This window comes from Paraburkholderia sp. 2C, assembly GCF_054589215.1.
Map to the genome: position 1 here is coordinate 278,905 of NZ_BAAILL010000049.1, position 115,343 is coordinate 394,247.

Genomic DNA, 115,343 nt, shown 5'->3' on the forward strand with positions numbered 1-115,343 from the left:
GGTGCCGGTGCCGGTGTCGGTGCCGATCCACCAGAGCATGCGCCCAGGTCCTCCCAAACGCCCCATGCACCCGACTGGGCGGGATTGTCGCCTTGAGTCCACCACTTGTTCTTATAGTTATGTCCGTTATAGGTCACCTTAGTCCCCGGCGTTTCGTATGCTTCGGTTGCTGACCATGTTGCGTAGCACCCCGATGCCGGAGATGGTGCTGGTACTGGTGCCGGCGTTGGCGTTGGCGTTGGCGTTGGCGTCGGCGTCGGCGTCGGCGTCGGCGTCGGCGTCGGCGTCGGCGTCGGCGTCGGCGCTCCTCCCGCCGCCCCCACATCGCGCCACAACGTCGGCGAACCGGACGGCGTCCACCCCGCGCCCGGATAGGCCGTATGCGTTTGCAGCGCCTGATACAGGCGACCGTTATAGGTCACGGTGGTGCCCGCCGTGTAGGTCGTCCCTTCCTGCCACGCCTGCTGTGCATAGCCGGCGCCAGCATAGAGCACCGTCACAGCCGGCAACAAGGCAAACCTCTTATAGACATGTGACCTCATATCGCCTCCGCTCAATCGCGATCCATCCGCGCGCTCAATCCACCCTACCGATCCGACAAGCCGTCCACACGCTTCAACCCGCACACCTCACCGCCTGACCATCCCGTTGCTCGGGTACATCACGAACTTCCATTCCCGGTAGCTCGTCTGCAGCGCGAAGCTCGCGTCCGCGTCCGAAAAACCATCCCGTTTCAGCGGCACACCATCCGCATCGCTATAGACGCCATAAAGCTCACCGTTGGGGCCTGTCACAAGCTTCCAGTCACCATGCGTGAGCGGATCCCCATACGCCGCGCGCAAATGCCGGCGCGGATATGAAACACGCGGGTCGTGCAAAAGATCGTCGACGCTCCGAGGAAAAGCGCCATTGCTCTCCGCGCGCACATAACTGTCGATCGCACGGCGAATCGCGTCGCCCCTTCTCAGCAACTCGTCTTCGTTGGCCCGCGTGATATTCGTTGCCCACATTTCGCCGACCCTCATCAGATAGATTGATATCAGCGCGACGCACATCAGCGCCCATAACATGACGACACCCCGCTCACGCCGCCGGTAGCCGAGGACGGAACCGCGACCGCAGCCACAGCCGCGTCCACGCCCCGGCCCACGCCCAAGCGTCAAGCAGCCAAAAGCCTCGTCACCAGTTCGCGTAATCCGTCCCATCTTTCGCCTTGCCTTTCGCACCGCTATGCACGTCGTACACGCCGGGCTTCCCGTCAGGCGGCGGCGCCACCTGCCACGTGCTCCGGCTCTGCGTGATCGTGTCCATCGGCACTTCCCGCAGATAACGCCGCGTGACGAGTTCATCGAGCGTTTCCGGATATCGTCCCTGGTCCGCACGGAAGCGGTCGATCGAATCGCGCATCATGCTGAGGTTCTCGCGCAGCACCGTTTCCCTCGCCTTATCCGTTTGCCCGAAAAACTGCGGCACGACGATCGTTAAAAGCGTCGCGATGATGGCCAGCACGACTAACAGTTCTATCAGCGTAAATGCCCGGAAAGCACGCTTACCCATGTCGATCACCACCTCCGGTAAGGAATCCCGTTGATCCCCTGCTCGTCCGACAGCGAATACACGTCGTACACGTCCGTGCCTTCGCCGGGCGAATCCGGCGGGCTTGCGTAACTGCGCTTGCCCCACGTCTGCGCATCGGCCTTGCTCGGGCAATCGCACATCGGATCGCGAGGAATCCGGCGCAGAAAGTACAGGCGCGCGTGCGTCGGACTCGTTTTGTCCGGCACACCGTCCACCAGCACGCTGAGCGTCGGCGGATATCCGCTGTCGCCCACCGTCCGGTCGATCTTTCCTGCTTCCGCTGCCGCCTTGTATGCATCGATCGCATCGCGAATCCGCCACAGATCACGCCTCAACTCCTCCTCCTTGTCGCGTTGCGCAGCGATCTGCGTGAGCGGCAGCGCGACCATCGCAAGCGCCGCCATGATTGCCAGCGTGACGAGCATCTCGATCAACGTGAAGCCGCGCTGCATGGCCGTTTCCAGGGGCTACCGGTCTTTTCCGCCCGGCGGCTCGAGCGCCGGCGGCGGCGTGTTCATTCCCTTCGGCGGCACCTTGATCGCCGTTCCACCGCTCAGATCATTGCCTTCGGTTGTGATCCGGGTTTCCGTGCCCGAATCGAACGCGACCGCATTTCCCGCAGGGATCGATTGATTGCGCACGATGCGCGGCGTCAAAAGCAGAATCAGTTCGGTCTGCTTTTCGTCGTCGACCTTCGTGCCGAAGATCCGGTCGAGTATCGGAATCCGGCTCAGGCCCGGCAGGCCCTGTCCGCCGCTTCGCTCGTTGCGCTGTAACAGCCCGGCGAGTATCTGCGTTTCATTGTTGTTGACGCTCATCACCGTTTCGGCCGTTCGCGTGCCGATCTGATATGCGACGAGGCCGCTGCTCGTCGTGATCGTATCGGTGACATTCGACACCTCGAGTTTCAGCTTGACCTGTACTTCGCGTGAATTGACGATCGACGGCTGCACGTCGAGCGTCAGACCGACGTCCTGATAGTTGACGCTCTCGGAGCTGAAATTGCCGGACAAGGTGGTGGTCACAACGGGCAAGCGGTCGCCGATCAGCACTTTCGCCTTCTCGCGGTTCCTCACGCGGATTCGCGGATTGGCGAGCGTCTTGGTCTTGCCCATGCTTTGCAGCAAGTCGATGCCGACGGTTCCGAGTCGCACGATCACATCGCTGCTGTTCAGATGATGCAGCTCGTCGAGTGACACGAAGCCCGACGGAAGCGTCGTCGTATCGGTCTCGTCGGGTGTCGGCCGTATGCCGAACTCGATCCGGTCCGGATACCGCACGCCGAGCTGCAAAAGGTCCGTCGACGATACCTCGATGATCTGCGCTTCGATCACAACCTCCGCTGGCGTCACATCCATTGCCGCGATCAGGCGTTCGGCCACCGCGATCGTCTCCGGCGCATCGCGCATGATGATCGCATTGGTGCGCTCGTCGATTACCGCGTCGCGCGTCTTCACCATCTGCTTGAGCACGGCCAGCACCTGCGGCGCCTGCGCATTCTGCAAATAGAACGTGCGCACCGCGAGATCGCGGTATTCGGTTTCCTTGTCCTGCCGCTTCGGATAGATGAGCAGCGACGTGCCGTTCACCACCTTGCTCGCGAGCTGATTGGCCTGAAGCACCATTGCCATGACCTGTTTGACGGGCGTATTGGTCGCGAAGATTGTCGTCGGCGCCGTGGCCGCGACGTCGTGATCGAACGTGAAGTTCAAGCCGGTGATATTCGAAACGAGCTCGAAAATGCTGATCAGCGGCTGATCGCGAAACTGCACCGTGATCGGCTGACTGAGGTCGCGCGTCAACGTAGGTGTCAACTCGCGGCCCCGCGGCATAAGCAGGTCGTCGCGCAAACGGGCGGCGCGAAGATTGCCCGGTTGCCGCCTGAGCACGTCGCTGGCTATCGCAAGCGCTTCGTCCGGCCGTTCCGCACGGATCGATTCGGCATACCGCACAGCCGAATCGATCGGCCCTTGCGTATCGATCCACTGGAGCATCTGCGGAGGATTGTCGTCGCCCGGCGACGCCTGCTGCGCCTTTTGCGCCCACACGCGCGCCTGCGCGAGATCGTTCGCGTAATAGGCGGTCGTCGCGCGCGTCAGGTAGTCTTCCATTACACGGCGGCGCATTTGCAGATAGTCGCTGCGAACCTGCAAGTCATCGGGATACTGAGCGGATTGCTGCGCAAGCAGCTCGAGCGCCTGATCCGGCGGCAACGTACTCAATTGCGTCTCGAGCTGCTGCCGGCGCATGTCTGCCGCACATGCCGCGAGCACGATCAGCAACAGCGCCACGCACAACCGGGCAAGCCGCATCATCGGCCTCCTCCAAACGTCAACTGCTGCTTGCGCTTCAACGGCAAATAAAGAAACCTGACCTCGCGCTCGCTGACGCTCTCTATCCGGTACTCGTTCAGCAGCACATCGCCCACGCGCAAAAATCCTTTCTTGTTGCACTGCGCGCACAACATGAAATCCTTGCCGGCCGCATTCAGCACGACATAGAAGGCGCCGTGCTGATCGAGCCATAACGAGCGAACGACAAACGGCAACGGCGGCGGTTCAGGCGGCGGTGGCGGCGCAGCGGATACGGGTGATGGCGGAGGAGGCGGTGGCAGCCAGTTCTGACGCGGAAACACGTCGACCATCGCCATCGCGGGTGCCGGCGGCACCGGCATTGCCGCAGCGGCAGTTCCTGCGTTTGCAGCGCGCGCAGCGTCCGAAGAAGGGGGCACGGCCGCCCCGCTTCCTGATGCCGCGCGCGCGGGCCGCGTGGCTGAAGCAGTAATCGCTGGCGTGTTGCGCTCGTGTGATGTCGATGTAGGTGCTTCATGTCCCTTCCAGTATGCGAACGTGGCCAGCCCCGCGGCCACGACGAGCAGGCCCTGCACCGGCCTCGAGATATTCATCGACCGGACATCGACGCCCTTCATTACGCACCCTCGACGAGAAACGAGCACTGGATGCGTACTTCGAGCTGTGTCGCGCCGATGTCCGGGCGGGAGACCGCGATGCGCTGGCACCGCGCGCCGGGCAGGCGTCGAAGGTCGGCAAAGAAGCCGCGCAGTTGCAGGTAAGTGCTCGTAAACGACGCACTGACCGCATAACGCCTGAGCGCCCCTTCTTCTTTGGCCGGTTCATAGCTGACCTGCGGTAATGAAACGCCGTTCTTCAACGCGATCGCATGGAAGCTGTGCAGGAATACGAAGAAGCGCTGGTCCGCGCTTGCCGGACCGGCAGCTTCATCGGGTACCGGCGGAGGCGGTTCAGTCAGTTTCGCTGCGCGCGTCTCGAGTTCATGTTCACGCGTGGCGATATCGCGCGCCGTCGGGACGATCTCGAACAGAGCGATCGCGATCACCGCGCCGACGAGGATTGCCGCGAGCAAGCCCGTCGTACCCAGACGCCACTGCATTCGCCTCGCCTCCCAGATCAGCCGGTTCATCGATGCACCTCCGCCGGTGCGCCGGCCGCGGCAGTGGACGGCACAGACGCCGCGCTTGTCGCGACTTCACCGGCATTCGCGCGCCACGTGATTTGCAGCGTCGTTTCGACCGATTTGACGGGCGGCCCCGGTTTCTGCGTCTGCCGCGTCACATTCACACGCTCGGTAGCCGGCTGTGCCTCGATCCAGTCCGCGTACGACAGCGCCTCCTGTGCCGTTCGCGTTTCGAAAGTCATGTTGATCTGCCGTGAAGTCGTGACCACCTCGAGCGAGAGGAACGCAATGTTCGGGTTCCATCCCCGTTCGATGAGGTCGCGCGCCGGCTCCGCCGCATAGCGCTGCTGCGCCATCAGTGCTTCGGAATGGGGGTTGCCGGGATTCCGATGCGCCTTGCCGATCACCTGGTATTTCTGCTCCTGCCGTGCAATCGACGTCTCGCGCTCGCCGAGCGCCTCGCCGTTGCGCTTCAGATGGTCGAGATACTGCATCGCGACCAGCAGCAGACCCACGGCAAGCAGCAGCGCAACCATGCCCGGCGCCGCGCCGGGACGATTCGCCCTTGCCATGTCGAGGCCGAACGTCTTCATACCGGGACGCTCCATGGCACGGTCAGCCAGTGCGTGCGCGACGCGTCGGCTGCGTTGCGGTCCACGGTATCGGGTGCAATCACGTAGATCCGCTCGGGGAACGGCGCATCGCATAAACTCGCGGCATCGCGAAACACCCGGTCGAACGGCTCCAGCGCGGGCAGCGTGACAAATCCGCTCCAATGTCCCTTGCTTCGAAATCCTATGTTTGCGATGTAGACGCCCTTCGATTCCATCTCCTCGAGTTCGACCACCGCAATTTCACCGTCGGCGATTTGCCGGCGGTGCCGCGACACCGCATAGGTGTACGCGGGTTCGACCGTATGCATGCTGATCCTGCGCTGCTTGCACTGGCGCGCAAGATACTCGCACAGCAGCTCGGGCACCGCCGCGGCAAGGCGCGCGCTTCCCCATCCGCGGTCCTGCACATTGAAGCGCCATGCCTCGGCGCCACCGCCGCCGCCCTGCACGAACTGCATGCGTGCCAGCGGAAGCCAGTCGACGGGCCGCGGCAACGCGCGCCACGGCAATGCGTAATAGCAGACGAACGGTGCGCCGACGAGCAGGCGCAGGCGATGCACGCCGAGCGTCTCGGGCTTCGGTAGCAATGCGTCGAGCGCAGGCAGCGCGGCTGAAATTTCATAGGGATTCGCCAGAGAAAAAACGGCTTCGACCTGGCCCGAGGCACTGAAGCGGCACGCGCGATAGCCATCGAGCCATACTGTCGATTGACTCCACCACTTCAGCTCGCGCGGCCGCGAGGGCAACCATCGGGTCAGATGCGCCGCCCGCACGCCGGATGTGATGCGACTCCATGACAGGGCCATTGGGATCTCCGTCGCTCACGCGCTATTCGATCATCGTCACGCGATTGACTTCCGCGAGCGTCGTGCGCCCGTCGGCTACCGCGCGCAGCGCGACCTGCCTGATCGGGATAAACCCGCTTTGCTGCGCAGCCTCTTTCAATTCGACCATCGGCCGCCGCTCGACAAAGCATTGCTTGATCCGATCATTGAGCCGCAGCACTTCCCCGATGGGCTGCCTGCCGAGATAGCCGGTGCGCCGGCATGCTTCGCAACCGGCGCCCCTGCGGAAGCGCCAATCGCGTACCTGTTCGCGCGTCAATGCCGATGCATGCAGCAAGGCGTCGTCGGGTGCGGCATCGTCGCGAACGCAATGCGGGCAGTTCTTGCGCATGAGCCGCTGCGCCATCGCGCCCAGCAGCGCGTCGACAAAGCTGTGCATATCGACGCCCATATGCAGAAAACGATCGAGCACCGAGAAGACGTTATTGGCGTGAACGGACGTGAGCACGAGGTGCCCCGTCAACGCAGCCTGCACCGCAATGCCCGCGGTTTCACCGTCACGTATTTCGCCGACCAGAATCTTGTCCGGGTCGTGCCGCAAGATCGACCGGAGTCCGCGTGCGAATGTGAGGCCCTTCTTGTCGTTGATCGGTATCTGCAGTACGCCCGGCAATTCGTATTCGACCGGGTCTTCGATCGTGATGATCTTTTCTTCGCCCGTGTTGATTTCCGTCAGCGTCGCGTACAGCGTCGTGGATTTGCCCGACCCCGTCGGTCCGGTCACAAGAATGAGGCCATACGGTTCATGCGCGACCGCACGGAGCGCTTCGACGATATCGGGTTCGTGGCCGATCGCGTCGAGGCGCAACGAGGTGTTGCCCGACTCTCCGCGCTGCTTGTCGAGCACGCGCAACACGGCGTCTTCGCCGTGAATCGACGGCATGATCGACACGCGGAAATCGATCTCGCGCTGATTGATGATTGCGCGGAAGCGTCCGTCCTGAGGAATTCTGCGCTCGCCGATATCGAGGTCCGCCATCACCTTCAGGCGCGACAGCACCTGTTCGGCGACCTCGACACCGGCCGTCGACGCCGTCGTCTGCAACACGCCGTCAATGCGGTATTTGATGACGAGCCCCGTCGCCGTGCTTTCGATATGGATGTCCGACGCCCGCGCTTTCAATGCGTCGTATAACGAAGAGTTCACGAGACGGATGACCGGATGCACATCGGCCGCAAGCGTCGCGAGCGATATCTCCATGCCGGCGTCCGCCGTCGCACTCGCGGCGTCGCCAACATTGATCTGCGTGAGCGCCTGATGCGCGGACTCATGGACGGCGAGATACGCCAGCAGATCCGCGGGCACGCAAAACGCGAATGCGAAGCTTGCCTTCACGCGCTGCATTGCCCATGCACGCAGATAGCGGTCGAACGGATCGGGCAGCACGAAAAGCCGCTGTCCGTCCCGGTCGCGCGCCAGCACGCAATTGCGCGAGATCGCCTCCGCGAAAGGCAGCCGATCGAAGCACGGCTCCATCGCTTCGAGTTCTTCGGCATCGAGGCCGCGCAACCCGGTTAGCCCCGCGACGCGCTGAAGATAAACCGAAGGATCGTGCTCCGCGTCATCCCATAGCCGGACCTGCATGGTGCGCGAATCCGGGGCATCGTCTTTAGCCGTGAGTGCCTGGGCCGTTCGAGCGTGGAGCAGTTGCGCCATGATGTCACCCCACGCTGCCCGCAAGCTGAAAGATCGGCATGTACAGCAGGAAAATCACCGCTCCGACGATTCCACCCACGACGAGCATCAGCACCGGCTCGACCACGCGCATCAGCGTATCGATCGCACGATCGAGTTCTTCGTCGCAGAACTCGGCCGAGCGCGTGATCATCGCCGGCAACTCGCCGCTCTGCTCGCCGACCCGAATGAGCCGCTCCGCGACCGGCGTCGTCAGATCGGCGGACGGCAACGCGGCCGACAGCGCCTGGCCCGCGCGAATCGATTCGACGGCCTGCGCAAGCGCTCCCTGCATCTGACGCGGCAGCAGCTGCGCCGCGAGCTCCATCGACGCGACCACCGACATGCCGCCCGACAGCAATAAGCCAAGCGTGCGGTAAAAGCGCGTCAGTGCGAAAAGCCGCTGATAGGCCGCAAGCCGCCGGAAGCGGAACAGCACACTCATGATCCTCGCCCTGACCTTGCCGTTACCGAGCGACCAGCCGATCGCCGCGATGCCCAGCGCAAGACATATGAGCAATACGGCGCCGTGTTCATGAACGAGGTCTCCCCACCACAACATGACTTTTGCGGACAACGGAATGTCCTTCATCGACGCAAACACCTGGCTGAACTTCGGAATGACATAAAACGCCAGGAAAACGATGATCAACGTCCCGGTGGCAATGACGATCGACGGATACACCATTGCCGACACCACCTTCTTGCGTACGCCATCGAGCCGCGCATCGTAGTGGTGATAGCGCTTGAGCGCCTCGGCAAGATGCCCGGTGCGCTCCGCCGATGCAACGGTTGCAACATACAGGGCCGGAAATTCCCCGGCCTGCCGCTCGAGCGCCTTCGAGAGCGGCAAGCCTTCGTACAGCGCGTCGACGATGGTCTGCAGCACCGTTCGGTTGATGCCTTCCTTGCTCTTGTCGCGTAGCGTTTCGACGGTTTCCACGAGGCTCAGTCCCGCTTCAAGTAGTGCGATCAGTTCCTGCGTAAAGAGCGAGCGCTCGAATACCGGCTTGCGAAACGACCACGCGAAGCTGCGCGATTCCATCGGCGCAACGCCGACGACCGACATGCCCATCTCCGCCACGGTCCGCCGTACCTGCGCTTCGTCATCGCCCGGCAATTCGAATTCCTGTTCGCCGTTTTCGCTTTTGACTATCACCCGGTAGCGCATGACGACCGCCGATCAGGATCGTTCTACTTCGAAAAGATGTCAGCGTCCTCGCCCGTTCCGCCCGGCTTGCCGTCCGCGCCATAAGTGAAGAGGTCGTAGTCCTTTCCGTTTTCTCCGGGGATCCGGTAGTTATACGGTTTTCCCCATGGATCGTTCGGAATCGCGCTGCTCATATACGGACCTTCCCACCCCGGCGTATTGCCCTGATTCGTCATCAACGCCGACAGGCCGACGTCGCCTGGCGGATAGTGACCCGTATCGAGCCGGTAGCGATCGAGGGCGCTTTCGATGCCCTTCATCTGCGACGCCGCGGTCTTGCTGCGTGCCTTGCCGACTTCGCCGAACAGCTTCGGACCGACATAGCCGGCCAGCAGCGCGATGATGAGCAACACCACGAGCAGTTCGAGCAAGGTGAAGCCACGCCAGCGGTCCACGCGCCGTTGCGGATGCAACGACGCGGTGTCGTGGGCCGGCGCAACGCAGGCGGCCGGATCTCTTTTCAAAGGTAGGCGCATATCACTTGTTCGCTTCACCGAGGATTCTGGTCAGCTCCGCATCCGGCGTGTCGCCGTCGAGCTCCCACGAGAACACGCCCCTAAGGTTCTGCTGCTTCGCGTAGTCGACTTTCATGCGGACCGTCGTAGGCGTGTCGTAGGACCAGAACGTGGTGCCGTCGAACTTCCACGATTGCTTCGCCACTGGGTGCTCATACACGGTACCGGGCGCGCTCTTCAATAGTCTGTAATCCTGTATGCCTTCTTCGTACTTGCCGGGTGCCGGCTTCGTGGCCTTCTGGTAGAGACCGTCGCCCTTCGGTCCGGCGGTCACGCCGGTCCAGCCGCGGCCGTAGAACGGAATGCCGACGACGATCTTCGACGGCGGCACGCCCTTTTCAAGCAGGCTCCTGACGGCGGCATCGACGTTATAGGACGCGCCGGTCTCGGTCTTCGCATTCGGACTGTCGGGATCCTTGTAGAGATTCGATTGAAAATCGGTGGGGCCGGCCGACTCCCATCCGCCATGGAAGTCGTAGGACATGACGTTGATCCAGTCGAGCGATTTGCTGTATTGGGCGGGATCCGTATTCGCGATCTTGTCTCCCCCCGAGCCGATGGCAACGGTCAACAGATATCGCTTGCCCTTTTGCGCACCGATCGCATCGAGCTGCTTGCGGAACTCCGCCAGTAGCAGCGTATAGTTTTGCTTATCGTTCTGGTCAATGACGTTATAAGGTTGGCCGCCCCCACCCGGAAACTCCCAATCGATATCGATGCCGTCGAACACGCCGTCTGCGACGCCTTCGCCGCCGGCATTCGAACCCGCATCGAACGGCAGATTGCCTTTGATGTAGACGTCGATGCACGACGACACCAGTTGCTTGCGCCCGGCGTCGGTCGACGCGGCACGTCCGAACCATTTCGACCAGGTCCAGCCGCCGATCGACAGCATGACCTTCAGGTTCGGGTACTTCGCTTTAAGTTGCTTTAACTGATTGAAGTTACCCTTGAGCGGTCCAGCCTTGCCGTTGCGCGGATCGTCCCACGCGTATTGCCACGGGTCCGAGGCCCCATTCACGGATTCGCTGGCCGAAAATCCTTTCTGATAGTCGGCCCATCCGTCGCCGCCGGTGCCCGCATCGGGCGCATCCGGATTGGTTGCGCCAGGCTCGGCCTTGGTGATGATGTCGCATTCGTAGCCGCCGTTCTTCGCATAGATGTTGCCGAATGCGTAGTTAATGAAAGTCAACTGCTTTGCCTGACCCGAGGTGTCGATGTCCTTCACCTTGAAGTTGCGGTCATAGATGCCCCATTGCGCGAAGTATCCGCCTACCTCGTGCGCGCTTGAGGAGGGCGACGGTGCCGGTGATGGGGCAGGCGTTGGCGTTGGTGCTGGCGTTGGTGCTGGCGTCGGCGTTGGCGTTGGCGTTGGCGTTGGCGTCGGCGTCGGCGTCGGCGTCGGCGTTGGCGTTGGCGTTGGCGTTGGCGTTGGCGTTGGCGTTGGCGTTGGCGTCGGCGTCGGCGTCGGCGTTGGCGTTGGCGTTGGCGTTGGCGTCGGCGTTGGCGTCGGCGTTGGTGTCGGCGTTGGTGTCGGCGTTGGTGCTGGCGTCGGCGCTGGCGCTGGCGCTGGTGTTGGTGTTGGTGCTGGCGTCGGAGCCGGCGCGGGTGAGGGCGACGGGCCACCAGCACATGCGCCCAGATCCTGCCATACGCCCCAACTGCCAGACTGCGCGGGATTGTCCCCTTGCGTCCACCACTTGTTCTTGTAGTTGCGTCCGTTATAAGTCACCAATGAACCCGCATTGGCATACGCTTGAGTCGCCGACCATGCGGTATAGCATCCCGCGCCCGAGGGCGTCGGTGAAGGAGCAGGCGTCGGCGCGGGTGTGGGTGCCGGCGCGGGCGAAGGTGCTGGTGCTGGCGAAGGTGCTGGCGAAGGTGCTGGTGCTGGTGCTGGTGCTGGTGTCGGCGCCGGCGAAGGCGAAGGCGAACCACCTGTCGCCCCCATATCTCGCCACAACGTCGGAGAACTCGAAGGGTTCCAGCCCGCGCCCGCATACGCGGTATGCGTTTGCAGCGCCTGATAAGTGTGGCCGTTATAGGTGACCGTGGCGCCGGCGGTGTAGGTCGAACCTTCTTTCCACTCATCAGCCAGCGCGCCAATCGAACGGGTTGCGAGCAACAACGCAACGAGTGCTGACACACAAGCCCCGTTCTTCTTGATCTTCATAAGATCTCCTGACGCATTCCGGCACTGCGACCGACAGCCACGATGCAAAACAAGACATGCGACGCAACTGCTGACCCAACCTTTTATTCCCCACGACACGCCTTTGCTAATAGATAGGTCATTCAAATCGATCAATCAAGAGTTAACCAATAAATCCACAACCTCCCCTTCTATTTATTCAAGTTTGAAAAGATAAATAAAATATCAAACATTCCACTACGACGTTGACTAGCCTCCGGATCCAGAAAAACCGCGCCACGCCGTGCTGCGCCGGGCAAACCACCAGCGCGACATCCGGCCACTTGATTGGTGACATTAATTTCATTAAAGCGTCGTTCATTAGTCGCGCGTTAATTAATGTCCAATAAAGTAATTTTTCTATTCATCCAGAAAATAACATCGCAAATCTACTATCATTTATTTCCGCAAATCCGACCGGCAATCGACGGAGGCGTCAATGGGAGTGATGGATGCCGTATGGACGGAATGGCTGACGACCAACCTGAACCGCGGATGCACGCACGCATCGATCGTCGAAGCGATGGTGCGGGCGGGCATCGATGTGTCGATGGCGCGCGATGTCGTGCGAAGCGCGGTTACGGCGGGCAACGGTGAGCTTGCAACAGTCGTCGACGCGGCTGTCAACGATGCCAGCCCGTACGAATACGACGCATGCCCCGTCACCGAGGGCAATTGCATCCGTGCGTACGATCGTGACATATCGGTGCTGATCCGCGTCGCGTGTCCGCAGATCATCGTGTTCGACGACGTGCTGTCGGGCGACGAGTGCGCGGACCTGATCGAGCGTTCAAGGCACCGCCTGAAGCGATCGACGACGGTGAATCCCGACAACGGCAGTGAAGACGTGATCGAGACGCGCACGAGCGAAGGCTGCTGGTTTCCGCGATGCGAAGATGCGCTGATCGAACGGATCGACCGGCGCATTGCCGCGCTGATGAACTGGCCCATCGACCACGGCGAAGGTTTGCAGATCCTGCACTACGCGGCGGGCGGCGAGTACCAGCCGCACTTCGACTACTTTCCGCCCGATCAGGAAGGCAGCGCGGTCCACACGTCGCGCGGCGGGCAGCGCATCGCGACGCTGATCGTCTATCTGAACGACGTCGAAGGCGGCGGCGCAACGATCTTTCCGGAAGCAAGCATCGCTGTCACCGCGCGCCGCGGCGGCGCCGTGTACTTCAGATATATGAACGGGCGCGGCCAGCTCGATCCGATGACGCTGCATGGCGGCGCGCCCGTGACGAGCGGCGAGAAGTGGATTATGACGAAGTGGATGCGGGAGCGGGTGTGTGAGTAGCCAGTCGAGGCGGTTGGTCAAAGCTTTAATATCACCCGTTCACTGCAAGGCCGCGTACAACAGCTGAGCCGATAACCGCTCTCCCGCTCGCGGGCTGAAAGCCCTACATCGGATGTCGATTCGACTTCGCCGTCAACAATCCGAATCTTGCACCGACCGCATATACCGACCCGGCATTGATTTGGAATCTGTACGCCATTCGCTTCGAGCGTTTCAAGCAACGTATTATCTCGCGCCGCGTGCAGTTCAACCTCACGGTTTGCAAGACAGATCGTGGAAGACATGTCTCCCTGAGCCGCATGCGACATTACGTCGTCGGCGAACTGAACACGTTGCTCATGCTGGTCGAGAACGACGGCATCTGGGAAGGCGTGGCCAATTTTCTGCTCCCAGGCCCTCACGAACTGACCGCTGCCGCAGATGACGACCGCATCAGGCGAATCGATTTCGTTCACCAGCGTGCGCAAATCGGGACGTCCGGATGCGAGATATGAGATACCTGCGCGAACTTGCTCGCGTGTGACAAATGTCGAAACCGAAAACCACGAATATCGCGCTTGCATTGAAAGCAATTCGGCAAAATAGATGAGATCGTCGAAACGCGGTACACACGCGATCAAACGTATGTTCGGCACGGCCCGCCCCCGTTGGTGGAGCCTTGCAAGACCGCGTGCAAGACCAAGGGGAAGCGTAATGCCAATGCCTCCGCAAATCATAAGGACATTGCCGTAGCTTAGGAGCGATTGACTCGTCAACACCCCCGATATGTCTTCCGCAATCAACATCGAGTTTTCCGTAAGGAGCTCGTGGATAGCCGCGGAAACTCCCCGATCCGATTGACGCTTCACGGCAATCTCAATGACGCCGGCTTCCGGCTTGCCTGTTATCGAATAGCGTCGTCGCTGCAAGCGGTTAGTGGAATCCGGAAAGCTTATCAAAAGGTGCTTGCCAAGGTTGCATTCACCATAGCGCTGACGATCGAGCAACCGGAGCCAGTATGCGTTGACCGACCGCGACATTCTGATGACATCTTCGCACCTGAGATGGAGTGGCTGTTTCATTTTAATTCTGAAGTTCGGCGCATCACGTTGTTTGGCACGATCTAGCCATGTAATACGTCCAGCCCCAATTTCTCGAGCAGATTTGCCACAGAGTTCGTATAGACATTGATCTTGTCCGATTCCATGGAGTCGCTAATCATTTCCTCGCGATGAGGAAATGACAACATCCCCAAAGCCGCCGCCCATGCACCCAGCTCGTTGTCCGCGAACATTTCTACGGTTCGCTGGACGATACCCGCGAACCAGCGGCGCTCGCTTTCCGATAGCGATGCGACGACATGTTCAGCAGCAACACTGAACACACGTGAATGCCCCCATTCGTCCATCGCGTGCGATCGCGTGACCTCCCGGCAGATCGGCTGAATGTCCGTGTCAGCGGCCAGCGTGTTGAGATAGTCCGTGATCAGCGTCTCACTTGCCGCAGCGATTGCGAATTTCGCCAATCGACGCTTTCCCTCTGCCTCGCAATCAGCAAGAAGCCGCTCTCGCCACATCACAAGATTGAATTTTGTGTAGTCGAGCGGGACGAGCTTGCGATGACGATAAATATAATTGCATGCCGTAATCGACATCTTCGTGTGCAAGGCTTCGTCCAGCAATGCTTCACTCATGACCTGCTGCAACTCGTATCGCGCAGCAGCGCCTCCGAACGGTCGCTTGATGAGGTCTTCGCATGCCGGCATCACGATGTCACACTCCACGTAGACTGTCTTCAGGTTATAGATAGCCCACGCATAGGATAGTGCGGCCGCCTTGATGTCATCAGGAGCCTCCTTCCAGCGTGGATGATTCCGGAACGGCAAAAGTGCCTCCGGGAAATCCGCTCGCTGTGGTTGAAAGCTCAGAGAACTGTGATCGACCAGCCCATGGTTGACCGTAGCGCGTTCTCGCCATAATGCTGAGAGCTTGTTGAGCGTCTCTTTCACGTGACTTGATGAAACAGCTTCATCGGTGAGCATATCGTCTCTCCGCAAAACGATGGTGTTCCGGTCGCGTACAAGTCGACCGGAAGCCGGAAATTTAAAAGGAGTTATCGCGAAGCGCCGCAACCACGATTACTGGCGATGAATTGCTCGAGCCGGCGGCGACTTCACACCAGTCGCACATGTATCGCGCGCAATAGTTCTTCTGAATATCCCGATGACCAGTCCGAAAACAATCACGACCATCGAAGCTAATTCAGGCAAGCTCACCTGTTCGTCGATGAGGAAAACCGATGTCACGATGCCAAAGATGGGGATCATCAGCGATAGCGGTGCAACGACGGAAACTGGATATAGCTTCATGAGCGAGTTCCAGCCCCAGTACGCAAAGTGCGTAGCGAGGTAGACCTGGAATGCCAGCGAAAAGAGCGCTATGTCATGCAGATTTTGCCAGGAGACGATGAACGGTCGGCTTCCGTCCGTGATCCAAACTCCGAGCAACAACGGTACAGGCGGAAAGAGGCTGGCCCAAACCATAAACGAAAATATCTCTTTGACGCCTGACTTCTTGATGATGACGTTCCCAACACTCCAGGCCAATGCACTCAAGACAATCAGCAGAATGCCGGCGACCTGATGCACCCCCTTCTGAGCAAAGAGAATCCCCAGTAAGCCGATTAGCACGATCACTGCACCGACAATTTGTGCGCCACGCAACGCTTCGCGGAACAACAGCGCCCCCCAGAACATCGTGAAGAACGCACTCAGTTGGATAATCAAGGATGCAATGCCAGGGGCTACGCCTTCCGCGATGCCGTAATTGATCGCCCCCCACATGCCAATACCGAAGATCAGACCGTAAGTGGCCACATATCCAAAGTGTACTGACGGCCGACGCACGAGAAATACGAGTGGAATGGCAGCCAGCGCGAATCGTACGCCTGTCAAAACAAACGGGTCCAGTGAATCCAGTCCCACCTTCGTGACGGGGAAATTGATGCCCCATACGAACGTAACGACCAATGCAAGAGCAAGATGCTTTTTTTCCATATGTTCTCTAGAAAGGGGAGGAGGAACAGCCACGCTTATGCTGCAAGCGCTCTGTGCCCTGCGTGAATGCCTGGCCTGATGACACAAATGCACCCGGTCCACATCATTCCTCAACGCAATGCAAAGCGCTTTTGCAGCAGGCAGAGGCCCGCGATTTCCATCAAAACGTGGTCGGCCGCGGGGCGCTGCGCATCAGGCAATGAACGGGCAAGGGCGACGAAATCCCTCACGCGCGAGGGCTCGAAGAACGGCAATTCGTGCAACAGCGGACTGGCCAGCGTGTCTGAGACAAGCTGGAAAAGCCTGGAATTCGGGTTGAGCAGCGACGGAGGTGCGCGAAAATACTGCTTCTTTCGATCCAGGATCACTTTCGGAAGATACGGACGCATCGCCTCGCGCAGCACGTACTTTTCCACACTGCCGCGAATCTTCATCCAGACCGGCAACTGCGATACCGCCTCCACGACATGATGGTCGAGCAGCGGCGGGCGACCTTCAAGACTACCGGCCATTTCCAGTCGATCGCCGAGTGTTGCGAGTACGAGATTTGGCAGGCTAGATTTCGCAACGGCATAGAGCGACTGATTCACGGGGTCCCAGTCGTCGAAATCGGGTGGCCCAAGTCGATCGAAGAACTGACGATAAGGTGCCGCACAAGCAGACGCCCGGCGATACTCATCGGAAAACAGCGTCGCAATCGGCTTGAAGAGCGCCGATTGCGCTTCAATCCACGCAATGCTGCGCCCGAGATTCGCGTTGACCCAACCCACGTCGTCAGTCGGCTTCCCGAGATAGCGATTGTCATCGGCATTAATACGTTCAAGCATGCGGCCGATCTCATCCGGATGCTGGTGTTCCGCGTTAAAGCGCACCATGTCGCGACGATAATGCGGATAGCCGGCAAACACCTCGTCGGCACCCTCACCCGTCAATACCGCGCGCATCCCTTTGCCTTGAATGAACTTGCAAAGGAGATATTTGGCGATGCTGTGCGCATTCGAGAACGGAGTTTCGGTGTGCCAAAGCGCATTTTCGAAATGATCGGCAAGGTCGTCCTGACTGACCGAAAGAACATGTAATTCGGCTGCGTTGTGGGCTGCCGCCGCTTCCGCGTAACGGCGCTCGTCGTATCCGTGTGCGCCTTCGAACGATAGGTGGAACGCCAGCAACGGACGTGTCGAAAGTGCCGTCGCTACGCCCAGCACCGCTGAGGAATCAATCCCGCCGCTCAAGCAGACGCCTACCGGCACGTCCGCGTGCAGCCGCAGGCGGACGGCTTCCTCGATCACCGCACGCACGTCTGCAATCATTGCCGCTTCAGAGCGATCATGGTCCATTTGATCACGCGGCGGAAATTGCCAGTCCCACCACACCTTCTCCTGCAAACCGCTTCGATCCGCGAGCAGTAGCGTGCCGGGCCTCAGGCTGCGCACGCCATCAAACAGCGTCCGATCCCGTAGTACGAACCCACGATTCGCGTACGCGTCCTGATCCCACTTGGCTGGTAGACCTGCAGCCAGTAGGGCCTTGATTTCAGAACCGAAGTAGTACGCCCCTTCAAATTCGGCGTAGTACAGAGGCTTCACCCCGATGCGGTCCCTCACAGCGACGATCGTCTCGAGCAAACGGTCATAGATGAGAATCGAAAATTCTCCGCGCAGTTGCTTAAGACCCCTCAAGCCATGCCGGCGATAAAGATGCAAGGCGATCTCGCTGTCCGATGACGTCTTGAACCGACATCCTTCCAACTCGAGCTCGGTCCGGATCCGTGCAAAGTCATAGAACTCACCATTGACCATCATCACGACATCCGCCTCGTCCGCCACAATCGGCTGAGTGCCGTTGCTTAACCCGACGAGTCCGAGTCGGACATATCCGAATGCGACTCTACCTTCTGGATCGAGCCAGATGCTGCGGCTATCCGGCCCCCGATGATGAATCGCGGCCAATGCAGCATCGAACTGCCCTTGAGCAAACTGCCTCGCATGTCTGGAAAATATTGCGACGTAGCCACACATATCAGTAATCCGAATCTAAAATAATATGTTCCCTTAAACTAACCAAACCTATACCAAGCGACGCGCTATTTTTTCCGATGCAAGAATGTGTTCATTCGTTTGGCTGTTTCCGGACTTGATTGAACAATGGAAGCGATCAACGCTTCTGTATAGAGCCCCTCGTCGCGCCCCTGCTCCACAATGCGAGGCAGTGCATGAATGATTGCGTGATTAGTCATGGCCATGTTTTGCGCAGCGGTCGCTGCGAGTTCGGCCGCCTTGTCGATTGCCGCTCCGGCAGGCACCACGTATTGCGCGACACCTCTTGCCAGGCTTTCATGGGCATATAGCTTTCGCCCGGTGAGCATCATGTCCATCATGAGTGCAGTGCCCGCAATTCGCGGAAAGCGGACCGACCCTCCTACTCCGACGTAGAGGCCGCGCGCGCCCTCCGGTAAGGAAAACCATGCAGTCTCATCGACGACGCGAATATGGCAAGCCATTGCCATTTCAAGTCCAGCACCGATCGCCGCGCCAGAGATTGCCGCAACCACGGGGACACGGCCAAATTGAATGAGATTGAAGACTGTTTGCCATTCCCGGAGAAATTCGAAACAGTCGATCACCGATTGTCCGCCGACCTCGGTTAGGTCAAGTCCGGAACAGAAATGCTCTGTCGTGCTGTGAAGTACCGCGGCTCCGATGTCTTGGGGAATGTTCGAGAAAATATCGCTCAGTTCCAGCAGCATTGCTTCAGGCATAGCATTTCGCTTTGCCGGCCGATTCAATCCAACCAGCAATACGTTTTCCTGCCGGGAAACCTTGACGAAGGCCTGTTCCATTGTCGTGCTCAGCGCGCTTACGAGAAACACCGATGCTAGCGCGCCTCCCCTCAGGCCAGATTGCGAATTCAGGCGGTCTTGTGCCAAGATTGGGCCACGTCGACCGTGGTATTCGCATTACCGCGATGTTCTGACAGAAACACAGTCGTGCGTGTATAGGTGTCGTACTTCCGTACGGAACATCTCCGTATCCGGCACTCCGAATTTCCTACAAGCTTTCCACATACAAAGCAGAAAGTGGTTGATGAAAAACAGCAGCTACCCGACGGTGTACGCGTAACGAGCAGGCACTTCGGCACGGGTGAAGTATTCGCACGTCACACGCATACGGATGGTCAGTTCGCATTTGCGGTGACGGGTGGAATTTCGATGTTTACCGACAACGGGAACTGGATCGTTCCTGCACAAACGGCGATCTGGGTGCCGGCAAACGTCGGCCATGAAATGCATATGCATGGCACCGTAACGATCTTCAACACTTACATTGGGCCGGACGCAACGCGTGTCGCGGCACTGCCGCCGCATTGTCAGGCTTTTGGCGTTTCTACGTTACTGCATCATCTGTTCGATGCGATGGTTTCGGCATCACCCCAGGCGCACTGTCGTCGGCAACGAATCGAGGCGCTATTGCTGGACGAACTGAGCTGTATGCCAAGGCTTCCACTTAGCATCCCGCTGCCGCAGGAGCCGCGGCTCGCGCGCGCATGCCGCCAATTTCTCGATTGCCCGAGTCAAGCAATCCTGATTGATCAGATGGCGAAAACGGCAAATATGAGTCGTCGGACATTCACGCGCCAGTTTCGCGATGCGCTCGGCGTAAGCTTCGCCACATGGAAACAGCAAGTTTGCGTTTTGGTGGCACTGTCCCGTCTTGGCGCTGGGGCAGCTGTCAAAGACGTCGCAATCGATCTCGGATACAGCAGCGCAAGCGCATTTTCGCTAGCGTTCCGGCAATTACTCGGCGACTCTCCAATGCGCTATCTGACGCGATACCTTGAAACGACGATCGCATCATCAGTAACGGACAGGCATGCGGACTAAACCTTCCGTTTTTCGCCGCCCACGCGTTAAAAGGGCGCTACGGTCTAAACCGTGCGCCCCTTTCCCTTCCCTTCAACCACCCACCGCCCGCCTGCTCAAAACCGATAATCCAGATTCGCGATAAACGAATGATCCTCGGTGCCTCCGCCAATCTGCCCGGAGTACGAAACCCCAAGACTCAGCTTCGCCGTCACCGCTGCGTTGACCCCGACACCCACCAACGCCGCATCGCGTGCAATCGACACACCGGCGACATCGAATGCCTGTCCGCCCGCGAACGCCACCGACGCCGTCGGACTATGCGGACCGAACGCATGCTGCCAGCCAAGCGTGCCGCGCACGGTCATCGCGGCCGAACCGATCGCGAAGTCGGACGATGCGCGAACGCCCAGCGTCGAAAATGCGGTGTTCGTCGTATCGCCATCGCTGTGCAACGCCGCGTCGCCGCCGCTTTCGTCGAACGCATCGGTATGCAGGCTCACGTACGCAAGATTCGCAAACGGCTCGAGCGCCGCGCGGCCGACGTTCAGTGTATAGGCGACTTCGCCGAACGCTTGTGCGGTGCCCGCGTCGTAGCTTGCATTCGTGTGGTCGGTAAAATTCGCAAACGCGATCGACCGCGAACTGTCGATGTTTTGCCACGAATACGCGGCACCGGCACGCACGCCGACATTGCCGAACTGCGTGCCGCCGTACAGGCCGACGTGATAGTTGTCGCTGCCTGCCGACGACGAAACGCCGTCGACATCGAAGTTCGAATGGCTGTATCCGAACAGGCCGCCGACACGCCATCTATCGCCGACAAGTCCGTCCGCGCCGACCAGCACACCACCCGTCGAATCCGACAGGCTCGACGAACCGTCGCTGCCGCTCGTATGCCCCCACGCGCCGAAGCCTTTCGTCCAGACCGCGACACGCTGGCTCGCCAGCGTGGATGCAACGGACTTGCCGTTCGCATCGAAGCTGAGCGCCTGCACATCGGGCGCAGCGGCACTCGAGAATGACGAACGCAGGCGATCGATCGCGGCGTCCCGCACATAGCGGCTGTCCTCGATCAATGCGGTCTTCGTCGATGCATAGCTTTCGCCCGACACCTGATCGAAATTGCCGCCGTTCACCGCGCTCGTGAACAACGCATCGACCACCGCATTCGGCGTGCTAACCGACAAAGCGCCGAACAGCGCCGCATTCTGGTTCTTCGTGAAACCGCTCGCTGCTGCCGCGACTTTCTGACGATCCACCGCGAGACTTACTTTCACGTCGGTCGGATCGTATTGAACCGGTGCGAGCTCGACAAGCGTGTTGTCGAACGACGCATCGAGCGCCGCACTCGAAAAGCGGTTTTGCACGACACCGCCATTCGTGGTTTGCAGCACGGTGTACGGCGTATTGAGCCTGAAACCACCGTTGCCGTTTTCCTGCGAAACGCGCAGCGCAAGACCTGCCAGATCCGCGTTGCTTTGCACGACGATGCGATCCGACTGCCCTGCCGCGTTCACTTCGGAGACATAGGTTCCCGTAAATCCGGCAAGACTGCCGTAAGTCTGCGTGCCGACCGAATTGCCCGGCGCCAGCGTGCCGTTCGTGCCGCTCACGCTACCCGCCACGACGAGGTTGCCGCCCAGCACCGAGCCGTCATTCACCGCCGCGTTGCCCGCGATCCGAACCGGATTGCCCGTCGTGCCGCCGTGTGTGCTCGAGCCGTCGTCGAGCGACAGATTGCCGCCGATCTGCGTCGCCGCTGTCTTGCTGAACGTCACCGTCGCATTCGACGCGCTGACGTTGCTCGCAATCGTCGCGGCGCCCGCGAACGAAACCGACCCGCCCGCATTGGCCTGAACATTCTGGCCGATTGTCGCATTGCCGGCAAACGTGAAGTTCGCGCCGTTGCTGACGACGTCCTTGCCGATCGTCGCCGCATTGTTGAAGCTCACATCCGAATTCGCGCCGGACTGCACGGAGCCGCCGACCGTCGCGGCATCGTTGAACGTGACCGTCGCGCTGTTGCCCGCCGTGACATCCCCGGCGATCGCACCGCCGCCGTTATGCGTAAACGTGCCGCCATCGCCGACGCTCGCATTGTTGAGTCCCTGCGCCGTACCCGACCACGTCGCGCCCTGCTCGACGATAAAGTTCGTCGTGCCGCCGCCCGCGCGTGTGCCGTCCGCACCGAGTCCATCGCTATCGACGATCTGCCCGCTCGACGTCGATCCCGCCTGCAGCGTCAGATTGACGACGCCGTCCATCCCATCCGCGGTGCGGTTCACCTGCAGCAGCGTGCCGTTGTTCTGCGTGAGCACCGAACCGTTGCCGACCGTGATGTTCTGCTGCACGGCCGGGCTGTTGAGATTCGACACCAGCGAAGCGCCGGCCGCATTGACCGTCGTACCCGTCAACGTGACGTTGCCGTTACCGGTGATGACGATGCCGTCCGAATGCGCGGAGCTCAGCGTGCTCGCGTCGACATTCAGCGATCCGCCGTCAATCACGGCCGCCGCCGGCGCATTGGCGCCGGCCGCCGTCACCGCCGTGTTGTGCAGGCCCACCGCGCCCGCATACTGCGCGGTCACGCCAGCCGATCCTTCGCCGCTGGTATTGATACTGCCCGCGGTAAAGTCAATGCTGCTCTCTTCGTGTCCATCCTGCGCGCCTGCCGCGATACCCGACGACATTGCGCCCGTCGTATTCACGAGCACATTGTTTGCAACGATCCGAGGCAACTGGCCGCTTTGGTCGGACGCGGACATCATGCCCTCGGCCGCGGTACCCGCCGTTTCGATCGTGCCGCCGTTCACGTTAACAACGCCGCCATCCCATGCATAGACACCGCGGCCAATATCCCCAGTCGTTGTCACCGCAACGTTATCGCCGTTGACGGTCGACCCCGCGTATTCGCCATAGAGCCCGTACGAATTCGTGCCGCTCGTCGTCACATGGCCGCCGTTCACATCGATCACGTTCGCCTGCGTCGGATCGTTCGACCATGCGAGCACGGCGTGTGAATTCGAGCCGGCCGTCGAAATATCGGTGTTGCTCGTCGTAATCGTCGAGCCCGGATTGCCGAGTACACCGATCGTGCGGTCGGCGCCCGTCATCGCGATCTTGCCGCCGGTCAATGCGATCGTGCCGCCGCCTTTTGCTTCGACGCCAACCGTCGGCTCGCCGCTGCCGTTGCCGGTCCCCACAACCGATACGTTCGTCGCGCTCGCGGTAATCGACGAACCCGCCCCCGATGCGAAAAGACCGATGTTGTCGTGGCCCGCGTCGTTGACCGTCACCGACGTATCGGCCAGCGCGACCGTGCCGCCATACGTCGCCGATGCGCCATAAGCCAGCGCGCCGTTTGTCGTGACGCTGCCGCCCGTGAAGCTCAGCGTGCCCGACGCGCCGTCGAATGCGCCCGCCGCGACGCCCACCGCACCGGCACCGTTCGTGACGACGGTCGCATCGGTCGACACGATCTTCGACTGTGCGCCCGACGCCGCATCGGTGCCGCTGGCCAGCATGCCTTGCGCGGAAGCACCGTTCGTCGTCACCTGCGTCGTGCCGTCCACGTTGACGGCGCCGCCGTTGACCGCATGCACGCCGCGCGAATTGCTGCCGGTCGTGCTCACGGTGACGCCATGTGCATCGACCTGCGCGCCCGCATTTTGCGCATACAGCGCATACGAGTTCGAACCGGCCGTGGTGACGCTGCCGCCCGTGATATCGATGTGCGCCAGACCCGCCGATACATCGTCCGCAAAGGCCATGACCGCATGCGAATTGGCGCCGGCCGTCGAGATCGTTGTGCCGTCCACCATCGTCGTGCCGCCGGACATGCTGCGCACGGCGATGGTTCGATTCGCGCCGGTCATGGTCACCGAGCCGCTTTGCAGCGTGATCGTCGCGCCGCGTTCCGCATCGGTGCCCAGCGGCGCATTGCCGCCATTCGTGCCGGCGCCGTCCACGGCGATCGCGGCGCCGCTCGCGGTGATCGACGAGCCCGCGCCGGTCGCATACAAGCCCCACGTCTTCTCGAATGGGGAATTCACCTGCACCTGCGTGCCGTTCAGTTGAATCTGGCCGCCGTTGACCGCGCTAACCGCACGCGCGGGTTGCCCTTCCGGTATCGATGCGGGCTCGTTGATCACGACGTCCGAACCGAACGTCTGCGGTTGATCCTTCGACCCATCGACAATGACGCCGGACAGCGGATCGGCATGCGACCAGACCGGCGCAAACGCGGCCGTCACGGCCAGCGATAGCGCGGATAACCTGAGCTTGCGGGACGCCTGTCTCCTTGTGATGGCATAACGATGACTGATCTTCATCACATTCCTTTGTTATAGCGTGGGTTGACGTGCCATGGCGTGCGCGGACAACAGCACGCTGGCCTTCCGTTGAAAACGAAGTGGTCTGCTGTCGCCCGGTCGCCGCATCCGGATCGCCACGACGGGAGTGACGCTCAGCCGGGAGGACGCAAACGCCGTTCGCAAGCCGGCGCCTTGAATAGAGACAGGCATGTGGCTGTGCGCGGATCGGATTTAACAAAGAGGTAGCCTTGCAAACCCGTCGCGCCCGCAAGGCGGGCGGCTTCCACATCGCTGTCGCTCTCGATGCCTTCGATCACGACCGCCGCCGCGCAAGTCTTTGCAAACGCAACCAGTTGACGCAGAAAATCGGCGCCCTGCGCGTCGCGCGTCGCTCGAACCAGATTGCCGCGCGAGATCTTCGCGATGTCCGGTGCGAGACCTGCGAGACAACGCAAGCTGCTGTAGCCGTCGCCGACGTCATCGAGCGCGACCTGGCAGCCGAGCCCCTGCAGCCCGCCGACAAACTGTTGTGCCGTCTCCAGATCGAAGAGCGGCGCGGTCTCGGTGATCTCGATAACGAGCCGCGACGCAAGGTCGGGCTCCTCGCTCAGCACATCGACGACGAACGACCACCACGCGTCGAGCCGCGCACTTTGGGCAGACACGTTGCAGGCGAGACGAATACCCGGATTGACGCGCAATGCTTCGATCACCGATTCGACGACCCACTGATCGAGCCGCCGCGTCAGTCCGAGACGTTCGAGCGCTTGCACCGCGAAGCCGACATGCTCGAGTCCCGCGCTGCATCGCTCGCACAACAGCGCTTCGTAATAGAGCACGGCGCCGGTGTCGCGCGCATCGCACACGGGCTGCCATTCGAAACGCAAGCGGCGCTCGACGAGCGCGGAAAAAAGGCGATCGGCCAGGCGCGTATCGGCATCGAACTGTTCGCGGCTGCGTCGTCCGCCGTCGCCCCATGACAACGGCAGCAGCGGCGCGGCGCCATACGCTTCGATATCGAACGGCGCATCGCTGAATTCGGGCACCGAAATCGACACGACCGGATACGCCTTCTTGCCCAGGCTCACAACGGGATCATTGGCGAGCACGGCTTGAATGCGCTCCATCAGGAAGCTCGCTTGCGGCGCAAAAAGCCGTGTCGGCGGCCGATGCGCGACAACGGTGTCGAACACGAACAGGATGTGATTGCCGCTATGCCCGACAAAGCCCGGATACTCGCCGAACACCGTGCGCGCGCGTTCATTGACGATATAGCGCACGAGGCGCGCAAATGCGGCGCCATGCGCATGCTCGATTTGCGCGAGATTCGCGATGGAGGCGACGATGCAAAGCGCGGGCGCTTCATCGCCGCCGTTTGCGGTGGCCGTGGGATTCACGCCGAGTCGCCTGAAGAGCGCCTTCAGCTCGGGCGAAGGCGCAAACGAATCCGGCGTGTTCATGCGCCGCACGCAGCGCGGCACGGATCGACACACGAACGTTGCGCGCAGAAACGATCCACGCGCGCATTCGTGCGTGGTGCAAAAAGGTTCGTTTGTGTCAGCATCCAGTCTAGTCGTCGGACCACTCAAAAACTACGGGGAAATCATGGCCTTCGTGCGCGCGCAAACAGAGAAAGGCGATCGGACAAAAAGGAACCTATGTGTCAATCCGAAAAGCCTCGCCGTCGGCAATTCGACACGCGACCCAAGTTAATCGCGTATCGCTCCGCGGCCGGGGTTACCCTATCCGGCCTAACGGTGACAGCAATGAAAAAGATCGGATATGCACGCGTTTCGACAGAAGACCAGAATCTCGATCTGCAGATCGCCGCCCTGCAGGCCGCGCAATGCGAGATTCTGTTTCAGGATCATGGTGTGTCGGGCGCAAGCATGACGCGGCCTGGGCTGGACCAGGCGTTCGGCAATCTCGAGGAGGGCGATACGCTCGTTGTTTGGCGGCTCGACCGGTTAGGACGCTCGCTTAGCCATCTCGTGAATCTGATCGAAGAGCTCAAGCGACGCACGATTCATTTTCAATCGCTCACCGAATCGATCGACACGACGACGTCCGGCGGCATGCTGGTCTTTCATATGATGGCCGCGCTCGCGCAATTCGAGCGATCGCTGATCGGCGAGCGCACCAAAGCGGGGATGCAGGTTGCGCGGCTCAAGGGCAAGCGCATCGGACGCCGTCCCGCGCTTGCGCCCGAGCAGCGCGAAGAAGCGTTAAGGCTGCTAAACGACTATTCGATCGAAGATGTGGCCGCGCGATTCGGCGTATCGCATCGGACCATCAGGCGGGTGCGCAAGGAACGCGATGCGCTATACGACGCGCTCGATACCGTCGTGCATCCGATACCCGTGATATGACGAAGCACGCGGCGTGGTCACGCGCCGCTCAGCAGGCGGCGAAACCTTCTCTACGCAGGCTGCGCAACAGCGTGCGTGGATGAATCCGATAGCGCGCGGCAACCAGCGCGGCCGGCTGCTCGGCAAGCAATTGCAGCGCTTCGCGACATTGCTCGCGATCGAGCGCGCGTTTGCGCCCTAGCGTCTGACCGCGCGCACGCGCCGCGCTCATGCCGGCACGCGTGCGCTCGGCAATCAGCTTGCGCTCGAATTCGGCCAGCGCCGCGAGCATATGGAACATCAATGCGCCGCCCGATGTCGTCGTATCGATGTGCTCGTTCAAGGACGCGAAGTGCATGCCTTTTCTGCCGAGCCGGTCGACGAGCTCGATCAGCTTCGGCAGCGAGCGGCCCAGTCTGTCGAGGCGCCAGACGACGAGCGTATCGCCGGCTTTCATCACGCGCATCGCCCGCTCGAGACCTGGCCGCTTGAACTGCACGCCCGAGATGCCGTGGTCCGAATAGATGCGATCGCATTGCGCTCTCTCGAGCGCAGTGATCTGCAAATCGAGGTTCTGGTCGTCGGTCGACACCCTTGCATATCCAATTTTCATTTTTCGGTTCCCGCATTTGCCTCGCTTTTTTCTTTCGCATTCGTCGCTAGTTCCCCGCTTACCGTGCTTTTCAAGCCTGGTTCAGCATTTCCTCCTTTTTTGAAAATTCGATGGGGCAACGAGCCGGTATAGCGCAAATGCTGTGGCGCCAAGCGCAGCTTTCGTCCTGAAAGCGCAGCGATGTCCAGTCGCGCGCATCAGGCGGATGGGCCATCCGCAAGTCCGTGTTTGACGAAACCGCGTTTGAACAGACCGCGTTTGACGAGACCCCGCGTTAGACAAGACCGATCGCCGCCATGCATAGCCGGGCGATGGAAAGACGCCGCACCGGGTGCTTATCGGCGGCGGCCCTTCCTCAATTGACGTATTTGCCGTTGGGGACAGGTGGCACTATTCTAAGTCCACTTACATACCATTTGTTGTCTGGCCGTCGCAATCGGTATCTGCACGTCTCAGCGTCGCAGCACAGACATGAAAGGGCCAAACATGTCGACACCCTCGCTTCTGCAATTGCCCTATGTACGCTTCGATTCGCGCGACGTGACGCCAGCGGATCGCTACGATTACTGGCAAACGAGCCTGTCGAGCGTGTGCCAGTTAAGTTTCCCGCACAACCATTCGGCCGAGTCATTTGTCGCACGCAACGAAATGTGGATTCTCGGCGACATGATGTTCAGCCGCCGCGAGTGTAGCCCGCATATTCTGCATCGCTCGCCGCGCTCGATTCGCCTCGATCAGCTCGATCACTACAAGATTCATTTTCGCGTCGGCGGTTCGGCGGATACGGATCTCGAGGCAGGCCGGCAATCGGTGCATGTCGACGCGGGTGGTTGCGTGCTCACCGATATGGCGCGGCCCGAGCGCGTGCAGGTCGATGGTGGCACGACGGTGACGGTGATCATTCCGCGCGACCGGCTCGATGCGCTGCTGCCGCGTGCCGTCGATCTGCACGGCGTCGTGCTGCGCGGCGGCTGCACCGTGCTGCTCGCCGATCATCTGCGCTCGCTGACGCGCTCGGTCGGCCAACTGACGCTCGAGCAGGCGCCCGATGTCGCGCTCGCAACGCTTCACCTGCTTGCCGCGAGCATCGCGCCGTCGATGGACAAGCTCGCGCTCGCGCGGCCCGCGATCGAAGCGACGCTATCGAGCCAGATTCGCCGTCATATCGAAGACAATATCGCGGAGCCCGAACTGTCGGTCGAAGGTATTTGCGCGCGCTTCCGCATTTCGCGCGCGACGCTGTATCGCCTGTTCGAACCGATGGGCGGCGTCGCCAGGTTTGTGAAGGAAAGACGGCTTTTCAGAATCCACACGGCGCTCGCCACCGCGCAAGGCAGACCGCATCTGAACCGTCTGGCGGAGCAATATGGATTCAAGACGTCCGCGCATTTCAGCCGCGCGTTTCGCCAGCAATTCGGCTATAGCCCGAGCGAGCTGACATCGGGCGCACGCCGCGAACTGCCGCACGCGGCGTCAGAGACGGCGCGTTTTTCGATGGAGCGCTGGTTGCATTCGTTGCGGGCGTAAAGCGTGAATCCGCTTATTTTTTAGCGTCTTGAGTGCCCGCGCGTGCGTTCGAGTCGCCCGACCAGCCTTCGATATACCGGACTAGCTCCGTCATATCGCGCTTGGTGCCATCCTGCAGCGCGGCGAAATTCCATAGTTGGCGCACCGTGCTGCCCACCCACATCGGCACGCCAAGCGCCTGGCATTCGTCGATCGCAAGACCAATATCCTTGCACACGCTGCCGATCGGAAAGCCGAAATCGAATGTGCGCGGCAGCACCTGCTTCGGAAACTTGTCCAGCGTCGCACCGTTCTTGCCGCTGCCCGCATTGATGACGGCCATCATCGTTTCCGGATCGAGCCCGCCTTTGACACCGGCGACAAACGCTTCCGACGTGATCGCAAATGCGGTCGACGAGAGCATATTGTTCAGCAGCTTCATCAACTGCCCTTGCCCCGGCTCGCTGCCGACATGGAATGTCTTGCCGAACACATCGAACAGCTCGCGCACCTGGGCGACCACCTCGGGCTTGCCGGCAATCATCACCGCGAGCGTGCCCTTCTGCGCGCCGGCCGCGCCGCCGCTGACCGGTGCGTCGATCGTTTCGATGCCTTTGGCGAGGAGCGCCGCCGCGACTTCTTTCCCGGTGGTCGAACCGACCGTCGACAGGTCGACGAGTATCCTGACCGCCTTGCCGTGCACCAGACCTTGCGCGCCGATTGCGACGTCGCGAAAGACCGCGGGCGTCGGCAGGCTCGTGAAGATCACGCCTGCGCTGTCCGCCACCTCGCGCACGCTATCGGCGACATGGGCGCCGATCTTCTGTAATTCGTCGAGCGCATTCGCGTCCCTGTCGTAAATCACCAGCGAGTGACCCTGCTCGATCAGACGCCGCGCCATCGGTCTGCCCATCACGCCGACGCCGATAAAACCGATCAGCTTATTCTCAAGCATCTCCTGCTCCTCAGATTTGAATGGAAAGTGTGCTGTCGCTCACATGGCCAGCCAGCCGCCTTCGACGGGTAACATCGCGCCGGTGATATCGCGCGCCGCATCGCTGCATAAAAAGACCACGAGTTGCGCGACGTGCGCCGCATCGACGAACTCGCCGCCCGGCTGTTTGCCGCGCAGGAATTCGCGAATCGCGGGCTCGCGCGCCAGCCCTGTTTCGTTCATCAACGCGACGATGCGCTGTTCGCTGGTCGGCGTATGAACCGCGCCCGGACAGATCGCGTTACAGGTGATGCCGGCACCGACGGTTTCGGCGGCCACCGCGCGCGTGAGACCCAGCAGCGCCGATTTGGTCGTCACGTAATCGACGCGATTGGCCGTGCCGCGCATTCCGTATACGGACGTCATGTTGAAAATACGCCCCCACCCGCGTTCGCGCATGCGCGGCAATGCGCGGCGCACTGCGTGAAACGCCGCGCTCAGATTGACTGCAAGCGCCTTGTCCCATCTATCGACCGGGAACGCTTCGATCGGCGCGAAGTGCCGCACCACCGCATTGTTGACGAGAATATCGAGCGAGCCGGTCCGCTCGATCGTCTCGCTGACAAGCCGTTCGACCGCTTCCGGACGCGAGAGATCAGCCTGGACGTAGTGCGGCGCCACGTGATGGCGCGCTTCGAACGCGGCCCGCGCAGGCTGCACATCGGCCGGCGATTCGACCCCGTGCAGCACGACGTTGCACCCCGCGGCGGCCAGCGCATCCGCCATCGCGAAGCCCAGACCATGCGACGAGCCGGTCACGAGCGCAGTTTTCCCTTTCATTCGGCAGTTCCTGTCGGCGATGCCCTCCACTGCGTGGAAGGGTCCGTTTTATGATAGCGCTAACTTAGCGCGATGCCAAATGAGAGACGTGAAACTCGATGCGAGAAATTTGAAGCGGGAGACCGTGAAACGAGAAACGTGAAAACCTGAACGCCGCCTTCTCAGGTGCTTTCGCGTTGAATGATCTCGAAGCCGAGATCGAGCCGCGTCGGCGCCGCATCCGCGTCGCCGCGCAAGCGCTGCAGCAGGCATTCGGCGCTGCGCCGGCCGATTTCGAGGCGCGGCAGGTTCAGGCAGGTCAGTTTCGGCACCGTGTGCCGCAGTATGTCGAGATCGTCGAAGCCCGCAATCGCGATCCGTGCGGGCACTTTCCAGCCGCGTCGTTGCGCTTCGAACAGCGCGCCCACAGCGAGCACGTCGCCGGCGAAGAAAATCGCATCGACTTCCGGCACGCGCTGCATCATGTCGATCATCGCGTGCGCGCCGGCCGTCAAACCCGGTTCCGCCTCGCATACGAGGGCCGGGATGCGTTCGCGGCCGAGCGCCGCAAGCGCCGCGTAGTAGCCCTTCAGACGCTCCTTCGAGCGCGGGTTGTTGCGCATCGGCACGCTGACGAAGCCGATCGACCGGTAGCCGCGGCCGGCGAGATACAGCGTCATCTCCTTCGCCGCATTGAAGTTCGAGTAGCTGATCACGACATCGAGCGGATGGCGCACGAGATCGCCGGTTTCGATGATCGGAATGCCGGCCTGGCGCGCAAGTTGCGCGGCGCGCGCCGTATGCGCGGTGTTGTGCAGCAGCAGGCCGCACACGCGTTGCGCGACGAAGGCGCCGATCAGCGCTTCCTCCTCGTCGAGCGAATAACCGCTATCGGCGATCAGCAGATGCATGCCGGCCGCGCGCAGGACGTCGGCGGCGCCTTTCATGGTGTGCGAATAGAGCGAATTCTGGATGCTGGGCACGATCTGCCCCACCACGTTCGACCGGTTCGACGCAAGGTTCGAGGCGATCGAATTCGGCACGTAGCCGATCTTGCGAATCGTATCGAGCACGTGCTTGCGCGTTTCCTCCGACAGCTTGGCCGGCTCGTTCAAGGCACGCGAGACCGTCATCAACGACACATTCGCCGCCTTTGCGACGTCGGCCATCCGCACCGCGCCCCCGCCGCTGCGTGTTCTGTTCTCGCCCAACCGTGAGTTCCCGCCAGCAGCGGTGCCTGCGCGCTTTTTCACTGTTCTGCATCCGGCCTTTCGAAACGATGGCGAATTGTATCCCACCGGTATCGCGCATCGGCTCGCGGCGGATTGCCGTGCGTTTGCTATGATAGCGCTATCAGCTATCGTGAAATTTTCACGAAAAGTGTATTCGGGAAAGGAGACGCTCGATGACTTCACCGCTCGAAAACTACAAGATCTACGCAATCAAATATGCGCACCACGACCGGCCGGCCCGCGACAACTTTATCGGCGGAGATCCGCATGACGTATCGATGCCGCTCGACTATTTCGTCTGGGCCATCGTCGGCGAAAGCCGCACGTGGCTCGTCGATACCGGGTTCGACCCGGAAGTCGGCAACGGGCGCGGCCGCACGACCACGCATCGCGTCGAGGAAGGTTTGCAGGCCATCGGAATCCGCGCCGATCACGTCGAGGACGTGATCGTCACGCATATGCACTACGACCATGCGGGGAATCGCGAGCTGTTTCCCAAAGCGCGCTACCACGTGCAGGACCGCGAAATGGCGTATTGCACGGGCCGCTGCATGTGCCACCGCGAACTCAAGCATCCATTCAACCCCGACGACGTGAAAACGATGGTCGGCCGCGTATTCGACGGCCGTGTGCGGTTTCACGACGGCACCTCGCAGCTTGCGCCGGGTCTTTCGCTACATCTGATTGGTGGCCATACGAACGGGCTGCAGGTCGCGCGCGTGCATACGGAACGCGGCTGGGTCGTGCTCGCATCCGACGCGTCGCACCTCTACGCGAATATGGAGCAGCAACGGCCGTTTCCAGCCGTCTACAACATCGGCGACATGCTCGAGGGATACCGGATCGTGCATGAACTGGCCGATTCGCCGCAGCATGTCGTGCCCGGGCACGATCCGGATGTGCTGCGGCGCTATCCGTCGCATAGCAAGGACACGCAGGGCTGGATCGTGCGGCTCGATGCGGCGCCGCGATAGTGCGCGATAGCGTTGTGGTCTTATGCCTCGCCCGGTTGCTGCTCGTCGAGCATCCGCATCGCGGCCTTCTCCGCGTTTTGCACATGCACGCGCGCGGCCTCTTGCGCCGCTTCGCCGTCGCGCGCTTTCAACGCCTTATAGAGCTTGTCGATTTCGCGCAAACTCGCGGGCAGGCGGTCCGGATGCATGAGCGAGGTCGCGCGCAGCAGATTGACGCGCGAATAAAGGCTCGTGAGAAATTCCTTGATTAGCGAATTGCCGCAATTGTCGAGCAGCACGTCGTAGAGCGCCGTTTTCGCACGCAACACGCCGGCCTGGTTGCGTGCGGTCGCTTCGGCGCGCAGTTCTTTCGCGACTTCGCCGAAGCGCGCAATCGCCCGGTCGTCGGCAAGCCGTGCGAATTCGTGCGCGGCAAAGCCTTCGAGCAGCGCACGCAGCGCATATAGCTCGCTCGCTTCCTGCTTCGACATCACCGCGACCACCGGCCCCTTGTGCGGCACGCTGCGCACGAGCTTCTCGGCTTCGAGCTTGCGCAGCGCCTCGCGCACCGAGGTGCGGCTCACGCCGAGCGTTTCGCACAGTTCGCGTTCGACGAGACGCGCGCCAGGCGCAAACCGCCCCGTCATGATCGCCTGCCGCAGCACGTTTTCGACCTGATGGCGCAGTGTTTCCGGCCGTATCACCCCAATTTCTGCTGACATCGCGTATCCCGTCCGTTGTATGCCTGTCCGACAATAGATTTTGTGCACATCATACCGGATGCGAAACCGGGTGCGAAACCGGGTGCGGCCGCCGCGCGCTATGCCTGCAAGCCCGGTCGTTCGCCGCGCGCCTTGCCCGATGACGAAGCGGTATTGCCCGCCGTTTTGCTCGCATGGTCTGCGTGAGCAGCAAGCGCCTCTTCGAGCATGGGCGCCGCGACGGCCGCGCCGTGAATGCCGATCACGCTGACAATTTCAAGCACTTCCATGATCTCGCCGGCCGTCGCGCCGTAGCGAATCGCATTGCGCATATGCAGCTTGAGCCCCGGCTGATAGAGGTGCGTAGCCGACGCATCGAACGCGCAATAGATCAGTTCCTTCACCTTCGGGCCCAGCACGCCGGTGCGCCACGGCACCGATGAAAACTCGAGATACGCGTCGAAGAGGTCGGGATCGAGTTCGAGCAGCCCGTCCCACGACGGATGCCAATAGCCGCGATTCTTTTCGAAGCCGGCCTTGAGCGCCTGCTGCCGCGCGTCGAGCGGCGCGCGCCCCGCGCGTTTGCCCTCTTCTTCGAGCACCTCGAGCAAGAGCGGCACGCCGACATTGCACGCATGAATACCGATCGTGCTGATCAATTCGAGCACTTCGACAAGCTCTTCGCGCGTCGCGCCGAACTGGAGCGCCATCCGCAGATGCTGCTGGATACCGGGCGCATACAGATGCGTCGCGGCGGCATCCGCCGTGATGTAAATAAATTCCTTCACCTTGTCTTCAAGGTGATTCTTGCGCCACGGCACCGCGGAGAAATTCAGGTACGCCTCGAGAAAACCCGCGTCGAGACGCAACAGGCTTTCCCACGATGGCCCCCACGTTTTTCGCACGCGTATGAATTCGTCCTTCACGCGCTGCTGCTTTTCCGTCAGTTCCTCGGTCGATTGCATAGCGGTCGGTCCTGTTCCTCAGCGTACGGTGGATGGCGGATAGTCGTGCTCGCTGACCGCTTCCTGCCAGTTCGACGTGCCGAGCGACGTCGCGATATGCACCATGAAACTGTCCGCGCTGCCGCCATGCCAGTGACGTTCGTTCGGCCCGATCCACACGACGTCGCCCTGCCGGATCACTTCCGGCTTGCCGCCCTCGACGCAAATCCAGCCCTGCCCCGCCGTCACCTGCAAGATCTGTCCGCGCTCGTGCGAATGCCAGTACGTACGCGCACCCGGTTCGAAACAGACGGTGTTGATCGTTACGCCGTCGGTCGACGGCATGACGGGATCCGCCCACACCACGCCGGTAAACGTGTCGCCATTGCCACGCCGCTCCGATGCGGCGCCTGTCTTTCTGCCGTGAAACACCTTCATTGTTTGGCTCCTTTGCGTTGTGCGTTGTCGTGAAGCCTGACGCCGCCCGATACGTCGCCGATCGCATCGACGACGCGATTGCTGATCAGATCGCCATAGCCGAGCGACGTCGCCAGACCGAAGCTCGCGAGCGGCCCGGCCGCATTGACCGATGCGACGCCGAGTTCGCGCACGCGGTCGACATACAGCACGACGTCCTTCGTCATCAGCTTCGACGTCAGCCCGCCTTCCAGATAATCGCCATCGACGATCTTCGGAAAGCGGCTTTGCGTCGCAAAGTTGACGCCCGTGCTGCTATTGAGCACATCGAGCAGTTGATGCAGATCGAGCCCTGCCTTTTTGCCCGCAACCATCACCTCCGCGGTCGCGGCGAGGCTCACGGCGTTGAGGAAATTGTTGAGCAGCTTCGTCGTATGGCCGGCGCCGCTTTCGCCCATCACCTGCACCTTGCCGGCAATCGGCCTGAAGATCCATTGCGCGGCTTCGATCGCGGCGGCGTCGCCGCCCACCATGAGCGTCAACGTGCCTTTTTCCGCAGCCGCGGCGCCGCCCGAAATGCCCGCATCGATGTACTGCACGCCGCGCGCTTTCAGCAGGCCGTTCAGCCGCATCGTCGAACTCGCGGCGGCCGTGCTGAGATCGATCACGGTTTGCCCTGCACGGCAGTGCGCAAGCACGCCGCCTTCGCCTTCGACCACTGCTTCGACTATCTTGCTATCGGGCAGCGACAGCAGCACGAGGTCCGCGTATTCGACCACCTCGCGTATCGATGCGGCCGCTTGCGCGCCCGCGTCCTTCGCGCGCGCGGCCACCGTGTCGTAGCCGAGCACCGTGATACCGGCATCGACGATGCGGCGTGTCATACGCCCGCCCATATTGCCGAGCCCGATAAATCCGATTCGTTCCTTGTTCATGATGTCCTGTGTCAGTGAAGCAGGCTAGAAATCGACGTCCTTCGTTTCCGGTCCCAGCAGCGCGCCGGTCATGCCGATCAGGCCGCCCAGGCTGAGCAGCACGACCGGCGTGACCGAAAGCGGCATCCACGCGCTGAGCCAGTTCATATAAAACGCGTAGAACGACGGCACGATCACGGAGAGGCTGAAGCCGACACCGAAACCGGTCGCGCGCACCTCGGTCGCGAAACGCTCGTTGATGTAGGTGACGATCACGCCCCACGGCGATGTGACGAGCACCGCAAGCACGCAAACGGTCAGCATGATCGCCGGCAGCGACAGGCCGCTCACGTTGCCGAGCACATAGAGCAGCGCGGAGCCGATGGTCGCGATCAGCGGACCGACGATCGCGAAGAAGCGCCGCCGGCCGATTTTCTGGCCAAGCATGCCCGAGCCGATATAGCTGAAAAACAGCACGAAATACGACAGCAGCAGCGTCGAGGTCAGCTGGAAGCCGCTCAAATGCAGCGTGTGCACGAGCAGGCCGGTCGGAAGAAAAATCGTGATGATGTTTTGCGTGAGCCAGAAGCCCGTCATCAGCAGCAGCACTTGCACCAGGCTGCGCGCGCTCTTGCCGCTCATCAGTTCGGACAGCAGCGGCGTGTCGTTCTTTGCAATCTTTTCGCCGGCCTCGCTTTTCCAGATCTCCGATTCGGCAACCTTGTGCACGTAATACAGCGCAAGCACGCCGGCAAGCGCCGCGCCGATCACGAACGGAATGCGCCAGCCCCACTGCGCATACGGCGACTGGACACCGTTTAACGGAAAGGCCACGAACATCACCATCGCAACGAGGTTGATCGTCACATACGCGGCCGGAAAGCCCGCGATAATCAGGCCTCCGACGAAACCGCGCTGGTGCTTCTTCGAATACTCGATGGCAAGCGGCATCGCGCCGGTATAACCGCCGCCCAGAAAAATCCCGTCGACGAAGCGCAGCAGCACGAGCAGCCCGTACGACGCGATGCCGATGCTCTGATACCCCGGCAACAGCGCGATCAGCAACGTAACGACGCCAAAACCGGACACCGAATAAATCGACGCCTTGCGGCGGCCGACACGGTCCGCAACCATACCGAACAGCAGCGCGCCGATCGGCCTGCCGAGCAGCGTCGTAATAAACACGAGCGACGCGAGGATCGTCTCCATGCCGCTCGACAGATGCGGCGGCTGGAAGAAGAACAGCACCGGCGACAGGACGACCACCGGCAGATAAATATCGAACATGTCGATGAATTCGGAGAAAAACGCGCCCTTAATGGCGTTCCTTCTCCTCGCATCGATCGACCGTTCGTCGGCGGTCGGTGAGACGTGCTCTGCGGTCAGCGCTTTCATTCATGTCTCCGGTCTAATTATTCGGCACGCTCGCGGTGCCGCGGCGTCATCGGGCAACCCGCTCAAGCAGCCTGCTCAAGCGGCCCGATCAGGCAACCCGCCTACGACGCTTTCGCTTCAGCCTCGTAGGCCTTGATCGCTTCAGTCGCGACGCGAAAAGCGGCAAGCGCAAGCGGCACGCCGCAATAGATCGCGGCCTGCATCAGCACCGAGCGGATCTCGTCTTTCGTCACGCCGTTCTTTAGCGCGCCCTTCACATGCACGGCCAGTTCGTGGTGCTGGCTCAGCGCAGTCAGCATGCCGATGTTGAGCATACTGCGCGTCTTGAACGGCAGCGTCTCGTCACCCCAGATCTCGCCCCAGCAGTATTCGGTGACGAGCTTTTGCATCGGACGATTGAACTCGTCGGCGTTTTCCCACGATTTCTCGACATGCCCCGCGCCAAGCACCTTCTTGCGATTCGCGAAGCCCTTTTCAAACCAGTCGTTGCTTGCCATCTTCGTTTCCCTCGGTTGTTTGCAATGCCGCTACCGCCTCGACATCGTGTGCTACATCCTCACTGATCGTCTTACCGCCAGATTGTCATACAAACCAACCGGGCAAAAATTTTTTGACATGCCCCGCTCGCGCCTCTGCGTGCGCTTCGCTGCGGTTGCTTCGCGTCGGTCCATCAATGAGCGTCGATACTCCCCCTATCGACGCTTCACCACGCATCACGCTTCGCCGTAACCGACCATCGCCTTGGTTTCCAGATACTCGCGCAGGCCCGCCTCGCCCCACTCGCGCCCGTTACCCGAGCGTTTGTAGCCGCCAAACGGCGCGCTGAAGTCGGGTGCCGGGTAGTTCAGATGCACGCCACCCGCGCGCAACGCGCGCGCCACCGTGCGCGCACGTTCGACACTTCCCGACTGCACGTACGCGGCCAATCCATAGACGGTGTTGTTGGCGATCTCGATTGCGTCGTCATCGTCGTCGTAGGGGATCATCGAAAGCACCGGGCCGAAGATCTCTTCACGCGCGATGGTCATGTCGGGCTTGACGTCGGCGAACACCGTCGGCTTGATAAACCAGCCTTTCGACAGGCCCTCCGGCAGACCCGTGCCACCCGCGACGAGCCGCGCGCCTTCGTCGATGCCCGATTGAATCATTGCCTGGATGCGCACGAACTGATTGCGGTTCACCACCGGGCCCAACTGCGTGGTCACCTTGTCGGTGGCGCCGACCCTGAACGCCTGCGCCGCGCGGGCCGCGATTTGCGCGGCTTCATCCATCATGCGCCGCGGCACGAGCATGCGGGTCGGGCTCGAGCACGACTGGCCCGAGTTGGCGAAACAGGTGTTCACGCCGCGCGTGACCGCATCGTTGAGGTTCACGTCGTCGAGCAGGATGTTGGCCGACTTGCCGCCGAGTTCCTGCGCCACGCGCTTCACGGTATCGGCCGCCAGCTTCGCGACCTGAATGCCCGCGCGCGTCGAGCCCGTGAACGAGACCATGTCGATATCCGGATGCGATGCGATCGCCGCACCGACGCCCGGGCCGTCGCCGTTGACGAGATTGAACACGCCCGGCGGCACACCCGCTTCGTCGAGCACTTCGGCAAAGAGCAGCGCGCTGAGCGCCGAATATTCGCTGGGCTTGAGCACCATCGTGCAACCGGCCGCGAGCGCGGGCGCGATCTTCACGACGATCTGGTTGACCGGCCAGTTCCACGGCGTGATGAGCCCGCACACGCCGGCCGCTTCATGGCGCAGCCGCGTCGTGCCGTGCTGCGTTTCGAAAGCGAAGTAATCGAGCACATCGATCAGCGCATTCAGATGCGTCGGCCCGCGCGCGGCCTGATTGTTGCGCGCGAAAGTAATCGGCACGCCCATTTCGGCGCGCATTGCTTCCGCGAATTCGTCGATACGGCGCTCGTAAATCTGCACGATGCGCTTGAGCAACGCGACGCGATCGGCGACCGTGCTCGTCGAATACGAGGGGAACGCGCGGCGCGCGGCCGCCACCGCACGGTCGACATCGGCCGCATTGCCGAGCGCAAGCTGATCGAAACGCACCTCGGTGGCCGGATCGATCAGATCGAACCAGACCGGCGCGAGCGGCGCGACCCATTTTCCATCGATATAAAACTGTCCAACGCGAGACATTCCAGGCTCCAGAGTGAGAAATCGCCGGCTAAGCTGCTCGCAAGCCTTCGAAGCCAAGGCCCGCCAGCCAGCCGGGCCGCGGCGCGACCGGCTAGCGGGCAGCGCTTCATGCGTTCTATCGAAGCGCGGAGAAAGCGGTCGGCGTCAGAAAGCAGTTCTCGATACGCTCGACGATCGGTTTATCCGCTTCGGTCGCCGCGCGTTTCGTGAGCCACTCCTGATCCGACTGAAACGCGTTCCATTTGGTTTCGCGCTCAGCGAGGCTTTCCCACTTGATCATGTACGTCAACGTGTGATTGCTCGGCCCGACCAGCGTCGTAAAGAAGCCGATCTGCTCGATGCCGTATTTCTCGAAGAAACCGAGCGTGATGTTGACGAAGCGATCCAGCAGCGCCGGCAGGCGTGTCGGCGCACAGTGATAGACGCGCATCTCGACAATCATTAAAAGTTCTCCGTATGGGGGTTCAAGGGAAATGCGAAGCGGATGCTATCTCAACGAAGCGGCCAGCTACGCAAAAGCGCTACAAAAACCGTACAAGGCAACCGGTCTCTTTTTCTAACCCGGTTCGGCACGCGCGATATACATCGGCGCCGCGGCGTCGGGGGCGGTATCGAGGGTCCACAAGGTATCGAGCAAGCGTCGCGTGTCGACATGCGGCGCGCCATACGCGGCGAGCTCGCTCAGCTTGGTGTCGAGCTCGGCGTCGGAAAGCGGCACGGCGAGGCTGCCGCGTGCGGCGCTCACCGTGCGCGACACGCTCTCGCCCGAGCGCAGCAGCACCGTGACGCGCGCGGCTTCGACCGGAAAGCGCTGATCGTCGACGAATGCGACGCGACCCGCGAACGCGCGCACGGCCGGGTCCGCCGCGCTTTCGTCGCTGAATTCGGCAAGACCCGCGCGGCCTGTCGACAGCACCACCGCCACGCTATGCTGCGCGCTGACCTGTGCTTCGCGGCCGCTGCGAATGCCGGGCCGGTCGGTGCGTTCGCGCAGCAGCGGATGACCGAGCAGTTCGACGCGTTCGATATCGGCAAGCGACCAGTGCCGGTTGCGCGCCAGCTCGAGGCAGGCTTCGATGACGGGATTCAGCACGACGCCGCATGGGTACGGCTTATACGTGTTGGCCTGCAAGGCCCAGTCGCGGCCGAGCCCCGCGGTAAGCGCCGTGAAATCGGGTCGATCGGAGCACACGCGCAGAAAGCCGCGCTCGCCTTCGATCGGCCGCGCCGGTCCGCTCAAGCCCTCGCCAGCGAGCAGCGCCGACAACATGCCGTTGCGCGCCGCATTGCCGACACTGACGCTTTTCGCCATCGTGCCGAGCGTTTCGACGAGTCCGCCCGCCTGTGCGGACGCGTGGCCCAATGCGTGCGCGGTCTGACCGGCATCGAGGTTCAGTACCTTTGCCGCCGCTGCTGCCGCGCCGAATACGCCGCACGTCGACGTAATGTGCCAGCCGCGCTGATAGTGTGACGGCGACCCCGCGTTGCCGATCCGGCATTCGATCTCGACGCCGAGCACGAAAGCGAGCAGCAGCGCCTGCCCGCTCATGCTCGTGCCGCTGTTCGAGCTTTCGCCAAGCGCGAACAGCGGCGCGGCAACCGGCGCGGTTGGGTGGATGATGGTCGGCAGATGCGTATCGTCGAAATCGTGCACGTTGGCGGTCATCGCATTGAGCGCGGCCGCATTCAGCACATCGGTGCGCTCGGCGCGGCCGATCAGGCTCGCGTGGTCACCGGCGCGAAAGCGGCGATAGACGCTCACGGCTTTCTCGATCGACGGATCGGCACAGCCGGCGAAGGCGACGGCGAAATAATTGACGAGCGAGCGCTTCGCCTCGTGCCGCACCGCTTCGGGGATATCGTCCCAGCGCGTGCGCTCGACGAATTGCGCGAGCTGCCGCGTCGGCGTAAGCGGTTCTTGCGCGGAGGTCGTGCGTGGCTGCATCGGCTATCGTTCCTTCGAAGAACACCAGGGTTGGTTTCGCTTGCGTGGCGAGAGCAGGATGAATCGGCTAGCGGCTGCTGATCGCGGCCGCCGCGCGTTCGTCCGCTGCATGCGCGCCATCGCCGGTTTCGGCGGCAATCGCTTCGAGCGAACGGTTTTTCGTCTCCGCGCCAAGCACGCCGACAATCAGCGCCTGCAATAACAATGTGCCGACAATCAACCCGATCACACCGCTAATGCCAAAACCCGCGAATGCCGCCGCAACGCCATACGGCACGACGATGCTGACCGCGCGTCCGACCGTGTTCGCCAGACCCGAGCCGCGCAAACGCAATTCGGTGGGAAACAGCTCGGGGACATAGCTCGCGACGCTGAACGAAGACAGCACATAAATGCATGCGGTAATCGCAAAGCCGAGCAGCGTGATCGCCGCCGCCGTTTGCGCGAACGGATACGCGACGCCGAACGCCACGCAGACCAGCGAGAACACGACGATGCCCCATTTGCGTCCCACGCGCTCGGCCAGCGCAAACGCGATCAATGAGCCGACCGGGCCGCCCGCGAACATCGCCGCGGTGAGGCCGAGCGAGTTCGAAATGCTGTGCCCCTGTTTGACGAGGAAAGTCGGAATCCAGCTGACAAACGCATAGTTCACGATAAACAGCGCGACAAGCACCGTGATGGCGGTGATCGTGCGCGTCAGCAGCCGGCGGGAGAAGAGTTCGGAAAGGCGCGCCGCGCTCGCCGCTGCGACATTCGTCGTGCCCTGCGCCGCCTGTCGTGCTACCTGAACTGCTGCCCGCCGCACAGCCGCTCGCGCCGATTCTCTCGACGCCACCGGGTCGACGCCGCAGGCGGTCTCGATGCGCGCCACGATCGCTTCCGCTTCGTCGCTTCTGCCGCGCGCGGCAAGCCAGCGCGGCGACTCGGGCATCGACTTGCGCAGCAACCACACGACGAGCGCGCCGCAGCCGGCAATCGCAAACATCCAGCGCCAGCCGTAGTGCGGAACGATCAGCCAGCCGAGGAACGTCGACAGAAACAGCGAGGTATTGATGATCAGGTTCAGGATCGTGCCAAAGCGGCCGCGCCACACGGCCGGAATGAATTCGGAAAGCGTCGCGTAACCGACGACGATTTCCGCCCCCATGCCGAGCCCCATGACAAGCCGGAAGAAAATGAGCCAGTCAATCGACGGTGTGAGCGCCGCGGCAATCGACGCAAAGCCGTAAATGCCGAGATTGATCTGATACGAGAAGCGGCGGCCGAAACGGTCGCCGAGCACACCCGACAGCCATGCGCCCGCCATCATCCCGATGAAGGTGACGGATACGAAGGTGGCATTGAGCTTCAACGTCGATTCGCCGCTATGGATCAGCGCGGCGAGCACGGTGCCCGCAATATAGATGTCGAACGAATCGAAGTACATGCCGGCCGCGATCAGGCCCAGCAGACGCCAATGAAAACCGGACAGCGGCAACCCGTCGAGGCGTAAGCCGATCGTCGATGAATCACGCATGCTGAGTGTCTCCGCTCTGCTCTGCTGTGGATGGCCGCTGAAACCGGATGAATCTCGTTTCGAGATGATTATATTCCTGTCATACAATCAGTCAAGCAGATAGACGCACGTTCCAACTGTGGCCGGGTTTGCCCGCATCGGCCCCGCATTTGCTCAAATTTGCGTTTTCCGACCCCACTCCGGACAATGCCGCTCAACGGCTACCCAGGCGGGGAAAGAAATGGAATTGCGTCAGTTGCGGTATTTCGTCAGCGTCGTCGAGCACGGCAGCATGGGCAAGGCGGCGCTCGAACTCGGCATCGTCACGTCCGCGCTGAGCCAGCAGATCAGCCGCCTCGAAAGCGAACTCGCGACGCGCCTGCTGCAGCGCACGTCCGGCGGCGCCGTGCCGACCGACGCGGGGCTCGCGTTCTGGCGCCAGGCGCAACTTGCGCTGCGCCACGTCGACGACGCCGCGCTGGCCGCGCGCCAGGCACGCCTGTCGGGCCACGTCACGGTGGGCCTCGCGACCAGCACGAGCGGCGTGCTCGGCCTCGCGTTCATGCGTGCCATGCGCGAGCGCTACCCCGATGTGCGACTGCGCATCGTCGAGACCTTGTCGGGCTATCTCGCCTCGATGCTCGGCGCGCGGCAGATCGACCTTGCAATTCTCTTTCACGAAGAACCTGCGCAACGCTGGAGCGTGATGCCGTTGCTCGACGAGCGGCTGTTCGTGATCGGCGCGCGCGGCCTGCCCGGCATGCCGGCCACGAAGCGCGTGCGGCTGGCGAAGCTCGGCGCGCTGCCGCTGATCCTGCCGAGCGGCCCGCACGGCTTGCGCACGACGCTCGCCGCATCGTTCAAGCGTGCGAAATACGAGCCGCGCATCGTCGCCGAAGTGGATGGCCTGGCGATGCTGATGGATGCGGTGCGCGGCGGCCTCGGCGCAACCATCCAGCCGGGCGCGGCACTGGCACGCGCCGAATACGCGGGGCTCGCAAGCGTGCAGATCGCGGACGCCGATGCGGTGCGGCCGAATCTGCTGGTCAGCGTCTCGGACGACGAACTGTCGCCGGCCGGACTTGCCGCGCGCGTCGTGCTGGCGGACACGGCGCGTGCGCTGGTCAGCGAAGGCCGCTGGCTGGGGGCGCGGCTGCGCTGAGCGGTAACTGAGCAGTAACTGAGCGGGTTCCTGCGAACGGCGCCGAAGCGATCGTCCAGGAAGTCTTCACGAAAACTGAAGACCCATTGCGCGCGCGCGCCTTGCGGCAATTTACCGCGCCGACTACATTGCGGCGATATCTGGAGACTCCCCACATGATCGACGTATTAGTCATCGGGGGCGGCAATGCCGCGTTGTGCGCCGCGCTGATGGCGCGCGAAGCCGGCGCATCGGTGCTGCTCCTCGAGTCCGCGCCGCGCGAATGGCGCGGCGGCAATTCCCAGCACACGCGCAATCTGCGCTGCATGCACGACGCGCCGCAAGACGTGCTCGTCGATGCGTACCCGGAAGAAGAGTACTGGCAGGACCTGCTCAAGGTGACGGGCGGCATCACGAACGAACACCTGGCGCGCCTGACGATTCGCGCGTCGTCGACGTGCCGTCCCTGGATGCGCAGGCATGGTGTGCGCTTCCAGCCGCCGCTGTCGGGCGCGCTGCATGTCGCGCGTACCAACGCATTTTTCATGGGCGGCGGCAAGGCGCTCGTCAACGCGTACTACCGCAGCGCCGAAGCGCTCGGCGTGCAGATCCGCTACGAAACGCCGGTCGATTCGATCGAACTCGACAACGGCCGCTTCGTCGCCGCAAAAAGCGGCCAGCAGCGTTTCGAAGCGCGCGCGTGCGTGCTGGCCGCCGGCGGCTTCGAATCGAACCGCGAATGGCTGCGCGAAGCGTGGGGGCAAAACGAGCGCGGCGAATGGCCGGCCGATAACTTCCTGATTCGCGGCACGCGCTTCAACATGGGCGTGCTCCTCAAGCACATGATCGAGGAAGCGCGCGCCGACGCGATCGGCGATCCGTCGCAGTCTCACTGCGTGGCGATCGACGCGCGCGCGCCGCTGTACGACGGCGGCATCTGCACACGCATCGATTGCGTGTCGCTCGGTGTGGTCGTGAATCGCGAGGCCGAGCGCTTCTACGACGAAGGCGAAGACTTCTGGCCGAAGCGTTACGCGATCTGGGGCCGGCTCGTCGCGCAGCAGCCCGGACAGATCGGCTATTCGATCATCGATTCGAAAGCAATTGGCCGCTTCATGCCGCCCGTGTTTCCGGGTGTCAAGGCCGACACGCTGGCTGACCTCGCGCGCGCGCTGGGCCTGCCCGTCGACACGTTCATGGATACCGTCAACGCGTACAACGCGGCATGCCGGCCCGGCACGTTCGACCACACGAAGCTTGACGACTGCCATACCGAAGGCCTCACGCCGTCGAAGACACACTGGGCGCTGCCTCTCGATAAGCCGCCGTTCTACGGTTACGCGCTGCGCCCGGGCATTACGTTCACGTACCTCGGGCTCAAGGTCAACGACCGCGCGCAGGTGCATTTCGGCGGCACGCCGAGCGAGAACCTGTTCGTGGCCGGCGAGATGATGGCCGGCAATGTTCTCGGCAAGGGCTATACGGCGGGCGTCGGCATGTCGATCGGCACCGCGTTCGGCCGCATCGCGGGCAAACAGGCGGCCCATGCCGCGCAGGGACACGCGCTCACCGCCTGGACGGCCGACGCCGCAAGCGAATCAACCGGAGTAGAACGTGCAGAAGCTTGAAGCACTCGCGCACGATGCGCAGCAACTGGCGTCCGGCCGCGAGGAAACGAACCGCGGCGCGGGCGGCGGGCAGACGCAGCGAACCATCCGCGTGCTGCCGCTCACCGAAAACGAAACCGAGGTCGCGCGGCAGATGCAGATCTGCAATGCGTGCCGCTATTGCGAGGGGTTTTGCGCGGTCTTCCCCGCGATGACGCGCCGCCTCGAGTTCGGCAAGGCCGATATCAATTACCTGGCGAACCTGTGCCATAACTGCGGCGCGTGCTATCACGCATGCCAGTACGCGCCGCCGCATGAATTCGCGGTCAACGTGCCGCGGGCGATGGCGAAGGTGCGTCTCGACACATACAGCGAATACGCCGTGCCGTCGTTCATGGGCGCGCTGTATAAACGCAATGGCCTGACGCTGTCGCTCGCGCTGGCATTCGGCCTGGCGCTTTTCCTCGTGCTCGGCGTGGTAATGAAAGGACCGCTCTTCGGCGCGCCGCTCGCGGGCAACTTCTACGCGATCTTCCCGCACAATCTGCTCGCGTTGCTGTTCGGCATCGTGTTCGTGCTGGCCGTCGTCTCGCTTGGCATCGGCGTGATGCGCTTCTGGAAAGACGTGGCGGCGGGAACCGCATCGGGTGCGACCGCAAGCGGGGCAGTTGCGGAAGCAACGAAGCACGCGCTGACGCTCAAGTATCTCGACGGCGGCCACGGCGACGGCTGCAACGAAGCCGACGACCGCTTCACGCTCGCACGGCGGCGCTTTCACCACTTCACGTTCTACGGCTTCATGCTGTGTTTCGCCGCCACGGTCGTCGCAACCTTTTATCACTATTTCCTCGATCTGCATGCGCCGTATCCGTTCCTGAGCGTGCCGGTGCTGCTCGGCACGCTCGGCGGCATCGGTCTTCTGATCGGACCGGCCGGCTTGCTGTGGCTCAACGTGCAGCGCGATCCGGCACGCGGCGACGCCGCACAAAAGCCGATGGATCGCGGCTTTATCGCGCTGCTGCTGCTCACGAGCGCGACGGGTCTCGCCTTGCTCGCGTGGCGCGATACGGCGGCGCTCGCGTGGCTGCTCGCCGTGCACCTCGGGGTCGTGCTCGCGCTCTTCGCGACGCTGCCTTACGGCAAGTTCGCGCACGGCATTTTCCGCAGTGCCGCACTGCTCAAGTCGTCAATCGAAAAAAGACAGGCGAATAGTTTGAAGCTCGGTTCGGAATGAGTTAGCGTACGAGGCGCGCCGATTCGAGGCCCCCAAAAAGGCCTCAATCCGGCCACATTCCTTTCGAAATGAAAGAAAACCAAAGCAACAAAGGTTCAAACTACGCATTGCGGAAATACCCATGGAGACAAACATCGTGTCCTCGACCACCACGCCTCTCGCGGCGCACACTACCCGGTCGAAGGCGGCCGCCGTGCTACGCGTCACGAGCGGCAACTTTCTCGAGCAGTTCGACTTCTTCCTGTTCGGCTTCTACGCCACCTATATTTCGAAGGTGTTCTTCCCGACCGGCAGCGAGTTCGCGTCGCTGATGCTGACTTTCGCGGTGTTCGGCGCCGGCTTCCTGATGCGTCCGCTGGGCGCGATCGTGCTCGGCGCGTATATCGACGAAGTGGGCCGCCGCAAAGGGCTGATCGTCACGCTCTCGCTGATGGCGAGCGGCACGATTCTGATTGCGTGCGTGCCCGGCTATGAAACGATCGGCCTGCTCGCACCGGCGCTCGTGCTGATCGGCCGCCTGCTGCAAGGCTTTTCGGCGGGCGCGGAACTGGGCGGCGTGTCGGTATACCTCGCCGAAATGGCGACGCCGGGCCGCAAAGGCTTTTACACGAGCTGGCAGTCGGCCAGCCAGCAGGTCGCGATTATCGTCGCCGCGCTGCTCGGCTACGCATTGAACGCATGGATGCCCATCGACACGCTGCATGCATGGGGCTGGCGCATTCCGTTCTTTATCGGCTGCATCATCGTGCCGTTCCTGTTTTTGCTGCGCCGCTCGCTGCAGGAAACCGAAGCGTTCGCCGCACGCAAACACCATCCGAGCGCACGCGAAGTCTTCCGCTCGATGCTCGCGAACTGGACGACGGTAATTGCCGGCATGCTGCTCACCGCCATGACGACGACGACGTTCTATCTGATCACCGTCTATACGCCGACCTTCGGCAAGACCGTGCTGAAGCTGTCGACGGCCGATAGCCTGATCGTCACGCTGTGCGTCGGCATCGGCAACTTTATCTGGCTGCCGATCGGCGGCGCGGTGTCGGACCGTATCGGCCGCAAGCCGCTGCTGCTGCTGATCACGGTGCTCGCGATTTTCACCGCGTATCCGGCGCTATCGTGGCTCGCTTCGGCGCCGAGCTTTGGCCGCATGTTTATCGTGCTGATGTGGTTCTCGTTCTTCTTCGGCGCGTACAACGGCGCGATGGTCGCCGCGCTGACGGAAGTGATGCCGGTCGAAGTGCGCGTCGCGGGCTTCTCGCTTGCATTCAGTCTTGCCACTGCGCTGTTCGGCGGCTTCACGCCGGCTGTGTCGACGTTCCTGATCCAGGCGCTGCACGACAAGGCCGCGCCCGGTTACTGGCTCAGCTTCGCGGCCGTGTGCGGACTGATCGCCACGCTCATTCTGTATCGCAAGGGCGGCGCCGCGGAGCGGCTGAAGGACGCGGCTTAAGCCGCCGTGCCAACGCAACAGGCGACAGGCGACAGGCCCATGACCGATCCGATTCCGTTCGTCCCCGACCGTTTCAGCCAGGCGGCCGCGCACTATCTGACCGGCCGCGCGGCCTATTCGCCGCGTTTGATCCGGCGCGTGGCGCTTGCCGCGGAGCTCGACGGCACGCAGCGCCTGCTCGATATCGGCTGCGGACCGGGTCAGTTGTCGATCGCATTCGCGTCGTGGGTCGCCGATGGACTCGCGCTCGACCCGGAACCCGAAATGCTGCGCATCGCGTCGGAACTGGGCGCGGGCCTCGCGCCGAACATCGTGTTTCGTCGCGGCAGCTCATACGATCTGGCCGACCACATCGGGCAGTTCCGGCTCGCCGTGATCGGCCGTGCGTTTCACTGGATGGACCGCGCCGATACGTTGCGGCGCCTCGAGACGCTGATCGGGCCGGGCGGCGCGGTCGCGCTGTTCGGCACATCGCAGCCCGAAGACGCAAGCGAGCCGTGGATGGCCGACTTCCGAAACCTGCTCGACCAGTATGCACAAGCCGACCCCGCGCGTGCGCGGCGCAAATCCGACGACTGGGTCGGCCATGAAGCGGTGCTCATGCAATCGGCGTTTGCGTCGATCGAGCGCGTGTCGGTCATCGAGCGGCGCCGCGTGCATGTCGACGCGCTGATGATGCGGCCGCTCTCGATGTCGAGCTTATCGCGCAAGCATCTGGGCGAACGTCTCGATGAACTGATGGAACGCCTGAAGCAACTGCTCGACGCGCATGCGCGCGACGGCTGGCTCGACGAATGGGTCGAGTCGACGGCGGTGATTGCGCGGCGATGAACGCGGCCTCGCGGCAAACGCCATTACGGTGTCGCGCATGAGCTAATAACGAAAATAACGTTGCCGGGCTTTGTAAGGCACCCGTACCATCACGGCTTTGCGCGTTTTTGCGCGCTCGCCGCATGTCTACCTCCCTCGCTCCAGAACGCGCCGCGGCGCCGGCCCAATCCCAGGCGGCCGCCCCTGCGCATGCGCTGATCCGCTCCGCCGCGGATGTCTCCCGTCTCGTCAACCAGGGCGCAGCCGTCGGCAGCGACGCGCGCATTGTCGTCGCGATCGCGCTCGGCGGTGTGTTTCTCGACGCCTACGATCTCGGTGCGCTCGCGTTCGGCCTCAAGGACGTCGCGCGCGAATTCTCGCTGACGCCGGCCGGCACCGGTTTCGTCGCCTCGGCGATCACGTTCGGCGCGATTGTCGGCGCCTGCCTCGGCGGCTTTCTCACCGACCGCATCGGCCGCTACCGCGTGTTTATGGCGGACATGTTCTTCTTCGTGGTCGCCGCGCTCGCCTGCGCGTTCGCGCCGAATGCATGGGTGCTCGGCGGCGCGCGTTTCGTCATGGGTCTGGGCGTCGGCATCGATCTGCCGGTCGCGATGGCGTTTCTCGCCGAGTTCTCGCGACTGCGCGGGCGCGGCAACAAGGCGGCGCGCGTCGCGATGTGGTGCCCCGTCTGGTATGCGGCGATCAGCGTGTCGTATCTGCTCGTGCTCGCGTTCTACGCGATGCTGCCGGCCGGCCACCAGCCTCTGCTATGGCGGCTGATTCTCGGCTTCGGTGCCGTGCCCGCGCTGATCATCATCGCGATCCGCAGCCGCTATATCAGCGAGTCGCCGGTGTGGGCCGCCAATCAGGGCGACCTTGCGGGTGCGGCGAAAATCCTCAAGCGCTCGTACGGCATCGACGCAGCGGTCGCGCCAGATGCCATGCAGACACCCGCTGCATCGAGGAGCGCGCCGCGGCGCGCATCGTGGGCCAACTACGGCACGCTGCTGCGCGGCGTCTATCTGAGGCGCACCGTGCTCGCGACGGTCATCGCCGTGGCGTCGTCGTTCGCGTATAACGCGGTCGCATTCGGTCTGCCGGTGATTATCTCGAGCTTCCTCGCTCAATCGATGCTGACGACGATCCTCGCCTCGCTCGCGCTCAATCTCGCCTTCGCGTTCGTCGGCGGCCTGATCGCCGTGCGAACGGTGCCGAAGACCGGCGCGTGGAAGCCCACCGTGCTCGGTTACACGTTCCAGCTCGCCGCGCTGGTCGGTCTCGCGATCGTCGGCAAGCCGGCGGCCGGCGTGCAGGTGGCGATCGCGGTCGCGCTGCTCGGCGCGTTCCTGCTCGGTCAGGGCTTCGGCCCCGGCTCGCACAGCATGACCTTCGCCTCGCTCAGCTATCCGACGTCGCTGCGCGGCGTGGGCGTCGGCTTCAACCAGACCTTGATGCGCGCAAGCTCGACGGTATCGCTGTTCCTGTTCCCGGTACTCGCCGCCGCACTCGGCACACGCGTGTTCTGGATCATCGCGGCCGCGCCGCTTTGCGGGCTCGTCGCCCTGCTTGCGATTCGCTGGGAACCGTCAGGCTACGACGTCGATGCGGAAGATTTCGCGACGGGCGTGACAGGCGCAACGGGCACAACGGCAGCGACATCGACAGCACGCTGACACGACGCGATCACCACTGAAGACTGTCTGTAACGAAGAAGGCTCATCGGGTAACCGGTGAGCCTTTTTTGCATTCCAAAGCTTTTCCCGTGGATGCCCGCACGTCGCTATTTATTGAGAGAGAAAGGCATGCAATGATCGCGCGCCGCCTCGCTCCGTGCAGTTGCAACAGCTGTGCAACACACGGAGCGAAGCTCGACAACGCGTTGGGCTTTGCGTGCATGTTTTGCGTGCCTGTTTTTGCGTACTTGCTTTTTGCGTTTTCCTTTGCGCTTTTCTCTCCGATATCGATGCTCGAGCTTCTTCTCTTTCACCTGCTGTGGATTGTCGTGCTGCTCGCGCTCGTGCTGGCCGTTTGTTGCGCCGTCAACTGGTTATGGCCGGACGAGTCGCTCGACCGCGTGCGCGTCTTCGTGACCGTCGCGATCTTCGCGCTGATCTTCGATGCCGCGCTGACCTTCCTCGTGTTCTCCGATTCGCAGCCGCGTTATGGCATGTACAGCACCGCCCTCGCGTTTGCCGGACGCGCGTGCGCGTACGGGCTCGCCGCCACGGCCGGTTTCTGTTTCGCACGGCTGCGTCGGCAGCGGCGCTCACGCCGTTTTCAAGCATTGCGCATCAATGCGGCGCGATAGGCGAGCGCCATTCGTGACTTATGCATGAACAATGCGCAGCAATGCGGGAATACGGCTTGCTAACGCCCGCGCGCTCGGCTATAACTCCCGAGAACTACGGGGCGGACGAGCCCCGCTAGTCGTCACGCTCAATGCCCTGTACCTCCCTTCCCGGGCAGAAGCGTGTGCAGCGGAACCACGCGGTCGCGGAGCAACAGCGGCGCAAACGTACGCTGGCGCCACGCAGCACCGCGCATACGCTGCAGTCGATCGAACGAAGCACAACATAACCGACTCGCGCGAGGACATCGTGGACCTTGAAACCGTACGCGTTTTCCTGATGACCCGGGGCATCGACTTCGGAACCAAAGTACTGGCCGCGATCGTCCTGTGGATCATCGGGCGCTGGGTCATCGGACTCGTCACGCGCTTGCTGCGCGCGGTTCTCGAACGCAATAGCCGCGTCGACCCGACACTCGCGCATTACCTCAGTTCGATTCTCGGCGCGCTGCTGAATCTGCTGCTGATTCTCGCGATTCTGCAGGTGTTCGGCGTGCAGACCACCTCGTTTGCCGCGCTGCTCGCAGGTCTCGGTCTCGCCATCGGCACCGCATGGGGCGGCCTGCTCGCGCATTTTGCGGCCGGCGTGTTCATGCAGGTGCTGCGGCCGTTCAAGGTCGGCGATTATGTCACGGCGGGTGGCGTGACCGGCACGGTGCGCGAACTCGGGCTGTTCGGCACGACGATCGTCACGCCCGACAACGTCACGACCATCGTCGGCAACAACAAGATCTTCTCCGACACGATCTCGAACTACAGCGCACTGCCCGTGCGCCGCGTCGAACTGACCGCGAAAATCGCCAACGGCGTCGATCCGGTCGATGCCACGAACCGGCTGCGCGCGGCCGTGGTGCGCATTCCGAATGTGGCCGAGAACCCCGCGCCCGATATCGAAGTGCTGTCGTTCACGCCCGAAGGGCCGATGCTGTGCGTGCGGCCTTACACGCATACCGACCACTACTGGCAGGTCTATTTCGACACGAACCGCGCCATCGTCGAGACCTTCAGGGAAGCCGGCTATCCGACGCCGGAAACGCCGTTCGTGCGGCGCACGGCCAGTTCCTAGCGAAACCGCGGGCGGCCACGCAAACAAAAAGGGCATCGCAATCGAAGCGATGCCCTTTGTCTTGCCTGATGCGTAGTCCGCTGCGGCGCGGTTCACCGCGCGATGCTTGCCCGTCAGACCGACGAGGCGCTCACAGCCTTCACTGCCCGCCCGTCTTGCGCGCGGAAGTCTGCGGCGCGCGTCGTCGCAACACCTTCCACAGCGCGCCCAATGCAACCGGCACGATCGCCGCGCCGATGCCGACCAGCACGATCACGTTCAGGTACTGGCGGATAAACGGAATGTTGCCGAAGAAATAGCCGAGCAGCACGAGCAGCAACACCCAGAACAACGCGCCGGCGATGTTGAACAGCTGGAAGCGCCGCACGGTCATTTGCGATGCGCCCGCGACAAACGGCGCGAAGGTCCGCACGACCGGGATGAAACGCGCCAGCACGATGGTCTTGCCGCCGTGTTTTTCGTAGAAGTTGTGCGTCTTGCGCAGCGCCTCGCGATCGAGGAACCGCTCGAGCACAGGGATGTGCGAATCGAACACCCGCACGCCGATCGCGCGCCCGATCATGTAGTTGACCGTGTTGCCGGTCACGGCCGCGACGACGAGCAGCACGGTCAGGACGCCGATATTCATCGCGCCGCTCGCCGCGAACGCGCCGCCGATAAAAAGCAGCGAATCGCCGGGCAGAAACGGCAGGACGACCAGACCCGTTTCGCAAAACACGATCAGAAAGAGGACCGCATACACCCATGCGCCGTACTGGCGAATGAAATCGCCGAGGAAGGCGTCGATGTGCAGGACGAGGTTGACGAAATGCAGCAGCGTATCCAAAAAGACATCCTCTTAAGAGCGTGAATAGCCAGGCGCGTGCCGCCCAGCACGCTTGTAGTCCGACGAAAAGCGCACGCGAAGGGGCGCACATGCACCATCGGTCGCAGCAGCATCCGATGCACCTGGAGGCACCTGATGCACCCGACACGGTGCCCGGTACGGTGCTCATTGCCCGCTCATTGCCGGCGCTCAATGTGACACTGCCATATGCATCGCGGCGCTTAGCACAAAACGGCAAAACCCGCCCGGGCCGGAGTTGCGACCGCGCCATGATACCGAAAGTGCCGCCTTCAATATTAAGAAATTATGGGCGGCCCCTGGCGCGAGAACCCGTGAGAAAGCGCGGCGATGAGAAAGCGGCGAGCGGACGGCGATCGGCTGACGGTCGTCGCGCGGCGAATCGCTATAATTCCGCCATGTCCGAATTCCGCGAACCGTCAGACGACACGGCCGCAGGCGCCTCTACCGCGCCCGCGCAAGCTCCGGTCGCCGCCGCCCCCTCCCGCGATGTGCGCGCGGCACGCGCGCCGCGCCCGATCCAGCCCCTGCCCGATCAGTTGATCAGCCAGATCGCCGCCGGCGAAGTGGTCGAGCGTCCCGCATCGGTCGTCAAGGAGCTGCTCGAGAATGCGCTCGACGCCGGCGCGACCACGCTGCGCATCCTGCTCGACGAAGGCGGCGTCAAACGCATTTCGATTACCGACGACGGCTGCGGCATCCCCGAAGCCGAACTGGCGCTCGCGCTGACGCGCCACGCGACGAGCAAGATCCGCTCGCTCGCGGAGCTCGAAGCGGTCGCGACGCTCGGGTTTCGCGGCGAGGCGCTGGCGTCGATCGCATCGGTGTCGGACATGGCCATTACCAGCCGCATCGGCGACGCGCCGCACGCGACGCGCATCGACGCGAGCACGGGCGCGCTCACGCCCGCGGCCGGCACGCAAGGCACAACGATCGAAGTGCGCGAGCTGTACTTCAACACGCCGGCGCGCCGCAAATTCCTGAAGAGCGAACAGACCGAACTTGGCCATTGCATCGAAATGGTCCGCCGTGTCGCGCTTGCGCGGCCCGACGTCGCGATTTCGGTGCTGCACAACGGCCGCGCGGTCGAACACTGGAACGCGAGCGATCCGGCGGCGCGCGTTGCGAAGATTCTCGGCGAGGCGTTCGCCACCGCGCACCTGCCGCTCGACGAAGCGGCCGGGCCGCTCGCCGTATACGGCTGCGCCGGCCTGCCGACCGCGAGCCGCGGCCGCGCCGACCAGCAGTACTTTTTCGTGAACGGCCGCTTCGTGCGCGACAAGCTGCTCACGCACGCCGTGCGCGCCGCGTATGAAGACGTGCTGCACGGCGACCGTTACCCGTCGTATGTGCTGTTTCTCGATCTGCCACCCGAGGCGGTCGACGTCAACGTGCATCCGTCGAAGATCGAAGTACGCTTTCGCGATTCGCGCTCGATTCACCAGTTCGTGTTCCACGCGGTGCAGCGCGCGCTCGCGCGCCATGCGGGCGCGTCGCCGGAGACGACCGCAGGCGGCCATGCCGCGCATCTCGAACCGCTTGGGCGGCCGGGGTCGTTTGGGTCGACGCCGCTCGGTGGCGCAACCGAAGGCGGGGGCGGTGGTGGCTTCGCCGGCGGCGGCGCAGCGTCGTCGGGCGGCGGCAGCCGCTTCGGCAGCCAGGCGCCGCCGTCGGGGACGACATGGATGCGCGATGCGCGGATGCGCCAGGGCACGTTGCCGGTCGCGCAGCCGCTGGCGCTCTACGACGCGCTGTTCGGCCGCAAGGACACCGGCGCCGCGGCTTCGTCCGGTTCGCCGTACGGTGCGACGGCGTTCGATGCATCGACAGCGCCCATCGCGCGCGATACCGACGACACGAGATCGCCGTTCGCCGCGCTGCCGCCCGGCGCCGCCGCCCGATTCGACACATTCGGCACATTCGATGCCTCCGACGATCAGCCGCTCGGTTTCGCGCTCGGCCAGATCCACGGCATCTACGTGCTCGCGCAGAATGCGCGCGGGCTCGTGATCGTCGATATGCATGCGGCGCACGAACGCATCCTCTACGAGCAATTCAAGAACGCACTCGCCGATCGGACCATCGCCGTGCAGCCGCTGCTGATTCCGCAGTCGATGCCGGCCGATCCGGTCGAAATCGGCATCGTCGAGGAAGAGCGCGAAACGCTCGATGCACTCGGCTTCGACCTCGCCGTGCTGTCGCCGACCACCCTCGCGATCCGCGCCGTCCCCGCGCTGCTGAAAGATGCGGACCTGCCCGCGCTCGCGCGCGCCGTGCTGTCCGACTTGCATGCGTTTGGCGGCTCGCGCGTGCTGACCGAGCGTCAGCATGAGCTGCTCGGCACGCTTGCATGCCATCACGCGGTGCGCGCGAACCGGCGCCTCTCGCTCGACGAAATGAATGCGCTGCTGCGGCAGATGGAAGCCACCGAACGCGCGGATCAATGCAATCACGGGCGGCCGACGTGGTATCAGCTGACGCTGTCCGACCTCGATCGCCTTTTCATGCGTGGCCAGTGAGCGCGTCGCAGATCGATGCGCGCGCAACGGTTGTATGCAATGACGCCATGAGCGCTCCGCTATGACACGCGTCGCCGCCCCGCTTGCCATCGCCTGCCTGCTCGGCCCCACCGCATCGGGCAAGACCGCGGCGGCGCTCGCCTTCGCGGCGCGGCGGCCGGCGGAAATCGTCAGCGTCGATTCGGCGCTCGTCTATCGCGGCATGGATATCGGCACTGCGAAGCCCAGCGCGGAAGAGCGCGCGCAGGTGCCGCATCATCTGATCGACATCGTCGATCCGGCCGACGCGTATTCGGCCTCCGACTTCCGCGCCGATGCATTGCGCGCCATCGATGCGATCGTCGCACGAGGCCGGGTGCCGCTGCTCGTCGGCGGCACGATGCTGTACTTCAAGGCGTTGACGCAAGGGCTCAACGACTTGCCCGCCGCCGATGCCGCGCTGCGCGCCGAACTCGAAGCCGATGCCGCGCGCGACGGCTGGCCCGCGCTGCACGCGCGCCTCGCCGCCGTCGATCCGCAAACGGCCGCGCGGCTTGCACCGAACGACTCGCAACGCATCCAGCGCGCGCTCGAAGTATTCATGCTGACCGGCCAGCCGATGTCCGCGCTGCTCGCGGCGCCTGCGCGCGACGATCCCGCCGCGGCGCGTTATCGCTTCGTGCCGGTCGCGCTCGAGCCGTCGGATCGCGGCGTGCTGCATGCGCGTATCGCACAGCGTTTCGATGCGATGCTCGCGGCCGGCTTTATCGATGAAGTGCAACGGCTGCGCGCGCGCGGCGATCTGCATGCGGGTCTGCCGTCGATGCGCTGTGTCGGCTACCGGCAGGCGTGGGCGTATCTCGACGGCGCCACCGACTACGCGACGATGCGCGACAAAGGCGTCTTCGCGACGCGGCAGTTGTGCAAGCGGCAATTGACCTGGCTGCGCGCGATGCCGGAACGGATCGTGATCGACTGCTGCGCGCCCGATGCGACCGAACAGGCGCTGCACGCGCTGGAGCCGATCGTCGACGCTCGGTCGTAGACGCTCGCGGGCCGAACGCCGGCTGACTTCATTACTCCCCCACTACCGCCTGACCGGCCGTTCGCGGTTTCATGGTCATATGTGTTCCGCTCCGCTGCCACGCGAAAAAGGACACAGACGATTTTTTCCGGCGGAGGGATCGATGCGTTGTTCTGAAACCAGCGTAAGTACAGCGCATGCCTACGACTCGCCAGTCGAGCATCCACGGCTTGCGGATCAGTCTGTACCAACACGCAAATCGCGACAATCGCAAAGCCGGCTCCGATTCGATCTGTCGAGTCCATCTCAAGCGCGCACAGCGATCCATTCCTCGTCGGGGCCGCAACAGCCTGGCACCGTGTCCACACCGGCCGGTTCGCGGCCCGTCAGACAATGCACGCAGCCTCCCACCGCCGGTGGCAACGGTAACCCCGACCGTGCCGACTTCTGGCCCGCCCGGAATGTCACCGGATACGCGTACGCGCAAACAGCCAGTAATTTTCTTCCGTTGTCTATCGACACGTTGGAACGGGCAATCGGGTTTGATCGATCTTCGTCTCCTAATCCGTTTGAAAATACTTGCGCCGGGACCACAACCGTTCTTCTCGAATCGATACTGAACGGTCAATACCCTGACATCGTGAGCGCCGTTACAAACGGCATGGTTCCCGGACTCCAAAACCCTGCCACGCGTCCGGCATGGTTGCGCGAAGTGCAGAACTGCTCCGACGTCTATGGAAACTTCGGTATCGCGAGACCGCCTGTCGGAGACTTTCAGACGAACGTCGCGGGCAATCAGCCGCAAGCCTCAGAGCGCTCCTTCCTGCCGAACGAGGAGTTCTTCGAGTATCTCTTACGAGGCTTCAGCGACCCGGTGGTGCGCAACGACGGGCGTGGATTTGCCCAGAACCAGTTTGCGGTCCTCGGCATGAAGCTGTATCTCAAGGGAGAAAAACCTCAAGACCCACCCAGGCTTCATGACGCACATATGATCCTGATTCAGCGCCTCGCGTCGAACCAGTTCGAGGTGTATGACCCGGCTTTCGGAGTATTCAGTTATCCGGATCTCAACGCGATGCAGATAGGCCTAAGAAATATCTATCGCAATCCATACGGAGAAGACCGCGCGGCAATCGGCCTGACGCGGACGGTCTTCTACACCTATCAACCTCGAGGCACATCTGCGCTCAATCCTCCTGGCTATCCGACAGAGCCTTCTTCGGGCGCTTCATCCGGCCCACTTGTCAAAGCGTCGGGATCTCCGTTTGCCGGTTGTTCTCAGGCCACATCGAACTTACCGCCGAATGCCGCGGATACCTGGTTGAATTTCGATACCACCCACCACGCGTATTCGCGGGGCGTGTCACGATCCAGTTCCACCGCGACGTTCAACAGTTCCGAAATTCTCGGGTCCGGCCCCGGCTTCGGTCCTACGACCCCTTACGCGTTAGGACTCACGTCCACGGCCGTCCGCCAGGTGGCTTCCGGCGCCACCGCCGACCTGCTCGGCGCTGTGAACGATATCGGTGGTTATTTGAGCGACCCCGGGCGCCGGCCACCGATGGAATCGATGTTGTATGCGAACGGCGGAAGAGGCGGGGCAATCAACTACATCCCACAGGACATCGCAGGCTACGAGACTCAACCCGGGGGAGTCAGGATAGACCGCGATCAGTTCCTGGCGGAGCTTCGCGAACACTTCTCGCAGAGGCGCGTGTCGAGCGATGGCACCACACTGGAGACGCAACCCATGATGATGGCCAGCCTGAACTTCGGAAACGCGAACAGACTGCATACCATCGCGATTCAGCATCTGAGCCCGCGTTTGAACCCATCTTCCAGTGACGAAAACGACATCTATCAGATCTACGACCCGACTGCCGGCGTATTTCAGTACCGCGGCTTCCATGCCCTGACTCAGGGGATTAACGGCCTGTTTGAAGAGGGGTATCCGGGGTTCGGCGGAGTGCGGTCCGTCACCACCTATTACTATGCGGACGCGCGTAGCCGTATCGGCATTGCCGGGATCGCGCCGGGCGCTCGCCCGGCGCCCACTCGCACCATTCGGGACGTGCTCGGTCAGGACGCCCGACAGTGGACGATTCCAACGGACGTTCCTCATCTGGCGCCGCTGCCCGACTATGACCAGCCGGGACCATCGGGTTGGAATAGCGGCTTTCGCGAATTGGCCGCGCGATCGACGGATCAGCCGCTCAAACCGTCTCTGAAAACCGTTTTCCGACCGTCAACCGTGTCGCCCGATCAGTTGAAGCATGACGGCGGCGTATACGCTACCCATACCCCGCTGGGAAACGTCAATCTGGATCTGCATAACCAGATGATGTCGTCCGACCCGGCAAACATCGACGGTGGCGGATACCTGGCAACGTTCCATGATCGGACGACTGCTCAAGCCCACATGGCCGCCATCGGACCCAACGGCTACATTTACTACGCTGCTCCAACGCCGAATATGGTGGACGTGAGGGCCAGCCTTGGCGATGAGCATACGAGGTCCGACCGTTCATCCACCGGAATGACCATCAGCCACGACAGTCACGAAGCCGCAGCAATGGGATACATAGGGTGGACACAAATCCGCGGCTGGCAACAGGTCACGAATGGCAAGCTCGCCGAGTACAAGACCAATCCCGATTATCGATGGGATATCTTCGACTACACGGCGACCTCGCGCGATCAACCGCAACTGGCCCGTTTCGCCGCGGACAACCCGGCGTGGAGCGATGTCAAACACTCACCGTTCGTCAGCCCGATAGCGGTCAACGGGAAGACGATATATCGCCCCAACGAATCTCCCGAACTGACCGCGGCCCGCTTCCTCGATCAGGCGCGCGCGCAGGTCGAGCACCTCGAACTTCTTCAACAGCGCCATGAAGACTACAGAGGGCCCGTCACGGTCAAGCCGGTATGGCAGAACGCAAATGGACAAGGCTCCGTGAAGCTCGCATTCAGAAATGGCTACGTGTCGGTCAACGGCTGGAACGACAACGGCACGACCCGATTCGTTTATGGATCCGACGGTCGCTTCCATTCGTCGAGCGACTATACGAAGGTGATTCGCATCGACAGCGGCGGTAACGCCTATATAGGCGCTCAACCCGGCGACAAGAATAATCCGAACGGTGTATTCGGGTATAGGAGGCACGCGTTCTATGGCGTTCTGATGCACACGCAAGACCGAAAACTGCTGACTGAGCCGCGGTATGCCTACACACCCTATGTGGAGCGCCCCCTCTTTCAATGGCTGGCCGCCGATCGGATCGGCAGTGTGGACGCACGCCAACGCTGGATCCTGTACGACTCTTCGAACCACCCGGTTACGGTTCCGCTGCCGCGTTCGAGCTTCACCGGATATCGGGCAGGCGGCCCGGAAGAATTGTCCCGGTTTTACGAGAATCCGCGTGCCGCGTTGCCGCCTGGCACGACACATTTCGTTACCGAACTGCCGGGGTTTCCTTCGGGCCCGTTTCTCCTCTACCCGGGTGCATGGGGGCCTGAAAAGAAGAGTCCGGCCACCGTTGGAAAAATCATCGACTCCCTGAGCAGCGCCAATGCGGCATGGCTGTTCAACGACGGATTCATTGCGACTGCTTCCGGCTCCAATCGGCTGCTCGTCTCGCAGATCGACGGCAGACCGGTGTGGTCGGTCACCGTCGATCCAGCGAGGAAGAAGCAAATTGCTTCCACGTTCAGTCCACTGACATCCAACTATCATGTCCCTGAGGAGGTGTGGCAACGTATCAACGACGAGAGCAAACGATTCAGGCGTTTAAAGGAGCAGTTGCTCGCGCAGGACCCGTCGAAGCGCCGCTGACGACGCGCGAGCCGCGCAGATCAATCGCCGATGGGATACGCGCCACTATTCGTGCGCAGCCTGCTGCACCCCTTTGTTCGCACCGCCTTGCGCCCCTTCCTTCGTCCCGCCCTGCTCCTCTTCTTCCCACCCGCCGCCGAGCGCGAGAAACAGATTGACCCGGTCGACGGCGACCGTCGAGCGCGCCGCGGCGACCTGCGCGTCGACTGATGTGAGCGTGCGCGTCGCATCGAGGTCCGAAATAAACGACTCGCGGCCGCTCGTGTACAACTGATGGGTCTGATCGGCCGACTTGCGCGCCGACTGCAAGGCCGTTTCGAGAACCTGCGCGCGCTCGGTATCGAAGCTGTAGGTGGCAAGCGCGGACTCGGTTTCGCGCAGCGCATTGAGCACGACCGAATCGAAATGCGCGAGCGATGCGGCCGTCGATGCCTCGGCTTCGTGCACCTTCGCGCGCTGCCCGTTCACCGGAAATACCCAGCTGATCAGCGGACCGACCGAATAGTACGCGGTCGGCGCGGTGCCGATATCGGATGCGAGCCCGTTGAAGCCCGCGCTCGCGCCAAGGCTGATTGTCGGGTACAGCGCCGCCGTCGCGACGCCGATGCGCGCGGTCGATGCCGCGAGCTTGCGCTCCGCCTCGCGTACGTCGGGCCGCCGCTTGAGCAGCGCGGCGCCATCGCCGACCGGCAGCTCGCCCATCTGCGGCAGCTTCGCGCAGTTCTTCGCGGCGGGCGGCAGGTCCTGCGGCGAGCGCGCGAGCAGCATCGCGAGCCGATATTGCGCGACGCGCTGGCGCAACATGAAGCGCGGAATCTCGGCGGCAATCGTGTCACGCTGCGTGATGCCGCGCGTGACGTCCGGTTCGTTGCCGCGGCCCGCCTGGAAAAGCCGCTGCGAGACGTCGACGCGCTCGCGTTCGAGCGCAAGCGAATGCTGCGCGATCGCGAGCTCTTCCGCCGCCGCGCAGTTCTCCACGTACGAACGCACGACGTCCGCGACGACCGTGATGCGCACGAGATCGCGCGCCGCTTCGACGGCATCGTCGTCGGCCTTCGCGGCTTCGACGCCGCGCCGCAGCTTGCCGAAGAGATCGAGTTCGTACGACACGTTAAAGCCGAGCACAGCCAAGGTCTGCGGTGGAATCTTGTCGGTCAGGAACTGTTCGGGCGAAAGCTGCGAATATTGAACGGTCCCCGATGCGTCGCCGGAGAATCCGTCCTGCTCGCGCGCAAACTGCACTTCGGCGCGCGAGGCCGCGAGATTCGCGACCGCGACGCGCAAGTCGCGGTTCTCGGCCAGCGCGTCTTCGACCAGACCGTTCAGCACCGGGTCGTCGTAGAGCCGCCACCAGTTCGGCGGCACCGGCTGCTGTGTGACGAGCGGGTCGTTCGAGCCTTCGATCGGCGCATTCGCGAAGTTCGAGTTGACGAGCGCGTCCTTCGGCAGCGAATAGTTCGGTCCGACCGTGCAGCCGGCGAGCAATGCGGCGAAGGCGAACCCAAGCGCGGACAACGCCATGCGTGCCGCGCCGCGCGGCACGGTACGCGCGATAACGGATGCGCGATGGCGCACGGCCGCCCGCTCCGCACAGCGCGCATGCGCGTTCATCTGAGCGCTCCGATCAGGCGCTCGAACCACAATTCGAAGCGCGACTGCGGCCCCGACGCGGCATCGGGCGCCGATACCGCGCCCTTGCCGACCGCCCGCAGCTCCGGCCCGCGGACCAGCACCGTCGCGGTCCGTCCGGCGATCATCTGGAAGTCCTGCGGCACTTCGTCGAGCGCGACGCGCACCGGAATGCGCTGCGCAAGCCGGACCCAGCTGAACGCCGGGTCGACGTTCGGCAGCAGGTTCGGCGTGCTGTTCGTGCGGTCGCGGTCCTCGATCGCGGCGACGATGCTGACCACGTGGCCGCGCAACAGCTTCGGCTCGCCCATCACCGCGATATCGACTTCCTGTCCGATGCGGATATGCCGCATCTTCGTCTCTTCGAAGTAGCCGTCGACGCGGAACGAATGCGCATCGACAACCGACAGCACGGCGTGGCCCGCGGTCGCGTATTCGTTCGGCCGCGGCGCGCGGTCGTTCACGTAGCCGTCGACGGGGCTGACGATCGTCGTGCGCTGCAGGTTCAGGCGCGCGGTATCGAGCGCGACCTGCGCGAGATCCATCTGCGCGCGCGCCTCGATCGCGCGCGCGTGGCTTTGTTGCAGAACCTCGAGCGCAACGAGGTTGCCCAGTTGCTGGTTGCGCACGTCCTCGCGGCGCGCTTCGTCGTAGGTCGCCTTGCGCTGCGCGAGCGTCGCGACCGCCTCGCGATACGCGAGCCCGTAGCGCGCCTCGTCGATCACGAACAGCACCTGGCCTTTTCGCACCGGCTGGTTATCGACCACGCGGATATCGGTAATCCAGCCGGAGATGTCCGGCGAGATCTGCACGATATCGGCGCGCACGCGGCCGTCGCGCGTCCACGGCGAGAACATGTAGTAGTCGATCACCTTCCATAGCACCAGCGCGGCGGCGACGGTCGCGATCAGCGTCAGGATGACGGAGAACACCGAGATCTGTTTCACGCGACGAACCGCTTCGTTAGGACGACGACCGCGCCGAAGATGAACACGTAGATGCAGAAATCGAACGCCGCCCGGTGCCAGACGAAGCGATAGAAGCCGGTCAGCGCGAGCAGCGCGACGACGCCGCGCTTGATCAGATACGCGACCAGCATCAGCACCAGCACGGCGGGTACGAACACGCCGACGATATTGACTTCCCCGATCATGACTTTCTCTTTGGGTTCAAGGTGTGGCGTTCATGCGGTGGGCGCCGGGCCCGCGCCCGCGAGGCCGCCCGGCGCGGCCGGCACGCCCGCCGCGAGCGGCGCAAGCGACAGGCGCAGACCGACCAGCGCGTGCACCGCATCGCGCAGACGGATCTCGGTCGAGAACGAGGACGGCGTGCTCTCGCCTGCGGCGGTCCCCGCCGTTGTGCCTCCAGTTGTCCCCGCAGTTGTCCCCGCAGTTGTCCCCGCCGCCCGCTGCGAGATGCGCGCCAGCGCGGCGTCGATCGCTTCGATGAGCCCGCGCGGCACCGGCTGGCGTGTGCGCCGCGCGACGCAGAGCTCGTAGTAGGTGCGCACGTTGGTCAGCACGCGGTCGAGCTGCTCGCTCATGTCGGCGGCGACGCCCTCGCGGTAGTGACGCAAATCGAGCGAGTTCGACGCGACACGCAAGTCGCGAAACGTTTCGACCGAAGGATGATGATGCGGGCCCGACGTCGAGACCCGCGGCAGCACCTGCATCAGGCGGTCGAGCATGCGCGAGAAAAACGTGCGCTCATCGGAGATCGGCTGCCCGGACGCGGAGCGCGCGACGTCGGCCCAGGTCGCGCGGATCAGCCGCTGCGCGAAGAACTCGACGCCGAACGGCCGCGTCACCTGGGTCCAGACAAACGCGAACACGATGCCCGCAAGCGACGCGGACGTGGTATTCGTAAAGACCAGGAAGTCTCCGTCGTACGAGCCGGCGAGGCTGATGAAGGTCGCGGTGAAGAGCGCGATCACCGCAGCAACCGCATTGAATTTCGGATGCGCGATCAGTGTGCCGATCGCGAGGAACGGCACCGCGAAGACGAGCACCAGCGTTTCGAAGTTATGGACGTCGGGCAGCACGACGAACAGATAGATGCCCGACAGAATCACCGACACGATGTTGGCGACGAAGAACCGGAAGATCGCCGGCGCGGGTTCGTCGAGGCCCGCGAAGAAGCAGCATGCGACCGTCGCGATAAACACCGCGTTCGCGCCGTCGTGCCAGCCGGAGGCAATCCACAGGCTGCAGGCGACGACCACGAAGCAGGCCACGGTGGCCGACGAAAACAGCATGAAGCCGTGGTCCACAAAGGTTTGCTCGCCGTTCACGCGCCAATGCCGGAAGCGCGGATGCCAGCTGCCGTCGGGCTGATCGAACAGCGCGCGCAGTTCGCGGCAGTCCTGCCAGATGTCGATGGCCATCTGCACGCGCCACAGCGCGTTCGACAGCAGCGCGCCGTCCCATGGCGCAAGCGTGCGCGGCACGCTCACGCGCAGCGCGGCGATCCGCGCGCGCAAGCTCGTCGCTTCGGGATCGCCGATCACCGACACGCTCTCTTCGCGGCGCAATGGCGCATTGATCCACGCGCCCACGTCGGCAAGCAGGGGCTCGAACTCCGGCACGCGCGCGATGGCCGCCGAGCGCCGGAACGCGGCAAGCGGGTCGGCCACCGCCGCCAGCACCGGCAGGAACAGCTGCATGCGCTCGCGCAACGTGTACGCGCGCGAGACGACTTCCGGGCTCGCATGATCGTAAGTCAGTTGCGAGAGCAGCACGTCGAGCGCCTTGACGGTCGAGGCCAGCCGTTGCTGCACCGGCAGTTGCACGACGTCGTGGGAGCGCGCCGACAGCGCGGCACGGGCAAACTGCGCGGCGTCGGCAAACCAGGAGTCGGTGCGCGCGATCAGCGTCGGCGCAAGGCGGCTCGGAAACAGGATCGAACCGACCACGCTCGCGCAGATGATGCCGAGCAGGATTTCCTCGGTGCGCGCGATCGCGACATCGAAGATGGTCGTCGGATTCGTCACGGTCGGAAACGCGACGAGCGGCAACGTAAAGCCCGCGAGCACGAATACGTACGAGCGCGCGCTGCGATCCGACAGCGACAGGTAGAGCATGGTCGCGGTCCACAGTGCGACGAGCACGCTGAACAGGTACGGCGACTCGACGAACGGCGGCACCAGCGCGACCGACATCGCCGCGCCGATCACGGTGCCGATCGCGCGGAACATCGCCTTCGAGCGCGTGGCGCCGACGAACGGGTTCGACACGATATAGACCGACGCCAGCGCCCACGACGGCCGTGGCAGCGGCACGGCGAGCGCGATATATAACGCGAGCATCCCGGCCACGAAAGTCTTGACCGAAAACAGCCAGTCGCGAGCGGACGGGTTGGTCATGAGGGTTTGCGCGTCGTGTCGTTCTTGGTTTATCGGAGTCGGCGTGAGAGGCGCATAGGCGCCGAGCCCGACGGGTCACGCAAGTCTGTCCTGTCGCGAAACAACGCGTTTCCCGCCACGCACTGCTATTTCAGATTCGCACGGTTTCTGGTGCCGGCGGTGCATGGATTGCAGATGCCTTTCGGCCACGCTGCAGCGCGTCTTCGACACCGCTGCAGCGGCGCACAGGGCGGTTCTCGCGGCGCGAGCGGTCTCCGTGCGAACTCGTCATTTCCGGTTGCCCGGCACAAACGCCGGTTTCGTTGCGGATGCACATTGTCAGCATCGCCATTGCCGCAATCGCATCTTTAGCCGCATTTGCCATATGCAAGGAGTCAACCGTGAGCCAGACGAAGTCAAGCCGAAAGCGCGTCGCAACCTGCATGACGATCGCGTGCGCCGCCGCCGTTGCGGCGACATCGATATGGAGCAATGCCGCGTTCGCGCAAGACGCGCAGGCAGCATCGGAAACGCAGACCGCGCCGGCCGCCGAAGCGCCGCCGCCCGCGTCGCACCCGACGCGAGCGAGCCTGCGTCACGCCAACCACAAGCTCGAGCGCGACGTCCGCGTCGCGCTCACCCATGCGAAGATCGATACGACCGATATCCTGATTCGCGCGAAAGGCAGCAAGGTCGCGCTGATCGGGGCAGTGCCCGACCAGAGCATGATTGCGTCCGCAACTGAGATCGCCGGCAAGGTGGCGGGCGTGACTTCGGTGCAGAATCTCCTCATTCTGCGGCCCGAGTCCGACGATTGAAGTCGAAGCGAGGGATTGAAATAAAAAACGGCACGCGCTTGCGTGCCGTTTTTTGTCGAATGCAATGCTGAGGCAGTTGCCCCGGTTGCCTCGGTTGCCTTAGCTACCGCGCCGATCGCCGTTAAACGACAACCGTCTGCGCCTCGCCTTCCTTGCTTTGCCGCACGGTGCCGATCTGCCACACCTGCTCGCCCGCGGCGGACAGCAGGCCAATAGCCTGCTTCGCATCCTGCGCGGAAACGATCACGGCCATGCCGATGCCGCAGTTGAACACGCGATGCATCTCGGCGTCGGCGACGCCGCCGTGCTTCTGCAGCCACGCGAAGAGCGGCGGCAGCGGCCATGCGCGATGATCGAGCTCGGCGGTGAACCCTGCTCTCAGCACGCGCGGAATGTTTTCGACAAGGCCGCCGCCGGTGATGTGCGCCATGCCCTTCACCGTGACCTGTTGCATCAGCGCGAGCATCGACTTCACGTAGATGCGCGTGGGCGCCATCAGCGCATCCGCGAGCGGGCGGCCGTCGAAATCGGCGGTGAGATCGGGATTCGCGCGCTCGATGATCTTGCGCACGAGCGAGTAGCCGTTCGAATGAATGCCGCTCGACGCGAGGCCCAGCACGACATCGCCCACGGCGATCGTGCTGCCGTCGATGATCTTGCTCTTTTCGACCGCGCCGACCGCAAAGCCCGCGAGATCGTATTCGCCATCGGGGTACATGCCCGGCATTTCAGCCGTTTCGCCGCCGATCAGCGCGCAGCCCGCAAGCTCGCAGCCATACGCAATGCCCTTGACGACCGTTGCGGCCGTGCCGACTTCGAGCTTGCCGCACGCGAAATAGTCGAGGAAGAAGAGCGGCTCGGCGCCTTGCACGAGGATATCGTTGACGCTCATCGCGACGAGATCCTGGCCGACCGTGTCGTGCCGGTTCAGGTGGAAGGCAAGCTTGAGCTTCGTGCCGACGCCGTCGGTGCCCGACACGAGCACGGGCTCGCGATATTTCTTCGGCACCTCGAACAGCGCACCGAAACCGCCGATGCCGGCCAGCACGCCGTCACGCAGCGTTCTCTTGGCAAAGGGCTTGATCGCATCGACAAGGGCATCGCCTGCTTCGATGTCCACGCCGGCGTCACGATACGACAAACCTTGAGCGTCAGGAGCGGATTTCGGTTGATTCATAAGGAAAGCGCGAGAAGGTCGGTAAAATGCGATTTTACCTGATGCCGGCCCGCGGGCTGGAATTCTTCCCCCGGTATACGCGCCATTTACGCTGCGGGACCGGCGGGTAAAGCCCACCCAGGAAGACGAGGAAAAGTTTATCTTGCAGCAGAACGCTCCGATTTTTACGCCGTATCAGCGGCGCGCGATGATCTGGTTCGCCATCGCGCTCGTCACCGGCATTCTTCTGTGGCTGTTGAGCCCGGTGCTCACCCCGTTTCTGCTCGGCGCGATCCTCGCTTACATCCTGCATCCGGGCGTCTCGTGGCTCAGACGCCATCGCGTGCCGAAGGGCCTCGCCGCGTTGCTGATGATGCTCTTCTTCACGCTGATGGTGACCGGCCTCGTGCTGCTGGTACTCGTCGTCGTGCAGAAGGAAGTGCCGCAATTGCGCCAGCAGGTGCCCGTGATGATCTCGCACCTGCACCAGTGGCTGCAGCCGAAGCTCGATGTCCTCGGCCTCGCCGATTCGCTCGATTTCGCGAGCATTCGCGATCTCGTCACGAACCAGCTCGAAGGCAGCGCGCAGACCGTTGTGATCTACGCGTGGACGTCGATCCGCACGAGCAGCAACCTGATGCTCGACGTGGTCGGCAATCTCGTGATGGTGCCGCTCGTGCTGTTCTACCTGCTGTACGACTGGAACGCGATGACCCGCCGCATCACGCACTTCATTCCGCGCCGCTGGCTCGTGAAGACGGTGCAGATGTCGCACGACATGGACCAGATGCTGTCGCAATACCTGCGCGGCCAGTTGCTCGTGATGGGCGTGCTCGCAGTCTATTATTCGGTCGCGCTATGGGCCGCCGGGTTCGAGATCGCGCTGCCGGTCGGCATATTTACCGGTCTTGCGGTATTTATTCCCTACATCGGTTTTGCAACGGGCCTGATCCTCGCGCTCGTCGCCGCGCTGCTGCAGTTCGGCAGCTGGTATGGGATCGGCGCGGTGGCCGTGGTGTACGGCGTCGGCCAGATTCTCGAGAGTTTTATCCTGACGCCGCGTCTGGTCGGCGAACGCATCGGCCTGCATCCGCTCGCCGTGATTTTCGCGTTGCTCGCGTTCGGTCAATTGTTCGGCTTTTTCGGCGTGCTGCTCGCGCTGCCGGTAAGCGCGATTCTGTCCGTCGCGTGGCGCGAACTGCGGCAAAGCTATCTGTCGAGCACGCTTTACAAGAACTGACGCCGACGGACAAAGCGCGCCGCGGCGCCGCGTTCGCGTCGCTTGCGCATTCACCTCCCGCCTCGCGACAGGCGCATGCGGCTTGCCGCGGAACCGACTGGCCTTCTCTTTATCGACTACTGTGCTGCGCCAACTTACGCTCGATCTCGGCACGCCGCCGCCATCGACCTTCGACAACTTCTTCGCCGGCGCGAATGACGAGCTGGTCACGCGCCTGCGCGGGCTCGATGCCGCGCTGGCGGCCGGCCCCGTCGCGGACCGCACGTTCTATGTGTGGGGCGAAACGGGCAGCGGCCGCACCCATCTGCTGCAGGCGCTCGCGCATGAAGCGGCGCCGGGCCACGTGCGCTACGCGGGCCCGCCCAGCGGCCTCGACGCGTTCGCCTTCGATGCGCGTGTCACGCTCTATGCGATCGACGATTGCGACGCGCTGTCGGACGCGCAGCAGATCGCGCTCTTCAATCTGTTCAACGAAGTGCGCGCGCATCCGTCCAGCGCGCTGGTCGCGACCGGCAACGCGGCGCCGCTCGGGCTCGCGGTACGCGAAGACCTGCGCACGCGCCTCGGCTGGGGCCTCGTGTTCCATCTCGCGCCGCTTTCCGACGAAGGCAAGGCCGCGGTGCTGAAGCACGCGGCGCACGAGCGCGGCATCGCGCTCGCCGACGACGTGCCCGCCTATCTGCTCACGCATTTTCGCCGCGATATGCCGAGCCTGATGGCGCTCTTCGACGCGCTCGACCGCTTTTCGCTCGAGCAGAAGCGCGCGGTGACGCTGCCGCTGTTGCGCACGATGCTGGCCTCGCCCGACTCGACGCTCGCGCCTGCTTCCGTTCCCACCGCGCCGGACGTTGCACGCGTCAGCCCAACCGACAGCAGCCCGACCGGCGGCGACCCGGCCAGCGAAAGCGGCGGCAAGGCCGGCGGCGCGGACACGGGCCCATCAGGCCTACACGACCCGGACGCGCCGTTTCGGCTATCCGATCAGGCCGCTTCAAGTAAAATAGGCCCCCATGGCTAATCTCGCACTTTTCGATCTCGATCACACGCTCATTCCCACCGACAGCGACCACGAATGGGGCCGCTTCATGGTGAAACTCGGCATCGTCGACGCTGACAATTTCGCGCGTGAAAACGACCGCTTCTATGCCGACTATAAAGCCGGCAAGCTCGATATTCACGCGTATCTCGTCGCCATGCTCACCCCGCTTGCGAAGCATTCGCGCGAACAGCTGAAGGCATGGCACGACCAGTACATGCATGAGGTGATCAAACCGGCCATCGTGCCGGCCGCGATGGAACTCGTGCGCGAGCACCGCGATGCGGGCGACCTCTGCTGCATGGTCACCGCCACGAACGAGTTCATCACCGCGCCGATCGCCGAAGTGTTCGGCGTCGACAAGCTCATCGCGTGCGAGGTGGAAACCATCGACGGTCATCCGGCATCGGCCTATACGGGCCGCCCGACCGGCACGCCGAGCTACCGCGAAGGCAAGATCGTGCGCACCGAAGCATGGCTCGCTTCGCTCGGCAAAACATGGTCGGATTTCGAGCGCAGCTACTTCTACAGCGATTCGCATAACGACATCCCGCTGCTCGAAAAGGTCACCGACCCGATCGCGACCAATCCGGACGACACGCTGCGCGAGTATGCGCAGACGCACGGCTGGCGCATCCTCGAACTATTCCAGACGACGTGATCAAAAAACTCATTCGCAAGCTGTTCGGGCAAGACCGGGCCGACGCCGACAACCTCGCCGACGAAGACCCGTCCGAGCCTCTGCACGAAGAAGACAGCGCTGCGGCCGAACGCGTCGAGAATCGGTCGCCGCGCGGCGCGCCGGCTTCTCCTTCCGCTTCCTCCGCAACCCGCTCGCGCCGCAAGCCCGCGCGGTCCGGCAACGCCGGCACCGCCGCCAGGGAAGGCGCACGAGACCCGAACCTGCCCGTGATCATCGCGTCGGACATTCACGGCATCGACCCCACACTGATCTCCCGAAATGCGGTCCGCGTTACCGAAGGCCTGCAGCAGGCGGGCTTTCGCGCGTTTATCGTCGGCGGCGCGGTGCGCGACCTGCTGCTCGGCATCGCGCCGAAGGACTTCGACGTCGCGACCGACGCGACACCCGAGCAGGTGCAACGGCTGTTTCGCCGCGCGCGCATCATCGGGCGGCGTTTCCAGATCGTGCATGTGCAGTTTGGCCAGGAAATCATCGAGACATCGACGTTCCGCGCCTTGGTCGATCCCCCGGCGGCCGCCGCGGCTGCGCCTGCCGATGCGGCCGGGCCCGAGGCCGATGCGCCTGCGCCCGCTGCCGCACCGCCGCGGCGCTTGAAGCGGGACGAACTCGATCGCCGTACGCATGCGGTCGATGCAAGCGGACGCGTGCTGCGCGACAATGTGTGGGGCGAGCAGCACGAAGACGCGACGCGCCGCGACTTCACGATCAACGCAATGTATTACGACCCCGCGACGCAGACGGTGCTCGATTATCACAACGGGATGGCCGACATTCGCGCGCGCCTGTTGCGCATGATCGGCGATCCGGCGACGCGTTATCGCGAAGACCCGGTGCGGATGCTGCGCGTCGTGCGCTTCGCGGCGAAGCTCGGCTTCGAGATCGACGATGCGACGCGCGCGCCGATCACGTCGCTTGCGGATCTGATCAACAATGTGCCTGCGGCGCGTCTCTTCGACGAGATGCTGAAGCTGCTGCTGTCGGGCCATGCGCTCGCCTGCCTGCAGCGGCTGCGCAAGGAAGGCCTGCATCATGGGCTGTTGCCGCTGCTCGATGTCGTGCTCGAGCAGCCGCACGGCGAGCGCTTCATTACGCTTGCGCTCAACAAGACCGATGCGCGCGTGATGGCGGGCAAGCCGGTGTCGCCGGGCTTCCTGTTCGCCACGCTGTTGTGGCACGACGTGCAGCAACGCTGGCAGCAATACGAAGCGAAGGGCGAGTATCCTGTGCCGGCGCTGCATCGCGCGATGGACGACGTGCTCGATATGCAAACCGAGAAGCTCGCCATTCACAAGCGCTTCTCGTCCGATATGCGCGAGATCTGGGGGCTGCAGATGCGTCTCGAACGGCGCTCCGGCCGCAGCGCGCTGAAGCTGATCGAACACCAAAGATTTAGAGCGGGGTATGATTTCCTCCTGCTGCGCAGCGAATCCGGTGAACTGGACGAATCGGTCGCTACGTGGTGGACGGAATTCATCAACGGAGACGCTGCCGCGCGCGAAGCATTGCTCACGCAAGGCGGGAAGGACCGGACGCCCAGAAAACGACGGCGGCGCGGAGGTGGCGCCAGAAACCGCAAGGCGGGCGACGGTATGGAGGGCGGCACGCCCGCAGGAAACAGCGAAGTCAAGGATGTGAGCCCGAACGGCACGCACGAAGACTGACGCGGTTCCGGCGGAAGCCGTCGAACGAAAGTCGTAGGAAGTGATGCCATGACGGTTGCCTATCTGGGCCTCGGCGCAAACCTCGGGGATGCGCGCCAGACCCTGAAAGACGCGGTGGTGTGCCTCGCACAGCAGCACGCGATCACCGTGCTCGCGAAGTCCAGCCTGTATCGCACTGCCCCCATCGACGCGGGCGGCGATGACTATTTCAACCTCGCCGTGAAGCTCGAGACGGCGTTGCCGGTGCGGCATCTGCTCGCGCTTTGCCACAAGATCGAAACTCACTTCGGCCGCGAACGGCCGTATCGCAATGCGCCGCGCACGCTCGATCTCGACATCCTGCTGTTTGGCGAGCATTGCATCGACGAACCGGACCTGACCGTGCCGCATCCGCGGCTGACCGAGCGCGCGTTCGCGCTCGTGCCGCTCGTCGAAATCGAGCCGTCGCTGATCATTCCGCAACGCGGCCGCGCGCAAGACTTCCTCGAAGCGGTTGCGGCGCAGCGCATCGAGAAGGTGAAGGCCGCGTGCTTGTGTCCCACGCTTGCCGCGCTGAGCGGCAATAAAAGCGGCAATCAGGAGGCGGGCGAATCCGGCAAGGGCGGTTGCTCATGACCGCATCGCCGCTCACCGCGCTCTCGCCACTCACGGTCACCGCGCCGGCCACGCGAGCGCCGTATGCGTATCTCGCGATCGAAGGGCCGATCGGCGTCGGCAAGACATCGCTCGCCACGCGCCTCGCCGAACGATGGTCGATGCAGATGCTGTTCGAACGGCCGCAGGACAACCCGTTTCTCGAACGCTTCTACCGCGACACCGCGCGCTATGCGCTGCCCGCGCAGTTGAGCTTTGCGCTGCAGCGCACGCAGCAGGTTCAGGAAATCGCCGCGCTGCAGGCGGCCGGCACGCCGCTCATCAGCGATTTCATCACGCAGAAGAACGGCATTTTCGCGCGCCTCACGCTGAAGGACGACGAGTGGCAGCTGTATCGCGCGCTCGCCGCGCGGCTCGAAGCCGATGGCCCGGCGCCCGATCTGGTCGTGTATCTGCAGGCGAGCCCCGAGGTGCTGTTTTCGCGCATCCAGAAACGCGCGGTGCCGATGGAGCTGCAGATCTCGGACGCCTATCTGCGGGCACTGTGCGACGCGTACAACGAGTTCTTCTACCACTACGACCGCACGCCGGTGCTGACCGTCAATGCCGAACATCTGAACCCGATCGAATCGAACGCCGACCTTGCGCTTCTGGTCGAACGTATCGAGACGATGCGCGGCCGCAAGGAGTTCTTCGTCAAGGGCACGTCGCTATAAGCGCGCGGGTCCTGGCTTCTTGCGTTTCCCTTTTCAACGAACGGATTGCCCCATGACCTACCTGCAGGAAACGAGCCGCAACGCGATCACCGTGCCGAAACTTCAGGCGATGCGCGAGGCGGGCGAAAAGATCGCGATGCTGACCTGCTATGACGCGAGCTTCGCATCGCTGCTCGATCATGCGGGTGTCGATTCGCTGCTGATCGGCGACTCGCTCGGCAACGTACTGCAAGGCCAGGCCACCACGCTGCCCGTCACGCTCGAAGAGATCGCGTACCACACGGCTTGTGTCGCGCGCGCGCGTCCGTCGGCGCTGATCGTCGCGGACCTGCCGTTCGGCACCTACGGCACGGCTGCCGACGCGTTTGCGAACGCCGTCACGCTGATGCGCGCGGGCGCGCAGATGGTGAAGCTCGAGGGCGGCGAATGGGCGGCGGACATCGTGCGGTTTCTCGTCGATCGCGCGGTGCCCGTGTGTGCGCATATCGGGCTCACGCCGCAATCGGTGCATGCCTTCGGCGGCTTCAAGGTGCAAGGCAAGACCGAAGCGGGCGCGAGCCAGCTGCTGCGCGATGCGCGGGCGTTGCAGGACGCCGGCGCGCAGTTGATGGTGATCGAGGCGGTCCCGTCGCGGCTCGCCGCCGAAGTGACGAAACAGTTGAAGATTCCGACGATCGGCATCGGCGCGGGCGTCGACTGTTCAGGTCAGGTGCTCGTGCTGCACGACATGCTCGGGATTTTTCCCGGCAAGCGGCCGCGCTTCGTCAAGGATTTCATGCAGGGCAGTTCGAGCATTCTCGCGGCAATCGAAGCGTACGTGCGCGAAGTGAAGGATGGGTTGTTCCCGGCCGCGGAGCATACGTTCTGATGTAGCGTCCGGGTTTGCCTACGCGCTGGTGCCCGGGTTGGTGTCCGGCTCGTGCCCGGGTTGGTGGTGTCCGGGTTTGCCTCGATTCGGAGCGCTCCGATTCACCCTGCAATTGCGGGCGTCTATCTTCGTTCTCTTTTTGCCGCGGCCGCGCGCCGCGCACGCAAGGAGATGAACATGAGCCCCTTCTGCCTGATCGACGTCGCAAGCATTCGCGATCACGATGCCACACCGCATGACGTACACGATGCGAGGTGGCACGCACGCTTCACCGCATGGATCGCGCGTCTTGTGCAGGCGCGCGAGCACTGATCCGCATGAGTTAGCTGACTTGCCGCGAGCCTTGCGCGCGCCGGGTTGCGAACTTCGTCGTTAATCCGACTTAGCCTGACCAGCCGGGCTCACTTCATCCGAGCCGACGATTCGCGCCGGCAATGCGCCGCGCAGTGCGTTGCAGATCAGAAGCGCGTCGGCCTTGATCACATCGTCGCGCGTCAGCACGCGCTCGGCCGCTGCCATGTTCAGGTCATCGAGCAGCACCGCGCGCATCACGCCCGGCAGCACGCCGCACGCTAACGGCGGTGTCCACCACTTCCCTTCGAGCTTCACGAATACGTTCGACCGGCCGCCCTCGGTCAGTTCGCCGCGTTCGTTGAAGAACAGCGTATCGAACGCATCCATCGCTTCGGCCTCGCGCCAGCCGCGATCGTATTCGGCGCGTCGCGTGGTCTTGTGATGCAGCAGCGGATCGTCTGACTGGACATTCGCGAACCCATGTGCGGGACCGAGCAGCACACCGACGCTTTGGTCGGCGAGCGGCATCAGCGGCGCCACTGTCAGCTCGACCGTGCCGCCCTTGTCGAGCACGAGCCGCATCCGGTGCGGCTGGCCGGCCTGCAGCGCGTCACAGTGCGTGGCAAGTCGCGCGCGAACGGCGGTTTCGTCGAACCGGAAGCCGAGCCACGCGGCGCTTGCGCCGATGCGCGCGAGATGGCGGTCGAGATGGCGCACGCCCGTCTCGCGGGTCGCGTACATCGTTTCGAACAGCTGGAAGCCCGGATCGGCTTCGGTCAGGAAACGCGCTTTCAATTGACACTCCGCGTATTCGTCGTCCGCAACGCTGTCGAGCACGATGCCCGCGCCGATGCCTAGCGTGCCGTGGTAGATGCTGACACGCCCGGGCGCCGGGTCGAGCGTCAGCGTGCGGATCGCGACCGACAGGCAAAAATCGCCGCAGCGCTGCGTGGCCGGCGCCATCGGCTGGGCCGGCGCATCGAGCCAGCCGATCGCGCCCGTGTACAGGCCGCGCGGCGTGCTTTCGAGCACGTCGATCAGCTGCATCGTCTGGTGCTTCGGCGCGCCGGTGATCGATCCGCAGGGAAAGAGCGCGCGCAGGATATCGGCAAACGAGGTGCGAGGCCGCAGCAGCGCGGTGACCGTCGAGGTCATCTGCAGGACCGATTCGTAGGGCTCGACCGAGAACAGCGCCGGCACCTTGACCGAGCCGGTCTCCGCGACGCGCGACAGATCGTTGCGCAGCAGGTCGACGATCATCACGTTCTCGGCGCGGTTCTTCGGATCGTGAGCGAGAAAGTCGGCGGCCGCGCGGTCCGCCTCGGGGTCGCGCGAGCGCGGCGCGGTGCCCTTCATCGGGCGGGCGCGCAGCGCGCCGCTCTTCTTTTCGATAAAGAGCTCCGGCGAACACGACACTACCCAGCGGCCGTCCGGCAAGGCGACGAGCGCGCCGTACTGCACGGTCTGCCGCGCGCGCAGCCGCCGGAACAGCGCGGCGGGCGGGCCGAAGACGTCGAACGCGAGCCGGTACGTGTAGTTGACCTGGTAGGAATCGCCGGCGCGCAGCGCGTCGTGAATCGCGCCGATCGCGCGCTCGAACTCGGGATAGTCGACGCTCGCGCGCACGCCGCCCGTGCCCGCGACCGACGGCTCGACCGCGCCGCTGTCGCGCTGCACGAGCCATGTATCGACTTCGTCGCGCGAGAGCTTCGCGCACTGATCGAACAACAAAAAACGCAACGCGCCAGGTGTCTCTGAATCGACCCTGGCGCGCTGCGTCGGTTTGGTGAGGACGAGGTTGCGGCCGAATTCGTAGTCCGCGATCACGATCGCATGGAGGCCGCGGCGGGCATCGTCGGCGGCCGCCTCGCAGACGGCATCGAGCTGTGCGCGGTCGGTACAGACGCGCTCATGGCGAAAGCCCGTGTACAGGCGACTCGATCGGCGCACCGCAGTCGAGTTGCAATCGTCTAGAAGCGCGAATACGGCGTGCGGGTCATCAACCGCCATGGGTACCGCCGGCATCAAGTTGCACTAATTCGAAATTTAGTCGAAAAAGCTCTTGACCCGATCAAACCAGCTCTTGCTTTGCGGACTATGTCGCGCACCGCCTTCGACGAGCGACTTCTCGAATTGCTGCAGCAAATCGCGCTGCGTGTCGGTAAGCTTGACCGGCGTCTCGACCTGTACGTGCACGTACAGGTCGCCCGCGATGCTCGAACGCAAGCCCTTGATACCCTTGCCGCGCAGGCGGAACGTTTTACCCGACTGCGTGCCTTCCGGCACCGTGAAGCTCGCGCGGCCGGCGAGCGTCGGCACTTCGATCTCGCCGCCCAATGCCGCCGTCGTGAACGGGATCGGCATCTGGCAATGCAGGTCGTCGCCGTCGCGCTCGAAGACCGAATGCGGCTTGATGTGGATCTCGACGTACAGATCGCCCGACGGACCGCCGTTGATACCTGGCTCGCCGTTGCCGGCCGAGCGGATGCGCATGCCGTCGTCGATGCCGGCCGGAATCTTCACTTCGAGCGTTTTGGTTTCCTTCGTCTTGCCTGCGCCGTGACAGTGCGTGCAAGGCTCGGGAATATACGTGCCGGTGCCGTGGCACTTCGGGCACGTCTGCTGGATGCTGAAGAAGCCTTGCGACATGCGCACGGTGCCCGTGCCGCTACAGGTCGGGCAGGTTTCCGGCTTGGTACCGGGCTTCGCGCCCGAGCCGTGGCAGACCTCGCACGACACCCAGCTCGGCACGCGGATTTGCGTGTCGTAGCCGTGCGCCGCCTGCTCGAGCGTGATTTCCATGCTGTAGCGCAGGTCCGCGCCGCGGTACACCTGCGGACCGGCACGTCCGCTGCGCCCGCCGCCGGCCGCCTGGCCGAAGATGTCGCCGAAGATATCGCCGAACGCGTCGGCGAAACCGCCGAAGCCCTGCGCGCCCGCCGCCCCCATGTTCGGATCGACGCCCGCGTGGCCGTACTGGTCGTACGCGGCGCGCTTCTGCGAATCCGACAGCATTTCATAGGCCTCTTTGGCTTCCTTGAAATGCTCTTCCGCGTCCTTGTTGCCCGGATTGCGGTCAGGGTGATACTTCATCGCGAGCTTGCGATAAGACTTCTTGATCTCGTCGTCGCTCGCGTTCTTCGCGACGCCCAGAACCTCGTAGTAATCCCGTTTCGCCATATCGGTTCAACGCCCTCCGCGCACTGCAACGCGGCGGCTCCTCATGAATGCTGGAGTCTAGCGACTCGTCCGGCGCTGGCTTCGCGGCTGTCTACCGGTGCGAAGCCATGCCCGCCATAAAACAAATGTGCCCGGAGAGCCGTAAAGGCTCGCCAGGCGCGTTTTCCGTGCGGCTTCCGATCGGGGTTTAACCCATAGGGTTTTAACCCGGAGGGCTTCAACCCAGCTTTTAGCCTGGGATTAAACCAAACAAAGGATCTGGCCCGAAGGTTTCGATCCAAGGGTTTCGATCCAGGGGTGACCGCAGGTCTTCCAGCCGGGCCGCGCATGGTCGAGTCATGCGCGGCCTGGGTCGGACAGCACCCCCGGCTTAGTCCTTCTTCACTTCCTTGAAGTCCGCATCGACGACGTCGTCGGCCTTCTCGGCACCCGACGCAGCGTCGGCAGCCGCGGCACCCGCCGCCGCGCCGGCCGCGCCCTGCGCCGCCTGCATATCGGCGTACATCTTCTCGCCGAGCTTCTGCGATGCGGTCGCGACAGTCTCGATCTTCGCGTCGATCTCCGCCTTGTCGGCCGAGCCGCTCTTCAGCGTGTCCTCGAGGTCCTTCAACGCCGCTTCGATCTTTTCCTTCTCACCGGCGTCGAGCTTGTCGCCGTACTCGGTGAGCGCCTTCTTCGTGCTGTGGACCAGCGCGTCGCCCTGGTTGCGGGCATCGGCCAGTTCACGCAGCTTGTGATCTTCCTCGGCGTTCGCTTCCGCGTCCTTCACCATCTTCTCGATCTCGGCCTCGGACAGACCCGAGTTCGCCTTGATCGTGATGCGGTTTTCCTTGCCGGTCGCCTTGTCCTTCGCGCCGACGTGCAGGATGCCGTTCGCGTCGATGTCGAAGCTCACCTCGATCTGCGGCACGCCGCGCGGTGCCGGCGGAATGCCTTCCAGGTTGAACTCGCCAAGCAGCTTGTTGCCCGCCGCCATTTCGCGCTCGCCCTGGAACACCTTGATCGTCACCGCCGACTGGTTGTCGTCGGCCGTCGAATACACTTGCGCGTGCTTCGTCGGGATCGTGGTGTTCTTGTTGATCATCTTCGTCATCACGCCACCGAGCGTCTCGATACCGAGCGACAGTGGCGTCACGTCGAGCAGCAGCACGTCCTTGCGGTCGCCCGAGAGCACCTGGCCCTGGATCGCGGCGCCGACTGCCACCGCTTCGTCCGGGTTCACGTCACGGCGCGGGTCCTTGCCGAAGAACTCCTTCACCTTTTCCTGCACCTTCGGCATACGCGTCATACCGCCGACGAGAATCACGTCGTCGATTTCGCCGACCTTCACGCCTGCATCCTTGATCGCGGTGCGGCACGGTTCGATCGTGCGTTCGATCAGTTCTTCGACGAGCGCTTCGAGCTTCGCACGGGTGAACTTGAGATTCAGGTGCTTTGGACCCGACGCGTCCGCCGTGATGTACGGCAGGTTGATGTCGGTCTGCTGCGTCGACGACAGTTCGATCTTCGCCTTTTCGGCCGCTTCCTTCAGGCGCTGCAGCGCGAGCACGTCCTTCGACAGGTCGACGCCTTGCTCTTTCTTGAACTCGCCGATGATGTAATCGATGATGCGCTGGTCGAAGTCTTCGCCGCCGAGGAACGTATCGCCGTTCGTCGACAGCACTTCGAACTGCATCTCGCCGTCCACATCCGCAATTTCGATGATCGAAATATCGAATGTACCGCCGCCCAGGTCGAACACCGCGATCTTGCGGTCGCCCTTTTCGGCCTTGTCGAGACCGAACGCGAGCGCGGCAGCGGTCGGCTCGTTGATGATCCGCTTCACCTCGAGGCCGGCGATGCGGCCTGCGTCCTTGGTGGCCTGGCGCTGGCTGTCGTTGAAGTACGCCGGAACGGTAATCACCGCTTCCGTAACCGGCTCGCCGAGGTAGTCTTCGGCGGTCTTTTTCATCTTGCGCAGCACTTCCGCCGAAATTTGCGGCGGCGCGAGCTTCTGGCCGTGCGCTTCGACCCACGCATCGCCGTTTTCAGCCTTGACGATCTTGTACGGCATCAGGCCGATGTCCTTCTGGACTTCCTTCTCTTCGAAGCGGCGACCGATCAGGCGCTTGACCGCGAACAGCGTGTTCTTCGGGTTGGTAACCGACTGGCGTTTCGCAGGCGCGCCGACGAGCACTTCGTTGTCGTCCATGTACGCGATGATCGACGGCGTCGTGCGAGCGCCTTCCGAGTTCTCGATCACCTTGACCTGATTGCCTTCCATCAGCGCCACGCACGAGTTCGTGGTGCCGAGGTCGATACCGATAATCTTGCCCATTTTTACTAATCTCCTGACTTTGATCGCTGCGGAAACGCCGTTGTCTGCCGGTCGCCCCGCCCCTCAATTCATACCTGCACTCAACATAAGTGCGTTGGCAGCGTTTTCAAGACCTTGAATACGATGCGGTCTTTAATTTTTTTCAATCGCCGGCGCGCTCGCCGGTGACCGCACTATTGCTCCGTCCGGCGGCGTGAATTTTCTCGCGGGCCGCCGCCACAGCGGCTTCGAACTGAGCGATGCCGTGCCAGCCGGTCGCGCGGCCAAGCCGCTTGCCCCGGTGGAAGAAGAACCACGTGGGCACCCCATGCAACAGGAAGCGGCGGCCCAGTTCACGATGCTCGTACACGTTGCTGTGAAACCAGCGCAGACCGAGCGCGCGGATCTCGTCGGGCTTCGCGAGCATCGCTTTCTTCGCGATCTCGCAGTTGAAGCAGTCAAAGCCCCAGAAAAACACCACCGCCAGTTCGTCGCCGGCCGACTGGAGACCGTCGTCGAACGTATCGGCGCTCAGTTCCTGCATATCGAAAGCGGCAAAGGCGGATGGGTCTACAGGGATGCTGGCCATAAAGCAAGAATGCGAAAAATCTGGAGTGCGTTAAGCGCGCAACGTCGCATCGGACGTCGCGTTGCATGCGGGACGGATGCGTCCCGCTTACTTCGGCGCCGCCACCGTGACCAGCGCCGGGCGCAGCACCCGGTCGCTGATGACATAGCCCTTCTGCAGCACAGCGACGACCGTGTTCGCCTCCTGCTCGGCCGGCACCATCGAAATGGCCTGATGGCGGTGCGGGTCGAACTTCTCGCCGACCGGATTGATTGCAACGACGCGCCCTTTTTCCAGCGCACCGGTCAGTTGGCGCAACGTCAGTTCGACGCCTTCGCGCACCTTCGCGAGGTCGTCCGACGAGTGCGCGACGGCCGCTTCGAGACTATCGATAACCGGCAGCAGGTGCTCGGCGAAATTCTCGATCGCGAATTTGTGCGCCTTCGAGATGTCCTCTTGCGCGCGGCGCCGCACGTTTTCGGTTTCGGCCTTCGCGCGCAGGAAGCTCTCCTGCAACTCGGTGATCTTGGCCTGCGCGTCAGCGAGTGCGGCTTCCGCGCTTGACGCCTGCGGGTCTGCGGCGTTGGCTGCGCCCGCGGGCTGTTGCGCCGCGGCATCGGCGGCCTGGCGCGCGGCATCGTCGGCGGGCGTGGGATTCTGGCTCGTCGGTTTCTCTTGCGTGTTTTCCATGTCGCTGAAAGTCGATAAAGAATTAAAACTATCAAAGCGGCCCGCATGTCGCCCGGCGCTTCGCATGAACCGGCCGTTTTAACCGGCCAGCGCATGGGCGCGCAATGGCGTTGCAAATTCACAACACCATTGGCCGCTCAACAGCAGTGCAGATGAGGTTGCGCGCAACCGGTTTCAAGCGGCTCGCCAGCCCTTTTTGCACCGCAACGGGGCAAAAAATGATGGGAGAAATTCGCCGTTACATCCATGACTCGCCCGTCATCATATTGAGATTGAGCGCGGTCCGCGAGTGGCCTAAACTCATTGAGAACGTCGGAAAAGGCATGTTTACCCTAATCTGACGTGTCGCTTACCACCGTGAACCGCCCGTTTCCCGTTTTGCATCTCCAAGGGGAGTACCGTGAAACTGACCTTCGCAATATCGGTGGTCGCCTTGGTGCTCATCGCGGGAACCACGACCATCTGCATGTCCGGCGCCGTCAACGACCACACCACCGAATATGGCGGTGTGCACGCGACGATGGAGTCGCTGTTCAATCCCCACCTGAAAGTTTGTCGATAATGCGCCGGTCGCGTTTCGTCGGCCGGCCGTGCAGCGTGGCTGTCGGCTCCCGGAAGTGCTTGCGCCGCTCGAGTTCCGCCAGCCGCTTCGTCCGGCCTTCGTCCGTTTCGGCATAAAGCGTCTGCGCGACCGAGGCGGGCCCTCGCACATCGCACACGCCCAGCACCTGCACCTGCCAGACAATCCGCTCGATTTCGATTGCGACGAGGTCGCCCACCCGCACGTCCTTCGCGGGTTTGACGCTCGCACCGCCAATGCGCACCCGCCCCTTCTCGACCGCATCTGCCGCAAGCGACCGCGTCTTGAAGAAACGCGCCGCCCACAACCATTTATCGATGCGCAACCGGGCGTCGGGTTCAGTCGAAATCTTGTAGTTCATCTATCTGTCATTCAAACGCCTCGCGCGCCATGGCCTTCCGCGGCACACGAACCGGGTTACCGGATAACCGACGCAGGTGGCATGCCCGCACACTTCGCTTACGACGCCACCGCTGCCTGCCGCGCACTCTCCTGCACCGGCCACCCTTGCAGATGCTGCGCGACGATTTCGCCAAGCGCGGCAATCCAGACCGGCGACGCATTCAGGCAGGCGATACGGTGAAACTCCTTGCCGCCCGCGTGCACGAACTCATCGCGCACTTCCATGCCGATTTCCTCGATCGTCTCGAGACAGTCGGCGGTAAAGCCGGGGCAAAACACATCGATACGACGCACACCGGCCGCACCGAGTTCTTTGGCCGTCGGCGCGGTATAGGGCTGCAGCCATTCCGCCTTGCCGAAGCGGGACTGAAACGTGACACGGCACTCGACCGGCGTCAGTTCCAGCGCATGCATAAGCAGTGACGCCGTTTGCTGACACTGCTCGTGATAGGGGTCGCCGAGATCGAGCGTACGTTTGGGCACGCCATGAAAACTCAATACCAGCTTGTCCCCGGCTGCAAAATCCGGGCGGCCGTGCACATGCCAGTAGTGATTCACCTGCGCGGCGAGCGCAGCGATATAAGCGGGATGATCCGCATAGTGACGCACGGTGCGGATCTCGAGCTGATTGCGCATCCGCTTGAGCGCGCCGAACGCCGCATCGAACGCAGTGGCGGTGGTGGACGACGAGTACTGCGGGTACATGGGCATCAGCAGCACGCGCTCGGCGCCCGCCAGCTTCAGCTGGTTCAGCATTGCCGGGATGTCGGGCGTGCCGTAGCGCATCGCGTAGTCGACGATCACTGCGTAGTCGTTCGCGTGCAGCAACTGGCGCAGGCCTTCCACCTGCTTTTCGGTGTAGACCCTGAGCGGCGACCCTTCGGGCATCCACACCGCCGCGTACTTTTTCGCCGACGCCGGGCTGCGAAACGGCAGAATGGCCGTGCGCAGAATGACTTGCCACAGCACCGCGGGAATTTCGACGACGCGCGGATCCGACAGAAATTGCGCGAGATAGCGCCGCACAGCGCCCGTCGTCGGTGCATCGGGCGTACCGAGATTGATCAGCAGGACCGCGACGCGGTGTGCGACAGCGGACTGCAGAGGCCGCTCGAGATCAAAGCGCATAGATTACGGGCAAAAGGCAAAGGGCTATGAGGCAAAGGAAGCGCGCCGTGTACGGCCGCTCGAGACCACCGCAAGTCGCTCCATGCGACCGAAGGCAGCAACGTATCAGGTGAAGGCCATTATAGCGGCGCGGTTCGCGGCCGAAACCTGGCCATTCGGCAGATTGGCAAACACCGCACAACGCAGCATCATGAAGGCAGGTACATGCATGAAAACGTGCGGCACGCCGCACAGGGAGGCATCTACTGCTGGCTTAGCGTCAACGAAAGCAGGCGCGCCGTGATATCGACAATCGGAATCACGCGGTTATAAGCCATGCGTGTCGGGCCGATTACGCCGAGCGTACCGACAATCGTGCCGTTCACTTCGTACGGCGCGGTCACGACGCTCATTTCCTCGATCGGCACGAGATTCGATTCGCCGCCGATGAAAATCTGCACGCCTTGCGCGTGGCTCGATACGTCGAGCAATTGAAGGAGGCTCGTCTTTTGGTCGAACACATCGAACAGCTTGCGCAGCCGCGCCATGTCCGACGAAAGATCGGCCACTTCGAGCAGTTTGCGTTCGCCCGAAATCAATACGGTTTCGCCCGTATCGGTTTCGTCGGTGCTCGCGGTAACGGCGGCATGCATCAGCGTCGTCATGTCGCCGCGCAGCTGGTCGATCTCTTCGCGCAGCCGGCGGCGCACTTCGTCGAACGACAGGCCGGCGAAATGCGCGTTGATGTAGTTCGACGCTTCGATGAGTTCGGCCGGCGAATAGTCGCGCTGCGTCGCCATCATCCGGTTCTGCACATCGCCTTCGGGCGTCACGATGATGAGCAGAATACGCTTGTCGGACAAGCGCATGAATTCGATCTGCTTGAATACATGGCTGCGCCGCGGCGTCAGCACGACGCCGGCGAACTGGGACAGATTGGACAGCACGCTCGCCGCGGCCGCGACGATTTTTTGCGGCTCGCCCGTCTGCAGCACGTCGGGCTGCAGCGTTTTCTTGACAGCCCGTGTGACAGCCTCTTCGTCGGCGACCGATTCGACGGTCAGCATCGTGTCGACGAAAAGCCGGTAACCGCGCGGCGTCGGAATGCGCCCAGCCGACGTGTGCGGGCTGATCACGAGACCGAGCTCCTCGAGGTCGGACATCACGTTGCGGATGGTGGCCGGGCTCAGCTCGAGCCCGGAAAACCGCGACAACGTGCGCGAGCCGACCGGCTGACCTTCGGCGATATACCGCTCGATCAGCGTTTTGAGGAGGGTTTGTGCGCGAGGATCTAACATGGCGAAAAATTTTAGCTCAATGACGACGCCGCCGCGAGCGTTAAGCGTACCTGCGGCACGCACCCCGCAAGACATTGCGGCGCCGCGCCATGCGAAGCGCACCGCGAAGGCCCTCGCTCGCGCGCTGACGAGGGCAAGCGCCGGCCGTTGTCATCAGCGCTTCACCATTCTAACGATAATCGGCTATACGCAAGAGAGCGGCGCTTACCCGCGCCGGCGCCAGCATCGACGGCTCCTTCGGCCCGCTACGACGGTTCTTCCGACGCGGGGCGACGGTTCTTTTCGGCCCGCAGCTATGGTGTAATGCCGGCATGCAAGTTACCAGCCAGTTCAAGACCGTTGCGCTCGTCGGGCGCCCCCAGACGCCCGGCATCGGCGAGCCGCTGATGCAACTCGCGTCCTGCATCGCCAGGCGCGGGTTCGATATCGTATTCGAGGCGCAGATCGCACAGGAGATCGGCGTCACTGGCTATCCGGCGCTGCGGCCCGCGGAGATCGGCGCGCGCGCCGATGTCGCGGTCGTGCTAGGGGGCGATGGCACGATGCTCGGCATCGGCCGCCAGCTCGCGCCCTACAAGACACCGCTGATCGGCATCAACCACGGGCGCCTCGGCTTCATCACCGACATCCCGATCTCGGATATGCAGACGATCGTCGTGCAGATGCTCGGCGGCAGCTTCGAGCGCGAGGAGCGCACGCTGCTCGAGGCGCGCATCATGCGCGCCGGCGAACCGCTCTACCACGCGCTCGCGTTCAACGACGTGGTCGTGAACCGCAGCGGCGTGTCCGGCATGGTGGAATTGCGCGTGTCGGTGGACGGCCGCTTCATGTACAACCAGCGCTCGGACGGACTGATCGTCGCCACGCCGACCGGCTCGACCGCCTATGCGCTTTCGACGAACGGGCCGATCCTCCATCCGCAACTCGATGGCATCGTGCTCGTGCCGATCGCGCCGCATGCGCTGTCGAACCGGCCGATCGTGCTGCCGGACCATTCGAATGTGAGCATCCAGATCATCTCGGGCCGCGACGTCAATGTGAATTTCGACATGCAGTCGTTCACGTCGCTCGAACTGAACGATACGATCGAGGTGCGCCGCTCGCGCCATACGGTGCCGTTCCTGCATCCGGTCGGCTACAGCTACTACGCCACACTGCGCAAGAAGCTGCACTGGAACGAATACCCGTCGCACGAAAGCGATGAAGAAGACGACAACTGATCCGGCAAGCATCGAGGACAACCGCGAACAATCCGGACATGGCAGACCCGCCGGACCGCACGAACCGGACCCACCCGCCGCATCATCCCCCTATCCAACCCGCACGCTGCCGGACACACGAACCAGCCGACTCCATGCTTCGCCACCTCTCGATTCGCGATTTCGTCATCGTCGCCGCGCTCGACCTCGAATTCGACAGCGGCTTTACGGTCTTCTCCGGTGAAACCGGCGCCGGCAAGTCGATTCTGATCGACGCGCTTGCACTGGCGCTCGGCGCGCGCGGCGACGCGAGCGTCGTGCGCGCCGGCGAAACACGCGCAGACATCACCGCGGAATTCGACACGCACACGCTCGTCGACCAGTGGCTCGACGACCAGGCGCTCGCCGCGCAACCCGAAGACGGCGAAGCGCAGGACGGCACCGTCCTGCTGCGCCGCGTGATCGATGCAAACGGCCGCTCGCGGGCGTTCATCAACGGCACGGTCGCGACGCTCGCGCAGTTGCGCGAGCTCGGCGAAATGCTCGTCGACATCCACGGCCAGCATGCGCATCAATTGCTGATGCGCCCCGACGCGCAGCGCGAGCTGTTCGATACGCATGCGGGGCTCGCCGATGTGGCCGCCGCGGTATCGCGCGCGTGGCGCGGCTGGCGCGACGCGGCGCAGGCGGTCGAGCACGCGCAGTCGCGCGACCGCGAACTGCAGCTCGAACGCGAACGGCTCGCCTGGCAGCTCGCCGAACTCGACAAGCTCGCGCCGCAGCCCGGCGAATGGGAAGAGGTGAATAGCGAACACCGGCGTCTGTCGCATTCCGCGAACCTGATCGACGGCGTGCAGGGCGCGCTGGGCGCACTGTCCGAATCGGACGACGCGATGATCACGCAGCTCGGCGCGATCATCTCGAAGCTGCGCGATCTCGCGGAAATCGACCCTGCGCTCAACGACGCGCTCGCGGCGCTCGAACCGGCCGAGATCCAGTTGCAGGAAGCGTCGTACTCGCTATCGCACTATGCGCAGCGGCTCGAACTCGATCCCGACCGGCTCGCGGAAGTCGAAAAACGCCTCGACGCATTGCATTCGGCGGCGCGCAAATTCCGGCTGCAGCCCGAATCGTTGCCCGAAGAACATCAGGCGCGCCGCGCGCAGCTCGACGCGCTCGATGCCGCGGCCGACCTCGACAGCCTGCGCGCCGCCGAGAGCAAGGCGAGAGACGCCTACCTCGCCGAAGCGAAACAGCTGTCGAAGGCGCGCGGAAAAGCGGCGAAGGCACTCGGCTCGGCGGTGACCACCGGCATGCAGGAACTGTCGATGGCGGGCGGCAGCTTCGAAGTGGCGCTTGTCGCGTTGCCGGAAGGCGGCGCGCATGGGCTCGAGCAGATCGAGTTCCGCGTGGCCGGCCATGCGGGCGTGCCGCTGCGGCCGCTCGCCAAAGTCGCATCGGGCGGCGAGCTCGCGCGTATCAGTCTCGCGCTCGCGGTAATCGCGAGCACGGCGAGCCCGACCCCGACGCTGATCTTCGACGAAGTCGACACCGGCATCGGCGGTGGCGTCGCGGAAGTGGTCGGGCGGCTGCTGCATCAGTTGGGCCGCGACCGTCAGGTATTGTGCGTGACGCACTTGCCGCAAGTCGCCGCGCGCGGCGACCATCATTTCCAGGTCGCGAAGAGCACGAACGGCAAAAACGGCAAGGGTAGCAAGGGCGCAACGCTCAGCACCGTCACGCCGCTCGACAAGGCGAGCCGGATCGAAGAGGTCGCGCGGATGCTCGGCGGCCTCGAAATCACCGCGACAACCCGCAAGCACGCGAAGGAAATGCTGACGGCATGACCTTCACCCGCTAACGAAGCAGCGGGGGCCGCCCAATGCAACGGCGCCCCTGCCCTTCAGCCCTTCACTACCGCTTCCCGGTGCCCCGAGCATCGCGAGTCAGCCGAACACCCGCTTCCAAAGCTGCAATACCGCGTCGCGCTCCGCCGTCACGGTTACCGGGTCGACCCGCGCCTTCTCCATCCCATCGAGCCGCAACTGGTGCTGCAGCTTCCGGTACCGCCGGTACGCCGCGCCGACCGTTTCCGCTTCGTCGCCGCTCATGAGCCCAAACCGCGACACCTCGCGCAGCAGCGCGATATTGCCGGTATTGCGGATCAGCTCGGGATCGCGCGCCGCATGCAGCAGCACCCAGTACTGAACCGTGAACTCGATATCGACCATCCCGCCGCGGTCGTGCTTCAGATCGAACAGCGGCGTGCGGTTCGGATGCCCGGCCTCCACGCGCTCGCGCATCTCGACGATTTCCTTCATGAGGGGCGCTGCCTCGCGCGGCATCGTCAGCACCTGTTCGCGAATCGCCTCGAAGCGCGCGCCGATCTGCGTGTCGCCGGCGCAATAGCGCGCGCGCGTCAGCGCCTGATGCTCCCAGACCCACGCGGTATTCGCCGCGTCGCCTTCGCGCAGCTGATAGCGGCGAAATGCATCGAGATCCGTCACGAGCAGCCCTGATTCGCCGTTCGGCCGCAAGCGCAGATCGACGTCGAATAGCGTGCCGGCGCCGGTCGCGGTCGTGAGCCACGAGATCAGCCGGCGCGTGAAGGTCGCATAGACATCGGGCGCCACCTCGGCCGGATCGTCGTACAAAAAGATCAGATCGAGGTCCGATGCGTACCCGAGCTCTTTGCCGCCGAGCTTGCCGTACGCGATGATCGCAAAGCGCGGCACATCGCGATGGCGCTTCGCAAGCTGATTCCAGACCGCTTCGGTGGTGACGTCGAGCACCGCGTCGGCGAGTTCGGAGAGACGGTCGCTCACATGCTCGACACTGAGCTTGCCGGCCAGATCGATCAGCAGAATGCGGAACACCTCGGCCTGGTGCGCATGCCGCAACAGGTCCATCTGATGCTCGACGCCGTCCGCCGCCGCGAGGCGCAGGCGCAATGTGCGCTTGAACTCGGCCCAGTCGAACGGGCTCGCGATCGCTTCGTCGTCGAGCAGTTCGTCGAGCAGCTGCGGATGGCGAATCAGATAGCCGGCTGCCCAGCGCGATGCGCCGAGCACCGACAGCACACGATGCAACGCCTGCGGATACTCGGTCAGCAGCGCGAGATACGCGCCGCGCCGGCTGATGGCTTCGAGCAGATCGAACACGCGCGCGACGGTGTCGCCGCGCCGCTCGGGCGGTTCGAGCGTGCGCGCCGCTTCGAGCGTGCGCTGCGCGACGCGGTCGAAGCGCTCGCGGCTTCGCTCGGGCAGCCCCGTGTAGCGCGACGAGTGCCACACCGCGCGCATCCGGGCCAGCAGTTCGTCGGGCTCCGCAATGCCCAGTTCGACGAGCCGCGCGGCCAGCGCATCGCTGGCGCTGTCGTCGGCAAGCGCGGTGCTCCACACCCAGGCAGCCGCACCGTCGTCGTGCGCCGCGCGGCCGCCCTCGCCGTTCACCTTGTCGGCGAAGATCTGATCGAACTGATGCTCGACGCGCTCGCGGTGCGCATCGAGCGTCGCCATCAACGCGGCGTAGTCGGCAAAGCCCATCGACTGGGCGAGACGCGCACGTTCGCCGTCATCGACGGGCATGGCATGCGTCTGCGCATCGTTGCGGTATTGCAGCCGATGTTCGAGTTCGCGCAGAAAGCGGTAAGCACCGGCGAGCGCCTCGCAGACCGGCGTCGCGATCAGCCCGCGCGCCGTCGCGTGACGCAGCACCGCCAGCGTCGGCCGGATCCGGAAGCCCGCGTCCTGGCCGCCGCGGATCAGCTGAAACACCTGTGCGCTGAATTCGATCTCGCGTATGCCGCCGCGCCCGAGCTTGATGTCGTCGGCCTTGTCCGGCCGCATCGACGCGCGGCGCTGCGCCTCCTGACGAATCTGCAGATGCAGGGCGCGAATCGCGCCGATCACGCCAAAGTCCAGATAGCGGCGATAGACGAACGGCATCACGATCGCATCGAGCAGTTTCGCCAGGCGCCGCGCCTCGGCGCTGCGCTGCTCGGACACGAGCCGCCCTTTGATCCATGCGTAGCGCTCCCATTCGCGCCCCTGCACGTAGAAATACTCTTCGAGCATACCGAGGCTGCAGACGAGCGGCCCCGAATCGCCGTTCGGCCGCAGCCGCATGTCGACGCGAAACACGTAGCCATCGCTCGTCACTTCGGCAAGCGCGCCGATCAGCCGCTTGCCGAGCCGCGTGAAGTATTCCTGTGTCGCGATCGCGGCGCGCTGGCCGCCGGCCGTCTCGCCATCGTCTTCGTAGACGAAGATCAGATCGATGTCCGACGACACGTTCAGTTCGCGCCCGCCGAGCTTGCCCATGCCGACCACGCCGAGCGTCAGCCGCTCGCCGTCCGGGCCCCGCGGCTCGCCGAACTGCGCTTCGAGTTCCGCGGACAGCACGACGAGCGCGCGCTGGATCGTCGCTTCGGCGAGGTCGGTCATCGTGCCGGTGACTTCGGCGACGTCCGCGTGACCGGCAAGATCGCGCTCCATTGCGGCGCAGAACACTTCGGTGCGCAACTGGCGCAGCGCCTGTTTCAATGCATCTTCGGTCAGCGACGCGGCCGCGGCCGCGCGCTGTTCGTCTCCCAGTCCACACAGTTCGTCCAGCCGCGCGTCGATCCGCTCGCGGGTAACGGGCGCCGCCGCCAGTGCCGCGACGCGCCGGGCCAGTTCGGGGCGCGCGTCATACGCCCGGCATGCGTAATTCGAATAGCTGGAACTCAACAACATCGTATCGGTCATCGGTATCTGGCTCGCTCGTTGCTTCAACTGGCTTTTATGATCTGCTTTGATTCCCGCTTGCCGCTCCTGCCCGCATCAAGAAAGCAGGTTTGCAAAAGCGTTGCAAAAAATGCGGCCGGCGCGCCGCCAGGCCCCACCGGCACAGGGTTTGCCGGAAGTACCTCGCGACGGCTCGTGTGATACATTTCATTGTTAGTCCGCAAAACTACCATACGCCCACCTGCCTTAAGCATGTCCGAGCGAAACCTACCCGCTGACCGGCACGACGTAGGACGCGTCCGGCACGACAGCGGAGGCGACCATGTGGTGCTGCGGCACACACTTCACTTCGTGCTGGGCGTCGCGCTCGTCGCGTACTTCCTCACGTTGCTGCTTGTGCTCGGTCTACGCTATGTCGTGCTGCCGCAAGTCGAATCGTTTCGTCCGCGCATTGAAGCCGCGATCTCCGAAAAAATCCACGCGCAGTTATCGATTGGCAAGCTAACGCCGCACTGGATCAGCTTTCAACCCGGCGTCGAAGTCTCCGACCTCACGATTCGCGATCGCGACGGCCATGTCGCGCTGTCCATTCCGCACGCTACCGCGACCGTGTCGTGGAGTACCTTGTGGAAGCTGCAGCCGATCCTCTCGAGCCTCATCGTCGATCAGCCCGATGTGCTCGTCGAGCGCAACGACGACGGCACGCTGTCGGTCGCCGGCGTGCCGCTGCCAACGGGCCATACGGGCAACGACACGTTCTCCACCTGGCTTTTGCGCCAGCAGGCCATGGTCTTGCGCGGCGGCACGCTGCGCTGGCGCGACGCGCAGAAGAACGTGCCCGAAATCGCATTGCAGAACATCCGCCTTGCGATCCTTAACGATGGCGACGAACATCGCTTTGCGCTACAGGCGCCGGCGGACGGCAAGGTGCTGATGGGGCCGCTCGATTTTCGCGCCCATTTCAGAAACGCACGGACCGGCGCGATGGGCAAGCCGATCAACTGGAGCGGCAGCGCCTATCTGTCGACGGGGCCCGTCGATCTGCCGATGCTCGCGCGCTACATCGAATTCCCGATCGCGACGTACGCGGGCCGCATCGATAACGCGATCTGGGTCGAGTTTTCGGAAGGGCGCATCCTGTCCGCGACCGGCGAGCTGTCGGGCAGCGACATCGCGCTGCGTGTGCGTCCCACCCAGCCGAAGCTCGACCTGCCGGTCGCGCGATTCGCGTGGACCTTCGCGCACGAAGCCGACGAATACACGCTGCAGTTGCATAACCTGCGCGCGGAGCTCGGCCAGCCGCCGCTGCCCGACGGCACGCCGGTGACGCGCGCGCTCGCACTCAGCACCTTGAACGGCCGCCTGCGCAAACAGAACATCCAGCACGGTCAGCTGATCAGCTTTTCAGGCGATCGCGTCGACCTCGGCATCCTCGCCGAATTCAGCCGCGCGCTGCCGCTGCCGCGGCGGCTTCTCAACAACCTCGTGCGCTTCAATCCGCGCGGCATCGTGTCGAACTACACGATCGAAGTCGAGCGCGACAAGCCGGAGTCCGGCGAGGCGGCAACCGAACGCCCCGAGACCGGCGCCGAGCCGATCATCCATTACACGTTCAAGGGCGATCTGCAAGGCATCAGCGTGGCAGCCCAGGAGCCGCCGCCGGGGCTGACCGCGCGCGGCCATCCGCGTGCCGGCATTCCGGGCTTCGAAAATCTGTGGGGGTCGATCGACGCGAACGAAAAGCAAGGTTCGATCACGCTCGACACGCAAAAGGCCGCGATCACGTTGCCGGGCGTGTTCGACGACCCGCGCCTGACCTTCGACCGGCTGCAAGGCAAGGGCACGTGGACGGTCGCGCCGACCATCGCGGCGGGCGACAAGCACAGGGCGTTCAGGGTCGACGTGTCCGAGCTTACGGTAGCGAACGAGGACACCGTCGCGAAGGCGAGCGCAAGCTATTCGAATGTCGGGCACGGGCGCGGCTCGCTCGACCTCGACGCAACCTTCGAGCACGCGCAGGTATCGAGAATCGTCCGCTATCTGCCGACCAGCATCAGCGAAAAGCTGCGTCAGTATCTGGGCCACGGCTTGCAGGCGGGCATCTCGCGCGGCGCGACGATCCAGATCCACGGCAACCTCGAAAAATTCCCGTATGCGCGCGATCCGGACGCCGGTGTGTTCCGTATCGTCGCGCCGTTTACGGGGGGGCGCTTCGACCCGACGCCGTATCCGCCGCGCACGTTGAAAAACGGCACGCCCAGCGTCTGGCCCGGCTTCGAGGGCATCGACGGCGTGTTCTCGCTGAAGGAGAACGTGCTGCGCTTCGACGTCGACCACGCGCATTACAAGCGGGTGAGCGTCAACAAGGTGACGGGCAAGATCGACGACCTCGGTAACCGCGCGAAAAGCCTCGTCATCGACGGCACCGGCCACGGGCCGCTGTCGGACATGCTCGACTATGTCGACGACAGCTCGCTTGGCATCATGACGAAGCACCTCACGCGCAAGGTGAAGGCCGACGGCTCCGCCGCGCTCGCGCTGAAGCTGACCGTGCCGCGCGCGCCGCTCGATCCGCACGCGCCGAAACCGCGGGTCGGCGTCGCGGGCTCGATCACCTTCGAGAACAACCGGCTGGCGATGGAAAGGGTGCCGCCGCTGTCGCAACTCACGGGCAAGGTGCGCTTCACCGAGCACACGGCCGAGGTCGACAACCTCGCCGGGCGCTTTTTCGGCGGCGATATTCATGCGAACGGCGGGCTGCGGGAAAACGGCACCTACGCGCTCGATCTGAACGGACACGTCGCACTCGAAGCGGCGCGCGAGCTCGATCTGCGCGGACTCGCGCCGCAGATGTTGAGCCACGTCCAGGGCGGCGCGCCGTACGCGCTCAGCGTGCGCGGCGCGAAGGGACGCCTGCCCGAAGTGTCCGGGCGTTCGGATCTGACCGGCCTTGCCCTCGACTTCCCCGCGCCGTTCAACAAGCCGGCCGGTACGCCAATGCCGCTCAGCTTCTCGTTCAAGCCGCCGGCGAATGGACAAAACGGCGAGGCAAAGGCGAGCGGCACCGGAAACAGCGGCGCGGACAGCAGTGGAAACAGCGGCCTCGAACGCGCCGATCTCAACTTCGGCCCGATCGCGGCAACCTATCTGTTGCGCAGCGAGCCGCATCAAATGCCGAAAGTCGTGCGCGGCGCGATCGGCGTCAACCGGCCCGCGGACCTGCCTTCCGAAGGCGTCGCCGCCACGGTCGATCTCGACACGCTCGACGCCGACGCCTGGCGCGCACTCTTCATCCAGATGCGCAATGCGAACCAGGGTGTCGCGCCGGTTCCGCCGAGCGAAACGACCGCGCAGTTCATACCGAACCGCTTCGCGCTGCATATCGGCACGCTGACGCTGCTCAAGCGCCACTGGGAAAGCGTGGTGGTCGGCGCGTCGCATTACGACCGGACGTGGCAGGCGAACATCGCGTCGAACCAGGTGTCGGGCCACGTATCGTGGCTGCCGGGCACGACGCGCGATTCGCCGGGCACGCTGCAGGCGCGCCTCGCGCGTCTCGTGATTCCAGCCGCCACCGACAGCGATCTGCTCGGGCCGGCAATGCAGCAACCCGCGCAGAACATGCCGACCATCGACCTTGTCGTCAACGAACTGATCGTGCGCGGCCGCGACGTCGGCCGGCTCGAGGTCGATGCGCGCAATTTCGAGGAAGACGGCGTGCCGGTCTGGCAGCTCGACAAGCTCGACATCAGCAACCCGGCGGCCACGTTTACGGCCACCGCGAACTGGCGCACGCTGCGCGAATACGGCGCGGTGACCGACCAGAATACGCCGCGCCGCACGGCGGTCGATTTCAAGCTCGAGGTGAAAAACGCGGGCGATCTGCTCGAACGCGCCGGCCTGCCGCGCACGCTGAAAGACGGCGAAGGCACGCTGTCAGGCAAGTTGGCGTGGCAAGGCGGCCCGGCGCGGATCGACTACAAGACGCTCGATGGCAATCTGGCCGTCGATTTGCAGCATGGGCAGATCCTGAAGGTCGACCCCGGCGTCGCGAAGCTGCTCGGCGTGGTGAGCCTGCAAAGCCTTGCGCGTTTCGCGACGCTCGATTTCCGCGACGTGATCGGCGAAGGATTGCCGTTTTCGAGCGTCACGGGCACCAGCGAAATCACCGACGGCATCGGCCGCACCGACAACTTCAAGCTGGTTACCGCACCGGCGCGCGCCGAAATGAAAGGCAGCGTCGACCTTGCGCACGAAACGCAGGACCTGAACGTGCGCGTGTTTCCGACCGTCAGCGTCGGCGCGGGCGTCGTCGCCGCGACGATCATCAATCCGCTAATCGGGCTTGGCGCGCTGGTCGGCGACATCGTGCTGTCGCAGTCGCTCGAGCATGCGTTCGTACTCGACTATGCGATCACCGGATCGTGGGCGAAACCTCACGTCGAGCGGGTCCACGGCGATCGCGGTAAGATGGACGAAGGACCTGCGGCGCAGGCGGCAGCGGCACAGTAACGGCGCACGAAGGGCGCACGAACGGCACACTAAGGGCGCACTAAGGCCACATCAAGCGAGTTGCTGCGCGAGTGGCGGCAAAACGCTCGCCGCACTGCACAACTTCCGTCGCTCGCTGCATGCCGCACTGCCGTGCCGCAGTTCTGTGCCGCGGTTCCGTGCATCCCGCGCAGGTTTCGTCCACGCGCGGCGTCGTGCCCTCTGGCGCACGACGCCGCCCCGAAAGGAATCTTTCGATACGCTCATGAGCGATCAACACGCGCAATCCCCGGCCAGCCAGGCATCATCGCCACCACTGGCCACTCCGTACCGCGTCGCGGCGCTGCAGATGGTCAGCACGCCCGATCGCGACCGCAACCTCGCCGACGCGGCAAAGCTCATCGCGCAAGCGGCCGCCGACGGCGCGCAACTCGTGCTGCTGCCCGAGTACTTCTGCTTCATGGGCTTCAAGGACACCGACAAGCTCACCGTGCGCGAGCCGTACGGCGATGGCCCGATCCAGCGTTTTCTGGCCGATGCCGCGCGCAGGCACGGCGTGTGGATCATCGGCGGCACCTTGCCGCTCACCGCGCCGGAACCGTCGCGCGTGCTGAACACGACGCTCGTGTTCGACCCCGCGGGCCGCGAAGTCGCGCGCTACGACAAGATTCACCTGTTCAACTTCGAAAAAGGCGACGAATCGTTCGACGAAGCGCGCACGATCCGTCCCGGTGAAGCCGTGCGCGCGTTCGACGCGCCGTTCGGGCGGGTCGGCCTGTCGGTCTGCTACGATTTGCGCTTTCCGGAGCTATACCGGCGCCTCGGCGACTGCGCGATGATCGTGGTGCCGTCCGCGTTTACGTATACGACCGGCCGCGCGCACTGGGAAACGCTGCTGCGCGCGCGTGCTGTCGAAAATCAGTGCTACGTGCTCGCAGCGGCACAAGGCGGCAAGCACGAAAATGGCCGACGCACGTGGGGACATAGCATGCTGATCGACCCCTGGGGCGAAATTATCGACGTGCGCGACGAAGGCGCGGGCGTCGTCGCCGGCGCGATCGAGCGGGCCCGCATCGATGAAGTGCGGCAAAGCCTGCCGGCGTACCGGCATCGCGTGCTCGGCTAGCGCCGTCCGGCGCCGTCCGCGTAATCGCATGCACGCACAAGAGAACCGCCACACATTGAAAGCGCATCGGCTATCACCCATATATGAAGCCACGCGCACCGTCCGAATCCCTTGAATCGAGCCGAACCTACTTCGCATGAACATCATCGAACCCAGCATCCGTAATCTCGCGACCGCCAAGGACGTCCTCCTTACGCCCTACGGCCTCGACGAAGCCCTGCTGACCCGCACGCTCGCCGACATCTTCACGCATCGCGTCGATTACGCGGACCTCTACTTCCAGGTGACACGCAGCGAAGCGTGGAGTCTCGAAGAAGGCATCGTCAAATCCGGCAGCTTCAGCATCGACCAGGGTGTCGGCGTGCGTGCCGTGTCCGGCGACCGCACCGCATTCGCGTATTCGGACGATCTGTCGCCCGACGCAATCCGCCAGGCGGCCATTGCGACGCGCGCAATCGCGAAGGCCGGCGGAGGCAAGCAGAAGATCAAGGCAGCTTCGTCGCTGACGGGCGTTGCGGGCCGCGATCTGTATCTGCCGTCCGATCCGCTGCATTCGCTCGACGCAACGGCCAAGGTCAAGCTGCTCGAACGCATCGAACAGATGGCGCGCGGCCGCGACCCGCGCATCACGCAGGTGATGGCGGGCCTCGCCGGCGAATACGACGTCGTGCTCGTCGCGCGCAGCGACGGTGCGCTCGCGGCCGACATCCGGCCGCTCGTGCGCGTGTCGGTGACGGTGATCGCGGAACAGAACGGCCGCCGCGAAATCGGCACCGGCGGCGGCGGCGGCCGCTTCGACTACGGCTATTTCACCGACGACATCCTGTCGCGCTACGTCGACGATGCCGTGCATGCGGCGCTCGTGAACCTCGACGCGCGTCCGGCGCCGGCCGGCGCGATGACCGTCGTGCTCGGCCCGGGCTGGCCCGGTGTGCTGCTGCACGAAGCGATCGGCCACGGGCTCGAGGGCGACTTCAACCGCAAGGGCTCATCGGCGTTCGCGGGCCGCATCGGCGAACAGGTCGCGGCCAAGGGCGTGACCGTCGTCGACGACGGCACGCTGCCGAACCGTCGCGGCTCGCTCAATATCGACGACGAAGGCAACGCGACGCAGTGCACGACGCTGATCGAAGACGGCATCCTGAAGGGTTACATCCAGGACACGCTGAACGCGCGCCTGATGAAGATGCCGGTCACGGGCAACGCGCGCCGCGAATCGTATGCGGCGCTGCCGATGCCGCGCATGACCAACACATACATGCTGAACGGCGACAAGGATCCGCAGGAAATCATCGCGTCGGTGAAGAACGGCCTCTATGCGGTGAACTTCGGCGGCGGCCAGGTCGACATCACGAACGGCAAGTTCGTGTTCTCGGCATCCGAGGCATACATGATCGAGAACGGCAAGATCAGCTATCCGGTGAAGGGCGCGACGCTGATCGGTAGCGGGCCGGAGTCGCTCAAATACGTCAGCATGATCGGCAACGACATGTCGCTCGATACGGGCGTCGGCGTGTGCGGCAAGGAAGGCCAGAGCGTGCCCGTGGGCGTCGGCCAGCCGACGCTGCGCATCGACCGGATGACGGTCGGCGGAACGGTCTGATCGCCGCTTATTCGCACGCTTTCCGCAGAAATTGCCGAAAGCGTGCGGATTTTCCGCATTTTCCTGCCTCCACGCTTGCCAATCGCGCTTGCCCAAGGTATAAAGCCACTCAACCTTTTTTGCAGAACCCACTCTTTTCCATTATGTCCGCCAAGTTTTATTTTTATTTCTTTTGGCATCTCAGACCGCTGGCGGATCGAGAGGGGTGTTAGCACATAAAGGCAAACCCGAAATTCCCGAAAAACCGTCAGCGAGTCTGACGGTTTTTTTTTGCCGCTGCTGTTCCATTCACCGATGCGCGGAGCCCAGCCCGCCCGCTCTCATGCAACGAACGGCAACGAACCCCAACGAACCCTAACGAACCGACGCTACGAACCGCACCTGGAGAACAACATGCCCCCGCACAATACCGACGATGTCCGAATTCGCGAACTGAAGGAACTCACTCCGCCCGCGCACCTGATCCGCGAATTCCCGTGCAGCGAAAAGGAATCGGACCTGATCTTCAACACGCGGCAGGCATTGCATCGAATTCTGCACGGCATGGACGACCGCTTGATCGTCATCATTGGTCCGTGTTCGATTCACGACCCGAAGGCCGCGCTCGAGTATGCGGAGCGGCTCATCGAACAGCGCAAGCGCCTCGCGGGCGAACTCGAAATCGTCATGCGCGTGTACTTCGAAAAGCCGCGCACGACCGTCGGCTGGAAGGGCCTCATCAACGATCCGCATCTCGACAACAGCTTCAAGATCAACGACGGCTTGCGCGCCGCGCGCGAGCTGCTGCTGCATATCAACGAACTCGGCCTGCCGGCCGGCAGCGAATTTCTCGACATGATCAGCCCGCAGTACATCGCCGATCTGGTCTCGTGGGGCGCAATCGGCGCGCGCACAACGGAATCGCAGGTGCATCGCGAACTCGCTTCGGGACTCTCGTGCCCGGTGGGCTTCAAGAACGGCACTGACGGCAATGTGAAGATCGCCGTCGACGCGATCAAGGCAGCATCGCAGCCGCACCATTTCCTTTCCGTGACGAAGGGCGGCCATTCGGCGATCGTGTCGACCGCGGGCAACGAAGACTGCCACATCATTCTGCGCGGCGGCAAAGCGCCGAACTACGACGCGCAGAGTGTCGATGTCGCGTGTGCGGACATCGGCAAGGCCGGTCTCGCCGCGCGGCTGATGATCGACGCGAGCCATGCGAACAGCTCGAAGAAGCACGAGAACCAGATTCCGGTGTGCGCCGATATCGGCCGCCAGATCGCGGGCGGCGATGAGCGCATCGTCGGCGTGATGGTCGAATCGCATCTGGTCGCCGGACGCCAGGATCTGCAGGAAGGCTGCGCGCTGACGTACGGCCAGAGCATCACCGACGCGTGCATCGGTTGGGACGAAAGCATCGGCGTGCTCGACGGACTCGCTGACGCCGTCAAACAACGCCGTATCGCGCGCGGTAGCGGCAACTGAAAAATGCGATAGCGCGCTTCACCCATCTTGAAAAGCCCGGCCACCGTGCCGGGCTTTTTTATCGTTAGCCATCCGGACGAATGTTCATTCATGTACGACACGGGTACCGTAAGCATTCTTCGCGAGCAGATCAAAAAAAGCGCTTGACGCGAAGAGGCAATAGGTACAAAATTTTATACATGAAGGGAGTGTATGAGTCGGGAAAAAGAGATTCGCTGGGTTGGCTCCAGCTATGACGACCTTCTGGCGTTTCCAGAGGAAGCACGGCGGCAAGCGGGCTTTCAGCTTTCCAAAGTACAGGCCGGGCTCGACCCGGACAACTGGAAGCCCTTTGAACGGGTCGGTGCAGGGACGCGCGAAATTCGCATTCACGAAGCAGAAGGTGTATTTCGCGTGATGTATGTCGCAAAGTTTGTCGAAGCCATTTACGTGCTGCATTGTTTCCAGAAGCAGTCGCAAGCAACAAGCAAACAAGACAGGGAAATAGCCGAAGCGCGTTATCGCGCTTTATCAAACGTTAGGAAGGCAGAGCAATGACGATCGATACCAAAATCCGTCACGTTACGAAGCCGGGCGCGAACCTGTTCCTCGAACTCGGGTTCTCCGCGGCCGAAGCCAAGCGTCTGCATGCTGCTTCGCAGAAGCAGATCAACGACACGCGTGTGCTGAAAGAACAGCTCATGACCGAACTCTCGAGCTGGATCGAACAGCATCATCTGAAGCAGGCGGAAGCGGCTGAGATCCTGATGGTGTCCAGGCCGCGTGTGTCCGATGTTGTGAACCGGAAAACGTCGAAGTTCACCATCGATACGCTTGTCGAAATGTTGAGCCGCATCGGCAAGCCGGTGACGCTGGCTGTCGGATAACGTCACGGGTTGCAGCTCGCATTAAAGCCGCGTCAAAGCCGCGAAAGCCGCGTGAAACCGGTTGAACCCGCGTACCGAATGCGGACCGGATCTGCGCAGCCGCTACCGCTTCGCGGTGCGATCATGCTGCCATAGCACATCGCTGCCGCCGTTCACTCTATTGAGCACGCGCGCAAGCACAAACAGCAGATCCGACAACCGGTTGACGTAACCACGCAGCGCCGTGCTCACACCCTCCATCGTGCCGAGCGCAACGATCGCGCGCTCCGCGCGGCGGCACACGGTTCGACAGACGTGCGCCTGAGAAGCGGCCCGCGAACCTGCCGGCAGGATGAACTCCTTTAGCGGCGGCAGCGTCGCGTTGTAATCTGCAAGCCACCCATCCAGCCGGCGCAGATGCGCATCGGCAATCATCGTGTGACCGGGCACGCTCAATTCGCCACCGAGATCGAACAGGTCATGCTGAATCGCTGTGAGCGCGGCGCGCACGTCGTCGGGCAAGCCTTCGCATAGCAGCAAGCCAATATGCGAGTTGAGCTCGTCGACTTCACCGATCGCCACAATCCGCGTATCGTCCTTGCGCACGCGGCGGCCGTCGCCGAGGCCCGTCGTGCCGTCGTCGCCGGTGCGCGTCGCAATCTTGCTCAGGCGGTTACCCATGATGTCGTTCCTCAATAGTGGCAATGCGCATCAGTCGAAGCCATTATAGGTTTTGCAAGCGCATGACCGGCCACCGCCACCCCGTGTTTGCCGCCGAATGTTCGGCGTAGAATGAATCAAATCCGCTGCAACAAATATGCCTTACAGGAGACCAGCGTGAACCATCCCGCGCCGCCCACTGCCGTGCGCCGCCCCTTCCCCGCCGAGCTGCTCGGCGCGCTGCAATCCGCATTCGGCGAACGCATATCGACCGCCGAGGCAGTCCGCACGAATCACGGCCGCGACGAATCGCCGTTCGATCCGCAGCTTCCGGATGCCGTCGTCTTTGCGCGCAATGCGGCAGACGTACAGACCGTCATCCGGCTTTGCGGTCAGTACGATGTACCGGTCATTCCTTACGGCAACGGCTCGTCGCTGGAGGGCCATCTGCTCGCGGTGCAAGGCGGCGTGTCGATCGATCTTGCCGAAATGAACCGCGTGCTGTCGATCAATGCGGAAGACCTGACGGTGACCGTCGAGCCCGGCATTTCACGCAAGCAGCTCAATGAAGCATTACGCGACACCGGCCTCTTCTTTCCGATCGATCCCGGCGCCGATGCAAGCATCGGCGGCATGACCGCAACGCGCGCATCCGGCACGAACGCGGTGCGCTACGGCACGATGCGCGAAAACGTGCTCGGCCTGTGCGCGGTGCTGGCCGATGGCCGCGTGATCCGCACCGGCACGCGCGCGCGTAAGTCTTCAGCGGGCTACGATCTGACGCGCCTGTTCGTCGGCTCGGAAGGCACGCTTGGCGTCGTCACTGAAATCACGCTGCGGCTCTATCCGCTACCGGAAGCCGTGTCCGCCGCGGTATGCGTATTTCCATCGATGGAAACGGCCGTGCGCACGGTCATCGAAACGATTCAGATGGGCGTGCCGGTTGCGCGCGCCGAGTTTGTCGATGCGCTCGCGATCCGTGCGATCAACCGCCATTCAAACCTGACGCTGCGCGAAGCATCGACGCTGTTCTTCGAATTTCACGGCACGCAGGCCGGCGTGAAGGAACAGGCGGAACTCGTGCAGGAAATCGCCGCGCAAAACGCAGGCGAAGGCTTCGAATGGGCGACGCATCCCGAAGACCGCAGCCGCCTGTGGAACGCACGGCACAACGCATACTTCGCGATGCTGCAATTAAAGCCCGGCTGCCGCGCGGTGACCACCGATGTATGCGTACCGATTTCACGACTCGCCGAATGCGTCGTCGAAACCGAGCAGGACCTGAAGGCGTCGCCGCTGCCGTGCCCGATCGTCGGACATGTCGGCGACGGCAATTTCCACGTCGCGATGCTGATCGATCCGCAGCGGCCCGAGGAGTTCGCCGAAGCCGAGCGCCTGAACCATCGCATCGTCCAACGCGCATTGCGAATGAACGGCACCTGCACCGGCGAGCATGGCGTGGGCCTGCACAAGATCGATTTTCTCGTCGAAGAAGCAGGCCCGGTCGCGATCGACACGATGCGCGCCATCAAGCACGCACTCGATCCGCGCAATCTGATGAACCCAGGCAAGATATTTTCGTGGGCCGCATAGCATGCACTGACCGGCCGGGCCGAAAACCATCGCGCACGCGCATCCACACAACGAAGACGATCCGCGCGTGCCCGGCCCGGCGCCCCCCCCACAAGCCAATACGAGGAGACAGACCATGAATGCGCCCGCCGAACTGTCCGCTGAAGTGCTCGCGCAACGGCAACGCGAAGTCGTGCAAGCCTTGATGGCCGTGCTGCCAACTCACTGTCTGCTATACCGCGAGGAAGATACGGTCGCCTACGAATGCGACGGCCTCGCCGCATACCGGCGTCTGCCGTTGGCCGTCGTGTTGCCCGAAACCGAATCGCAAGTGCAGCGCATCGTGCAGATCTGCCATCGGCTCGATGTGCCGATCGTACCGCGCGGCGCGGGCACGAGCCTGTCGGGCGGCGCGATGCCGATCCGGCACGGCGTGGTCGTATCGCTCGCACGCTTTCGCAAGATCATCGAAGTCGACCCGTACGCGCGAACCGCAACCGTGCAACCGGGGGTGCGCAACCTGTCGATTTCCGAAGCCGCCGCACCGTACGGGCTCTACTACGCACCGGATCCGTCGTCGCAGATCGCCTGCACGATCGGCGGCAACGTCGCGGAAAACTCGGGCGGCGTGCACTGCCTGAAGTACGGCCTGACCGTGCACAACGTCATGCGCGTGCGGGCCATCACGATGGAAGGCGAAGTCGTGGAGTTCGGTTCGCTGAGTCCCGATGCGCCAGGCTTCGATCTGCTTGCGGTGGTGGTCGGCAGCGAAGGCATGTTCGCGATTGTCACGGAAGTCACGGTCAGGCTGATACCGAAGCCACAGACCGCGCAAGTGATCATGGCGAGTTTCGACGACGTCGTGAAAGGCGGAGACGCGGTCGCCGGCATCATCGCCGCCGGCATCATTCCGGCCGGCCTCGAGATGATGGATAAGCCGGCCACGCGCGCGGTCGAAGAATTCGTCCGCGCGGGATACGACCTCGACGCGGCAGCGATTCTGCTGTGCGAATCCGACGGCACACCTGAAGAAGTCAGCGAAGAAATCGTCCGGATGACCGCGGTGCTGCGCGAGCACGGCGCGACGCGCATCCAGATCTCGCGCTCGGAAAGCGAACGGCTGCGCTTCTGGTCCGGACGCAAGAACGCGTTCCCCGCGGCGGGCCGCATCTCGCCCGATTACTACTGCATGGACGGCACGGTGCCGCGCCGCAGCATCGGCCCCTTGCTTGCGCGCATCGAAGCGATGGAGCAGAAGTACAACCTGCGCTGCATCAACGTGTTCCATGCGGGCGACGGCAATATGCATCCGCTGATTCTCTTCAACGGCAACGACCTCGACGAGTGGCATCGAGCCGAGGCATTCGGCTCGGATATTCTCGAGAGTTGCGTCGAACTGGGCGGCACCGTCACGGGCGAACACGGCGTAGGCATCGAGAAAATCAACTCGATGTGCGTGCAGTTTTCGCCGGAGGAGCGCGATGCGTTTCACGCGGTGAAGCGCGCGTTCGATCCGCCCGGTCTGCTGAATCCCGACAAGGGCATCCCGACCCGCGCGCGCTGTGCCGAGTACGGCAAAATGCATATTCGCGCGGGTCTGCTGCCGCACCCGGAACTGCCGCGGTTCTAGTCGACGCCCGCGGCAACCGGAATCTTGCACGGATGCCTGTGGCCTGGACCCTGCGCTCATGCAACGCGCAGGCGCGCGCGTTGCCTCGCCCGCATCCCTCGCACAGGCGTCGCCCATCCGGGTTCTTACCGATCCCGAACAGCGTCCTCCATAGCGCCCCTTTGGGGTGTCCGTACGGGTCCGCTCCGGGTTGCCAGCCAGGCGCTGCCCGGTACAATCGAATCCACTACAACGAAACACGACGCCATGGAAGAGGACGACATCGTCGCCGAATGGTCCGAACGAATCCGTTCGGCCACCGCCGAAAGACGCCCAGTGCGGATTCGCGGCGGCGGTACGAAAGACTGGTACGGCCAGTCGCTGCAGGGAGAAGTCCTCGATACGCGCGCCCACCGCGGCATCATCGCCTACGATCCCGCGGAGCTGGTCATCACCGCGCGTGCAGGCACTCCTCTTGCGGAAATCGAAGCGACGCTCGCCGAACACGACCAGATGCTCGCCTTCGAACCGCCGCACTTCGGCCCGCAAGCGACGCTCGGCGGCTGCATCGCCGCAGGTATCGCGGGACCGCGCCGGCAGTCCGCAGGCGCGCCGCGCGACTTCGTACTCGGCGCGGTGGTGATGAACGGCCACGGCCAGGTACTGCACTTCGGTGGACAGGTCGTCAAGAATGTCGCCGGCTACGACGTCTCGCGGCTCATGGCCGGCTCGCTCGGCACGCTTGCATTGATTCTCGAAGTGTCGGTCAAGGTGCTGCCGCGCCCGAAGGCAGAAATCACGCTCAAATTCGATATGAACGGCACCGATGCGGTCCGCAAGCTCAATGAATGGGGCGGCCGGCCGCTGCCCGTCAGCGCGAGCGCGTGGCGCAACGGCACGCTCGTGCTGCGTCTGGGCGGCGCGGAAGCGGCCGTGAAATCGGCGCGTGCGTCGCTCGGCGGCGAAGTGGTCGACGCGGTTGAGGCGGAACGCTTCTGGTCCGGCTTGCGCGAGCAGACCGACCCGTTTTTTGCGGCGATCGCGCCGAAGGCGGCGCTGTGGCGGCTCGCACTGCCGACCATCACCGAACCGCTGCAACTGCCCGGCGCGCAGATGATGGAATGGGGCGGCGCACAGCGCTGGTGGATCACCGACGCGGACGCGCAAACGGTGCGCATCAGCGCCAAACAGGCCGGCGGTCACGCAACGATTTTCCGCACCGGTCACGGCTACGATCGCAGCGCCGGCGTGTTCACGCCGCTGCCGGCGCCGTTGATGAAGATCCACCGCGGTCTGAAGGCCGCTTTCGATCCGGCTCGCATCTTCAATCGCGGCCGGCTGTACCCCGACTTCTGAGCGCGCGATGCAAACGAACCTCGCGGACTTCATTCGCAATACGCCGGACGGAGCGGAAGCCGACGCGATCCTGCGCAAATGCGTGCATTGCGGTTTCTGCACGGCAACGTGCCCGACCTACCAGCTGCTCGGCGACGAGCTCGACGGGCCGCGCGGCCGCATCTATCTGATCAAGCAGATGGTCGAAGGCACGCCTGTCACGCGCAGCACGCAGACGCACCTCGATCGCTGCCTCACGTGCCGCAATTGCGAATCGACCTGCCCTTCGGGCGTGCAATATGGCCGGCTCGTCGAGATCGGCCGCAAGCTAACCGAAGCAAAAGTGTCGCGTCCGCTCGGCCAGCGCGTGCTGCGGCGCGTACTGGCGAGCTTCGTGCCGAACGAAGCGCTGTTCACGCCGGTGATGCGCCTCGGCCAGCACGTCCGCCCATTGCTGCCGAAGACGCTGCGCGACAAGGTGCCGGCGCGTCAGCGCCAGCTCGAATGGCCCGCATCGAAGCACGCACGCAAGATGCTGATGCTCTCCGGCTGCGTGCAGCCTTCGATGATGCCGAATGTGAACACCGCCACCGCGCGCGTGCTCGACGCGCTCGGCATCGAAACGATCGTCGCGCCGGATGCCGGATGCTGCGGCGCGATCCGTCTGCACCTCGGCTACCACGACGAAGCGCTCGACGACATGCGCGCCAACATCGACGCGTGGTGGCCCTACGTCGAAGCGGGCGTCGAGGCGATCGTGATGAACGCGTCGGGCTGCGGCGCGACGGTCAAGGAATATGCGCACCTGTTGCGGGACGACCCGGTCTATGCGGAGAAGGCACGCCGCATCGTCGAACTGACACGCGATATCGCCGAGATCCTGCCCGAGTTCGAGGAGCCGCTGACGGCCCTCACGCGGCGGCGCGCGGTGCACACCGTCGCGTTCCATCCGCCGTGCACGCTGCAGCATGGGCAGCAGATTCGCGGCAAGGTCGAGCATCTGCTCGGCGAACTCGGCATCGACGTGCGGCTGCCCACCGACAGCCACCTGTGCTGCGGCTCGGCCGGCACCTATTCGCTGACGCAGCCGGCGCTGTCGTACGCGCTGCGCAACCAGAAACTCGAGCGCCTGCACGCGCAGGAGCCGCAAATCATCGTGTCGGCGAATGTCGGGTGCATTGCGCATCTGCAAAGCGGCACGTCGATGCCCGTGGTCCACTGGATCGAACTCGTCGAGCACATGCTGGCCGGGTGAGCGGCGCGTCGCCCGAACGCACGGAAGCCGCATACGCGAATGCGGACCAGGCCGCGCACGACGGCGCGGCGGCACAGCGCTGCGGTTACGCAGTGCGCCGCCGTCGCATCCGTATAATTGGACGCCACCGACCCTTGCAGACGTTGTCATGCCTGACCTGATCCACAATCTCGACGCGGTACGCCAGCGCATCGCGCTCGCCGCGCAAGTCGCGGGCCGCGACCCGCGTTCGGTCGCCTTGCTCGCGGTATCCAAGACCTTTCCCGCCGAAGACGTCCGTGCCGCGCATGCCGCGGGACAGCGCGCATTCGGCGAAAACTACGTGCAGGAAGCGCTGACGAAGCTCGACGCGCTCGCCGATCTGCGCGAGTCGATCGAGTGGCATTTCATCGGGCCGCTGCAATCGAACAAGACGCGCCCGGTCGCCGAGCGATTCGACTGGGTTCATTCGATCGATCGTCTGAAGATCGCGCAGCGGCTCGCCGAACAGCGGCCCGACGGCTTGCCGCCGCTCAACGTATGCGTGCAGGTGAACGTGAGCGGCGAAGCGTCGAAATCCGGCGTGCCGCCCGATGAAGCCGCCGACGTCGCGCATGCGATCGCGGCGCTGCCGAAGCTGCGCTTGCGCGGCCTCATGGCGATTCCGGAGCCCGCCGGCAGCATCGAACAGCAACGCGTGCCGCATCGCGCGTTGCGCGAACTGTTCGACAGGCTGCGCGCCGGCGGGCTCGAGCTCGATACCTTGTCGATAGGCATGTCGGACGACCTCGAAGCGGCCGTGCTCGAAGGCGCGACGATGGTGCGCATCGGCACCGCGATCTTCGGCGCTCGCGACTATTCCCACTGAACTTTCCGGACACACCATGAAAATAGCGTTTATCGGCGGCGGCAACATGGCTGCCGCGCTGATCGGCGGTCTGATCAAGCGCGGCGTCGCGGCATCCGACCTCTATGCGATCGATCCCAACGAAGACGCGCGCAAGCGCAACCAGCAGCAGTTCGGGATCGCCACCGGCGCGGCCGCGGATGCAACGCTCGCGTCGTTCGATGCGATCGTGATCGCGGTCAAGCCGCAAGTGGCGCAAGACGTCGCCGGCACGCTGGCGGCGCATCTGTCGGCCCGGCAGCTGGTGATCAGCATCGTCGCGGGCATTCGCACCGCCGACCTGTCGCGCTGGCTGAACGGCCATGCGCGCATCGTGCGCACGATGCCGAATACGCCTGCGCTGATCGGCATGGGCGTCACGGGTCTCGTGGCGCGAGGCGGCGTCGACGAAGCCGGACGCGCGCTCGCATCGCAAGTGCTCGGCGCGGTCGGGCAAACCGTCTGGTTCGACAACGAATCGAAGATCGATGCGGTGACCGCGATCTCGGGCAGCGGCCCGGCGTATGTCTTCTATTTTATCGAAGCGCTGCAGGAAGCCGCCCGTCAGCTCGGCATGGACGAAGCGCAAGGCCGTGCGCTCGCGGTGGCGACGTTCACCGGCGCGGCGCAGCTCGCGGCACAGTCGGACGAGCCGCCGTCGGTATTGCGCGAACGCGTGACGTCCAAAGGCGGGACGACCGCGGCGGCACTCGCCGCATTCGACGCCGAGCATGTGAAGGATTCGATCGTGCGCGGCGCGCTGGCCGCCGATGCGCGCGCGAAACAGATGGGTGAGGAGTTCGGCAAGCAGTAGCGCCTGCCGCTCGCGCGCATCGCCCGATGCGCTGCCCGGGCCGCGTGATGCGACGCGGCCCGGTTATCGATCAGAGGTTCTGCGCCGCCTGGTGCGCGATGTAATGCGCCGCGATGCCGGCGAACAGCACGCCGCCCAGCCAGTTGTTATGGCGAAACGCCGCGAAGCACGGCATCCGTTCGCGGCCGCGGATCAGCGTGTAGTGATAGATTGCGCAGCCCACGGCCGCTGCAAGCCCGACCCAGTAAAGCACGCCATAGTGCAGCGCGACGCCGATGCCCGCGTAGATGCCGAGCGTCGCCGCGTAGCAGAGCATGATCGCCAGTACGTCGTAGCGGCCGAACGTCAGCGCGGACGTGCGAATGCCGATCTTGATGTCGTCGTCGCGATCGACCATCGCGTACTCGGTGTCGTACGCAACGGACCAGAACACGTTGGCGATAAGCATGACCCATGCGAGCATCGGCACGCGGTCCTGAATGGCCGCAAACGCCATCGGAATGCCAAAGCCGAACGCAATGCCGAGATACGCCTGCGGAATCGCGAAAAAGCGCTTCGTGAACGGATAGGTGCCGGCGACGAAAAGCGCGAACACCGACAGTTCCTTGGTAAGCGTATTGAGCGGCCAGATCAGCAGAAACGCGATGAGCGCGAGCGCCGCGGCGAGCGCGACGGCTTCCCACGCCTTGATCTTGCCCGACGTGATCGGCCGGCCTTCGGTGCGCTTCACGAAGCGGTCGAAATCGCGGTCCGCGTAGTCGTTGATCGCACAACCGGCCGAGCGCATCAGCAGCGTGCCGAGCCCAAAAATAACGAGCAGGGACAACGAAGGCCGGCCATCGGATGCGATCCACAGCGCGTTGAGCGTCGGCCATAGCAGCAGCAGGCTGCCGATCGGCTTGTCCATGCGGACGAGCCGCAGATAAAGCGGGAGTCTGGCGAACATGGGAAGTGCGTCGGGAACGATCCCGCTATTTTAGTTCAGCATGAAAAAAGCCCGACAGGTTCTGTACCTGTCGGGCTTTTCCACGTCAGTGCGACGTTTCGCGTTCGCTTGCTCAGGCGAGCATCGAGCGCAGCATCCACGCGGTTTTTTCGTGCGTCTGCATGCGTTGCGTCAGCAGGTCGGCGGTCGGCTCGTCGTTTGCCGATTCCGTGATCGGGAAAATCTCGCGCGCGGTGCGCACGACCGCTTCCTGGCCTTCGACGAGCTGGCGAATCATGTCTTCCGCCGACGGCACGCCGTCCGCTTCCGCGATCGACGACAGTTTCGCGAAGTCCTTGTAGCTGCCCGGCGCGAACACGCCCAGCGCGCGGATCCGCTCGGCGATCGAATCGACGGCCAACGCGAGTTCGTTGTATTGGCCTTCGAACATCAGATGCAGCGTGTTGAACATCGGACCCGTCACGTTCCAGTGGAAGTTATGGGTCTTCAGATAAAGCGTGTAGGTATCGGCCAGGAGGCGCGACAGACCCTCCGCGATCTTCTTGCGATCCTTGTCGCTGATACCGATGTTGACGTGCGAAACGGCTTCTTTTTTGGCCATGATGACTCCTTTCAAGAGTGATTCGTACCGGTCGCTTGCCCGGGATTGTCTGTTCGCAATCCTTGAACGCTCGAACGCCCGACAGTTTAGCGTAGAACGCCAACCCTTCGCGCGCGAGCCGGCGTGCTTCGCGGCCATCACTGCATTGCGTGCGTCGCGCCACATCGTTTGATGTGTCGCGTTGTGCGCAATAGCCGGGAGCGCTTGCGCTCAGGCGCCGAACATGTGCGCGATGCCGTGCGCGACGATGACCGCGTAGCCGCTGCTGACCACCGCGAAGCCGAGCATTTTGCGCGCGAGCGCCGCGCTCTGCATGCGCTGCAACTGCTGTGCATGCGCGCTGCCGTTGATACTCGCCAATACCATCTGGACCATGATCCTTCTCCTTTCACTTCAGGACGGCGGCGCGAGCGCTGCGCATTGGCTTCGCGTCGCGCCGCCGCCGAACGGCCTGACTAACTTGCCACCTGGGGCTACTTCGCCTTCCCCGACGCCGCGGCAATCTTCGCGATCGCCGCAATCACGCCTTCCGCGTACGCGGGGTCGATGCGGCGGAAATGCTCGATCTGACGCGCGACGATGTCCTCCGGCACGCCATTGATATGACGCGCAATGTTGCCGAAGAAGCGTTCGCGCTGCGCGGCATCGAACAGGCGGAACAACGCAGCCGGCTGGCTGTAGTAATCGTCGTCGTCGCGATGGTCGTAGCGATCGACCGCGCCGGCCGCGAGCGGCGGCTCCGCCGCGTTCGGATCCTGCGCGAAATCGCCGAACCGGTTCGGCTCGTAATTCGCCGCGCGGCCGAGATTGCCGTCGGCGCGCATCGCGCCATCGCGATGGAACGAGCGCTGCGCGGGCGCACGCGACGCGTTCACCGGAATCTGGTGATGGTTGATTCCAAGGCGATAGCGCTGCGTGTCGCCGTACGAGAACAGGCGCCCTTGCAGCAAACGGTCCGGCGAGACGCCAATACCCGGCACCACGTTCGCCGGCGTGAAGGCCGACTGTTCGACGTCAGCGAAATAGTTGTCCGCATTGCGATTCAGCTCGATCACGCCGACGTCGATCAACGGATAGTCCTTGTACGGCCACACCTTCGTGATGTCGAACGCGTTGTAGCGATAGTTCGCCGCGTCGGCTTCCGGCATCACCTGGATGCAGAAGCGCCAGCGCGGGAAATTGCCCTTGTCGATATTGTCGACGAGGTCGCGCTGCGCGCTTTCGCGGTCTTGCGCGATCACTTGCGCCGCTTCGGCGTCGGTGTAGTTCGCGATGCCCTGCATCGACTTGAAGTGGAACTTCACCCAGAAGCGCTCGTTGTTCGCGTTGACAAACGAGAACGTATGCGAGCCGAAACCGTGCATCTGCCGATAGTTCTGCGGAATGCCGCGGTCGCTCATCAGGATGGTCACCTGATGCAGCGATTCCGGATGACGCGACCAGAAGTCCCACGCCGCAACATTGCTGCGCAGGTTCGTGTACGGATCGCGCTTTTGCGTGTGGATGAAATCCGGAAACTTGAGCGGATCGCGAATGAAGAACACCGGTGTGTTATTGCCGACGACATCCCAGTTGCCCTCCTCGGTATAGAACTTGATCGAGAAGCCGCGCACATCGCGCTCGGCATCGGCAGCACCGCGCTCGCCGGCCACCGTCGAGAACCGCATGAAAAGCGGCGTTTCCTTGCCGACTTGCGCAAATACCTTCGCCTTTGTGTAGCGCGAGATGTCGTGCGTCACTTTCAGCGTGCCGAAGGCGCCCGAACCCTTCGCGTGCACGCGGCGCTCGGGAATCACTTCGCGATCGAAATGCGCGAGCTTCTCGATGAGCCACATGTCCTGCAAGGCGACCGGGCCGCGCACGCCCGCGGTCATCGAGTTCTGGTTGTCGGCGACGGGGGCGCCGGCGGCGTTGGTGAGGGTACGTTCGGTCATTGCTCTGTTCCTTCGTTTATCAGGAGACGATTCGTTCTTCGGGCAAGGCGGTCGATGCTTCGGGATCACGCGGACAGCGCGCGATCGACCAGCAGAGAAATGGCAACGGTGCGCAGCGTCTGCGCGAGCGTAGCGTTGACCGCTGCCGACGATGCGCTCTGCGGCTGGAACGACGCGGGAACAGACTGAATACGGGACTGAATGTCAAAAGACGGCACGCGTTGCATGGGTACCTCCGGGTTCTCGTTGTTGGGGATCAGTGATCCATGAGAGGCACTATAACAAAGCTATCGATTTATATAATTTAATTAAATTTATCTATCCGATAGAGATCGCGTGATCGAATCGTGGCTGCGCGAAGAGTGGCGCCCACTTACGGCGCACTGAAGGCCGACCCGTCGCGGGCGATCAGTGCAAGCGACGTTCGCGCCGCACTCGCCGCCAAACGAAAAGAGAGAGCGTGATTTGCCTATGACGACATCCGAAGTCAGATTCGCTCCCGAAGCGCTGGAGCACCTAACCGATCTCGAGCGATATCTCGCGGATGTCTCTTCACCGCGCGTGGCGGCGCGTTATGTAGATGGAATTGCCGAGACAGCGCGGGCGCCCGCCAACCGGGCGCCCCACCTCAATTCACCGCCGCCGGCAAATCGAGCTTCTTCACGCCCGGCAATTCGCAGGCGGCCACTGCGTCGCAGATCGCGTCGATTGCCGGCATGCGCGTGAAGCTCTTGCGCCACGCGAGCACGACGCGGCGATCGGGCACCGGCTCGTCGAAGGCCACATAGCTGAGCAGCCCCGAATCGACGCCACCCGCATGCGGCTTCACCTCGTGTACCGACATGCGCGGCAACACGGTAATGCCGACGCCGCTCGCCACCATATGACGAATCGTCTCGAGCGACGAGCCTTCGAAGGTCTTCTGAATGCCGTCCGCGTTCTGCGAGAAACGCATCAATTCCGGGCACACGCCGAGCACATGGTCGCGAAAGCAGTGGCCGCTGCCTAGCAGCAGCATCGTTTCCTGCTTCAGGTCGCTCGCGTCAATCTTGTCGCGCGTCTCCCAGGCGTGGCCCGACGGCAGCGCGACGACGAACGGCTCGTCGTAGAGCGGCCGCAGCATCAGGCCCGTTTCCGGAAACGGCAGCGCCATGATCGCCACGTCGATTTCGCCCTGCTTCAGCAGTTCGATCAGTTTCAGCGTGTAGTTTTCCTGCAGCATCAGCGGCATCTGCGGGACGCGCTTGATCATCTGCTTGACGAGCGTCGGCAGCAGATACGGCCCGATCGTGTAAATCACGCCCAGGCGCAACGGCCCGACCAACGGATCTTTCCCCTGTTTCGCGATCTCCTTGATCGCGAGCGTCTGCTCGAGCACACGCTGCGCCTGCGTCACGATCTGCTCGCCGATCGGCGTTACGCTGACTTCGCTCGTGCCGCGCTCGAAAATCTGCACGTTCAGTTCGTCTTCGAGCTTTTTGATCGCTACGGACAGCGTCGGCTGGCTGACGAAACACGCCTCCGCCGCGCGGCCAAAATGCCGCTCGCGCGCCACCGCGACGATGTACTTCAGTTCTGTGAGCGTCATTGAGGGACCAATCAGTGCAATAGAATCAATAGGTTTCAGTTATACACCTATGGGGCCAATTCGCCAACCACCCCGCATGCTCCGGCAGCGTGGCGCGCGGCGAATCGCCAGTCGCCGTCCGCCTCGTCGGGTGCCTCATTGGTGCCGTTTATGACCTACGCCTTCAGATAGTGCTCACGCGCGCCGAGCCAGCGCGCGAGGTGCTGGGTGACGACATCCGGGTACTGCGCCAGTAACTGCGCCGCCGCTTCGCGCGCCGGCTCGATCAGCCAGCCGTCCTGCTGCAGGTCCGCAAAGCGCAGCATCGCCGCGCCGGACTGGCGCGCGCCGAGAAACTCGCCGGGACCGCGAATATCGAGGTCGCGGCGGGCGATTTCGAAGCCGTCGGTGGTTTCGCGCATCGTTTGCAGGCGCGCGCGACCGGCAATCGAGAGCGGCCCCGAATACAGCAGCACGCACACCGACGCGACGCTGCCGCGCCCCACCCGGCCGCGCAACTGATGCAGTTGCGCGAGCCCGAAGCGCTCCGCGTGCTCGATCACCATTAACGACGCGTTCGGCACGTCGACGCCGACTTCGATCACCGTCGTCGCGACCAGCAGTTGAACCTCGTTGCGCGTGAACGCGTCCATCACCGCCGCTTTTTCCGCGGGCGCGAGGCGGCCGTGCACGAGCCCGACTTTCAGCTCGGGCAGCGCGGCTACGAGCGTTTCGTAGGTCTCGACCGCCGTCTGGAGCTGCAGCGTCTCGCTCTCCTCGATCAGCGGGCAGACCCAGTAGACCTGGCGCCCCGTCAGCGCCGCTTCGCGCACGCGCCCGATCACCTCTTCGCGGCGCGCGTCGGAGATCAGCTTGGTCAGGATTGGCGTGCGGCCCGGCGGCAATTCGTCGATCGTCGACACGTCGAGGTCTGCGTAGTACGTCATCGCCAGCGTGCGCGGAATCGGTGTCGCCGACATCATCAACTGGTGCGGCTGGAACGCGCGCGCGCCGTCCGCCGCATTTTTCGCCTTGGCGCGCAACGCGAGACGCTGTTCGACACCGAAGCGATGCTGTTCGTCGACGATCACGAGCCCGAGGCGCGCGAATTCGACGGTGTCCTGGATGATCGCGTGCGTGCCGATCACGAGCCGCGCGGTACCGAGCGAGGCCGCCTCGAGCGCCGCGCGTTTTTCCTTCGCTTTGAGACTGCCCGCGAGCCACGCGACCGTCACGCCAAGCGGTTCGAGCCAGCCACGCAGCTTGCGCGCGTGCTGCTCGGCGAGGATTTCGGTCGGCGCCATCAGCGCGGCCTGGTAGCCGGCGTCGATCGCCTGCGCGGCGGCGAGCGCGGCGACGATCGTCTTGCCGCTGCCGACGTCGCCCTGCAGCAGACGCTGCATCGGGTGCGGCTGCGTCAGATCGTGCGCGATTTCGGCGCCGACGCGCTGTTGCGCGTCCGTTAACGAGAACGGCAGCGCGGCAAGCAGACGCGCGACCAGCGAAGCCGCATCGCCGGCCGCGCGGCGCGGCATCGCCGGGGCTGAGCGCGTGCGGCGTTCCTCGTGCGCGCGTTTGAGCGACATCTGTTGCGCGAGCAGTTCCTCGAACTTGATGCGCGACCACGCCGGATGCGTGCCGTCGATCAGCGCGGTTTCGTCGGCGTCGGCATGCGGGTGGTGCAGCGTGCGCACCGCCTGCATCAGCGGCGGTAATTCGAGCGGCTTCAGGTACGCGTGCGCGATCGGTTCCGGCAGCAA

The 115,343-nt window shown here is 63.5% G+C and carries 100 protein-coding genes and 4 pseudogenes (1 of these 104 running past the window's edge); 42 read left to right on the forward strand and 62 right to left on the reverse strand.

All coding sequences use genetic code 11. The features are described from left to right. The 17 genes and pseudogenes from ACYPXD_RS25530 to ACYPXD_RS25610 form a co-directional block, all read right to left on the reverse strand. Nucleotides 1-137, reverse strand: a pseudogene (locus ACYPXD_RS25530) (glycosyl hydrolase); the annotation flags it as partial. Nucleotide 138: 1 nt separating this feature from the next. After that, nucleotides 139-360, reverse strand: coding sequence for a hypothetical protein (locus tag ACYPXD_RS25535; RefSeq protein WP_459717656.1), 222 nt, complete (start codon nt 358-360; stop codon nt 139-141). Between the two features lie 29 nt (nt 361-389). Further along, nucleotides 390-542: pseudogene (locus ACYPXD_RS25540) on the reverse strand (carbohydrate-binding protein); the annotation flags it as partial. Nucleotides 543-629: 87 nt separating this feature from the next. Beyond that, nucleotides 630-1,070, reverse strand: coding sequence for a type II secretion system protein (locus ACYPXD_RS25545; RefSeq protein ID WP_459717659.1), 441 nt, complete (start codon nt 1,068-1,070; stop codon nt 630-632). 109 nt (nt 1,071-1,179) lie between these two features. After that, nucleotides 1,180-1,557, reverse strand: a complete 378-nt coding sequence (locus tag ACYPXD_RS25550) for a type II secretion system protein (RefSeq protein ID WP_459717662.1) — start codon at nt 1,555-1,557, stop codon at nt 1,180-1,182. Between the two features lie 5 nt (nt 1,558-1,562). Continuing rightward, entirely contained in the window at nt 1,563-2,030 is a 468-nt protein-coding gene (locus tag ACYPXD_RS25555; protein ID WP_459717665.1) for a type II secretion system protein, read from the reverse strand. 15 nt (nt 2,031-2,045) lie between these two features. Then, nucleotides 2,046-3,893 (reverse strand): secretin N-terminal domain-containing protein, encoded by a 1,848-nt coding sequence (locus ACYPXD_RS25560; RefSeq protein ID WP_459717667.1) that lies wholly within the window; start codon nt 3,891-3,893, stop codon nt 2,046-2,048. After that, a complete protein-coding gene (locus tag ACYPXD_RS25565; RefSeq protein WP_459717670.1) occupies nt 3,890-4,483 on the reverse strand; it encodes a hypothetical protein in 594 nt (197 codons plus the stop codon). The genes ACYPXD_RS25560 and ACYPXD_RS25565 overlap by 4 nt, the downstream gene beginning before the upstream one ends. A 23-nt stretch (nt 4,484-4,506) precedes the next feature. Beyond that, nucleotides 4,507-5,019 (reverse strand): hypothetical protein, encoded by a 513-nt coding sequence (locus tag ACYPXD_RS25570; protein ID WP_459717672.1) that lies wholly within the window; start codon nt 5,017-5,019, stop codon nt 4,507-4,509. Next, a complete protein-coding gene (locus ACYPXD_RS25575; RefSeq protein ID WP_459717675.1) occupies nt 5,016-5,606 on the reverse strand; it encodes a hypothetical protein in 591 nt (196 codons plus the stop codon). Before ACYPXD_RS25575 ends, ACYPXD_RS25570 begins: the two co-directional genes overlap by 4 nt. Next, complete coding sequence (locus tag ACYPXD_RS25580) at nt 5,603-6,433, reverse strand: hypothetical protein (RefSeq protein WP_459717678.1); 831 nt, start codon at nt 6,431-6,433, stop codon at nt 5,603-5,605. The genes ACYPXD_RS25575 and ACYPXD_RS25580 overlap by 4 nt, the downstream gene beginning before the upstream one ends. Before the next feature lie 22 nt (nt 6,434-6,455). Then, nucleotides 6,456-8,129, reverse strand: coding sequence for a GspE/PulE family protein (locus ACYPXD_RS25585; protein ID WP_459717682.1), 1,674 nt, complete (start codon nt 8,127-8,129; stop codon nt 6,456-6,458). 4 nt (nt 8,130-8,133) lie between these two features. After that, complete coding sequence (locus ACYPXD_RS25590) at nt 8,134-9,318, reverse strand: type II secretion system F family protein (protein ID WP_459717685.1); 1,185 nt, start codon at nt 9,316-9,318, stop codon at nt 8,134-8,136. Between the two features lie 23 nt (nt 9,319-9,341). Beyond that, nucleotides 9,342-9,752 (reverse strand): type II secretion system major pseudopilin GspG, encoded by a 411-nt coding sequence (gene gspG, locus ACYPXD_RS25595; protein WP_459717688.1) that lies wholly within the window; start codon nt 9,750-9,752, stop codon nt 9,342-9,344. A gap of 82 nt (nt 9,753-9,834) precedes the next feature. After that, the gene (locus tag ACYPXD_RS25600; RefSeq protein WP_459718508.1) at nt 9,835-11,100 is read right to left on the reverse strand and encodes a glycoside hydrolase family 18 protein; all 1,266 of its coding nucleotides are present in this window, start codon (nt 11,098-11,100) and stop codon (nt 9,835-9,837) included. A 13-nt stretch (nt 11,101-11,113) separates the two neighbouring features. Beyond that, a complete protein-coding gene (locus ACYPXD_RS25605; protein WP_459718535.1) occupies nt 11,114-11,506 on the reverse strand; it encodes a hypothetical protein in 393 nt (130 codons plus the stop codon). Between the two features lie 74 nt (nt 11,507-11,580). Beyond that, a pseudogene (locus ACYPXD_RS25610) lies at nt 11,581-12,045 on the reverse strand (carbohydrate-binding protein); the annotation flags it as partial. A 457-nt stretch (nt 12,046-12,502) separates the two neighbouring features. On the opposite strand from ACYPXD_RS25610, the gene ACYPXD_RS25615 reads away from it, so the two are divergent. Continuing rightward, on the forward strand, nt 12,503-13,363 hold the full coding sequence (locus tag ACYPXD_RS25615) for a 2OG-Fe(II) oxygenase (protein ID WP_459717691.1): 861 nt from the start codon (nt 12,503-12,505) through the stop codon (nt 13,361-13,363). Between the two features lie 17 nt (nt 13,364-13,380). Here ACYPXD_RS25615 and ACYPXD_RS25620 read toward each other — a convergent pair whose 3' ends face one another. The 5 genes from ACYPXD_RS25620 to ACYPXD_RS25640 form a co-directional block, all read right to left on the reverse strand. Then, nucleotides 13,381-14,424 carry a 2Fe-2S iron-sulfur cluster-binding protein gene (locus ACYPXD_RS25620; protein ID WP_459717693.1) on the reverse strand — a complete coding sequence of 348 codons (1,044 nt, stop codon included), beginning with the start codon at nt 14,422-14,424 and terminating at the stop codon, nt 13,381-13,383. Between the two features lie 41 nt (nt 14,425-14,465). Then, nucleotides 14,466-15,383 carry a diiron oxygenase gene (locus tag ACYPXD_RS25625; protein WP_459717696.1) on the reverse strand — a complete coding sequence of 306 codons (918 nt, stop codon included), beginning with the start codon at nt 15,381-15,383 and terminating at the stop codon, nt 14,466-14,468. A gap of 96 nt (nt 15,384-15,479) precedes the next feature. After that, the gene (locus ACYPXD_RS25630) at nt 15,480-16,397 is read right to left on the reverse strand and encodes an EamA family transporter (protein ID WP_459717698.1); all 918 of its coding nucleotides are present in this window, start codon (nt 16,395-16,397) and stop codon (nt 15,480-15,482) included. Nucleotides 16,398-16,507: 110 nt separating this feature from the next. Further along, complete coding sequence (gene asnB / locus ACYPXD_RS25635) at nt 16,508-18,415, reverse strand: asparagine synthase (glutamine-hydrolyzing) (RefSeq protein ID WP_459717702.1); 1,908 nt, start codon at nt 18,413-18,415, stop codon at nt 16,508-16,510. 65 nt (nt 18,416-18,480) lie between these two features. Beyond that, a complete protein-coding gene (locus ACYPXD_RS25640; RefSeq protein WP_459717705.1) occupies nt 18,481-19,236 on the reverse strand; it encodes a crotonase/enoyl-CoA hydratase family protein in 756 nt (251 codons plus the stop codon). A gap of 237 nt (nt 19,237-19,473) precedes the next feature. Between ACYPXD_RS25640 and ACYPXD_RS25645 the strand changes: the two genes are divergently transcribed. Next, nucleotides 19,474-20,277 (forward strand): AraC family transcriptional regulator, encoded by an 804-nt coding sequence (locus ACYPXD_RS25645; RefSeq protein ID WP_459717708.1) that lies wholly within the window; start codon nt 19,474-19,476, stop codon nt 20,275-20,277. A 95-nt stretch (nt 20,278-20,372) separates the two neighbouring features. Here ACYPXD_RS25645 and ACYPXD_RS25650 read toward each other — a convergent pair whose 3' ends face one another. Next, entirely contained in the window at nt 20,373-24,590 is a 4,218-nt protein-coding gene (locus ACYPXD_RS25650; RefSeq protein ID WP_459717711.1) for an autotransporter outer membrane beta-barrel domain-containing protein, read from the reverse strand. A 134-nt stretch (nt 24,591-24,724) separates the two neighbouring features. Beyond that, nucleotides 24,725-26,032 carry an EAL domain-containing protein gene (locus ACYPXD_RS25655; RefSeq protein ID WP_459717714.1) on the reverse strand — a complete coding sequence of 436 codons (1,308 nt, stop codon included), beginning with the start codon at nt 26,030-26,032 and terminating at the stop codon, nt 24,725-24,727. Between the two features lie 306 nt (nt 26,033-26,338). On the opposite strand from ACYPXD_RS25655, the gene ACYPXD_RS25660 reads away from it, so the two are divergent. Further along, nucleotides 26,339-26,941: a recombinase family protein gene (locus tag ACYPXD_RS25660; RefSeq protein WP_459717716.1), complete on the forward strand. Its 603-nt coding sequence runs from the start codon at nt 26,339-26,341 to the stop codon at nt 26,939-26,941. A 28-nt stretch (nt 26,942-26,969) separates the two neighbouring features. On the opposite strand, the gene ACYPXD_RS25665 is transcribed toward ACYPXD_RS25660, so the two are convergent. Continuing rightward, a complete protein-coding gene (locus ACYPXD_RS25665; RefSeq protein WP_459717720.1) occupies nt 26,970-27,533 on the reverse strand; it encodes a recombinase family protein in 564 nt (187 codons plus the stop codon). Between the two features lie 471 nt (nt 27,534-28,004). Between ACYPXD_RS25665 and ACYPXD_RS25670 the strand changes: the two genes are divergently transcribed. Then, entirely contained in the window at nt 28,005-29,060 is a 1,056-nt protein-coding gene (locus ACYPXD_RS25670) for a helix-turn-helix domain-containing protein (protein WP_459717723.1), read from the forward strand. Nucleotides 29,061-29,073: 13 nt separating this feature from the next. Here ACYPXD_RS25670 and ACYPXD_RS25675 read toward each other — a convergent pair whose 3' ends face one another. The 3 genes from ACYPXD_RS25675 to ACYPXD_RS25685 form a co-directional block, all read right to left on the reverse strand. Beyond that, on the reverse strand, nt 29,074-29,994 hold the full coding sequence (locus ACYPXD_RS25675; RefSeq protein ID WP_459717726.1) for an NAD(P)-dependent oxidoreductase: 921 nt from the start codon (nt 29,992-29,994) through the stop codon (nt 29,074-29,076). A 39-nt stretch (nt 29,995-30,033) separates the two neighbouring features. Then, a complete protein-coding gene (locus ACYPXD_RS25680) occupies nt 30,034-30,813 on the reverse strand; it encodes an SDR family oxidoreductase (RefSeq protein WP_459717730.1) in 780 nt (259 codons plus the stop codon). Between the two features lie 161 nt (nt 30,814-30,974). Next, the gene (locus ACYPXD_RS25685) at nt 30,975-31,961 is read right to left on the reverse strand and encodes a LacI family DNA-binding transcriptional regulator (protein WP_459717733.1); all 987 of its coding nucleotides are present in this window, start codon (nt 31,959-31,961) and stop codon (nt 30,975-30,977) included. A 236-nt stretch (nt 31,962-32,197) separates the two neighbouring features. Here ACYPXD_RS25685 and ACYPXD_RS25690 point away from each other — a divergent pair, with 236 nt between their 5' ends. Next, nucleotides 32,198-32,998, forward strand: a complete 801-nt coding sequence (locus ACYPXD_RS25690; RefSeq protein ID WP_459717736.1) for an N-acyl homoserine lactonase family protein — start codon at nt 32,198-32,200, stop codon at nt 32,996-32,998. A gap of 20 nt (nt 32,999-33,018) precedes the next feature. Here ACYPXD_RS25690 and ACYPXD_RS25695 read toward each other — a convergent pair whose 3' ends face one another. The 10 genes from ACYPXD_RS25695 to ACYPXD_RS25740 all read right to left on the reverse strand — a co-directional run bounded on the left by ACYPXD_RS25695 (nt 33,019) and on the right by ACYPXD_RS25740 (nt 42,956). Next, nucleotides 33,019-33,699 carry a GntR family transcriptional regulator gene (locus ACYPXD_RS25695; protein ID WP_459717740.1) on the reverse strand — a complete coding sequence of 227 codons (681 nt, stop codon included), beginning with the start codon at nt 33,697-33,699 and terminating at the stop codon, nt 33,019-33,021. 98 nt (nt 33,700-33,797) lie between these two features. Further along, nucleotides 33,798-34,643 carry a carboxymuconolactone decarboxylase family protein gene (locus tag ACYPXD_RS25700; protein ID WP_459717743.1) on the reverse strand — a complete coding sequence of 282 codons (846 nt, stop codon included), beginning with the start codon at nt 34,641-34,643 and terminating at the stop codon, nt 33,798-33,800. Nucleotides 34,644-34,661: 18 nt separating this feature from the next. Continuing rightward, entirely contained in the window at nt 34,662-35,060 is a 399-nt protein-coding gene (locus ACYPXD_RS25705) for a cupin domain-containing protein (RefSeq protein WP_459717746.1), read from the reverse strand. Continuing rightward, a complete protein-coding gene (locus ACYPXD_RS25710; RefSeq protein WP_459717749.1) occupies nt 35,057-35,974 on the reverse strand; it encodes an NAD(P)-dependent oxidoreductase in 918 nt (305 codons plus the stop codon). Before ACYPXD_RS25710 ends, ACYPXD_RS25705 begins: the two co-directional genes overlap by 4 nt. Nucleotides 35,975-35,998: 24 nt before the next feature. Further along, the gene (locus tag ACYPXD_RS25715; RefSeq protein ID WP_459717753.1) at nt 35,999-37,348 is read right to left on the reverse strand and encodes an MFS transporter; all 1,350 of its coding nucleotides are present in this window, start codon (nt 37,346-37,348) and stop codon (nt 35,999-36,001) included. A gap of 101 nt (nt 37,349-37,449) precedes the next feature. Next, entirely contained in the window at nt 37,450-37,845 is a 396-nt protein-coding gene (locus tag ACYPXD_RS25720) for a carboxymuconolactone decarboxylase family protein (protein ID WP_459717755.1), read from the reverse strand. 216 nt (nt 37,846-38,061) lie between these two features. Further along, the gene (locus ACYPXD_RS25725) at nt 38,062-39,492 is read right to left on the reverse strand and encodes an aldehyde dehydrogenase family protein (protein WP_459717759.1); all 1,431 of its coding nucleotides are present in this window, start codon (nt 39,490-39,492) and stop codon (nt 38,062-38,064) included. A gap of 115 nt (nt 39,493-39,607) precedes the next feature. Beyond that, on the reverse strand, nt 39,608-39,934 hold the full coding sequence (locus tag ACYPXD_RS25730) for an NIPSNAP family protein (protein ID WP_459717763.1): 327 nt from the start codon (nt 39,932-39,934) through the stop codon (nt 39,608-39,610). 114 nt (nt 39,935-40,048) lie between these two features. Beyond that, on the reverse strand, nt 40,049-41,437 hold the full coding sequence (locus tag ACYPXD_RS25735) for an MmgE/PrpD family protein (RefSeq protein WP_459717766.1): 1,389 nt from the start codon (nt 41,435-41,437) through the stop codon (nt 40,049-40,051). 67 nt (nt 41,438-41,504) lie between these two features. Further along, nucleotides 41,505-42,956 (reverse strand): MFS transporter, encoded by a 1,452-nt coding sequence (locus ACYPXD_RS25740; RefSeq protein ID WP_459717769.1) that lies wholly within the window; start codon nt 42,954-42,956, stop codon nt 41,505-41,507. A 220-nt stretch (nt 42,957-43,176) separates the two neighbouring features. Here ACYPXD_RS25740 and ACYPXD_RS25745 point away from each other — a divergent pair, with 220 nt between their 5' ends. The 8 genes from ACYPXD_RS25745 (at nt 43,177) to ACYPXD_RS25780 (ending at nt 52,590) form a co-directional block, all read left to right on the forward strand. Then, entirely contained in the window at nt 43,177-44,097 is a 921-nt protein-coding gene (locus ACYPXD_RS25745; protein ID WP_459717772.1) for a LysR family transcriptional regulator, read from the forward strand. 155 nt (nt 44,098-44,252) lie between these two features. Continuing rightward, a complete protein-coding gene (gene tcuA, locus ACYPXD_RS25750) occupies nt 44,253-45,704 on the forward strand; it encodes an FAD-dependent tricarballylate dehydrogenase TcuA (RefSeq protein ID WP_459717775.1) in 1,452 nt (483 codons plus the stop codon). Next, nucleotides 45,691-46,917: a tricarballylate utilization 4Fe-4S protein TcuB gene (tcuB, locus tag ACYPXD_RS25755; protein WP_459717778.1), complete on the forward strand. Its 1,227-nt coding sequence runs from the start codon at nt 45,691-45,693 to the stop codon at nt 46,915-46,917. The genes tcuA and tcuB overlap by 14 nt, the downstream gene beginning before the upstream one ends. Nucleotides 46,918-47,038: 121 nt before the next feature. Further along, nucleotides 47,039-48,364 carry a tricarballylate/proton symporter TcuC gene (gene tcuC / locus ACYPXD_RS25760; RefSeq protein WP_459717781.1) on the forward strand — a complete coding sequence of 442 codons (1,326 nt, stop codon included), beginning with the start codon at nt 47,039-47,041 and terminating at the stop codon, nt 48,362-48,364. 39 nt (nt 48,365-48,403) lie between these two features. Next, nucleotides 48,404-49,195: a class I SAM-dependent methyltransferase gene (locus tag ACYPXD_RS25765; protein WP_459717784.1), complete on the forward strand. Its 792-nt coding sequence runs from the start codon at nt 48,404-48,406 to the stop codon at nt 49,193-49,195. Between the two features lie 122 nt (nt 49,196-49,317). Beyond that, the gene (locus ACYPXD_RS25770; protein ID WP_459717788.1) at nt 49,318-50,850 is read left to right on the forward strand and encodes an MFS transporter; all 1,533 of its coding nucleotides are present in this window, start codon (nt 49,318-49,320) and stop codon (nt 50,848-50,850) included. Nucleotides 50,851-51,140: 290 nt separating this feature from the next. Next, complete coding sequence (locus ACYPXD_RS25775; protein WP_459717791.1) at nt 51,141-51,485, forward strand: hypothetical protein; 345 nt, start codon at nt 51,141-51,143, stop codon at nt 51,483-51,485. A 289-nt stretch (nt 51,486-51,774) separates the two neighbouring features. Continuing rightward, nucleotides 51,775-52,590, forward strand: a complete 816-nt coding sequence (locus tag ACYPXD_RS25780; protein WP_459717794.1) for a mechanosensitive ion channel family protein — start codon at nt 51,775-51,777, stop codon at nt 52,588-52,590. A 139-nt stretch (nt 52,591-52,729) separates the two neighbouring features. On the opposite strand, the gene ACYPXD_RS25785 is transcribed toward ACYPXD_RS25780, so the two are convergent. Then, nucleotides 52,730-53,416: a DedA family protein gene (locus tag ACYPXD_RS25785; protein ID WP_459717799.1), complete on the reverse strand. Its 687-nt coding sequence runs from the start codon at nt 53,414-53,416 to the stop codon at nt 52,730-52,732. A gap of 416 nt (nt 53,417-53,832) precedes the next feature. Here ACYPXD_RS25785 and mutL point away from each other — a divergent pair, with 416 nt between their 5' ends. The 3 genes from mutL to ACYPXD_RS25800 all read left to right on the forward strand — a co-directional run bounded on the left by mutL (nt 53,833) and on the right by ACYPXD_RS25800 (nt 60,791). Continuing rightward, nucleotides 53,833-55,953, forward strand: coding sequence for a DNA mismatch repair endonuclease MutL (mutL, locus tag ACYPXD_RS25790; RefSeq protein WP_459717802.1), 2,121 nt, complete (start codon nt 53,833-53,835; stop codon nt 55,951-55,953). A 61-nt stretch (nt 55,954-56,014) separates the two neighbouring features. Then, nucleotides 56,015-56,977, forward strand: a complete 963-nt coding sequence (gene miaA, locus ACYPXD_RS25795; protein WP_459717805.1) for a tRNA (adenosine(37)-N6)-dimethylallyltransferase MiaA — start codon at nt 56,015-56,017, stop codon at nt 56,975-56,977. A 337-nt stretch (nt 56,978-57,314) separates the two neighbouring features. Continuing rightward, nucleotides 57,315-60,791, forward strand: a complete 3,477-nt coding sequence (locus tag ACYPXD_RS25800; protein ID WP_459717808.1) for an enterotoxin A family protein — start codon at nt 57,315-57,317, stop codon at nt 60,789-60,791. A 45-nt stretch (nt 60,792-60,836) separates the two neighbouring features. Here the strand turns inward: ACYPXD_RS25800 and ACYPXD_RS25805 are convergent, their stop codons facing one another. The 5 genes from ACYPXD_RS25805 to ACYPXD_RS25825 all read right to left on the reverse strand — a co-directional run bounded on the left by ACYPXD_RS25805 (nt 60,837) and on the right by ACYPXD_RS25825 (nt 66,205). Then, nucleotides 60,837-62,312 carry an efflux transporter outer membrane subunit gene (locus tag ACYPXD_RS25805; RefSeq protein WP_459718511.1) on the reverse strand — a complete coding sequence of 492 codons (1,476 nt, stop codon included), beginning with the start codon at nt 62,310-62,312 and terminating at the stop codon, nt 60,837-60,839. A gap of 86 nt (nt 62,313-62,398) precedes the next feature. Then, complete coding sequence (locus ACYPXD_RS25810; RefSeq protein ID WP_459717812.1) at nt 62,399-63,367, reverse strand: efflux RND transporter periplasmic adaptor subunit; 969 nt, start codon at nt 63,365-63,367, stop codon at nt 62,399-62,401. Beyond that, entirely contained in the window at nt 63,364-63,573 is a 210-nt protein-coding gene (locus ACYPXD_RS25815; RefSeq protein ID WP_459717814.1) for a DUF1656 domain-containing protein, read from the reverse strand. Before ACYPXD_RS25815 ends, ACYPXD_RS25810 begins: the two co-directional genes overlap by 4 nt. A 30-nt stretch (nt 63,574-63,603) precedes the next feature. Further along, nucleotides 63,604-65,781: an FUSC family protein gene (locus tag ACYPXD_RS25820; RefSeq protein WP_459717817.1), complete on the reverse strand. Its 2,178-nt coding sequence runs from the start codon at nt 65,779-65,781 to the stop codon at nt 63,604-63,606. A 130-nt stretch (nt 65,782-65,911) separates the two neighbouring features. Further along, the gene (locus tag ACYPXD_RS25825; protein WP_459717819.1) at nt 65,912-66,205 is read right to left on the reverse strand and encodes a hypothetical protein; all 294 of its coding nucleotides are present in this window, start codon (nt 66,203-66,205) and stop codon (nt 65,912-65,914) included. Here ACYPXD_RS25825 and ACYPXD_RS25830 point away from each other — a divergent pair. Further along, nucleotides 66,204-66,578: a BON domain-containing protein gene (locus tag ACYPXD_RS25830; RefSeq protein WP_459717822.1), complete on the forward strand. Its 375-nt coding sequence runs from the start codon at nt 66,204-66,206 to the stop codon at nt 66,576-66,578. The genes ACYPXD_RS25825 and ACYPXD_RS25830 overlap by 2 nt on opposite strands. A gap of 121 nt (nt 66,579-66,699) precedes the next feature. On the opposite strand, the gene purM is transcribed toward ACYPXD_RS25830, so the two are convergent. Next, complete coding sequence (gene purM / locus ACYPXD_RS25835; RefSeq protein ID WP_459717825.1) at nt 66,700-67,755, reverse strand: phosphoribosylformylglycinamidine cyclo-ligase; 1,056 nt, start codon at nt 67,753-67,755, stop codon at nt 66,700-66,702. A gap of 142 nt (nt 67,756-67,897) precedes the next feature. Between purM and ACYPXD_RS25840 the strand changes: the two genes are divergently transcribed. The 8 genes and pseudogenes from ACYPXD_RS25840 (at nt 67,898) to ACYPXD_RS25875 (ending at nt 74,864) form a co-directional block, all read left to right on the forward strand. Continuing rightward, a complete protein-coding gene (locus tag ACYPXD_RS25840; protein WP_459717828.1) occupies nt 67,898-68,974 on the forward strand; it encodes an AI-2E family transporter in 1,077 nt (358 codons plus the stop codon). A gap of 121 nt (nt 68,975-69,095) precedes the next feature. After that, nucleotides 69,096-69,782: pseudogene (gene hda, locus ACYPXD_RS25845) on the forward strand (DnaA regulatory inactivator Hda); the annotation flags it as partial. A 202-nt stretch (nt 69,783-69,984) separates the two neighbouring features. After that, the gene (locus ACYPXD_RS25850) at nt 69,985-70,671 is read left to right on the forward strand and encodes a histidinol-phosphatase (RefSeq protein WP_459717831.1); all 687 of its coding nucleotides are present in this window, start codon (nt 69,985-69,987) and stop codon (nt 70,669-70,671) included. Then, complete coding sequence (pcnB, locus tag ACYPXD_RS25855; protein ID WP_459717834.1) at nt 70,668-72,374, forward strand: polynucleotide adenylyltransferase PcnB; 1,707 nt, start codon at nt 70,668-70,670, stop codon at nt 72,372-72,374. The genes ACYPXD_RS25850 and pcnB overlap by 4 nt, the downstream gene beginning before the upstream one ends. Before the next feature lie 48 nt (nt 72,375-72,422). Next, nucleotides 72,423-72,989 (forward strand): 2-amino-4-hydroxy-6-hydroxymethyldihydropteridine diphosphokinase, encoded by a 567-nt coding sequence (gene folK / locus ACYPXD_RS25860; RefSeq protein WP_459717839.1) that lies wholly within the window; start codon nt 72,423-72,425, stop codon nt 72,987-72,989. Further along, nucleotides 72,986-73,684: a deoxynucleoside kinase gene (locus tag ACYPXD_RS25865; RefSeq protein ID WP_459717844.1), complete on the forward strand. Its 699-nt coding sequence runs from the start codon at nt 72,986-72,988 to the stop codon at nt 73,682-73,684. The genes folK and ACYPXD_RS25865 overlap by 4 nt, the downstream gene beginning before the upstream one ends. A 52-nt stretch (nt 73,685-73,736) precedes the next feature. Further along, a complete protein-coding gene (gene panB, locus ACYPXD_RS25870) occupies nt 73,737-74,552 on the forward strand; it encodes a 3-methyl-2-oxobutanoate hydroxymethyltransferase (protein WP_459717847.1) in 816 nt (271 codons plus the stop codon). Between the two features lie 177 nt (nt 74,553-74,729). Continuing rightward, nucleotides 74,730-74,864 carry a hypothetical protein gene (locus tag ACYPXD_RS25875; protein ID WP_459717851.1) on the forward strand — a complete coding sequence of 45 codons (135 nt, stop codon included), beginning with the start codon at nt 74,730-74,732 and terminating at the stop codon, nt 74,862-74,864. A gap of 60 nt (nt 74,865-74,924) precedes the next feature. Here the strand turns inward: ACYPXD_RS25875 and ACYPXD_RS25880 are convergent, their stop codons facing one another. The 5 genes from ACYPXD_RS25880 to grpE form a co-directional block, all read right to left on the reverse strand. Beyond that, nucleotides 74,925-76,856, reverse strand: a complete 1,932-nt coding sequence (locus tag ACYPXD_RS25880; RefSeq protein WP_459717854.1) for a chorismate-binding protein — start codon at nt 76,854-76,856, stop codon at nt 74,925-74,927. Between the two features lie 36 nt (nt 76,857-76,892). Then, nucleotides 76,893-78,026 carry a molecular chaperone DnaJ gene (gene dnaJ, locus ACYPXD_RS25885; RefSeq protein WP_459717857.1) on the reverse strand — a complete coding sequence of 378 codons (1,134 nt, stop codon included), beginning with the start codon at nt 78,024-78,026 and terminating at the stop codon, nt 76,893-76,895. Nucleotides 78,027-78,396: 370 nt separating this feature from the next. Continuing rightward, on the reverse strand, nt 78,397-80,343 hold the full coding sequence (gene dnaK / locus ACYPXD_RS25890; protein ID WP_459717861.1) for a molecular chaperone DnaK: 1,947 nt from the start codon (nt 80,341-80,343) through the stop codon (nt 78,397-78,399). Between the two features lie 142 nt (nt 80,344-80,485). Further along, nucleotides 80,486-80,911, reverse strand: a complete 426-nt coding sequence (locus ACYPXD_RS25895; RefSeq protein WP_459717864.1) for a thioredoxin family protein — start codon at nt 80,909-80,911, stop codon at nt 80,486-80,488. 87 nt (nt 80,912-80,998) lie between these two features. Then, a complete protein-coding gene (gene grpE / locus ACYPXD_RS25900) occupies nt 80,999-81,580 on the reverse strand; it encodes a nucleotide exchange factor GrpE (protein WP_459717867.1) in 582 nt (193 codons plus the stop codon). A gap of 104 nt (nt 81,581-81,684) precedes the next feature. Here grpE and ACYPXD_RS25905 point away from each other — a divergent pair, with 104 nt between their 5' ends. Together ACYPXD_RS25905 and ACYPXD_RS25910 are read left to right on the forward strand one after the other, a co-directional pair. Further along, nucleotides 81,685-81,921: a hypothetical protein gene (locus ACYPXD_RS25905; RefSeq protein WP_459717871.1), complete on the forward strand. Its 237-nt coding sequence runs from the start codon at nt 81,685-81,687 to the stop codon at nt 81,919-81,921. 59 nt (nt 81,922-81,980) lie between these two features. Continuing rightward, nucleotides 81,981-82,142 (forward strand): hypothetical protein, encoded by a 162-nt coding sequence (locus ACYPXD_RS25910; protein ID WP_459717875.1) that lies wholly within the window; start codon nt 81,981-81,983, stop codon nt 82,140-82,142. Here the strand turns inward: ACYPXD_RS25910 and ACYPXD_RS25915 are convergent. The 3 genes from ACYPXD_RS25915 to hrcA all read right to left on the reverse strand — a co-directional run bounded on the left by ACYPXD_RS25915 (nt 82,114) and on the right by hrcA (nt 84,967). Next, nucleotides 82,114-82,521: an RNA-binding S4 domain-containing protein gene (locus ACYPXD_RS25915; protein ID WP_459717878.1), complete on the reverse strand. Its 408-nt coding sequence runs from the start codon at nt 82,519-82,521 to the stop codon at nt 82,114-82,116. The two genes, ACYPXD_RS25910 and ACYPXD_RS25915, sit on opposite strands and share 29 nt — an antisense overlap. A gap of 98 nt (nt 82,522-82,619) precedes the next feature. Next, entirely contained in the window at nt 82,620-83,690 is a 1,071-nt protein-coding gene (hemH, locus tag ACYPXD_RS25920; RefSeq protein ID WP_459717881.1) for a ferrochelatase, read from the reverse strand. 242 nt (nt 83,691-83,932) lie between these two features. Continuing rightward, nucleotides 83,933-84,967 (reverse strand): heat-inducible transcriptional repressor HrcA, encoded by a 1,035-nt coding sequence (hrcA, locus tag ACYPXD_RS25925; RefSeq protein WP_459717884.1) that lies wholly within the window; start codon nt 84,965-84,967, stop codon nt 83,933-83,935. 311 nt (nt 84,968-85,278) lie between these two features. Between hrcA and ACYPXD_RS25930 the strand changes: the two genes are divergently transcribed. Then, on the forward strand, nt 85,279-86,187 hold the full coding sequence (locus ACYPXD_RS25930; RefSeq protein WP_459717887.1) for an NAD kinase: 909 nt from the start codon (nt 85,279-85,281) through the stop codon (nt 86,185-86,187). Nucleotides 86,188-86,321: 134 nt separating this feature from the next. Next, nucleotides 86,322-88,013 carry a DNA repair protein RecN gene (gene recN / locus ACYPXD_RS25935; protein WP_459717890.1) on the forward strand — a complete coding sequence of 564 codons (1,692 nt, stop codon included), beginning with the start codon at nt 86,322-86,324 and terminating at the stop codon, nt 88,011-88,013. A 99-nt stretch (nt 88,014-88,112) separates the two neighbouring features. Here the strand turns inward: recN and glnE are convergent, their stop codons facing one another. Next, a complete protein-coding gene (glnE, locus tag ACYPXD_RS25940; protein WP_459717894.1) occupies nt 88,113-90,941 on the reverse strand; it encodes a bifunctional [glutamate--ammonia ligase]-adenylyl-L-tyrosine phosphorylase/[glutamate--ammonia-ligase] adenylyltransferase in 2,829 nt (942 codons plus the stop codon). Between the two features lie 204 nt (nt 90,942-91,145). Between glnE and ACYPXD_RS25945 the strand changes: the two genes are divergently transcribed. The 6 genes from ACYPXD_RS25945 (at nt 91,146) to ACYPXD_RS25970 (ending at nt 100,446) form a co-directional block, all read left to right on the forward strand. After that, nucleotides 91,146-95,405, forward strand: coding sequence for a YhdP family protein (locus tag ACYPXD_RS25945; RefSeq protein ID WP_459717897.1), 4,260 nt, complete (start codon nt 91,146-91,148; stop codon nt 95,403-95,405). A gap of 244 nt (nt 95,406-95,649) precedes the next feature. Then, nucleotides 95,650-96,510, forward strand: coding sequence for a carbon-nitrogen hydrolase family protein (locus ACYPXD_RS25950; protein WP_459717900.1), 861 nt, complete (start codon nt 95,650-95,652; stop codon nt 96,508-96,510). A 136-nt stretch (nt 96,511-96,646) separates the two neighbouring features. Continuing rightward, the gene (tldD, locus tag ACYPXD_RS25955) at nt 96,647-98,113 is read left to right on the forward strand and encodes a metalloprotease TldD (RefSeq protein WP_459717903.1); all 1,467 of its coding nucleotides are present in this window, start codon (nt 96,647-96,649) and stop codon (nt 98,111-98,113) included. Nucleotides 98,114-98,506: 393 nt separating this feature from the next. Beyond that, nucleotides 98,507-99,580 (forward strand): 3-deoxy-7-phosphoheptulonate synthase AroG, encoded by a 1,074-nt coding sequence (aroG, locus tag ACYPXD_RS25960; protein WP_459717907.1) that lies wholly within the window; start codon nt 98,507-98,509, stop codon nt 99,578-99,580. 192 nt (nt 99,581-99,772) lie between these two features. After that, on the forward strand, nt 99,773-100,117 hold the full coding sequence (locus tag ACYPXD_RS25965; protein ID WP_459717911.1) for a type II toxin-antitoxin system RelE/ParE family toxin: 345 nt from the start codon (nt 99,773-99,775) through the stop codon (nt 100,115-100,117). After that, the gene (locus ACYPXD_RS25970; RefSeq protein WP_459717914.1) at nt 100,114-100,446 is read left to right on the forward strand and encodes a helix-turn-helix domain-containing protein; all 333 of its coding nucleotides are present in this window, start codon (nt 100,114-100,116) and stop codon (nt 100,444-100,446) included. Before ACYPXD_RS25965 ends, ACYPXD_RS25970 begins: the two co-directional genes overlap by 4 nt. Before the next feature lie 102 nt (nt 100,447-100,548). On the opposite strand, the gene ACYPXD_RS25975 is transcribed toward ACYPXD_RS25970, so the two are convergent. Next, the gene (locus ACYPXD_RS25975; RefSeq protein WP_459717917.1) at nt 100,549-101,106 is read right to left on the reverse strand and encodes a cob(I)yrinic acid a,c-diamide adenosyltransferase; all 558 of its coding nucleotides are present in this window, start codon (nt 101,104-101,106) and stop codon (nt 100,549-100,551) included. Nucleotides 101,107-101,262: 156 nt separating this feature from the next. On the opposite strand from ACYPXD_RS25975, the gene ACYPXD_RS25980 reads away from it, so the two are divergent. The 6 genes from ACYPXD_RS25980 to proC all read left to right on the forward strand — a co-directional run bounded on the left by ACYPXD_RS25980 (nt 101,263) and on the right by proC (nt 108,535). Beyond that, the gene (locus tag ACYPXD_RS25980; protein ID WP_459717920.1) at nt 101,263-102,678 is read left to right on the forward strand and encodes an FAD-binding oxidoreductase; all 1,416 of its coding nucleotides are present in this window, start codon (nt 101,263-101,265) and stop codon (nt 102,676-102,678) included. Between the two features lie 115 nt (nt 102,679-102,793). Beyond that, nucleotides 102,794-104,287 (forward strand): FAD-linked oxidase C-terminal domain-containing protein, encoded by a 1,494-nt coding sequence (locus ACYPXD_RS25985; RefSeq protein WP_459717922.1) that lies wholly within the window; start codon nt 102,794-102,796, stop codon nt 104,285-104,287. A gap of 246 nt (nt 104,288-104,533) precedes the next feature. Beyond that, a complete protein-coding gene (gene glcE / locus ACYPXD_RS25990; protein ID WP_459717925.1) occupies nt 104,534-105,622 on the forward strand; it encodes a glycolate oxidase subunit GlcE in 1,089 nt (362 codons plus the stop codon). A 7-nt stretch (nt 105,623-105,629) separates the two neighbouring features. Then, nucleotides 105,630-106,856, forward strand: a complete 1,227-nt coding sequence (gene glcF / locus ACYPXD_RS25995) for a glycolate oxidase subunit GlcF (RefSeq protein ID WP_459717929.1) — start codon at nt 105,630-105,632, stop codon at nt 106,854-106,856. A 148-nt stretch (nt 106,857-107,004) separates the two neighbouring features. Further along, nucleotides 107,005-107,703: a YggS family pyridoxal phosphate-dependent enzyme gene (locus tag ACYPXD_RS26000; RefSeq protein WP_459717931.1), complete on the forward strand. Its 699-nt coding sequence runs from the start codon at nt 107,005-107,007 to the stop codon at nt 107,701-107,703. A gap of 16 nt (nt 107,704-107,719) precedes the next feature. After that, nucleotides 107,720-108,535: a pyrroline-5-carboxylate reductase gene (gene proC / locus ACYPXD_RS26005; protein ID WP_459717935.1), complete on the forward strand. Its 816-nt coding sequence runs from the start codon at nt 107,720-107,722 to the stop codon at nt 108,533-108,535. 70 nt (nt 108,536-108,605) lie between these two features. Here the strand turns inward: proC and ubiA are convergent, their stop codons facing one another. From ubiA to ACYPXD_RS26030, 5 genes are all read right to left on the reverse strand, one after another. Then, nucleotides 108,606-109,481 carry a 4-hydroxybenzoate octaprenyltransferase gene (gene ubiA / locus ACYPXD_RS26010; protein WP_459717939.1) on the reverse strand — a complete coding sequence of 292 codons (876 nt, stop codon included), beginning with the start codon at nt 109,479-109,481 and terminating at the stop codon, nt 108,606-108,608. A 112-nt stretch (nt 109,482-109,593) separates the two neighbouring features. Further along, nucleotides 109,594-110,082 (reverse strand): Dps family protein, encoded by a 489-nt coding sequence (locus tag ACYPXD_RS26015; RefSeq protein ID WP_459717941.1) that lies wholly within the window; start codon nt 110,080-110,082, stop codon nt 109,594-109,596. A 210-nt stretch (nt 110,083-110,292) separates the two neighbouring features. Further along, entirely contained in the window at nt 110,293-110,457 is a 165-nt protein-coding gene (locus ACYPXD_RS26020) for a hypothetical protein (protein ID WP_459717945.1), read from the reverse strand. Between the two features lie 98 nt (nt 110,458-110,555). Next, on the reverse strand, nt 110,556-112,016 hold the full coding sequence (locus ACYPXD_RS26025; RefSeq protein ID WP_459717948.1) for a catalase: 1,461 nt from the start codon (nt 112,014-112,016) through the stop codon (nt 110,556-110,558). 65 nt (nt 112,017-112,081) lie between these two features. Continuing rightward, the gene (locus tag ACYPXD_RS26030; protein ID WP_459717951.1) at nt 112,082-112,243 is read right to left on the reverse strand and encodes a hypothetical protein; all 162 of its coding nucleotides are present in this window, start codon (nt 112,241-112,243) and stop codon (nt 112,082-112,084) included. Between the two features lie 244 nt (nt 112,244-112,487). Between ACYPXD_RS26030 and ACYPXD_RS26035 the strand changes: the two genes are divergently transcribed. Continuing rightward, on the forward strand, nt 112,488-112,742 hold the full coding sequence (locus ACYPXD_RS26035) for a type II toxin-antitoxin system RelE/ParE family toxin (RefSeq protein ID WP_459717954.1): 255 nt from the start codon (nt 112,488-112,490) through the stop codon (nt 112,740-112,742). On the opposite strand, the gene ACYPXD_RS26040 is transcribed toward ACYPXD_RS26035, so the two are convergent. Then, a complete protein-coding gene (locus tag ACYPXD_RS26040) occupies nt 112,645-113,604 on the reverse strand; it encodes a LysR substrate-binding domain-containing protein (RefSeq protein WP_459717959.1) in 960 nt (319 codons plus the stop codon). The two genes, ACYPXD_RS26035 and ACYPXD_RS26040, sit on opposite strands and share 98 nt — an antisense overlap. A 155-nt stretch (nt 113,605-113,759) precedes the next feature. Further along, on the reverse strand, nt 113,760-115,343 hold the 3' portion of the coding sequence (gene recG, locus ACYPXD_RS26045) for an ATP-dependent DNA helicase RecG (protein ID WP_459717962.1). Its footprint extends 771 nt past the window's final position; the window shows 1,584 of its 2,355 coding nt (coding positions 772-2,355); its start codon lies beyond the right edge, outside the window — the gene reads right to left on this strand; the stop codon is at nt 113,760-113,762.

Bases quoted from the DNA above. Each gene is read 5' to 3' on its own strand.
- ACYPXD_RS25950 (WP_459717900.1), top strand. From the start codon at position 95,650: ATGAGCGATCAACACGCGCAATCCCCGGCCAGCCAGGCATCATCGCCA.
- ACYPXD_RS25830 (WP_459717822.1), top strand. From the start codon at position 66,204: ATGACGATCGCGTGCGCCGCCGCCGTTGCGGCGACATCGATATGGAGC.
- ACYPXD_RS25680 (WP_459717730.1), bottom strand. From the start codon at position 30,813: ATGAAAGGGAAAACTGCGCTCGTGACCGGCTCGTCGCATGGTCTGGGC.
- ACYPXD_RS25575 (WP_459717675.1), bottom strand. From the start codon at position 5,606: ATGAAGACGTTCGGCCTCGACATGGCAAGGGCGAATCGTCCCGGCGCG.
- ACYPXD_RS25570 (WP_459717672.1), bottom strand. From the start codon at position 5,019: ATGAACCGGCTGATCTGGGAGGCGAGGCGAATGCAGTGGCGTCTGGGT.
- glcF (WP_459717929.1), top strand. From the start codon at position 105,630: ATGCAAACGAACCTCGCGGACTTCATTCGCAATACGCCGGACGGAGCG.
- recN (WP_459717890.1), top strand. From the start codon at position 86,322: ATGCTTCGCCACCTCTCGATTCGCGATTTCGTCATCGTCGCCGCGCTC.
- dnaJ (WP_459717857.1), bottom strand. From the start codon at position 78,026: ATGGCGAAACGGGATTACTACGAGGTTCTGGGCGTCGCGAAGAACGCG.
- ACYPXD_RS25690 (WP_459717736.1), top strand. From the start codon at position 32,198: ATGACTTCACCGCTCGAAAACTACAAGATCTACGCAATCAAATATGCG.
- hrcA (WP_459717884.1), bottom strand. From the start codon at position 84,967: ATGTTAGATCCTCGCGCACAAACCCTCCTCAAAACGCTGATCGAGCGG.
- ACYPXD_RS25740 (WP_459717769.1), bottom strand. From the start codon at position 42,956: ATGCGTGATTCATCGACGATCGGCTTACGCCTCGACGGGTTGCCGCTG.
- ACYPXD_RS25660 (WP_459717716.1), top strand. From the start codon at position 26,339: ATGAAAAAGATCGGATATGCACGCGTTTCGACAGAAGACCAGAATCTC.
- ACYPXD_RS25735 (WP_459717766.1), bottom strand. From the start codon at position 41,437: ATGCAGCCACGCACGACCTCCGCGCAAGAACCGCTTACGCCGACGCGG.
- ACYPXD_RS25725 (WP_459717759.1), bottom strand. From the start codon at position 39,492: ATGTCTCGCGTTGGACAGTTTTATATCGATGGAAAATGGGTCGCGCCG.
- ACYPXD_RS25630 (WP_459717698.1), bottom strand. From the start codon at position 16,397: ATGGAAAAAAAGCATCTTGCTCTTGCATTGGTCGTTACGTTCGTATGG.
- folK (WP_459717839.1), top strand. From the start codon at position 72,423: ATGACGGTTGCCTATCTGGGCCTCGGCGCAAACCTCGGGGATGCGCGC.
- ACYPXD_RS25775 (WP_459717791.1), top strand. From the start codon at position 51,141: ATGCTCGAGCTTCTTCTCTTTCACCTGCTGTGGATTGTCGTGCTGCTC.
- dnaK (WP_459717861.1), bottom strand. From the start codon at position 80,343: ATGGGCAAGATTATCGGTATCGACCTCGGCACCACGAACTCGTGCGTG.
- ACYPXD_RS25965 (WP_459717911.1), top strand. From the start codon at position 99,773: ATGAGTCGGGAAAAAGAGATTCGCTGGGTTGGCTCCAGCTATGACGAC.
- ACYPXD_RS25555 (WP_459717665.1), bottom strand. From the start codon at position 2,030: ATGCAGCGCGGCTTCACGTTGATCGAGATGCTCGTCACGCTGGCAATC.
- ACYPXD_RS25875 (WP_459717851.1), top strand. From the start codon at position 74,730: ATGAGCCCCTTCTGCCTGATCGACGTCGCAAGCATTCGCGATCACGAT.
- tcuA (WP_459717775.1), top strand. From the start codon at position 44,253: ATGATCGACGTATTAGTCATCGGGGGCGGCAATGCCGCGTTGTGCGCC.
- ACYPXD_RS25550 (WP_459717662.1), bottom strand. From the start codon at position 1,557: ATGGGTAAGCGTGCTTTCCGGGCATTTACGCTGATAGAACTGTTAGTC.
- ACYPXD_RS25590 (WP_459717685.1), bottom strand. From the start codon at position 9,318: ATGCGCTACCGGGTGATAGTCAAAAGCGAAAACGGCGAACAGGAATTC.
- miaA (WP_459717805.1), top strand. From the start codon at position 56,015: ATGACACGCGTCGCCGCCCCGCTTGCCATCGCCTGCCTGCTCGGCCCC.
- tldD (WP_459717903.1), top strand. From the start codon at position 96,647: ATGAACATCATCGAACCCAGCATCCGTAATCTCGCGACCGCCAAGGAC.
- grpE (WP_459717867.1), bottom strand. From the start codon at position 81,580: ATGGAAAACACGCAAGAGAAACCGACGAGCCAGAATCCCACGCCCGCC.
- ACYPXD_RS26015 (WP_459717941.1), bottom strand. From the start codon at position 110,082: ATGGCCAAAAAAGAAGCCGTTTCGCACGTCAACATCGGTATCAGCGAC.
- ACYPXD_RS25715 (WP_459717753.1), bottom strand. From the start codon at position 37,348: ATGAAAGCGCTGACCGCAGAGCACGTCTCACCGACCGCCGACGAACGG.
- ACYPXD_RS25825 (WP_459717819.1), bottom strand. From the start codon at position 66,205: ATGCAGGTTGCGACGCGCTTTCGGCTTGACTTCGTCTGGCTCACGGTT.
- ACYPXD_RS25850 (WP_459717831.1), top strand. From the start codon at position 69,985: ATGGCTAATCTCGCACTTTTCGATCTCGATCACACGCTCATTCCCACC.
- ACYPXD_RS25710 (WP_459717749.1), bottom strand. From the start codon at position 35,974: ATGAACAAGGAACGAATCGGATTTATCGGGCTCGGCAATATGGGCGGG.
- ACYPXD_RS25945 (WP_459717897.1), top strand. From the start codon at position 91,146: ATGTCCGAGCGAAACCTACCCGCTGACCGGCACGACGTAGGACGCGTC.
- tcuC (WP_459717781.1), top strand. From the start codon at position 47,039: ATGGAGACAAACATCGTGTCCTCGACCACCACGCCTCTCGCGGCGCAC.
- ACYPXD_RS26020 (WP_459717945.1), bottom strand. From the start codon at position 110,457: ATGGTCCAGATGGTATTGGCGAGTATCAACGGCAGCGCGCATGCACAG.
- ACYPXD_RS25770 (WP_459717788.1), top strand. From the start codon at position 49,318: ATGTCTACCTCCCTCGCTCCAGAACGCGCCGCGGCGCCGGCCCAATCC.
- ACYPXD_RS25605 (WP_459718535.1), bottom strand. From the start codon at position 11,506: ATGTGCTGGTGGCCCGTCGCCCTCACCCGCGCCGGCTCCGACGCCAGC.
- ACYPXD_RS26025 (WP_459717948.1), bottom strand. From the start codon at position 112,016: ATGACCGAACGTACCCTCACCAACGCCGCCGGCGCCCCCGTCGCCGAC.
- ACYPXD_RS25865 (WP_459717844.1), top strand. From the start codon at position 72,986: ATGACCGCATCGCCGCTCACCGCGCTCTCGCCACTCACGGTCACCGCG.
- panB (WP_459717847.1), top strand. From the start codon at position 73,737: ATGACCTACCTGCAGGAAACGAGCCGCAACGCGATCACCGTGCCGAAA.
- ACYPXD_RS25895 (WP_459717864.1), bottom strand. From the start codon at position 80,911: ATGGCCAGCATCCCTGTAGACCCATCCGCCTTTGCCGCTTTCGATATG.
- ACYPXD_RS25930 (WP_459717887.1), top strand. From the start codon at position 85,279: ATGCAAGTTACCAGCCAGTTCAAGACCGTTGCGCTCGTCGGGCGCCCC.
- ACYPXD_RS25670 (WP_459717723.1), top strand. From the start codon at position 28,005: ATGAAAGGGCCAAACATGTCGACACCCTCGCTTCTGCAATTGCCCTAT.
- ACYPXD_RS25915 (WP_459717878.1), bottom strand. From the start codon at position 82,521: ATGAACTACAAGATTTCGACTGAACCCGACGCCCGGTTGCGCATCGAT.
- proC (WP_459717935.1), top strand. From the start codon at position 107,720: ATGAAAATAGCGTTTATCGGCGGCGGCAACATGGCTGCCGCGCTGATC.
- ACYPXD_RS25720 (WP_459717755.1), bottom strand. From the start codon at position 37,845: ATGGCAAGCAACGACTGGTTTGAAAAGGGCTTCGCGAATCGCAAGAAG.
- ACYPXD_RS26035 (WP_459717954.1), top strand. From the start codon at position 112,488: ATGACGACATCCGAAGTCAGATTCGCTCCCGAAGCGCTGGAGCACCTA.
- ACYPXD_RS26030 (WP_459717951.1), bottom strand. From the start codon at position 112,243: ATGCAACGCGTGCCGTCTTTTGACATTCAGTCCCGTATTCAGTCTGTT.
- ubiA (WP_459717939.1), bottom strand. From the start codon at position 109,481: ATGTTCGCCAGACTCCCGCTTTATCTGCGGCTCGTCCGCATGGACAAG.
- ACYPXD_RS25650 (WP_459717711.1), bottom strand. From the start codon at position 24,590: ATGAAGATCAGTCATCGTTATGCCATCACAAGGAGACAGGCGTCCCGC.
- mutL (WP_459717802.1), top strand. From the start codon at position 53,833: ATGTCCGAATTCCGCGAACCGTCAGACGACACGGCCGCAGGCGCCTCT.
- ACYPXD_RS25665 (WP_459717720.1), bottom strand. From the start codon at position 27,533: ATGAAAATTGGATATGCAAGGGTGTCGACCGACGACCAGAACCTCGAT.
- ACYPXD_RS25805 (WP_459718511.1), bottom strand. From the start codon at position 62,312: ATGGCGTTGTCCGCGCTTGGGTTCGCCTTCGCCGCATTGCTCGCCGGC.
- ACYPXD_RS25880 (WP_459717854.1), bottom strand. From the start codon at position 76,856: ATGGCGGTTGATGACCCGCACGCCGTATTCGCGCTTCTAGACGATTGC.
- ACYPXD_RS25765 (WP_459717784.1), top strand. From the start codon at position 48,404: ATGACCGATCCGATTCCGTTCGTCCCCGACCGTTTCAGCCAGGCGGCC.
- ACYPXD_RS25985 (WP_459717922.1), top strand. From the start codon at position 102,794: ATGAATGCGCCCGCCGAACTGTCCGCTGAAGTGCTCGCGCAACGGCAA.
- ACYPXD_RS25700 (WP_459717743.1), bottom strand. From the start codon at position 34,643: ATGCAATCGACCGAGGAACTGACGGAAAAGCAGCAGCGCGTGAAGGAC.
- asnB (WP_459717702.1), bottom strand. From the start codon at position 18,415: ATGTGTGGCTACGTCGCAATATTTTCCAGACATGCGAGGCAGTTTGCT.
- ACYPXD_RS25640 (WP_459717705.1), bottom strand. From the start codon at position 19,236: ATGGAACAGGCCTTCGTCAAGGTTTCCCGGCAGGAAAACGTATTGCTG.
- ACYPXD_RS25905 (WP_459717871.1), top strand. From the start codon at position 81,685: ATGGCGTTGCAAATTCACAACACCATTGGCCGCTCAACAGCAGTGCAG.
- ACYPXD_RS25565 (WP_459717670.1), bottom strand. From the start codon at position 4,483: ATGAATATCTCGAGGCCGGTGCAGGGCCTGCTCGTCGTGGCCGCGGGG.
- ACYPXD_RS25685 (WP_459717733.1), bottom strand. From the start codon at position 31,961: ATGGCCGACGTCGCAAAGGCGGCGAATGTGTCGTTGATGACGGTCTCG.
- ACYPXD_RS25545 (WP_459717659.1), bottom strand. From the start codon at position 1,070: ATGTTATGGGCGCTGATGTGCGTCGCGCTGATATCAATCTATCTGATG.
- ACYPXD_RS25625 (WP_459717696.1), bottom strand. From the start codon at position 15,383: ATGCTCACCGATGAAGCTGTTTCATCAAGTCACGTGAAAGAGACGCTC.
- ACYPXD_RS25745 (WP_459717772.1), top strand. From the start codon at position 43,177: ATGGAATTGCGTCAGTTGCGGTATTTCGTCAGCGTCGTCGAGCACGGC.
- ACYPXD_RS25820 (WP_459717817.1), bottom strand. From the start codon at position 65,781: ATGACCAACCCGTCCGCTCGCGACTGGCTGTTTTCGGTCAAGACTTTC.
- ACYPXD_RS25695 (WP_459717740.1), bottom strand. From the start codon at position 33,699: ATGTCAGCAGAAATTGGGGTGATACGGCCGGAAACACTGCGCCATCAG.
- ACYPXD_RS26000 (WP_459717931.1), top strand. From the start codon at position 107,005: ATGCCTGACCTGATCCACAATCTCGACGCGGTACGCCAGCGCATCGCG.
- ACYPXD_RS25585 (WP_459717682.1), bottom strand. From the start codon at position 8,129: ATGGCGCAACTGCTCCACGCTCGAACGGCCCAGGCACTCACGGCTAAA.
- ACYPXD_RS25675 (WP_459717726.1), bottom strand. From the start codon at position 29,994: ATGCTTGAGAATAAGCTGATCGGTTTTATCGGCGTCGGCGTGATGGGC.
- ACYPXD_RS25705 (WP_459717746.1), bottom strand. From the start codon at position 35,060: ATGAAGGTGTTTCACGGCAGAAAGACAGGCGCCGCATCGGAGCGGCGT.
- hemH (WP_459717881.1), bottom strand. From the start codon at position 83,690: ATGCGCTTTGATCTCGAGCGGCCTCTGCAGTCCGCTGTCGCACACCGC.
- ACYPXD_RS25580 (WP_459717678.1), bottom strand. From the start codon at position 6,433: ATGGCCCTGTCATGGAGTCGCATCACATCCGGCGTGCGGGCGGCGCAT.
- ACYPXD_RS25815 (WP_459717814.1), bottom strand. From the start codon at position 63,573: ATGATCGGGGAAGTCAATATCGTCGGCGTGTTCGTACCCGCCGTGCTG.
- ACYPXD_RS25970 (WP_459717914.1), top strand. From the start codon at position 100,114: ATGACGATCGATACCAAAATCCGTCACGTTACGAAGCCGGGCGCGAAC.
- ACYPXD_RS25615 (WP_459717691.1), top strand. From the start codon at position 12,503: ATGGGAGTGATGGATGCCGTATGGACGGAATGGCTGACGACCAACCTG.
- purM (WP_459717825.1), bottom strand. From the start codon at position 67,755: ATGAATCAACCGAAATCCGCTCCTGACGCTCAAGGTTTGTCGTATCGT.
- aroG (WP_459717907.1), top strand. From the start codon at position 98,507: ATGCCCCCGCACAATACCGACGATGTCCGAATTCGCGAACTGAAGGAA.
- ACYPXD_RS25975 (WP_459717917.1), bottom strand. From the start codon at position 101,106: ATGGGTAACCGCCTGAGCAAGATTGCGACGCGCACCGGCGACGACGGC.
- ACYPXD_RS25560 (WP_459717667.1), bottom strand. From the start codon at position 3,893: ATGATGCGGCTTGCCCGGTTGTGCGTGGCGCTGTTGCTGATCGTGCTC.
- ACYPXD_RS25620 (WP_459717693.1), bottom strand. From the start codon at position 14,424: ATGAAACAGCCACTCCATCTCAGGTGCGAAGATGTCATCAGAATGTCG.
- glcE (WP_459717925.1), top strand. From the start codon at position 104,534: ATGGAAGAGGACGACATCGTCGCCGAATGGTCCGAACGAATCCGTTCG.
- ACYPXD_RS25655 (WP_459717714.1), bottom strand. From the start codon at position 26,032: ATGAACACGCCGGATTCGTTTGCGCCTTCGCCCGAGCTGAAGGCGCTC.
- ACYPXD_RS25730 (WP_459717763.1), bottom strand. From the start codon at position 39,934: ATGATTGTCGAGATGCGCGTCTATCACTGTGCGCCGACACGCCTGCCG.
- ACYPXD_RS26040 (WP_459717959.1), bottom strand. From the start codon at position 113,604: ATGACGCTCACAGAACTGAAGTACATCGTCGCGGTGGCGCGCGAGCGG.